This window comes from Streptomyces sp. NPDC091279 (genome assembly GCF_044757465.1).
Lineage (GTDB): Bacteria > Actinomycetota > Actinomycetes > Streptomycetales > Streptomycetaceae > Streptomyces.
Genome location: NZ_JBIVVA010000018.1, coordinates 1 through 113648, shown reverse-complemented (window position 1 = coordinate 113648; position 113648 = coordinate 1). Strand labels below are relative to the sequence as shown.

At 70.9% G+C, this 113648-nt stretch carries 103 protein-coding genes, 4 tRNA genes and 2 pseudogenes (1 of these 109 running past the window's edge); 64 read left to right on the top strand and 45 right to left on the bottom strand.

What is annotated here, in order from left to right; all coding sequences use genetic code 11:
- Positions 1-260: the 3' end of a glycosyltransferase gene (locus tag ACIQOU_RS34055; RefSeq protein ID WP_401543560.1), read on the top strand. 517 nt of this gene lie to the left of the window's left edge; the window shows 260 of its 777 coding nt (coding positions 518-777); the start codon falls outside the window, past its left edge; the stop codon is at positions 258-260.
- Here the strand turns inward: ACIQOU_RS34055 and ACIQOU_RS34050 are convergent.
- Positions 220-1554 (bottom strand): aspartate aminotransferase family protein, encoded by a 1335-nt coding sequence (locus tag ACIQOU_RS34050; protein ID WP_401543558.1) that lies wholly within the window; start codon positions 1552-1554, stop codon positions 220-222. The two genes, ACIQOU_RS34055 and ACIQOU_RS34050, sit on opposite strands and share 41 nt — an antisense overlap.
- An 81-nt stretch (positions 1555-1635) precedes the next feature.
- Here ACIQOU_RS34050 and ACIQOU_RS34045 point away from each other — a divergent pair, with 81 nt between their 5' ends.
- A complete protein-coding gene (locus tag ACIQOU_RS34045) occupies positions 1636-2445 on the top strand; it encodes an SDR family oxidoreductase (protein WP_401543556.1) in 810 nt (269 codons plus the stop codon).
- Between the two features lie 45 nt (positions 2446-2490).
- On the opposite strand, the pseudogene ACIQOU_RS34040 reads toward ACIQOU_RS34045, so the two are convergent.
- Positions 2491-2922, bottom strand: a pseudogene (locus ACIQOU_RS34040) (DUF6309 family protein); the annotation flags it as partial.
- Between the two features lie 32 nt (positions 2923-2954).
- Positions 2955-3833 (bottom strand): phytanoyl-CoA dioxygenase family protein, encoded by an 879-nt coding sequence (locus ACIQOU_RS34035; protein WP_401543553.1) that lies wholly within the window; start codon positions 3831-3833, stop codon positions 2955-2957.
- Between the two features lie 319 nt (positions 3834-4152).
- On the opposite strand from ACIQOU_RS34035, the gene ACIQOU_RS34030 reads away from it, so the two are divergent.
- The 6 genes from ACIQOU_RS34030 (at position 4153) to ACIQOU_RS34005 (ending at position 12041) form a co-directional block, all read left to right on the top strand.
- Complete coding sequence (locus tag ACIQOU_RS34030) at positions 4153-6513, top strand: glycosyltransferase family 39 protein (protein WP_401543550.1); 2361 nt, start codon at positions 4153-4155, stop codon at positions 6511-6513.
- Positions 6514-6817: 304 nt separating this feature from the next.
- Positions 6818-7624: an endonuclease I family protein gene (locus ACIQOU_RS34025; RefSeq protein WP_401543547.1), complete on the top strand. Its 807-nt coding sequence runs from the start codon at positions 6818-6820 to the stop codon at positions 7622-7624.
- Positions 7625-7864: 240 nt separating this feature from the next.
- Positions 7865-8134 (top strand): acyl carrier protein, encoded by a 270-nt coding sequence (locus tag ACIQOU_RS34020; protein ID WP_401543544.1) that lies wholly within the window; start codon positions 7865-7867, stop codon positions 8132-8134.
- Positions 8131-9360: a beta-ketoacyl-[acyl-carrier-protein] synthase family protein gene (locus tag ACIQOU_RS34015; protein WP_401543541.1), complete on the top strand. Its 1230-nt coding sequence runs from the start codon at positions 8131-8133 to the stop codon at positions 9358-9360. The genes ACIQOU_RS34020 and ACIQOU_RS34015 overlap by 4 nt, the downstream gene beginning before the upstream one ends.
- A 118-nt stretch (positions 9361-9478) precedes the next feature.
- Positions 9479-10675: a hypothetical protein gene (locus ACIQOU_RS34010; protein ID WP_401543538.1), complete on the top strand. Its 1197-nt coding sequence runs from the start codon at positions 9479-9481 to the stop codon at positions 10673-10675.
- Between the two features lie 136 nt (positions 10676-10811).
- The gene (locus ACIQOU_RS34005) at positions 10812-12041 is read left to right on the top strand and encodes a beta-ketoacyl-[acyl-carrier-protein] synthase family protein (RefSeq protein WP_401543536.1); all 1230 of its coding nucleotides are present in this window, start codon (positions 10812-10814) and stop codon (positions 12039-12041) included.
- A gap of 438 nt (positions 12042-12479) precedes the next feature.
- On the opposite strand, the gene ACIQOU_RS34000 is transcribed toward ACIQOU_RS34005, so the two are convergent.
- From ACIQOU_RS34000 to ACIQOU_RS33990, 3 genes are all read right to left on the bottom strand, one after another.
- On the bottom strand, positions 12480-14165 hold the full coding sequence (locus ACIQOU_RS34000) for a thiamine pyrophosphate-binding protein (protein WP_401543533.1): 1686 nt from the start codon (positions 14163-14165) through the stop codon (positions 12480-12482).
- Positions 14162-15130: an agmatinase gene (gene speB / locus ACIQOU_RS33995; RefSeq protein ID WP_401543530.1), complete on the bottom strand. Its 969-nt coding sequence runs from the start codon at positions 15128-15130 to the stop codon at positions 14162-14164. The genes ACIQOU_RS34000 and speB overlap by 4 nt, the downstream gene beginning before the upstream one ends.
- A 112-nt stretch (positions 15131-15242) precedes the next feature.
- Positions 15243-16739 (bottom strand): sodium:solute symporter, encoded by a 1497-nt coding sequence (locus tag ACIQOU_RS33990; protein ID WP_401543528.1) that lies wholly within the window; start codon positions 16737-16739, stop codon positions 15243-15245.
- Between the two features lie 246 nt (positions 16740-16985).
- On the opposite strand from ACIQOU_RS33990, the gene ACIQOU_RS33985 reads away from it, so the two are divergent.
- Together ACIQOU_RS33985 and ACIQOU_RS33980 are read left to right on the top strand one after the other, a co-directional pair.
- Positions 16986-18539, top strand: coding sequence for a helix-turn-helix domain-containing protein (locus ACIQOU_RS33985; RefSeq protein WP_401543525.1), 1554 nt, complete (start codon positions 16986-16988; stop codon positions 18537-18539).
- A 67-nt stretch (positions 18540-18606) separates the two neighbouring features.
- Positions 18607-19395, top strand: a complete 789-nt coding sequence (locus ACIQOU_RS33980) for a phosphatase (protein WP_401543523.1) — start codon at positions 18607-18609, stop codon at positions 19393-19395.
- A 116-nt stretch (positions 19396-19511) separates the two neighbouring features.
- Here the strand turns inward: ACIQOU_RS33980 and ACIQOU_RS33975 are convergent, their stop codons facing one another.
- The 3 genes from ACIQOU_RS33975 to ACIQOU_RS33965 all read right to left on the bottom strand — a co-directional run bounded on the left by ACIQOU_RS33975 (position 19512) and on the right by ACIQOU_RS33965 (position 22354).
- A complete protein-coding gene (locus ACIQOU_RS33975) occupies positions 19512-20384 on the bottom strand; it encodes an acyl-CoA thioesterase (protein ID WP_401543520.1) in 873 nt (290 codons plus the stop codon).
- A gap of 46 nt (positions 20385-20430) precedes the next feature.
- Positions 20431-21588: an acyl-CoA dehydrogenase family protein gene (locus ACIQOU_RS33970; RefSeq protein ID WP_401543517.1), complete on the bottom strand. Its 1158-nt coding sequence runs from the start codon at positions 21586-21588 to the stop codon at positions 20431-20433.
- 169 nt (positions 21589-21757) lie between these two features.
- Positions 21758-22354: a TetR/AcrR family transcriptional regulator gene (locus ACIQOU_RS33965; protein WP_401543514.1), complete on the bottom strand. Its 597-nt coding sequence runs from the start codon at positions 22352-22354 to the stop codon at positions 21758-21760.
- 93 nt (positions 22355-22447) lie between these two features.
- Here ACIQOU_RS33965 and ACIQOU_RS33960 point away from each other — a divergent pair, with 93 nt between their 5' ends.
- The 11 genes from ACIQOU_RS33960 (at position 22448) to ACIQOU_RS33910 (ending at position 36503) form a co-directional block, all read left to right on the top strand.
- Positions 22448-24103 carry a carboxyl transferase domain-containing protein gene (locus ACIQOU_RS33960; protein WP_401543511.1) on the top strand — a complete coding sequence of 552 codons (1656 nt, stop codon included), beginning with the start codon at positions 22448-22450 and terminating at the stop codon, positions 24101-24103.
- 11 nt (positions 24104-24114) lie between these two features.
- The gene (locus ACIQOU_RS33955) at positions 24115-26034 is read left to right on the top strand and encodes a biotin carboxylase N-terminal domain-containing protein (RefSeq protein ID WP_401543508.1); all 1920 of its coding nucleotides are present in this window, start codon (positions 24115-24117) and stop codon (positions 26032-26034) included.
- A 17-nt stretch (positions 26035-26051) separates the two neighbouring features.
- The gene (locus ACIQOU_RS33950) at positions 26052-26975 is read left to right on the top strand and encodes a hydroxymethylglutaryl-CoA lyase (RefSeq protein WP_401543612.1); all 924 of its coding nucleotides are present in this window, start codon (positions 26052-26054) and stop codon (positions 26973-26975) included.
- Positions 26976-26981: 6 nt separating this feature from the next.
- Entirely contained in the window at positions 26982-28142 is a 1161-nt protein-coding gene (locus ACIQOU_RS33945; RefSeq protein WP_401543505.1) for an acyl-CoA dehydrogenase family protein, read from the top strand.
- A gap of 156 nt (positions 28143-28298) precedes the next feature.
- Complete coding sequence (locus ACIQOU_RS33940) at positions 28299-29345, top strand: ABC transporter substrate-binding protein (RefSeq protein WP_401543502.1); 1047 nt, start codon at positions 28299-28301, stop codon at positions 29343-29345.
- A 40-nt stretch (positions 29346-29385) separates the two neighbouring features.
- Entirely contained in the window at positions 29386-30222 is an 837-nt protein-coding gene (locus ACIQOU_RS33935; RefSeq protein ID WP_401543499.1) for a siderophore-interacting protein, read from the top strand.
- 223 nt (positions 30223-30445) lie between these two features.
- Positions 30446-31912, top strand: a complete 1467-nt coding sequence (gene desA, locus ACIQOU_RS33930) for a lysine decarboxylase DesA (protein ID WP_401543496.1) — start codon at positions 30446-30448, stop codon at positions 31910-31912.
- Positions 31896-33179, top strand: coding sequence for a lysine N(6)-hydroxylase/L-ornithine N(5)-oxygenase family protein (locus tag ACIQOU_RS33925; protein WP_401543493.1), 1284 nt, complete (start codon positions 31896-31898; stop codon positions 33177-33179). Before desA ends, ACIQOU_RS33925 begins: the two co-directional genes overlap by 17 nt.
- Positions 33176-33727, top strand: coding sequence for a GNAT family N-acetyltransferase (locus ACIQOU_RS33920; RefSeq protein ID WP_401543490.1), 552 nt, complete (start codon positions 33176-33178; stop codon positions 33725-33727). Before ACIQOU_RS33925 ends, ACIQOU_RS33920 begins: the two co-directional genes overlap by 4 nt.
- Positions 33724-35493: an IucA/IucC family protein gene (locus ACIQOU_RS33915; RefSeq protein WP_401543487.1), complete on the top strand. Its 1770-nt coding sequence runs from the start codon at positions 33724-33726 to the stop codon at positions 35491-35493. Before ACIQOU_RS33920 ends, ACIQOU_RS33915 begins: the two co-directional genes overlap by 4 nt.
- Before the next feature lie 104 nt (positions 35494-35597).
- Positions 35598-36503 (top strand): DUF4429 domain-containing protein, encoded by a 906-nt coding sequence (locus tag ACIQOU_RS33910; RefSeq protein ID WP_401543484.1) that lies wholly within the window; start codon positions 35598-35600, stop codon positions 36501-36503.
- An 18-nt stretch (positions 36504-36521) separates the two neighbouring features.
- On the opposite strand, the gene ACIQOU_RS33905 is transcribed toward ACIQOU_RS33910, so the two are convergent.
- The gene (locus ACIQOU_RS33905; protein ID WP_401543481.1) at positions 36522-38087 is read right to left on the bottom strand and encodes a purple acid phosphatase family protein; all 1566 of its coding nucleotides are present in this window, start codon (positions 38085-38087) and stop codon (positions 36522-36524) included.
- Positions 38088-38252: 165 nt separating this feature from the next.
- On the opposite strand from ACIQOU_RS33905, the gene ACIQOU_RS33900 reads away from it, so the two are divergent.
- Positions 38253-38510: a hypothetical protein gene (locus ACIQOU_RS33900; RefSeq protein ID WP_401543478.1), complete on the top strand. Its 258-nt coding sequence runs from the start codon at positions 38253-38255 to the stop codon at positions 38508-38510.
- A gap of 13 nt (positions 38511-38523) precedes the next feature.
- Positions 38524-40341 (top strand): glutamine--fructose-6-phosphate transaminase (isomerizing), encoded by a 1818-nt coding sequence (glmS, locus tag ACIQOU_RS33895; RefSeq protein WP_401543475.1) that lies wholly within the window; start codon positions 38524-38526, stop codon positions 40339-40341.
- 1617 nt (positions 40342-41958) lie between these two features.
- On the opposite strand, the gene ACIQOU_RS33890 is transcribed toward glmS, so the two are convergent.
- A complete protein-coding gene (locus tag ACIQOU_RS33890; RefSeq protein WP_401543472.1) occupies positions 41959-42486 on the bottom strand; it encodes a universal stress protein in 528 nt (175 codons plus the stop codon).
- A 315-nt stretch (positions 42487-42801) separates the two neighbouring features.
- On the opposite strand from ACIQOU_RS33890, the gene ACIQOU_RS33885 reads away from it, so the two are divergent.
- The 4 genes from ACIQOU_RS33885 (at position 42802) to ACIQOU_RS33870 (ending at position 45750) form a co-directional block, all read left to right on the top strand.
- A complete protein-coding gene (locus tag ACIQOU_RS33885; RefSeq protein ID WP_401543470.1) occupies positions 42802-43161 on the top strand; it encodes a hypothetical protein in 360 nt (119 codons plus the stop codon).
- A 379-nt stretch (positions 43162-43540) separates the two neighbouring features.
- Positions 43541-44725, top strand: coding sequence for a helix-turn-helix domain-containing protein (locus ACIQOU_RS33880; RefSeq protein WP_401543467.1), 1185 nt, complete (start codon positions 43541-43543; stop codon positions 44723-44725).
- 258 nt (positions 44726-44983) lie between these two features.
- Entirely contained in the window at positions 44984-45586 is a 603-nt protein-coding gene (gene orn, locus ACIQOU_RS33875; RefSeq protein WP_401543464.1) for an oligoribonuclease, read from the top strand.
- A 91-nt stretch (positions 45587-45677) separates the two neighbouring features.
- Positions 45678-45750, top strand: a tRNA-His gene (locus ACIQOU_RS33870).
- Positions 45751-45880: 130 nt separating this feature from the next.
- Here ACIQOU_RS33870 and ACIQOU_RS33865 read toward each other — a convergent pair.
- Positions 45881-46936 carry a LacI family DNA-binding transcriptional regulator gene (locus ACIQOU_RS33865; protein ID WP_401543461.1) on the bottom strand — a complete coding sequence of 352 codons (1056 nt, stop codon included), beginning with the start codon at positions 46934-46936 and terminating at the stop codon, positions 45881-45883.
- 331 nt (positions 46937-47267) lie between these two features.
- Here ACIQOU_RS33865 and ACIQOU_RS33860 point away from each other — a divergent pair, with 331 nt between their 5' ends.
- From ACIQOU_RS33860 to ACIQOU_RS33840, 5 genes are all read left to right on the top strand, one after another.
- Positions 47268-48605, top strand: coding sequence for an ABC transporter substrate-binding protein (locus ACIQOU_RS33860; protein WP_401543458.1), 1338 nt, complete (start codon positions 47268-47270; stop codon positions 48603-48605).
- Positions 48602-49630 (top strand): carbohydrate ABC transporter permease, encoded by a 1029-nt coding sequence (locus tag ACIQOU_RS33855; RefSeq protein WP_401543456.1) that lies wholly within the window; start codon positions 48602-48604, stop codon positions 49628-49630. The genes ACIQOU_RS33860 and ACIQOU_RS33855 overlap by 4 nt, the downstream gene beginning before the upstream one ends.
- Positions 49627-50535, top strand: a complete 909-nt coding sequence (locus ACIQOU_RS33850) for a carbohydrate ABC transporter permease (protein ID WP_401543454.1) — start codon at positions 49627-49629, stop codon at positions 50533-50535. Before ACIQOU_RS33855 ends, ACIQOU_RS33850 begins: the two co-directional genes overlap by 4 nt.
- Positions 50536-50746: 211 nt before the next feature.
- On the top strand, positions 50747-52183 hold the full coding sequence (locus ACIQOU_RS33845) for a GH1 family beta-glucosidase (protein ID WP_401543451.1): 1437 nt from the start codon (positions 50747-50749) through the stop codon (positions 52181-52183).
- Positions 52184-52706: 523 nt separating this feature from the next.
- Positions 52707-53405 carry a hypothetical protein gene (locus tag ACIQOU_RS33840; protein ID WP_401543448.1) on the top strand — a complete coding sequence of 233 codons (699 nt, stop codon included), beginning with the start codon at positions 52707-52709 and terminating at the stop codon, positions 53403-53405.
- Between the two features lie 83 nt (positions 53406-53488).
- Here ACIQOU_RS33840 and ACIQOU_RS33835 read toward each other — a convergent pair whose 3' ends face one another.
- The 3 genes from ACIQOU_RS33835 to ACIQOU_RS33825 all read right to left on the bottom strand — a co-directional run bounded on the left by ACIQOU_RS33835 (position 53489) and on the right by ACIQOU_RS33825 (position 57371).
- Positions 53489-54955 carry a cellulose binding domain-containing protein gene (locus tag ACIQOU_RS33835; protein ID WP_401543446.1) on the bottom strand — a complete coding sequence of 489 codons (1467 nt, stop codon included), beginning with the start codon at positions 54953-54955 and terminating at the stop codon, positions 53489-53491.
- Between the two features lie 338 nt (positions 54956-55293).
- Positions 55294-56667 carry a sensor histidine kinase gene (locus tag ACIQOU_RS33830; RefSeq protein ID WP_401543443.1) on the bottom strand — a complete coding sequence of 458 codons (1374 nt, stop codon included), beginning with the start codon at positions 56665-56667 and terminating at the stop codon, positions 55294-55296.
- Positions 56664-57371: a response regulator transcription factor gene (locus ACIQOU_RS33825; protein WP_401543440.1), complete on the bottom strand. Its 708-nt coding sequence runs from the start codon at positions 57369-57371 to the stop codon at positions 56664-56666. The genes ACIQOU_RS33830 and ACIQOU_RS33825 overlap by 4 nt, the downstream gene beginning before the upstream one ends.
- 99 nt (positions 57372-57470) lie before the next feature.
- On the opposite strand from ACIQOU_RS33825, the gene ACIQOU_RS33820 reads away from it, so the two are divergent.
- The gene (locus tag ACIQOU_RS33820; protein WP_401543437.1) at positions 57471-57992 is read left to right on the top strand and encodes a hypothetical protein; all 522 of its coding nucleotides are present in this window, start codon (positions 57471-57473) and stop codon (positions 57990-57992) included.
- Between the two features lie 21 nt (positions 57993-58013).
- Here ACIQOU_RS33820 and ACIQOU_RS33815 read toward each other — a convergent pair whose 3' ends face one another.
- The 4 genes from ACIQOU_RS33815 to ACIQOU_RS33800 form a co-directional block, all read right to left on the bottom strand.
- Positions 58014-59348: an AAA family ATPase gene (locus ACIQOU_RS33815; RefSeq protein ID WP_401543434.1), complete on the bottom strand. Its 1335-nt coding sequence runs from the start codon at positions 59346-59348 to the stop codon at positions 58014-58016.
- Positions 59345-60937 (bottom strand): hypothetical protein, encoded by a 1593-nt coding sequence (locus tag ACIQOU_RS33810; RefSeq protein WP_401543432.1) that lies wholly within the window; start codon positions 60935-60937, stop codon positions 59345-59347. The genes ACIQOU_RS33815 and ACIQOU_RS33810 overlap by 4 nt, the downstream gene beginning before the upstream one ends.
- Positions 60938-61132: 195 nt before the next feature.
- The gene (locus tag ACIQOU_RS33805) at positions 61133-62347 is read right to left on the bottom strand and encodes a hypothetical protein (RefSeq protein WP_401543610.1); all 1215 of its coding nucleotides are present in this window, start codon (positions 62345-62347) and stop codon (positions 61133-61135) included.
- Position 62348: 1 nt separating this feature from the next.
- Entirely contained in the window at positions 62349-63299 is a 951-nt protein-coding gene (locus ACIQOU_RS33800) for a phosphatase PAP2 family protein (RefSeq protein WP_401543429.1), read from the bottom strand.
- A gap of 224 nt (positions 63300-63523) precedes the next feature.
- On the opposite strand from ACIQOU_RS33800, the gene ACIQOU_RS33795 reads away from it, so the two are divergent.
- Entirely contained in the window at positions 63524-64120 is a 597-nt protein-coding gene (locus ACIQOU_RS33795; RefSeq protein WP_401543426.1) for a histidine phosphatase family protein, read from the top strand.
- A 272-nt stretch (positions 64121-64392) separates the two neighbouring features.
- Here the strand turns inward: ACIQOU_RS33795 and ACIQOU_RS33790 are convergent, their stop codons facing one another.
- Positions 64393-65808 (bottom strand): hypothetical protein, encoded by a 1416-nt coding sequence (locus tag ACIQOU_RS33790; protein WP_401543423.1) that lies wholly within the window; start codon positions 65806-65808, stop codon positions 64393-64395.
- 331 nt (positions 65809-66139) lie between these two features.
- On the opposite strand from ACIQOU_RS33790, the gene ACIQOU_RS33785 reads away from it, so the two are divergent.
- The 5 genes from ACIQOU_RS33785 to ACIQOU_RS33765 all read left to right on the top strand — a co-directional run bounded on the left by ACIQOU_RS33785 (position 66140) and on the right by ACIQOU_RS33765 (position 68809).
- The gene (locus ACIQOU_RS33785) at positions 66140-66538 is read left to right on the top strand and encodes a hypothetical protein (RefSeq protein ID WP_401543607.1); all 399 of its coding nucleotides are present in this window, start codon (positions 66140-66142) and stop codon (positions 66536-66538) included.
- A 38-nt stretch (positions 66539-66576) separates the two neighbouring features.
- Entirely contained in the window at positions 66577-67446 is an 870-nt protein-coding gene (locus ACIQOU_RS33780; RefSeq protein WP_401543420.1) for a spermidine synthase, read from the top strand.
- A 164-nt stretch (positions 67447-67610) separates the two neighbouring features.
- Entirely contained in the window at positions 67611-67979 is a 369-nt protein-coding gene (locus ACIQOU_RS33775) for a hypothetical protein (protein ID WP_401543417.1), read from the top strand.
- Positions 67980-68121: 142 nt separating this feature from the next.
- Positions 68122-68745 carry a bifunctional DNA primase/polymerase gene (locus ACIQOU_RS33770; protein WP_401543414.1) on the top strand — a complete coding sequence of 208 codons (624 nt, stop codon included), beginning with the start codon at positions 68122-68124 and terminating at the stop codon, positions 68743-68745.
- Positions 68736-68809: transfer RNA gene (locus tag ACIQOU_RS33765), tRNA-Lys, on the top strand. Before ACIQOU_RS33770 ends, ACIQOU_RS33765 begins: the two co-directional genes overlap by 10 nt.
- A 174-nt stretch (positions 68810-68983) precedes the next feature.
- Here ACIQOU_RS33765 and ACIQOU_RS33760 read toward each other — a convergent pair.
- On the bottom strand, positions 68984-70246 hold the full coding sequence (locus ACIQOU_RS33760) for a M6 family metalloprotease domain-containing protein (protein ID WP_401543411.1): 1263 nt from the start codon (positions 70244-70246) through the stop codon (positions 68984-68986).
- 344 nt (positions 70247-70590) lie between these two features.
- Here ACIQOU_RS33760 and ACIQOU_RS33755 point away from each other — a divergent pair, with 344 nt between their 5' ends.
- The gene (locus ACIQOU_RS33755; RefSeq protein WP_401543408.1) at positions 70591-72426 is read left to right on the top strand and encodes a putative bifunctional diguanylate cyclase/phosphodiesterase; all 1836 of its coding nucleotides are present in this window, start codon (positions 70591-70593) and stop codon (positions 72424-72426) included.
- Here the strand turns inward: ACIQOU_RS33755 and ACIQOU_RS33750 are convergent.
- The 3 genes from ACIQOU_RS33750 to ACIQOU_RS33740 all read right to left on the bottom strand — a co-directional run bounded on the left by ACIQOU_RS33750 (position 72405) and on the right by ACIQOU_RS33740 (position 75223).
- On the bottom strand, positions 72405-73493 hold the full coding sequence (locus tag ACIQOU_RS33750; protein WP_401543605.1) for an LLM class flavin-dependent oxidoreductase: 1089 nt from the start codon (positions 73491-73493) through the stop codon (positions 72405-72407). The genes ACIQOU_RS33755 and ACIQOU_RS33750 overlap by 22 nt on opposite strands.
- A gap of 222 nt (positions 73494-73715) precedes the next feature.
- Positions 73716-74435, bottom strand: coding sequence for a decarboxylase (locus tag ACIQOU_RS33745; RefSeq protein ID WP_401543406.1), 720 nt, complete (start codon positions 74433-74435; stop codon positions 73716-73718).
- On the bottom strand, positions 74432-75223 hold the full coding sequence (locus ACIQOU_RS33740; protein WP_401543403.1) for a decarboxylase: 792 nt from the start codon (positions 75221-75223) through the stop codon (positions 74432-74434). Before ACIQOU_RS33740 ends, ACIQOU_RS33745 begins: the two co-directional genes overlap by 4 nt.
- 234 nt (positions 75224-75457) lie before the next feature.
- Between ACIQOU_RS33740 and ACIQOU_RS33735 the strand changes: the two genes are divergently transcribed.
- Both ACIQOU_RS33735 and ACIQOU_RS33730 read left to right on the top strand, forming a co-directional pair.
- Positions 75458-76420, top strand: coding sequence for a D-2-hydroxyacid dehydrogenase (locus ACIQOU_RS33735; RefSeq protein WP_401543400.1), 963 nt, complete (start codon positions 75458-75460; stop codon positions 76418-76420).
- Positions 76421-76442: 22 nt separating this feature from the next.
- Entirely contained in the window at positions 76443-77834 is a 1392-nt protein-coding gene (locus tag ACIQOU_RS33730) for an amidase (protein WP_401543398.1), read from the top strand.
- Here the strand turns inward: ACIQOU_RS33730 and ACIQOU_RS33725 are convergent.
- A complete protein-coding gene (locus ACIQOU_RS33725; protein ID WP_401543396.1) occupies positions 77815-78318 on the bottom strand; it encodes a DUF3830 family protein in 504 nt (167 codons plus the stop codon). The two genes, ACIQOU_RS33730 and ACIQOU_RS33725, sit on opposite strands and share 20 nt — an antisense overlap.
- Before the next feature lie 199 nt (positions 78319-78517).
- Between ACIQOU_RS33725 and ehuB the strand changes: the two genes are divergently transcribed.
- The 6 genes from ehuB (at position 78518) to ACIQOU_RS33695 (ending at position 82719) form a co-directional block, all read left to right on the top strand.
- Positions 78518-79444, top strand: coding sequence for an ectoine/hydroxyectoine ABC transporter substrate-binding protein EhuB (gene ehuB / locus ACIQOU_RS33720; protein WP_401543393.1), 927 nt, complete (start codon positions 78518-78520; stop codon positions 79442-79444).
- Complete coding sequence (gene ehuC, locus ACIQOU_RS33715) at positions 79441-80112, top strand: ectoine/hydroxyectoine ABC transporter permease subunit EhuC (protein WP_401543390.1); 672 nt, start codon at positions 79441-79443, stop codon at positions 80110-80112. Before ehuB ends, ehuC begins: the two co-directional genes overlap by 4 nt.
- Entirely contained in the window at positions 80109-80762 is a 654-nt protein-coding gene (ehuD, locus tag ACIQOU_RS33710) for an ectoine/hydroxyectoine ABC transporter permease subunit EhuD (RefSeq protein ID WP_401543387.1), read from the top strand. The genes ehuC and ehuD overlap by 4 nt, the downstream gene beginning before the upstream one ends.
- Positions 80752-81567, top strand: a complete 816-nt coding sequence (gene ehuA, locus ACIQOU_RS33705) for an ectoine/hydroxyectoine ABC transporter ATP-binding protein EhuA (RefSeq protein WP_401543384.1) — start codon at positions 80752-80754, stop codon at positions 81565-81567. Before ehuD ends, ehuA begins: the two co-directional genes overlap by 11 nt.
- Positions 81568-81760: 193 nt before the next feature.
- The gene (locus ACIQOU_RS33700; RefSeq protein ID WP_401543381.1) at positions 81761-82522 is read left to right on the top strand and encodes an IclR family transcriptional regulator; all 762 of its coding nucleotides are present in this window, start codon (positions 81761-81763) and stop codon (positions 82520-82522) included.
- Between the two features lie 123 nt (positions 82523-82645).
- Positions 82646-82719, top strand: a tRNA-Lys gene (locus ACIQOU_RS33695).
- 119 nt (positions 82720-82838) lie between these two features.
- Here the strand turns inward: ACIQOU_RS33695 and ACIQOU_RS33690 are convergent.
- From ACIQOU_RS33690 to ACIQOU_RS33675, 4 genes are all read right to left on the bottom strand, one after another.
- Positions 82839-83318 carry a DUF3592 domain-containing protein gene (locus ACIQOU_RS33690; RefSeq protein WP_401543378.1) on the bottom strand — a complete coding sequence of 160 codons (480 nt, stop codon included), beginning with the start codon at positions 83316-83318 and terminating at the stop codon, positions 82839-82841.
- A gap of 152 nt (positions 83319-83470) precedes the next feature.
- Positions 83471-84076 (bottom strand): lytic polysaccharide monooxygenase, encoded by a 606-nt coding sequence (locus ACIQOU_RS33685; protein WP_401543376.1) that lies wholly within the window; start codon positions 84074-84076, stop codon positions 83471-83473.
- Between the two features lie 243 nt (positions 84077-84319).
- Entirely contained in the window at positions 84320-85432 is a 1113-nt protein-coding gene (locus tag ACIQOU_RS33680; RefSeq protein ID WP_401543374.1) for an SPFH domain-containing protein, read from the bottom strand.
- 131 nt (positions 85433-85563) lie between these two features.
- Entirely contained in the window at positions 85564-86889 is a 1326-nt protein-coding gene (locus tag ACIQOU_RS33675; protein WP_401543372.1) for a peptidoglycan-binding protein, read from the bottom strand.
- A 209-nt stretch (positions 86890-87098) separates the two neighbouring features.
- On the opposite strand from ACIQOU_RS33675, the gene ACIQOU_RS33670 reads away from it, so the two are divergent.
- Both ACIQOU_RS33670 and ACIQOU_RS33665 read left to right on the top strand, forming a co-directional pair.
- Positions 87099-87172 (top strand) — tRNA-Lys (locus tag ACIQOU_RS33670).
- Between the two features lie 116 nt (positions 87173-87288).
- Positions 87289-87588, top strand: a pseudogene (locus ACIQOU_RS33665) (glycosyl transferase); the annotation flags it as partial.
- Here ACIQOU_RS33665 and ACIQOU_RS33660 read toward each other — a convergent pair.
- The 9 genes from ACIQOU_RS33660 to ACIQOU_RS33620 form a co-directional block, all read right to left on the bottom strand.
- On the bottom strand, positions 87546-87866 hold the full coding sequence (locus ACIQOU_RS33660) for a hypothetical protein (RefSeq protein WP_401543618.1): 321 nt from the start codon (positions 87864-87866) through the stop codon (positions 87546-87548). The pseudogene ACIQOU_RS33665 and the gene ACIQOU_RS33660 overlap by 43 nt on opposite strands.
- Before the next feature lie 52 nt (positions 87867-87918).
- Positions 87919-88584, bottom strand: a complete 666-nt coding sequence (locus ACIQOU_RS33655) for a class F sortase (RefSeq protein ID WP_401543369.1) — start codon at positions 88582-88584, stop codon at positions 87919-87921.
- Positions 88585-88586: 2 nt separating this feature from the next.
- The gene (locus ACIQOU_RS33650) at positions 88587-89138 is read right to left on the bottom strand and encodes a hypothetical protein (RefSeq protein WP_401543367.1); all 552 of its coding nucleotides are present in this window, start codon (positions 89136-89138) and stop codon (positions 88587-88589) included.
- Positions 89139-89236: 98 nt separating this feature from the next.
- Positions 89237-90016 carry an HAD-IIA family hydrolase gene (locus ACIQOU_RS33645; protein ID WP_401543364.1) on the bottom strand — a complete coding sequence of 260 codons (780 nt, stop codon included), beginning with the start codon at positions 90014-90016 and terminating at the stop codon, positions 89237-89239.
- Positions 90017-90113: 97 nt separating this feature from the next.
- Positions 90114-90836 carry a phosphonatase-like hydrolase gene (locus tag ACIQOU_RS33640; RefSeq protein WP_401543361.1) on the bottom strand — a complete coding sequence of 241 codons (723 nt, stop codon included), beginning with the start codon at positions 90834-90836 and terminating at the stop codon, positions 90114-90116.
- Positions 90837-90847: 11 nt separating this feature from the next.
- Positions 90848-91981: a TIGR03364 family FAD-dependent oxidoreductase gene (locus ACIQOU_RS33635; protein ID WP_401543602.1), complete on the bottom strand. Its 1134-nt coding sequence runs from the start codon at positions 91979-91981 to the stop codon at positions 90848-90850.
- 207 nt (positions 91982-92188) lie between these two features.
- Positions 92189-92944 (bottom strand): GntR family transcriptional regulator, encoded by a 756-nt coding sequence (locus tag ACIQOU_RS33630; protein WP_401543359.1) that lies wholly within the window; start codon positions 92942-92944, stop codon positions 92189-92191.
- Between the two features lie 42 nt (positions 92945-92986).
- Positions 92987-93826 (bottom strand): hypothetical protein, encoded by an 840-nt coding sequence (locus ACIQOU_RS33625; RefSeq protein WP_401543356.1) that lies wholly within the window; start codon positions 93824-93826, stop codon positions 92987-92989.
- A gap of 141 nt (positions 93827-93967) precedes the next feature.
- A complete protein-coding gene (locus tag ACIQOU_RS33620) occupies positions 93968-95266 on the bottom strand; it encodes an ROK family protein (RefSeq protein WP_401543353.1) in 1299 nt (432 codons plus the stop codon).
- Between the two features lie 143 nt (positions 95267-95409).
- On the opposite strand from ACIQOU_RS33620, the gene ACIQOU_RS33615 reads away from it, so the two are divergent.
- Together ACIQOU_RS33615 and ACIQOU_RS33610 are read left to right on the top strand one after the other, a co-directional pair.
- The gene (locus ACIQOU_RS33615; RefSeq protein ID WP_401543350.1) at positions 95410-96516 is read left to right on the top strand and encodes a Gfo/Idh/MocA family oxidoreductase; all 1107 of its coding nucleotides are present in this window, start codon (positions 95410-95412) and stop codon (positions 96514-96516) included.
- Complete coding sequence (locus ACIQOU_RS33610; RefSeq protein ID WP_401543347.1) at positions 96513-97019, top strand: heme-degrading domain-containing protein; 507 nt, start codon at positions 96513-96515, stop codon at positions 97017-97019. The genes ACIQOU_RS33615 and ACIQOU_RS33610 overlap by 4 nt, the downstream gene beginning before the upstream one ends.
- Positions 97020-97046: 27 nt before the next feature.
- Here ACIQOU_RS33610 and ACIQOU_RS33605 read toward each other — a convergent pair whose 3' ends face one another.
- The 4 genes from ACIQOU_RS33605 to ACIQOU_RS33590 all read right to left on the bottom strand — a co-directional run bounded on the left by ACIQOU_RS33605 (position 97047) and on the right by ACIQOU_RS33590 (position 99883).
- Complete coding sequence (locus ACIQOU_RS33605) at positions 97047-97904, bottom strand: fumarylacetoacetate hydrolase family protein (RefSeq protein WP_401543344.1); 858 nt, start codon at positions 97902-97904, stop codon at positions 97047-97049.
- Positions 97905-98060: 156 nt separating this feature from the next.
- The gene (locus ACIQOU_RS33600; RefSeq protein ID WP_401543341.1) at positions 98061-98795 is read right to left on the bottom strand and encodes a YidC/Oxa1 family membrane protein insertase; all 735 of its coding nucleotides are present in this window, start codon (positions 98793-98795) and stop codon (positions 98061-98063) included.
- Positions 98796-98884: 89 nt separating this feature from the next.
- Positions 98885-99208, bottom strand: coding sequence for a DUF6412 domain-containing protein (locus ACIQOU_RS33595; protein ID WP_401543339.1), 324 nt, complete (start codon positions 99206-99208; stop codon positions 98885-98887).
- 129 nt (positions 99209-99337) lie between these two features.
- Positions 99338-99883 carry a winged helix-turn-helix transcriptional regulator gene (locus ACIQOU_RS33590; protein ID WP_401543336.1) on the bottom strand — a complete coding sequence of 182 codons (546 nt, stop codon included), beginning with the start codon at positions 99881-99883 and terminating at the stop codon, positions 99338-99340.
- Between the two features lie 52 nt (positions 99884-99935).
- Here ACIQOU_RS33590 and ACIQOU_RS33585 point away from each other — a divergent pair, with 52 nt between their 5' ends.
- The 7 genes from ACIQOU_RS33585 to ACIQOU_RS33555 all read left to right on the top strand — a co-directional run bounded on the left by ACIQOU_RS33585 (position 99936) and on the right by ACIQOU_RS33555 (position 107968).
- A complete protein-coding gene (locus ACIQOU_RS33585) occupies positions 99936-101351 on the top strand; it encodes an MFS transporter (RefSeq protein ID WP_401543334.1) in 1416 nt (471 codons plus the stop codon).
- Positions 101352-101579: 228 nt separating this feature from the next.
- Entirely contained in the window at positions 101580-103052 is a 1473-nt protein-coding gene (locus tag ACIQOU_RS33580) for a beta-1,6-galactanase (RefSeq protein WP_401543332.1), read from the top strand.
- Between the two features lie 175 nt (positions 103053-103227).
- Positions 103228-104247 carry an SEC-C domain-containing protein gene (locus tag ACIQOU_RS33575; RefSeq protein WP_401543329.1) on the top strand — a complete coding sequence of 340 codons (1020 nt, stop codon included), beginning with the start codon at positions 103228-103230 and terminating at the stop codon, positions 104245-104247.
- Positions 104248-104439: 192 nt separating this feature from the next.
- On the top strand, positions 104440-105411 hold the full coding sequence (locus ACIQOU_RS33570; RefSeq protein ID WP_401543327.1) for a NaeI family type II restriction endonuclease: 972 nt from the start codon (positions 104440-104442) through the stop codon (positions 105409-105411).
- A gap of 46 nt (positions 105412-105457) precedes the next feature.
- Positions 105458-106855 (top strand): PIN-like domain-containing protein, encoded by a 1398-nt coding sequence (locus tag ACIQOU_RS33565; protein WP_401543324.1) that lies wholly within the window; start codon positions 105458-105460, stop codon positions 106853-106855.
- A 43-nt stretch (positions 106856-106898) separates the two neighbouring features.
- A complete protein-coding gene (locus ACIQOU_RS33560) occupies positions 106899-107498 on the top strand; it encodes a hypothetical protein (protein ID WP_401543321.1) in 600 nt (199 codons plus the stop codon).
- Positions 107498-107968: a very short patch repair endonuclease gene (locus ACIQOU_RS33555; RefSeq protein WP_401543600.1), complete on the top strand. Its 471-nt coding sequence runs from the start codon at positions 107498-107500 to the stop codon at positions 107966-107968. Before ACIQOU_RS33560 ends, ACIQOU_RS33555 begins: the two co-directional genes overlap by 1 nt.
- Here ACIQOU_RS33555 and ACIQOU_RS33550 read toward each other — a convergent pair whose 3' ends face one another.
- The gene (locus tag ACIQOU_RS33550) at positions 107969-109195 is read right to left on the bottom strand and encodes a DNA cytosine methyltransferase (RefSeq protein WP_401543318.1); all 1227 of its coding nucleotides are present in this window, start codon (positions 109193-109195) and stop codon (positions 107969-107971) included.
- Positions 109196-109356: 161 nt separating this feature from the next.
- Between ACIQOU_RS33550 and ACIQOU_RS33545 the strand changes: the two genes are divergently transcribed.
- A complete protein-coding gene (locus tag ACIQOU_RS33545; RefSeq protein ID WP_401543315.1) occupies positions 109357-110124 on the top strand; it encodes an HNH endonuclease in 768 nt (255 codons plus the stop codon).
- On the opposite strand, the gene ACIQOU_RS33540 is transcribed toward ACIQOU_RS33545, so the two are convergent.
- Positions 110103-110699: an ATP-binding protein gene (locus tag ACIQOU_RS33540; RefSeq protein WP_401543313.1), complete on the bottom strand. Its 597-nt coding sequence runs from the start codon at positions 110697-110699 to the stop codon at positions 110103-110105. The genes ACIQOU_RS33545 and ACIQOU_RS33540 overlap by 22 nt on opposite strands.
- 215 nt (positions 110700-110914) lie before the next feature.
- Here ACIQOU_RS33540 and ACIQOU_RS33535 point away from each other — a divergent pair, with 215 nt between their 5' ends.
- From ACIQOU_RS33535 to ACIQOU_RS33520, 4 genes are all read left to right on the top strand, one after another.
- Positions 110915-111760: a helix-turn-helix domain-containing protein gene (locus ACIQOU_RS33535; protein ID WP_401543311.1), complete on the top strand. Its 846-nt coding sequence runs from the start codon at positions 110915-110917 to the stop codon at positions 111758-111760.
- Positions 111761-112000 (top strand): DUF397 domain-containing protein, encoded by a 240-nt coding sequence (locus ACIQOU_RS33530; protein WP_401543309.1) that lies wholly within the window; start codon positions 111761-111763, stop codon positions 111998-112000.
- The gene (locus ACIQOU_RS33525) at positions 111997-112638 is read left to right on the top strand and encodes a DUF5753 domain-containing protein (protein ID WP_401543306.1); all 642 of its coding nucleotides are present in this window, start codon (positions 111997-111999) and stop codon (positions 112636-112638) included. The genes ACIQOU_RS33530 and ACIQOU_RS33525 overlap by 4 nt, the downstream gene beginning before the upstream one ends.
- Positions 112639-112720: 82 nt before the next feature.
- A complete protein-coding gene (locus ACIQOU_RS33520) occupies positions 112721-113023 on the top strand; it encodes a hypothetical protein (RefSeq protein ID WP_401543304.1) in 303 nt (100 codons plus the stop codon).
- Positions 113024-113073: 50 nt separating this feature from the next.
- Here the strand turns inward: ACIQOU_RS33520 and ACIQOU_RS33515 are convergent, their stop codons facing one another.
- On the bottom strand, positions 113074-113442 hold the full coding sequence (locus tag ACIQOU_RS33515) for a VOC family protein (RefSeq protein ID WP_401543302.1): 369 nt from the start codon (positions 113440-113442) through the stop codon (positions 113074-113076).
- Between the last annotated feature and the right edge of the window lie 206 nt (positions 113443-113648).

The following is a 113648-nucleotide window of genomic DNA, read 5'->3' as shown; positions in this document are numbered from 1 at the left end:
GGGAGACGATCGCGCTGGTGCTGCGCTGCGCCGCGGTGGCTCCGGGGTGGATGATCTCCGAGCCGGGCGGCATCTACCGGAAGCACCCGGAACAGACGACCGCGAGGTCGGAGTACGGGGGAACCACGGACTTCGCCGCGCTCAAGTCCCTGATCACGCACCAGGCACTGGCCTGCGCGACTCCCCCGTGGGCCCCCGGAGAAGAGCGTCACTCACCCGTCACAGAACCGCGAACGCCTCCTCCACCGCCTCACAGGTGACGGCCACCTCCTCCTCCGTGACCGTCGCGGCGACGAACCAGCACGCCATGCCGTAGGCGTTGGCGTGGACGCCGCGCTTGAGGAGTTCGTGGCGGAAGGCGTGGTAGCGGGCCTGGTCGGCGTGGAGCAGGTCACGGTACTGCCGGGTCGGCGCGCCGGCGGGCGTGAACACCGTCTGGAACATCGCCCCGACGCCCTGCACGGAACAGGGGATGCGCCGGTCGTGGGCGGCCCGCTGGATGGTCTCCATGATGCGGCGGCCGGTGTCCTCGATGCGCTTGGTGGTCTCCGGCCGGTCCAGCCGGCGGAGCGTGATCAGGGCCGAAGTGGCGCACAGGGGTGAGGAGTTGTAGGTGCCGCCGTGTTTGACGTGGCCCTGCGCCAGGGGTTCCATCACGTGCCGTCGGCCCGCGAAGGCGGCGATGGGCAGGCCGCCGCCGAGGGCCTTGGAGAAGACGGCGAGGTCGGGTTCGACGCCGAACATCGCCTGCGCTCCGCCGGGTCCGGTGCGGAACCCGGTGCAGACCTCGTCGAAGACGAGCACGATCCCGCGCGCGGTGCACTCGTCCCGCAGCAGCTCCAGATAGCCCGGATCGGGCATGGTGCAGGCGTTGTTGGCGACGATCGGTTCGCAGATGACGGCGGCGAGTTCGGCGCGGTGCGCGTCGAGGGCGGCGCGCAGGGCCTCGGGGTCGTTCCAGGGGCAGACGATGACGTCGTCGACGACGCCGGCGGGGATGCCGGGTGAGTGCGGGACGGCGTGCGGGGTGGCGTAGGGGCCCGCCTCCTCGACACCGGGCCGGTTGGAGATCGCCAGCGTGTCCGACCAACCGTGGTAGTGGCCCTCGAACTTGAGGATCTTCGCGCGCCCCGTGTACCCACGCGCCGCCCGCACCGCGCCCTGCACGGCCTCGCTGCCCGAGTTGGCGAACCGCACGAGGTCCGCGCAGGGCACCATGTCCCGTATCTGCTCGGCGAGTTCGACCTCCGGGGTGTTGCAGGTGCCGAACATGGTGCCGGAGCGCAGGACATCGGTGAGGGCGTCGGTCAGCTCGGGCGGGGCGTGGCCGAGGATCGCGCTGCCGTAGGAGATGAGGTAGTCGATGTAGCCGTTGCCGTCGACGTCCCGGATCTGGGTGCCGGAGCCGCTGACCATGTAGAGCGGGTAGGGGTGCGGTCCGGTCGACGTCAGCCGGGACGAGGAGCTGACGCCCCCGGCCAGCGAGGCCCGGGCCCGCTCGAACCAGGCCCTGCTTCCGTCCGTTGCGCCCACCGTCCGTATGTGGCCATTCATGAGCAACTCCCGTTTCGGTACAGGGCTGTTGGGCACGCTCGGAGAACCTTTCGTAGGCGGTCGGCACGCGGTGCGCGTGCGATGCGCAGGCGAGAAAACGTCGGTGAAGAGGACGGGTGGGGCGTGGACGTGGGTACGGACATCGGCAGAGGGACCGTGATCGTCACCGGGGCGGGCAGCGGCATCGGGCGGGCCTGCGCCCTTGGCCTGCTGGCGGACGGCTGGACGGTGGCCCTGGTCGGCCGACGCGAGCAACTCCTCAAGGAGACCGCCGAGTTGGCCCCGGCCGCCGTTTCGGACCGGGCGATCCCACTGCCGGCCGACATCACCGACGCCGCCTCGGTGGACGACCTGTTCGACCAAGTCGTCGCCCGGTTCGGCCAGTTGGACGTGGTGTTCAACAACGCCGCCGACACCATGCCGTACACCCCCATCGAGGACGTGGGCGTCGAGGACTGGCATCGCGTGCTGGACTCCATCGCCACCGGGACCTTTCTCTGCTCCCGGGCCGCGTTCCGGGTGATGAGACGGCAGACTCCGCGCGGCGGGCGGATCATCAACAACGGCGCCCCCTCCGCCCAGGCGCCCCGCCCGGACTCCGTCGCGTTCACGGCGGCCAAGCACGCGGTGGCGGGGCTGACCCGGGCGTTGTCCCTGGACGGCCGCGCCTACGACATCTCGTGCGGCCAGATCGACATCGGCAACGTCACCCCGCCCGACCGGCCGCAACCGGCGGTGCTGCAAGCCGACGGGTCACGGCGGGTCGAACCCACCATGGACGTGCGGCACGTCGTCGACATGGTGCGGGCCATGGCCGCCCTGCCCCGGGGCGTGAACATCCAGTCCGTCCTGGTCATGCCCAGCGCCATGCCCTACGTGGGACGGGGATAGCCCGGCCACGTACGCCTCGAACCAGGCGCCGGGCACCAGTTCCCCGCCCCGCGCCCAGGCGAGCATCCGGTGCAGCCCGTCCAGGTGGATCAGGCCCGAACGGACCGTCAGGGACGCGTAGTCGGGGCCCGAGACCGGCCGCGCGCTCAGGAACAGCGGGAGCCGGGCCGCCGTCCGCTGCCGGGCGAGCTTGAACGCGCACATCGGATTGGAGCGCGCGTACGCCCCGCCGAGCGCCGCGAGCCGCTCCGCCGCGGCGGCCACGGTGAGCCCGGTGGGAGGAACGAGTTCCACCTCGCCGGCCTCCCCCAGATGCCAGGGCAGCAGCACGCCCCGCACCTCCGGCCCCGCCAACCGCACCCGATGCCACCGCCCGCCCAACTCCCGTTGCGCCTTGCGGACATGACCCTCGGCCTCGTCGTTGGTGTTGCCCGGGTCGGAGGCGTCGAAGGGATGCTCACGGGCGAACCGGCGCATCACCTCGTCGAAGGAGACCGCCTCAAGCACCCTCACGCGCCCCGCCTCCCCACCGTCGCCGCACCCGCACCCGCACCGGTCGCACGCGCTGCCATCGCCGCACCCGCACCCGTCACACCCCCCACCGCCGCCGCAGCCGCCGTTTCATAGGTGCTGAAGTGGCGTTCGGCGAACAGGTCCGGGTGTCCGGCATCCAGGCCGCGGGCCCGGCCCACCGCCAGCACCTGCCGCCAGTACGGCTTGACCGGCGGCCACCGGGTCCCCGTTCGGCAGTAGGAGCCGTCGATCATGTAACGGTGACCGGCGCAGTCGGAGGGCGCGGCGCGGCGGGTGTGGAAGAGCGCCGAGTGGAGCAGGACGGTGGAGCCCGGCGGCAGTTCGTCGATGAGCACCTCGCCCGGCAGCACGGCCGTGCCCAGGTGGTCGCGGGCGTTCTTCTCGGCGACCTCCCGGTGCGAGCCCGGCAGCACGGCCAGGCCGCCCGCCTCCGGCCGCAGCCCGCCGATGTAGTGCAGGGCGTGGACCATGGGCAGGCGGCGGTCGCGCTGGGGCCGTTGCTCGTAGTCGTGGTGCCAATTCTTGCCGGTGCCCCCGGCCGGGCGCCGGTCGCTGTGCAGGTGGTGAAAGACGAAGGACCCGCCCAGCAGATCAGCGCTGCCGAGCAGGTCCAGTAAGGGCGGGTACGCCGCTAACTCCCCGTGCGCCTCCAGGTCCAGTTCGACCGTCTCCGGTGCGCCGGCGCCCGGCCGTACCGCGTCGATGGACTGCTGACGCCAGCCCGTCTCCACCCACCTGTCCACCTCCGGGAGGAGGCGCTCCGCCAGGCCGCCCGGCAGAAACCCGGGCAGGACCAGGAAGCCGTTCTCGGCGAAGTCCTCGGTCCTGACCCCGTTGCCACGGACATCTCTCACGTACGGGAACCCCCTGGTTCGCTCGGCCGTCATCCCGCAGACACCTCTGCGCTCGCCGTTCCTATCCCGGGCCCGCGTCGATCATGCCCATGACACCAGAAATGGCCAGAAGCGGGCACCGGGGTGCGGGCACCGGCCCCACAGAGCGCCCACGGCCACGCCACAGCCGTTCACCCCGGCCCCGCCCCGCACGGAAACCGGGATTTATGAGGGCCCGGATATGAATCATGAGGGCGTTATTACCGTCCTCTCATCCATCCACAGCCAGCCCCCAGGTTGGCCACAGTCCCCGCCTAACGGCCACCGTCACCGTTCACTGGTGACATCTGCCACCGATCCCCTCTCCCCCACGACCGTGTCCCCCGACTGGGCGCCGCCGGGTCAGCCCGACGCGCCGCCGGACAAGGCACCGCGCTGGTCGCTGCCCGTGCTGATCGCGATCCTGCTGCTGGCGACCGCGCTGTACTCCTGGAACCTGTCCGGCTCCAGCCTCAACAGCTTCTACAGTTCCGCGGTCTTCAGCGGCACGAAGAGCTGGAAGGCGTGGTTCTTCGGCTCGCTCGACGCCGGCAACTTCATGACCGTCGACAAGCCGCCGTTCGCGCTCATGATCATGGGCCTGTCCTGCCGGATCTTCGGCTTCGGGACGTGGCAGATGATGGCGCCCCAGATCGGTGCCGCACTGGGCACGATCTGGATTCTGCACACGTCGGTGAAGCGGACGTTCGGGCACGTGGCCGCGGCGATCGCCGCGCTCGTGCTCGCCCTGACCCCGATCACGGTCGCCATCAACCGCGACAACAACCCCGACACCATCCTCGTGCTGCTGATGGTGGCCGGCGCGGCCCTCGCGCTGCGCGCCACCCGTGACGACAAGCTGCTGCCGCTGATCGGCTCGGCGGTCTGCTTCGGGCTCGCGTTCAACACCAAGATGCTCCAGGGCTACATCGCCCTGCCGGCCGTCTTCGCGATGTACGTGTTCGCCTCCAAGCTCGGCTGGAAGAAGAAGATCGTCAACCTGGTACTGGCCGCCGTCGCGCTGGCCGTCTCCAGCTTCTGGTGGGCCACCGCCGTCTCCCTCGTACCGGCCGACGACCGCCCGTACATCGGCGGCTCGACCGACGGTTCCGCCTGGAACCTGATCATGGGCTACAACGGCCTCGGCCGCGTCCTCGGCGGCGAGGGCAACGGCGGCATGGGCGGCGGGGGCGGCACCTTCGCCGGCACCGCGGGCATCGGCCGGATGTTCAACGACGTCCTCGGCGGCCAGATCTCCTGGCTGATCCCCTTCGCGGGCATCGCCCTGGTCGGCGGTCTGGTCCTGCGTGGCCGGGCCCCGCGCACCGACATCACCCGGGCCGCCCTCATCCTGTGGGGCGGCTGGCTGGTGCTGCACTACCTGACCTTCGCCATGGCCGAGGGCACCATGCACCCGTACTACACGACCGCCCTCGCCCCCGGTATCGCGGCGCTGACCGGCGCCGGTGGCGTCATGCTGTGGCGCGCGTTCCGCAGCGGTGACGCCCGCTGGTCGTGGGTGCTGCCGGCCGCGTTCGCGGTCACCGGGATCTGGGCGATCGTGGTGCTGCGCCGGGCCACCAACTGGAACACCTGGCTGTGGCCGACGATCGGCGTGCTGATGCTCGTCGCGATCGTCGGGCTGTTCGTCTTCCGCTCCGGCAACCGGGCCCGGCTGCTGGCCGCGTCCGTGATCGCGGCGATCGTCGCGGCGCTGGCGGGTCCGACGGCCTACGCGGCCTCGCCGGCCCTCAGCTCGGCCGCCGGTGGCGGCATGGGCGGCTCCAACCCGACGGCGGGCCCGTCGACCGGCGGCGGCTTCGGCGGCGGCGGTCCGGGCGGCGGCCGGGGCGGGCGCGGCGGCATGGGCGGCGGCCAGGGCATGCCCGGCGGCACCCAGCAGGGCGGCGGCCAGGCCGGCGGCGAGGCTCCCGGCGGCGGCCAGGGTGGCATGACCCCGGGCGGCGGCAGTGGCGAGGCTCCGCAGCAGGGCCAGGGCGGCAGCGCTCCCAGCGGTGCGCCGGGTGACGGCACGACCGGCGGCACCGGTGGCCAACAGGGCGGCGCGGGCGGGGAGTTCCCCGGCGGCGGCGAAGCGCCCGGCGGCACCGGCACCGGCACCGGCCGTGGCGGCACGGGCGGCGGTCCCGGTGGCGGCGGCATGGGCGGCGGCCCCGGCGGCGGCGGTGCCAGCACCGAGCTGATCAAGTACCTGGAAAAGCACCAGGACGGCGCCACCTGGATTCTCGCGGTCTCCAACTCGCAGAGCGCGGGCCAGCTGATCCTCAGCTCCCACAAGCCGGTCATCTCCATGTGGGGCTTCACCGGCTCCGACAAGGCGATGACGCTGGCCAAGCTGAAGGAACTGGTCAAGAAGGGCGAGCTGCACTACATCCAGCTCGGTGGCGGCGGCATGGGCGGCAACAGCACCCTGAGCCAGGAGATCACCGCGTGGGTGCAGAAGAACGGCACCGCCGTGAAGGAGAGCGCCTACAGCAAGACCACGACGACGGAGTCGACCTCGACGACGGAGTCCAAGACCGGTGCCGAGTCCGGTTCCAAGACCGGTGCCGAGTCCGGGTCGACCGAGAAGTCCGGGGAGTCCTCCTCGACCTCCAACACGTCGACGCTCTACCGGCTCGACCCGTCGGACGTCGGCTGACCGTCATCTGACCTCACCCTGACGAACTGACACACCCTCAACTGCCCCCGGCCACAAGGCCGGGGGCAGTTCTCATGCCCGACTCCAACCACGCGCCAGTGATCCGTTGCGCCGCCCCCGATGATCCAACCCACCCACTCTTTGGCTGGACTTGACCTTTTCCTGGGTCAACTCGCGTAGATACGACGCGATATGCCGTTCCCCGTCACCCAACGGACACGTCCTGTTTATTTACAAGTACGCATGTGCATGCCAATCTCCCGTCTGCCGCCTCATTCAACCCGCGTAGATGGGACCCCCTTTTATGTTGGCGACGCGCATCCGCCGCTGGAAGTCGGTGGCGTTCACCACCGCCGCCGTTCTGGTCGGCCTGTCAGCCCCCACTCTGACCGCGACCCCCGCCGCGGCCACCACCACCGCGTACGACTCGACGTACTACAAGAACGCGGTCGGCAAGACCGGCACCAGCCTCAAGTCCTCCCTGCACACCATCATCAGCACCGGTGTGACGAAGCTGTCGTACGCGGCGCTCTGGGAGGCCCTGAAGGTCACCGACCAGGACCCGAGCAACAGCAGCAACGTCCGGCTGCTCTACTCCGGCCTGTCCCGCAGCAAGACGCTCAACGGCGGCGACAGCGGCGACTGGAACCGTGAGCACGTCTGGGCGATCTCGCACGGCGACCTCACGACGTCCACCGGACCCGGCACGGACCTGCACCACATCCGCCCGGAGGACGTGGCCGTCAACGGCAAGCGCGGCAACCTCGACTTCGACGAGGGCGGCTCCACCTTCACCAACAGCGGCGGCAGCAAGGTCGACTCGGACTCCTTCGAACCGCGTGACGCGGTCAAGGGCGACGTCGCCCGCATGATCCTGTACATGGCGGTCCGCTACGAGGGCGGCGACGGCTGGGCCGACCTGGAGCCCAACGACAAGGTCGCCAACGGCTCCAACCCGTACATCGGCAAGCTCGCCGTCCTGAAGGCGTGGAGCGCCGAGGACCCGCCGGACTCCTTCGAGGAGAACCGCAACGACGTCATCTACAACACCTACCAGCACAACCGGAACCCGTTCATCGACCACCCGGAGTGGGTCGAGGCGATCTGGTAGGCCGGTACGACCAGTTGGGCTCCCCGTGTTGCCGGGGAGCCCAATTTTTTTGTCCCTCGTACGGGTCAACTAAGTGCCTCTGGGTGCCCGATCCAGGCCCTGGGGACACACGGGGACATAACCTCGGCGCGGGCCCTTCGGGCAGCCGCCGCTGGCTCGTCACCCCCTCCCGGACACCTCTGACCGCCGTCAGGGGTGTCGTGCCGTTCCGCCGCCTGACCCGCACGAAGGAATTCTGAGATGTACGACATGATCGCGAAGCTTCTGGCTGAGGAATTCGGCATCCAGCAGCATCTGGTCACCCCGCGGGCCCACGGCCGTGAACTGGAGCTGGACTCGCTGTCCATGGCCGAGTTGGCGGTCATCGTGACCGACAGGACCGGCGTGCGCATGGAGGACGTCGAACTCTCCCTGGACATGACCCTCGGCGAGATCGCCGAGCGGTTCGACAACGCCCTCCGCGCGAAGGACGGCGCACGGCCGGACGGCACCGCCGCACCGGCACAGTGACGGCGGCCGCGGACCGGGTCGCCGTCACGGGCGTGGGTCTGGTCGGCGCCGGCGGGATCGGCACCGAGGCGAACTGGGCCGCCGTGTGCGCCGGGGTGGGCCTGGCAGAGCGCGCGCCCGAACTGGCCGGCGGGCCGGTGGAGCTGGTGTGCCGGGCGGTGGGGTTCGACGGGGACGCGCTCATCGGACGGCGGTCGGCGCGGCAGATGGACCGGGCCGCGCAGATGGGCGTGGTCGCCGCCCGGGAGGCGACGGCGGCGAGCGGGCTGGCCCCGGGCGAGGTCCCGGCGGACCGCCTCGGGGTCGTGATGGGCACCGGCGGCTCCGGGGTGACCGGCGTCGTCGACGTCCACGAACGGCTGCGGACCGGGCGGGCGGCGACGATCTCGCCGTTGACGGTGCCGCGTTCGCTGCCGGGGGCGTGCGCGGCGGAGATCGCCCTCGACCACGGCGCCTCGGGCCCCAACTTCGCGACGTCGGCGGGGTGCGCGTCCGGGTTGGTGTCGATCGGGGTGGCCGTGCAGATGCTGCGGGCCGGGATCGTGGACGTGATGCTGGCGGGCGGGGCGGACTGTCTGCTGCATCCGGTGCCGTTGGCCGCGTTCGCGCAGATGGGCGTGGTGTCCCGGCGGGTCGACCGGCCCACGGCGGCGGTACGCCCCTTCGACGTGGAGCGGGACGGGTTCGTGGCGGCCGAGGGGGCCGGGGTTCTGGTCCTTGAGCGGGCCGGGCACGCCCGGGCCCGGGGGGCGCGGGTGCTCGCGTGGGTCGCCGGGTACGGGGCGGCGAGCGACGCCCACCACTTCGCGGCCGTGCACCCCGAGGGGCGGGGCGGTGAACAGGCGGCGCGGGCGGCGCTGGCCGACGCCGGGTGGGACGCGGGCGACGTCGATCACGTCAACGCCCACGGTTCCGCGACGCGGGCCGGTGATCTGGCCGAGGCGCGCTGGCTGGCGCGGGTGCTGCCGCACCGGCCGTCGGTGACCGCGACGAAGGCCGTCCTCGGGTACGCCGGGGCCGCGTCCGGGGCGACCGAAGCGGCCCTGACGGTGCTCTCGGTGGCCCGGCGCCGGGTGCCGCCCACCGCCAACCACGAGCGCCCCGAGCCCGGCCTCGACCTGGACGTCGTCACGGGCGACCCCCGTGCCGGACGGACCGCGAGAGCCCTGTGCGTCTCCACCGCCCCCGGCGGCCAGAACAGCGTCCTGGCCGTAGCGGACGTTTGACGGACCATCACTTCCCTTTTGCCGAACGCCAGTTGTAGATCACCACCCTCCCCGTCTCCGTCTCCGTCTCCGTCCCCGACCTCCGATTTCCGATTTCGAGCGAGCTTCCATGAACGTGATGAGCACGGAGCTGTCCGTGCGGGCCCGGGCCACCCGGCTGCTGCTGGGCCTGCGCCGCGCCCCCGACCCGTACGCGGTCTACGAACGGCTGCGCGTCCTGGGCCCGGTGCTGCCGGTGCCCGCGCTGAGCACCGTCGTGCTGTGCGGGTACGACGTCTGCCGCCATGCGCTGCGCTCCCCCGACTTCCTTGTACCGGACACCCGTTGGCGCGACGAGCACACGCCGGGGTGGCGGCGGCATCCGTCGATGGAGCAGTACGCCGCCAGCCTGCTCAACGTCAATCCGCCCGAGCACCAGACGCTGCGGGGCCGTTCCGCCACCCTGCTGACCCGGGCGGCGGTGGACGGACTGCGGGCGACCGTCGAGGAGTTGGCCGAGGACTGTGTGGCCCGGCTCGTGGCCGCCGTCGCCCGGCACGGCTGGGCCGACGCCGCCGAGCAGGTGGCCCTGCGGCTGCCGACCCGCGCCATCTGCGCCCTGCTCGACCTGCCCGACGAGGACGCGGCGGAGCTGGGCGCGGCGATGCTGCGCAACCAGGTGGTCGGCGAACTCTTCCCCTCCGAGGCCGAGTTGAACGAGGCCGACCGGGCCGTGCGGGAGCTGAAGGCCTACTTCCGGGCGCTCGGGGAGCGGGGCCACCCGGGCGCCTGGACGCGGTTCTCGCCGGGCGAGTGCGGGCTGCTGTTGCAGGCGGGCGTCAGCACGACGTTCGCCCTGCTGGGCACGGCACTGTGCGCGCTCCTGAAGGACAACGGCGCCCTCGCGGCCGACCTCGCGGCCCGGCCGGAGCTGATCCCGGGCACCGTCGACGGCTGGCTGCGCGACCGGCCGCCGTCGACCATGGTGAGCCGGGTTCCGCGCCACGATGTCGAGCTGGCCGGGGTGCCGGTCGCGGCCCACACCCATCTGCTGATCCTGATCGCCGCCGCCAACCGTGATCCCGGGGCGCCCGGCCCCCTCTCCTTCGGCCACGGCCCGAAGTACTGCCTCGGCGCCCAGTTGGCGCGCATGGAGGCGATCGCCCTCGTCCGGGCCCTGCTGCCGCACGCCGGGACCTGGCAACTCACGCACCCCACACCGTCGTTCACCGGGTATGTCATCCCCCAGGCCCGCACCCTGAAGGTCACCACCCGGCGCCCTCCGGCCCCCCGCACCCCGCCCGGGCACGACCGCGTGGGACGCCGGACGCCCTGAGACACCGGAGCCGACCGGGCCCCTCGGAGGAGCGAGGAGGCACCGGACCGTGACCGGATCGACCGCCACCTGGTTGGGACAACGGCTGACGCGGAACGTTTCCGCACCCTGAACCAGCGGATGGAAGGAGCCGACCGTGCCGCACGCACGTGAGGTCGCCGTCACCGGCATCGGCATGATCACCCCGGGTGGCCCGACGGCCGAGGAGACCTGGCGGGCCGTGTGCGAGGGCCGCAGCCTGGCCCGTACCGACCCCGAACTGGCCGGGCTGCCGGTGGACATCTCCTGCCGGATCGACGGCTTCGACGCGACCGCCTCGTTCGGACGGCCGTTGGCCCGCCGCCTGGACCGGTTCACGCACCTCTCCCTCGACGCGGCCCGGCAGGCGGTCACCGACGCCAAGCTCGACCCCGCGCACTGGCCGCGCGAACGGGTCGGCGTCGTGCTCGGTGTGGGCAGCAACAGCCTGGAGACGTATGTCAGGGAGTTCACCCTGCTCGGTGAGGGGCGGCCCCGGGCCGTGTCGCCGATGGCGTTGCCGCGCAGTGTGCCGAGCATGGTTCCGGCCGAGGTCGCCCTCGATCTCCAGGTGCACGGGCCGAGTTTCAGCGTGGCCAGCGCCTGCGCGTCCGGGGCGACGGCCATCGGGGTGGCGCGGGATCTGCTGCTCGCCGGGACCTGCGACATCGTGCTCGCCGGGGGCGCGGACTCCGGCCGGGCCCGGATGACGGCCACCTGCTTCGCCCAGATGACGGCCCTGTCCCGGCGCACCGACGATCCGTCCGCCGCCTGCCGCCCCTTCGACGTCGACCGGGACGGGCTGGTGCTGTCCGAGGGGGCCGCCGTGCTGGTCCTGGAGCGTCCCGACGACGCCCGGGCGCGCGGCGCCCACATCCGCGCCCTGCTGCGCGGGTACGGCAGTTCGAGCGACGCCCACCATCCCGTGGCCCCGCATCCCGACGGCGCCGGTGCGGAACGGGCGCTGCGGGCCGCTCTCGCCGACGCCGGGTGCGTTCCGGGCGACGTCGACCACGTCAACGCCCACGGCACCTCGACGCCGGCCGGCGACACGGCCGAGGCGCTGGCCCTGCTGCGCACCTTCGACGGCACGCCGCCGCCGGTGACGTCGACGAAGAGCGTCCTCGGTCACGCCCTGGGCGCGTCAGCGGCGGTGGAAGCGGCCCTGACCGTCCTGACCCTCCAGCAACAGCACATCCCCCCGACAGCCAACCTCCACCGCCAACACCCCGCCCAGGAACTGGACATCGTCACCGCCCACCCCCGCCCCACCCCCATAGACCTGGCAGCCACCAGCTCCTTCGGCTTCGGCGGCCAAAACACAGTACTAATCCTGACCAAGCCATAAGAGCAACCAGCAGGACAGCCCCCGTAAGCGACGCAGGCCCGCTGACCATATGGGGCCCGGCAACGCCCTTAAGGGGCGCGGGGCTGTATCCATCTACGGCTCCGCCGCGCGGGCGCAACCAGCCGACCCGGCCAAACTGCCGACGGCCCGGCAACCCCCTGCTTTTAAGGGGCGCGGGGCTGTATCTATCTACGGCTCCGCCGCGCGGGCGCGACCAGCCAGCCAGGCCTATCCGCCGACGGTCCGGCAACGCCCTGCTTTTAAGGGGCGCGGGGCTGTATCTATCTGCGGCTCCGCCGCGCGGGCGCGACCAGCCAGCCGGGCCTATCCGCCGACGGCCCGGCAACGCCCTGCTTTTAAGGGGCGCGGGGAACTGCGCGACCAGCCCCCACGGCGCCGCAGCCGAAATTCGACCCGTTCGGGACGTGGTCCCACCCGTCAGGGCAGGTGGGTCGGGGCGAACATGCGGAGGAGGGCTGGGAGGACCACCACCGAGGGGCCCGGGGTGCGCAGCGCCGTTGTCAGGTCTGCCTCCAGGGAGCCCGGCGTCGTCCGCACCCCGGGCACGCCGAAGGACTCCGCCAGGGCCACGTAATCCGGCCGAGCCAATTCCGTCGCCGTCGCCTCACCGAACGCACCGTTCATGTACTCGCGCAGAATGCCGTACCCCCCGTCGTCGACGATCAACCACGTGACGTCGAGGGCCAGTTGACGGGCCGTCGCCAGCTCGGCGATGGAGTAGAGGGCACCGCCGTCGCCGGAGACGGCCAGGACCGGACGGGTCGGGTCGGCGACCGCCGCACCGAGGGCCGCCGGGAAGCCATAGCCGAGCCCGCCCGCACCCTGCGCCGAGTGCATGTGGTTGGGCCCCTTGGCGTCGAACGCCGACCACGCCCAGTAGGCCAGGATCGTCATGTCCCAGAACGACGGGGAGTTGGCGGGCAGCGCCCGGCGGACCGACGCCAACACCTCCTGTTCCAGGGTGAGTTCCTGGGCCGCGATGCGGGAGGAGACCTTCGACAGCAGCTCGCGCACGCGACCCCGCACCGACGCGTCCGCACGCCGTTCCACCGTTTCCAGCAGCGCCTGGAGGGCGAGGCGGGCGTCCGCGTGGATGCCGAGCGCCGGGTGGTTGGACTCCAACTTGCCGAGATCCGCCTCGACTTGGATGACCCGGCCGCGCGGGGCGAACGTGTGGTAGTTGGACGAGAGTTCACCGAGCCCGGAGCCGACGACGAGGAGGACGTCCGCGTCCTCCAGGAAGTCCGTGGTGTGCCGGTCCTCCAACCAGGACTGGAGGGACAGCGGATGCTCCCACGGGAACGCCCCCTTGCCGCCGAACGTCGTGACCACCGGCGCGTCCAGCAACTCCGCCAGCTGCCGCAGCTTCTTCGACGCGTCCGCCCGCACCACGCCCCCGCCCGCGATGATCGCCGGACGCCGCGCACGGGACAGCAAGTCGGCCGCCACAGCGGTCAGTTCGGGACGCGGAGGCAGCTCCTCGGGGGTCGCGTCGACCGCCGTCACCGTCGGCAGCAGGGTCTCCGCGAGGAGGACGTCCTGCGGGATCTCCACCCACACCGGACCGTGCGGAGCCGTCAGCGCCGACTTCCAGGCCTCCGCGAGCGCCGACGGGATCTGCGACGGGCTGCGGACCGTGTGCACGGACTTCACCACGCCCCTGAACGAGGCCGCCTGGTCCGGGAGTTCATGGAGGTACCCGTGGCGACCGCCGCCCAGCCCCGCCGTCGGGATCTGGCTGCTGATCGCGAGGACCGGCGCCGACGCCGACGCCGCCTCGTGCAGCGCGGCCAGCGAGGTCAGCGCCCCGGGCCCCGTCGACAGCAGCAGCGGCGCCGCCTCACCGGTGATCCGGCCGTACGCGTCCGCCGCGAACCCCGCGTTGTTCTCGACGCGCAGGCCCACGTACCGCAGATCGGAGCGGCGCAGCGCGTCGAACATGCCGAGCGCGTGCTGCCCCGGCAGCCCGAAGACGGTGGTCGCGCCGAGCCCGGCCAGCGTCTCCACGACCAGGTCGCCGCCGTTGCGCCCCGGGGGCGGGTTCAGGGCGGCGGAGATCTGCGCGGCCGTGGGGCGGAGTTCCAGGTCGTGGTCGTGGGTCACTTCGCTCGGGCCTCGGCAATCTGGCGGGTCATGATCGTGGTCAGTTCGTACGCCGTGTGGGACGCGGCCACCGACGTGATCTCCGCGTGATCGTACGCCGGGGCCACCTCGACGACGTCGGCGGAGACCACGTTGCAGGAGGCGAGTCCGCGCAGGATCTCCAGCAGCTCGCGGGAGGTCAGGCCGCCCGCCTCGGGGGTGCCGGTGCCGGGCGCGTGGGCCGGGTCGAGGCAGTCGATGTCGATGGAGATGTACAGCGGGCGGTCCCCGACGCGCCGGCGCAGCTGGTCGGCGACCTCGTCGGCGCCGCGCCGGTAGACGTCCGCCGACGTGACGATGCCGAAGCCGAGCTTCTCGTCGTCGGTGAGGTCCTTCCTGCCGTAGAGCGGGCCCCGGATGCCGACGTGCGACAGCGCCTCCGTGTCGAGGATGCCCTCCTCCACCGCCCGCCGGAACGGCGTCCCGTGCGTGTACTCCGCCCCGAAGTACGTGTCCCAGGTGTCGAGATGGGCGTCGAAGTGCAGCAGCGCCACCGGGCCGTGCCGCTTCGCCACCGACCGCAACAGCGGCAGCGCGATGGTGTGGTCGCCGCCGAGGGTCATCAACCGGGCGCCGCTGCCCAGGAGTTCGTCCGCCGCCGCCTCGATCGTGTCGACCGCCTCGTCGATGTGGAACGGGTTCGCCGCGATGTCCCCCGCGTCCGCGACCTGCGCGAGGGCGAACGGCGACGCGTCCTGCGCCGGGTTGTAGGGGCGCAGCAGCCGGGACGCCTCGCGGATGGCGTTGCCGCCGAACCGCGCGCCCGGCCGGTAGGAGACACCCGAGTCGAACGGCACGCCCACCACGGCGACATCGGCACGGCCGACCTCGTCGAGCCGGGGCAGCCGGGCGAACGTCGCGGGCCCGGCGTACCGCGGGACGCGGGACGAGTCGACGGGGCCGCGGGGCGTCTCGTTGCCGCTCATGGAGATTCCTTCTTTCCTACGCTTCGTCGCGTATGCCGGGAGGGGGGAGGGGAGGGGAGGGGAGCAGAGTGGTGTGGGGCGTGCGCCGTGGGGCGTGTGGTGTGCGTGTGGGTTACTGCGGGGCCGGGATCTGTCCGTCGGAGGCGGCGGCGGACGTAGGGGCGGCAGTGGCCGTGGGGTCCGGGGTGCCGGGTCCGGCCAGGCGGTCGCGCCAGGCGGCGAGGACGGCCGCGTCGGTCGCGGGGGTGGCGAGGGAGACGGCCACGTAGACCACCAGCGAGGCGGTCAGGCCCAGGTAGACGGGTTCGTTGGCGAGGATGCCGTAGCCCGCCATCAGGCCGACGACGGCGAGCCCGCCGACGACGACGGAGGCGAGCGCGCCCTGCGCGGTGCCGCGCTTCCAGAGCAGGCCGCCGAGGATCGGCACGAGGAGCCCGCCGACGAGCAGGTTGTAGGCGACGGTCAGCGCCTCGACGACGTTGTTGAGGGCGATGGCCGTGCCGATCACGGCGACGCCCATGACGAGGATGAACGCGCGGTTGCCCCGCACCTCGTCGTGGTCGCCGTCGCCCCGGGTGACGGCTCCGCGCAGCCGCGACCAGATGTCGTTGTTGGCGACGGTCGCGCAGGCGATCAGCGCGCCGGACGACGTCGACATCACGGCGGCGAGCGCGGCGGCCAGCACCAACCCCCTGACGCCGACCGGGAGTTCGGCCTTGACGATGGTCGCGAAGGCGTCGTCGGGGCTGGCCAGTCCCGGGTAGAGCACCTTGGCGGCGGTGCCGATGACGGCGCCGGCCAGCGCGTAGAGCAGACAGTAGGTGCCGGCGACCGTGCCGCCGAGGCGGGCCGTGCGGTCGCCGCGCGCGGTGAACACCCGCTGCCAGATGTCCTGCCCGATGAGCATCCCGAACGTGTAGATCAGGACGTACGTGAAGATGGTCTCGCCGCCGATGCCCAGCGGGTCGAAGTACGTGGTCGGCAGGGTGGCCCTCATCTCCGAGAAGCCGCCCGCCTTCACCACCGCGATGGGCAGGAGCAGCAGGAGCACGCCGATCGTCTTCACCACGAACTGGACCATGTCGGTGAGAGTGATCGACCACATCCCGCCGAGCGTCGAGTAGGCGACGACGATCGAGCCGCCGAGGACGATGGCGAGGGTGCGGTTCAGGTCGAAGAGGACGTCGAAGATGGTGGCGTAGGCGATGGTCGAGGTCGTCGCGAGCATCAGGGTGTACGCCCACATGACGACGCCGGAGATGACCCCGGCGCGGCCGCCGTAGCGCAGGTCGAGCATCTCGGAGACGGTGTAGACCTTCAGGCGGGCGATGCGGGCGGAGAAGAACACCGAGAGGGCGAGCAGGCCGAGGCCGATGGTGAACACCATCCACGCCCCGGACAGCCCGTACTGGTAGCCGAGGCCCACGCCGCCGATGGTGGACGCGCCGCCGAGGACGATCGCCGCCATGGTGCCGGAGTACATCGTGGGTCCCAGGCGCCGGCCGGCCACCAGGAACTCGCTCTTCGACCTGGCGCGGCGCATGCCCCACCAGCCCATGGCCAGCATCCCGGCCAGGTAGACGACGATGACGGTGTAGTCGACGGCCATCGGGGGCCTCCTTCGCGCACGTGTCGGTGGCGTGTCGTGCGGGGTGGGTGGGGTGGTGCGGGGGACCTGAGAGCCAGGGGATTCTCAGGGTGGGGTTCTCGGGGTGGTGCGGGGTGGGGTGGTGCGGGGTGGGGTGGTGCGGGGTGGGAGATCTCAGGGTCGGGACTGACACTAGGTGGCCGGAAAGCGACTGCGAAGTGTACGTTTCCTCCATTCCAGGTTCCGTGAGTGGAGGGAACGCACACCATGCCGGAGCTGACCGTGCCGCCCACCCCGCCGGTGCCGCTCGCCGCCCTGCTGGCCCGCGAGGATCTCGCCCTGCGGCAGATCGCGGGCCCGACCGACCCCGGCATCGTGATCCACTCCGCGCACACCTCGGAGATGGCCGACCCGTACCCGTATCTGCTGGGCGGGGAGTTGATGCTGACGGCGGGCGTGCACATTCCGGACGCGGCGGGGTCGGGGACGTACTTCGACGACTATGTCGCCCGGATCGTGGCGGCAGGGGGCGCGGCTCTCGGGTTCGGGGTGGCGCCGGTGCACGACTCGGTGCCGCGTGCGCTGGTGGCGGCCTGCGACGCGTACGGGCTGCCGCTGCTTGAGGTCCCGCCGCAGACGCCGTTCGCCGCCGTGGCCCGTGCGGTGTGGCAGTCGATGGCCCAGGCCAGGCTGGCCGAACTGCGCCGCGTCACGGAGGCCCAGCAGAGCCTGGCCGCCGCCGCCTCCCGCCCGGACCCGGTCCCGTCGGTGCTGCGCCGCCTCGCCCGCCACCTGGAGGGCTGGGCGGTCCTGTACGGCCCGGAGGGCACCGAGATCGCGGCGGAGGGCCACCGCCCACCGCCAGAGGTACGCCGGTCCCTGGCGACCCTGACGGGGGTGGTGAGACCCGGAGGAGGTGCGGGTCAGGGTGCGGGACGTACGGGTCCTACGGGCCACGCCCCCACCCCCGCCCCTGCCCCTCTCTCGTCCCCCGCCCCCGCCCCTCTGTCGTCCCCCGCCTCCGCCACCGACGCCGCCGTGGGGCATCAGCTCGCCGCGTACGCGCTCGGGGCCGGGCGGGGTTTCGTGCTCGGGGTGGCGGGTCCCCGGCGTGACCCCGGGGACCACACCCTCGCGTCGGTCGCCGCCGTGCTGCTCTCCCTGCTCACCGGCGAGCACCAGAGCGGCACGGGCGCGGCACGGGTCTCGGCGTTGGTGCGGCTGCTGCTCGGCGCGGCGGCCGGCGACGTCGCACCGCTCCTCGGGGACGGACCGTGGCTCGTGGTGCACGGGCGCCCGGACACCCGGCGCCCCGACCCGGTGGCCGCCGCCGCCCTGGGCGCGGCCCTCGGATCGGCGTTGGTCGACCAGGGCCAGGACGTCGTACGGGTCCTGGTCCCCGGCGACCGGGAGCCGGGCCCGCAGGAGGGGTGGACGCTCGGCGTCAGCGCCCCGGCCGCCCCCGACGGCTGGCCGGACGCCGACCTCCAGGCCGCCCGCGCGCTGGCCCGCGCCCGCGCCACCCGCACCGACCTGGTCCGGCACGGCGGGCGGCCCGGGTTCGCCGGACTGGTGCCGGCCGAGGAGGCGCGGGCGCACGCGCGGGCCGTTCTCGCGCCGCTCGCGGACTCCCCGGCGCTCGTCGAGACGTTGCGCACCTGGCTCTCCCTGCACGGGAGTTGGGACCGGACGGCGGTCGCGCTCGCCGTGCACCGCAACACCGTGCGCCAACGGGTCACCCGGTGCGCCGCGTTGCTCGCGACCGATCTCGACGACCCGGACGTTCGCATGGAACTGTGGTTCGCGCTGCGGCAACAGTGAGTGACCCATGTCCCAAGCGGGTGGGGGAACGGGTGCCCGCGCCGCCGTCTGCCTCACAATGGACAGCATGCCGATACCCGGGACACCCAGCCGCGCCGAGCTAGTCGACCATCTCGTGAGGACCCGTATCGCGGGCCAGGTGGCCACCCCGCGCGAGAACAACCTCTCCCACTACCGCCAGCTCGCGAACGGCTCCCGCCACTACTGGTTCGGCCTGGAACTCGGCGACCGCTGGACCGACGAGCAGGACGTCCTCGCGGTGATGGCGGAGCGCGCCGGGGTGAACGACGACCCCGAGTACCGGTACGGCCAGGACACCATCGACCCCGAGCTGACCGTCGACGCGCTGGAGCGGATGGCCGAGCGGCTGCGCCGGGCGGCGGACGGGCAGCAGAGCGTGCTGTTCGCGACGGGGCACCCGGGCGGGCTGCTGGACGTGCACCGGGCGACGGCCGCCGCGCTGCGGGCCGCCGGCTGCGAGATCGTCGTCATCCCGGAGGGGTTGCAGACGGAGGAGGGGTATGTGCAGCAGTTCGCCGACGTGGCCGTCCTGGAGCACGGGGCGAGCCTGTGGCACACGCACTCCGGTGAGCCGATGAAGGCGATCCTGACGGGCCTGGAACGCGCTGGACGCCCCCTGCCCGACCTGGTCGTCGCGGACCACGGCTGGGCGGGCTACGCGGGCCAGCACGGAGTCGACGCGGTGGGCTACGCCGACTCCAACGACCCGGCCCTCTTCCTCGCCGAGTCCGAGGGCACGGTCCAGGTGACAGTCCCCCTCGACGACCACGTCCTCAGCCCCAGGTACTACGACCCCCTGACGGCGTACCTCCTGACAGAGGCCAAGCTGGCGTAGAACGCCGTTTTCTAAGGGGCGCGGGGCTGTATCAATCTGCGGCTCCGCCGCGACCAGCCCCCACCGGCCCGCACCCGAAAGACAACCCGCTCCCCTCCCCAGCAAGACCCCCTCCCCTACCCCTCCCGGGGTACCCGGAGTACGCCCTCCTGGATGACGGAGACGGCGAGGCGTCCGTCCTGGGTGTAGATGCGGGCCTGCCCCAGCCCGCGCCCCCCGTACGCCGACGGCGACTCCTGGTCGTACAGCAGCCACTCATCCGCCCGGAAGGGCCGATGGAACCACATGGCGTGATCCAGCGACGCCCCGACCACGTCCCCGACGGCCCACCCACCCCGCCCATGCGCGAGCAGCACAGAATCCAGCAACGTCATGTCGGAGACGTACGTCGCGAGCACGACATGCAGCAACGGATCGTCGTCCAGCTTCCCGTTGCTACGGAACCAGACCTGCGAGTGCGGCTCACGCGGCGCCCCGAACTCCCCGAACGGCGGCTCCTGCGCATACCGCAGATCGATCGCCTCACGGGCTTCGAGGAACTTCTCGACGACGTCGGCCGACAGGTGGTCGTACCCGAGCAGCCGCTCCCGCGAGGTCGGCAGCGTGGCCGGATCGGGCGCGACGGGCATCGGCGCCTGATGATCGAGCCCGTCCTCGTACGCCTGGAACGACGCCGACAGCGTGAAGATCGGCCGCCCGTGCTGGACGGCGACGACGCGCCGGGTCGTGAACGACCGCCCGTCGCGGCTGCGTTCGACGTTGTAGACGATGGGCGCCCCGGGGTCACCGGGCCGCAGGAAGTACGCGTGCAGCGAGTGCGCCGCCCGCTCGGCCGGCACCGTCCGCCCCGCCGCGACGACCGCCTGCGCGGCGACCTGTCCGCCGAAGACGCGGGGGACGACGGCGGACCGTGACCGGCCGCGGAAGATGTTCTCCTCGATCTGTTCGAGGTCGAGCAGATCGAGGAGATCCTGAAGTGCCTGGCTCATAATCACCATTCTCTGTGGCTCTTATGGGCCGGTCATTACCGGGGGCTTACAGGCCCATGTCCTTCGCGATGATCGACTTCATGATCTCGTTGGTGCCGCCGTAGATGCGGTTGACGCGGTTGTCCGCGTACAGGCGGGCGATCGGATACTCGTTCATGAAGCCGTAGCCGCCGTGCAGTTGGAGGCAGCGGTCGATGACGCGGTGGGCGACCTCGGAGCAGAACAGCTTGGCGCTGGCGGCCTCGGCGGGCGTCAGCTCACCCGCGTCGAGGGCTTCGAGCGCGCGGTCGACGACGGCCTCGGCGGCGTCCACCTCGGCCTGGCAGGCGGCGAGTTCGAACTTGGTGTTCTGGAACGACGCGACCGGCTTGCCGAAGACCGTGCGGTCCTGGACGTACTCCTTGGCGAACCGGACGGCGGCCTTGGCCTGCGCGTAGGCGCCGAAGGCGATGCCCCAGCGCTCGGAGGCGAGGTTGTGGCCGAGGTAGGAGAAGCCCTTGTTCTCCTCGCCGAGCAGGTCCTCCGCGGGGACCTTCACGTCGACGAACGCCAACTCGGCGGTGTCGGACGTCTTCAGGCCGAGCTTGTCGAGCTTGCGGCCGACCGAGTAGCCCTCGGAGGTGGTGTCCACGGCAAACAGCGAGATGCCGAAACGGCGGTCCTCGGCCGTCGGCGCGGAGGTGCGGGCGCAGACGATCACGCGATCGGCGTGCACCCCGCCGGTGATGAAGGTCTTGGCGCCGTTGAGGACGTAGTGGGTGCCGTCCTCGGAGAGCTTGGCGGTGGTCTTCATGCCCGCGAGGTCGGAGCCGGTGCCGGGCTCGGTCATGGCGAGCGCCCACATCTCCTCGCCGGTGACGAACTTCGGCAGGAAGCGCTTCTTCTGCTCGTCGGTGGCGAGCATCTTGATGTAGGGCAGGCCGAGCAGCACGTGCACGCCGGAGCCGCCGAACTGCACACCCGCGCGCGCAGTCTCCTCGTACATCACCGCCTCGAACTTGTACGAGTCGATGCCCGCGCCGCCGTACTCCTCGTCGACGCGGATGCCGAAGATGCCCAGCTCGGCGAGCTTGTAGTAGAAGTCGCGCGGCGCCTGTCCGGCCGCGAACCACTCGTCGTAGACGGGGACGACCTCGGCCTCGATGAAGGCCCGCAGGGTCTCCCGGAACGCCTCGTGGTCCTCATCAAATACCGAACGGCGCACGCCGCCACCCCTTACCTCTGCGCCTGAAGACGGCGCCGCTCTCGCGCGTGTGGTTGCCCGCCTCGGGGGCTGCCCGGTGAGGGCGCGCCCCGCAAGGCTAAGCGCTTGCTCATTCCACGGTACCGGCGAGTAGGTACAAGCGTCCAGAGCGGGACCCGGGTAACGCTCGTCACGCCCGCCCGGCAGCCGCGAAGGCACCCCGGGCCATCCGGTGCAGCAGCTGGGCGGTGACCGCGCGGCCGGGCAGGGCGCCAGGGCGGCCGAGGTGCGGGGTGGAGTTCAGCAGGCCGAAGACCGAGTGGACGGCGGAGCGGGCGGCGGGTTCGGCGAGGTCGGGGTAGACCTCGCGCAGCGCGCCGACCCACAGCTCGACGTACTGGCGCTGGAGCTGGCGCACCAGCTTGCGGTCGCTGTCGCGCAGCCGGTCCAGCTCACGGTCGTGCAGGGTGATCAGCGGGCGGTCGTCGAGCGCGAAGTCGATATGGCCCTCGATGAGCGAGTCGAGGGCGTCGGCCGCCGGGCTGCCGTCGGCGTCCGTGAGCCGGTGCCTGGCGCCGGTCAGGAGGCGGCCGCTGATGCCGACGAGCAGTTCGGCGAGCATCGCGTCCTTGCCCGCGAAGTGCCGGTAGAGGCCGGGCCCCGAGATGCCGACGGCGGCGCCTATCTCGTCCACGCCGACGCCGTGGAAGCCGCGCTCGGCGAAGAGGCGGGCGGCCTCCTTGAGGATCTGTTCGCGCCGGGTGGCGGCGTCGGTTCGCGTGCTCATGGAATCGATTCTAGACAGGGAGGTTAGCGGTCGTTAACCTGAAGGAAATGGTTAACGCTCATTAACAGCTGGCCACCGGGTGAGGGGACCGCGATGCAGGAGGCACCGGAGCTGACGAGCGGGGCGGCGCCGCCCCTGCCGGGCGCGGCCGACGGCGCCCGCCAGGACCCCGCGTCGGAGGCCTGGCGGGCCAACGAGGCGGCGCACCGGGCGCTCGTCGAGGAGCTGCGCGGCAAGCTGGCGGCGGCCCGGCTGGGCGGCGGGGAGAAGGCCCGCGCCCGGCACACCGCGCGGGGCAAGCTGCTGCCGAGGGACCGGGTGGACACGCTCCTGGACCCGGGCTCGCCGTTCCTGGAGCTGGCCCCGCTGGCGGCCGACGGGATGTACGAGGGCCAGGCGCCGGCCGCCGGGGTGATCGCCGGGATCGGCCGGGTCGCGGGCCGGGAGTGCGTGATCGTGGCGAACGACGCGACGGTCAAGGGCGGCACCTACTACCCGATGACGGTGAAGAAGCATCTGCGCGCCCAGGAGGTGGCCCTGGAGAACCGGCTGCCGTGCCTCTACCTGGTCGACTCGGGCGGCGCGTTCCTGCCGATGCAGGACGAGGTGTTCCCGGACCGCGACCACTTCGGGCGGATCTTCTACCACCAGGCCCGGATGTCGGCCGCGGGCATCCCGCAGATCGCGGCGGTCCTCGGTTCATGTACGGCGGGCGGCGCGTATGTGCCCGCGATGAGCGACGAGGCGGTGATCGTGCGCGGTCAGGGCACGATCTTCCTGGGCGGCCCGCCGCTGGTGAAGGCGGCCACCGGCGAGGTGGTGACCGCCGAGGAGCTGGGCGGCGGCGACGTCCACGCGCGCGTGTCGGGCGTCACCGACCACCTCGCGGAGAACGACGCGCACGCGCTGCGGATCGTCCGGGACATCGTCGCGACGCTCCCCGCGCGCGGGCCGCTGCCCTGGGAGGTGCGGCCGCCCGTCGAGCCGAAGGTCGACCCCCACGGGCTGTACGGGGCGGTGCCGGTCGACTCGCGCACCCCTTATGACGTGCGGGAGATCATCGCGCGCGTGGTGGACGGTTCGCGGTTCGCGGAGTTCAAGGCGGAGTTCGGGCAGACCCTGGTCACCGGGTTCGCGCACGTCCACGGCCATCCGGTGGGGATCGTCGGCAACAACGGCATCCTGTTCTCCGAGTCGGCCCAGAAGGGCGCCCACTTCATCGAGCTGTGCGACCAGCGCGGCATCCCGCTGGTGTTCCTCCAGAACATCTCCGGGTTCATGGTCGGCAGGGACTACGAGGCGGGCGGCATCGCCAAGCACGGCGCCAAGATGGTGACGGCGGTCGCCTGCACGCGCGTGCCGAAGCTGACGGTCGTCGTCGGCGGCTCCTACGGCGCGGGCAACTACTCGATGTGCGGCCGCGCCTACTCCCCCCGCTTCCTGTGGATGTGGCCGAACGCCAAGATCTCCGTGATGGGCGGTGAGCAGGCCGCGTCGGTCCTCGCGACCGTCAAGCGCGACCAGGTGGAGGGGCGCGGCGAGACGTGGCCGGCCGCCGAGGAGGAGGCCTTCAAGGCGCCGGTGCGTGAGCAGTACGCGCGCCAGGGCAACGCCTACTACGCCACCGCCCGGCTCTGGGACGACGGCGTCATCGACCCGCTGGAGACCCGGCAGGTGCTGGGCCTGGCACTGACCGCCTGTGGCAACGCCCCACTGGGTGAACCCCGGTTCGGCGTCTTCCGGATGTGAGGAGGGGACCCGTGTTCGACACCGTGCTCGTGGCCAACCGGGGCGAGATCGCCGTCCGCGTCATCCGCACGCTGCGTGCGCTCGGCGTGCGTTCGGTGGCCGTCTTCTCCGACGCGGACGCCGACGCCCGGCATGTCCGCGAGGCCGACACCGCCGTCCGGATCGGCCCGGCCCCGGCCGCCGAAAGCTATCTGTCCGCCGAACGGCTCCTGGACGCGGCGGCCCGCACCGGCGCCCAGGCAGTCCACCCCGGTTACGGGTTCCTCGCGGAGAACGCGGCCTTCGCGCGCGCGTGCGGGGACGCCGGGCTCGTCTTCATCGGGCCGCCCGCCGACGCCATCGCCCTGATGGGCGACAAGATCCGCGCCAAGGAGACCGTCGAGGCGGCCGGGGTGCCGGTGGTCCCCGGCGGCCGTGACCCCGAACTCTCCGAGGCGGCCAGGGCGTTGGGCGCCCCCGTGCTGCTGAAGCCGTCGGCGGGCGGCGGCGGCAAGGGCATGCGGCTGGTGCGGGATCTGGCCGTGCTGGACGAGGAGATCGCGGCCGCCCGTCGCGAGGCCCGCGCCTCCTTCGGCGACGACACCCTCCTCGTCGAGCGGTGGATCGACCGCCCCCGGCACATCGAGATCCAGATCCTGGCCGACGGCCACGGCAACGTCGTGCACCTGGGCGAGCGCGAATGCTCGCTGCAACGGCGCCACCAGAAGGTCGTCGAGGAGGCGCCGAGCGTGTTCCTGGACGCGGGCACGCGCGCGGCGATGGGCGCGGCGGCGGTGCAGGCGGCCCGCGCGTGCGGGTACCGGGGTGCGGGCACGGTCGAGTTCATCGTGCCGGGCGCCGATCCGTCCGCGTACTGCTTCATGGAGATGAACACCCGCCTCCAGGTGGAGCATCCGGTCACCGAGCTGGTCACCAGGGTCGATCTGGTGGCGTGGCAGCTGCGGGTGGCGGCCGGGGAGCCGTTGGACTTCGGGCAGGACGAGGTCCGGCTCACCGGGCACGCGGTCGAGGCGCGGTTGTGCGCGGAGGACCCGGCGAAGGGGTTCCTGCCGTCGGGCGGCACGGTGCTGCTGCTGCGGGAGCCGGACGGGGAGGGGGTGCGGGTCGACTCGGGGCTGAGCGAGGGCACCGAGGTGGGCAGCCGGTACGACCCGATGCTGGCCAAGGTGATCGCGTACGGCCCCGACCGGGAGAGCGCGCTCAGGAAGCTGCGGGCGGCCCTGGCGCGGACGGTGACGCTGGGGGTGGTGACCAACGCGGGGTTCCTGCGCCGGTTGCTGGCCCATCCGGCGGTGGTGGCGGGCGAGTTGGACACCGGTCTGGTGGAGCGGGTGGTGGACGAGCTGGTCGAGATGGCGGTGCCGGACGAGGTGTACGAGGCGGCTGCGGCCGTGCGGCTGGACGCGCTGCGCCCTGCGGCGGGGGGTTGGACGGACCCGTTCGGGGTGCCGAGCGGCTGGCGTCTGGGCGGCGAGCCGAAGCCGGTCGCGTTCCCCTTGCGGGTGACGGGACGTGAACCCGTCACTCACCAGCCCCGTTCCCCCCACACGGTGACCGCCGACGAGGTCCACGTCACGCTCGACGGCGTCCGGCACTCCTTCCACCGGGCCGGTGACTGGCTGGGCCGGGACGGCGACGCCTGGCGGGTGCGCGACCACGACCCGGTCGCCGCGTCCCTCACCGGCGCCGACCGCGCGGGTGCGGGCTCCCTCACCGCGCCGATGCCCGGCACGGTCACCGTGGTGAAGGTCGCCGTCGGTGACGAAGTGGCCGCGGGGCAGAGCCTGTTGGTGGTCGAGGCGATGAAGATGGAGCACGTCGTCGCCGCCCCGTACGCGGGCACGGTCGCCGAGCTGGACGTGACGGCCGGCGCGACGGTCGCCATGGACCAGGTCCTGGCCGTCGTCACCCCCGAGGAAGTGCGGCCGTGAGCGTCGACGGACTCCCCATGGTCGTCCCGGCGCCCGAACTGCCCGCGCGGGTACGGATTCACGAGGTCGGCGCCCGGGACGGGTTGCAGAACGAGAAGGCGGTCGTGCCGACGGAGGTGAAGGCGGAGTTCGTGCGCCGACTGGCCGACGCGGGGCTGACGACGATCGAGGCGACCAGCTTCGTACGCCCCGAGTGGGTGCCTCAACTCGCCGACGCGGAACGGCTGTTCCCGCTGGTGCGGGAGGTGAGCGGCGTCGAGCTGCCGGTGCTGGTGCCCAACCAGCGTGGCCTGGAGCGGGCGTTGGCGCTCGGCGCCGACCGGATCGCCGTCTTCGCCAGTGCCACCGAGACGTTCGCCAAGGCCAACCTCAACCGCACGCTGGACGAGTCCCTCGCCCTGTTCGAGCCGGTGGTGCGGCGGGCGAAGGACGCGGGGGCGTGGGTGCGCGGGTATGTGTCGATGTGCTTCGGCGACCCCTGGGAGGGCGCCGTCCCGCTCCCCCAAGTGGTCCGCGTCTGCACGGCGTTGCGGGACATGGGCTGCGACGAACTGAGCCTCGGCGACACGATCGGCGTCGCCACCCCGGGCCAGGTACGGCAGTTGCTCACCGCGCTCAACGCCGACGGGGTGACGACGGCCACCCTCGCCGTGCACTTCCACGACACCTACGGGCAGGCGCTCGCCAACACCTACGCGGCCCTGGAGCACGGCGTGAGCACCGTCGACGCCTCCGCCGGCGGCCTCGGCGGCTGCCCGTACGCGAAGTCCGCCACCGGCAACCTCGCCACCGAGGACCTGTTGTGGATGCTCCGGGGTCTCGGCATCGAGACCGGCGTCGACCTCAGCCGCCTCGTCGCCACCAGCGCGTGGATGGCAGGTCGGTTGGGCCGCCCCAGCCCGTCCCGCACCGTCCGGGCCCTCTCCCCCAAGGAGCAGTGATCAGTCATGGACTTCCGGCTCTCCGACGAACTCGAACAACTCCGTCGCACCGTCGAGGAGTTCGCGCACGACGTGGTGGCTCCGAAGATCGGCGACTTCTACGAGCGGCACGAGTTCCCCTACGAGATCGTCCACGAGATGGGCCGCATGGGCCTGTTCGGGCTGCCGTTCCCCGAGGAGTACGGCGGGATGGGCGGCGACTATCTGGCGCTCGGCGTGGCCCTGGAGGAGCTGGCCCGGGTCGACTCGTCGGTGGCGATCACCCTGGAGGCCGGGGTGTCGCTGGGCGCGATGCCGGTCCATCTGTTCGGCACCGAGGAGCAGAAACGGCGGTGGCTGCCGAGGCTCTGCGCGGGCGAACTGCTGGGCGCGTTCGGGCTGACGGAGCCGGACGGCGGCTCGGACGCGGGCGCCACCCGCACCACGGCCCGCCTCGACCCGGCCACCGACGAGTGGGTGATCAACGGCTCCAAGTGCTTCATCACCAACGCGGGCACGGACATCACGGGCCTGGTCACCGTGACGGCGGTCACCGGTCGCAAGGCCGACGGCAAGCCGCTGATCTCGGCGATCATCGTGCCGTCCGGCACCCCGGGCTTCACGGTCGCCGCCCCGTACTCGAAGGTCGGCTGGAACGCGTCGGACACCCGTGAGCTGTCCTTCGCCGACGTCCGGGTCCCGGCCGCCAACCTGCTGGGCGAACAGGGGCGCGGCTACGCCCAGTTCCTGCGCATCCTCGACGAGGGCCGGATCGCCATCGCCGCGCTGGCCACCGGGCTCGCGCAGGGGTGCGTGGACGAGTCGGTGCGCTACGCGAAGGAGCGGCACGCGTTCGGGCGGCCGATCGGCGCCAACCAGGCGATCCAGTTCAAGCTGGCGGACATGGAGATGAAGGCCCACACCGCCCGTCTGGCCTGGCGGGACGCGGCGGCCCGCCTGGTGACGGGCGCCCCGTTCAAGAAGGAGGCGGCGATCGCCAAGCTGTACTCGTCGACGATCGCCGTGGACAACGCCCGTGACGCCACCCAGATCCACGGCGGCTACGGCTTCATGAACGAGTACCCGGTGGCCCGGATGTGGCGGGACTCGAAGATCCTGGAGATCGGCGAGGGCACCAGCGAGGTCCAACGCCTCCTGATCGCCAGGGAACTACACCTCCCGACCTGACCCGGCCCCACCCCGACTCCCCTTCCCCCGGCGCTTCGGTGTGGCGTTTCGTCGACCTGGTGACCCCCGCCACCTCCCCAGGGGTGTGAGGTTAGGCTAACCTACGTTCGAACGATTCCGGCGGACGCTCCGCCCTGCTCGAAAGCGGCCACAGCCATGCCCAACGCCCGTTCCACCCACCTCTCCCGCCGGGGCGTCCTCGCCGCGGGTGGCGCCCTCGGTCTCGGCGCCGTTCTCGCGGCCTGCGGCGACGACGACGCGAAGAGCGCGGGGTCGGGCAGCGCCTCCGGGGCGGCCAAGACCGGTGCCTGGACGTTCAAGGACGACCGCGGCACCACGGTGAAGCTGGCCTCGGTGCCCACCAAGCTGGTGGCCTTCACCGGCGTCGCCGCCGCCCTGTACGACTACGGCATCGAGGTCAAGGGCGTCTTCGGCCCGACCACCACGAAGGACGGCGCGGCCGATGTGCAGGCCGGCGACATGGACGTCAGCAAGCTGACGGTGTTCGGCAACGTCTGGGACCAGTTCAACGTCGAGAAGTTCGCGGCGTTCGGTCCGCAGCTCCTCATCACCACGATGTTCGATTCCGCGGGCACCCTCTGGTACGTCCCCGAGGCGTCCAAGGACAAGATCGCCAAGCTGGCCCCCAGCGTCGGCATCTCCGTCTACGACCGCCAGTTGACCGCCCCGTTGCAGCGGATGTGGGCGCTGGCCGAGTCGCTGGGCGCGGACATGACGGCCGCGAAGGTGACGGCGGCGAAGAAGAAGTTCGAGGAGGCGGCGGCGCGGCTGCGCAAGGCCGCGAAGGCCAAGCCCGAGCTGAAGGTGCTGGCCGGTTCGGCGAGCGACACGCTGTTCTACGTCTCCGGCAGCAACCTCTCCATCGACCTGGAGTACTTCAAGGCCCTCGGCGTGAACTTCGTCGAGCCCCCGGCGAGCGCCATGAAGGACGGCGGCGGCTGGTACGAGTCCCTGAGCTGGGAGAACGCCGACAAGTACGCGGCCGACATCATCATGATGGACGACCGCACCTCGGCCATCCAGCCGGCCGCCATCACCAAGCCGACCTGGAAGAAGCTGCCGGCCGTCAAGGCGGGCCAGGTCATCTCCCGGTCGCCCGAGCCGATCCTGTCGTACGACAAGTGCACGCCGCTGCTCACGAGTCTCGCCGAAGCGCTGGAGACCGCCAAGAAGGTCAGCTGACCTGCCCCGCCCGCCGCCTGATCCCGTCTCAGGAGCCCCGATGACCACGGCCGTAGCCGCCCCGTTCCGCTTCTTCTCCCTCCAGGTCGCAGCGACGAGGCGGCTCGGTCCGTCTCTGCTGCGGGTGACCTTCACCGGGGACGATCTGCGTCACTTCTTCTCCGACGGAAGCGACCAGTCCCTGTCGCTGTTCCTGCCGCACCCGGGGCAGAGCGAACCGGCCGTGCCGTACCACCTCGGCGACGGCTGGTGGCAGGCCTGGCGTGAACTCCCGGACGGCGTACGGGCGGTGATGCGTTCGTACACGCTGCGGGCGCTGCGTCCCGAGGCCGGTGAGATCGACATCGACTTCGTGCTGCACCACCCTGCCGGGCCCGCCTCCGCGTGGGCGGCACGGGCGGTGGCCGGGGACCGGGTGGTGCTGCTCGGCCCGGCGATCGCGGACAACCGGGCGATCCGGTTCCGCCCGCCGCAGGACACCGACCTCACGCTGATCTGGGGCGACGAGACGGCGTTGCCCGCCATCGCCGCGATCCTGGAGGCGCTGCCGGCCGGGGCCCGGGTCCGGGTCTGGCTGGAGGTGGCGGACCCGGGCAACATCCTGGACCTGACGACCGAGGCCGACGCCGAGATCGTCTGGCTGGTCCGGGGCGAGCAGGGCGCCGACGGTCCCCCGCTGGCGCTCGACGCCCTCCGCGACGTTCAACTCCCGCCCGCCGCGCACCCGTACGTGTGGATCGCGGGGGAGTCCGGGGCCGTCAAGGCGCTGCGCCGGCACTTCGTCAAGGAGCGCGGCATCGACCGGCGCCGGGTCACTTTCGTCGGCTACTGGCGACAGGGCCTGAGTGAGGAACAGCTGCGCGAGCGCGGCGAGTAGCAGGTACCGAACGGCGTCCACCGTCGCACCCGAAGGTCAACTTCCTTGTGTGTGGCGGTGGTTGTCGTGCCCTCGTACGGCACCAGGCACCGAAGTGATGTCCGTCACGGAAATGTAACCACCTCATTTCTGTGAGTTAGGTTAGGCTCACCTAAGTCGCTCACCAAGCGATGGTCAAAACCCCGCCCCCGCACGGACCCGTCCCGCACCGGAGGACTCCCACATGCGCTCGCACCTGCTCAACGACTCGACCGCGGAGCACTACCGCCGCTCCGTGACCGAAGGGATCGAGCGGGTGGCCGCCAAAATCGCCGCCACCGACCGTCCGTTCACCGGCGTCTCCGTGGACGCCCTCGCCCCCCGCATCGACGGCATCGACCTGGACCGCCCGCTGCACGACACCGCGGCCGTCCTGGACGAGCTGGAGGAGGTCTACCTCCGGGACGCCGTCTACTTCCACCACCCCCGCTACCTCGCCCACCTCAACTGCCCGGTCGTCATCCCGGCCGTGCTCGGCGAGGCCGTGCTCTCCGCCGTCAACTCCTCCCTGGACACCTGGGACCAGTCGGCCGGCGGCACGCTGATCGAACGCAAACTGATCGACTGGACCACCGCGCGCATCGGCCTCGGCCCGGCCGCCGACGGCGTGTTCACCTCCGGCGGCACCCAGTCCAACCTCCAGGCGCTGCTGCTCGCCCGCGAGGAGGCCAAGCCCGGCAAGGACGGCGCGGACGGTCCCGCGGCGCTCGGGAAACTGCGCATCTTCGCCTCCGAGGTCAGCCACTTCAGCGTGAAGAAGTCCGCGAAACTGCTCGGGCTCGGCCAGGACGCGGTCGTCTCCGTCCCCGTCGACCACGACAAGCGGATGCAGACGGTGGCGCTGGCACGGGAGTTGGAGCGCTGCGTGAGCGAGGGCCTGGTCCCGATGGCCGTCGTGGCCACCGCCGGCACCACCGACTTCGGCTCCATCGACCCGCTGCCCGAGATCGCCGAACTCTGCGCCCAGTACGGCACCTGGATGCATGTCGACGCCGCCTACGGCTGCGGGCTGCTCGCCTCGGTGAAGTACCGCGACCGCATCGACGGCATCGAGCGCGCCGACTCCGTCACCGTCGACTACCACAAGTCCTTCTTCCAGCCGGTGAGTTCGTCCGCCGTGCTGGTGCGGGACACCGCCACCCTGCGGCACGCGACCTACCACGCCGAGTACCTCAACCCGCGCCGCATGGTCACCGAGCGCATCCCCAACCAGGTCGACAAGTCCCTCCAGACCACCCGCCGTTTCGACGCGCTGAAGCTGTGGATGACGCTGCGCACGATGGGCGCCGACGGCATCGGACAGCTCTTCGACGAGGTCTGCGACCTGACCGCCGAGGGCTGGAAACTGCTCGCCGCCGACCCCCGCTTCGACGTCGTCACCGAGCCGTCGCTGTCCACGCTGGTGTTCCGCTACATACCGGCCGCCGTCACCGACCCCTCCGAGATCGACCGCGCCAACCTGTACGCCCGCAAGGCCCTGTTCGCCTCCGGTGACGCGGTGGTCGCGGGCACCAAGGTCGGCGCCCGGCACTACCTGAAGTTCACCCTGCTCAACCCCGAGACCACCACGGACGACCTCACCGCCGTCCTCGACCTGATCGCCGGCCACGCCGAGCAGTACCTGGGAGAGTCCCTTGACCGCGCTTGCTGACCCCACGAAAAAGACCTACGACTTCGTGGGCATCGGGCTCGGCCCATTCAACCTCGGGCTCGCCTGCCTGACCGAGCCGATCACCGAACTCGACGGCGTCTTCCTGGAGTCGAAGCCGGACTTCGAGTGGCACGCGGGGATGTTCCTGGACGGCGCCCACCTCCAGACGCCGTTCATGTCGGACCTGGTCACCCTCGCCGACCCGACCTCCCCGTACTCGTTCCTCAACTACCTGAAAGAACGCGGCCGGCTCTACGCGTTCTACATCCGGGAGAACTTCTACCCGCTGCGCGTCGAGTACGACGACTACTGCCGCTGGGCCGCGAACAAACTGACGTCGGTGCGCTTCTCCACCACGGTCGCCGAGGTCACCTACGACGAGGCCGCCGAGCTGTACGCCGTGCGCACCACCGCCGGTGACGTGTACCGCGCCCGGCACCTGGTCCTGGGCACCGGCACGCCCCCGTACATCCCGGAGGCCTGCCGGGACCTCGGCGGGGACCTGCTGCACAACTCCCGCTATGTGCAGCACCGTTCGGAACTGGTGAAAAAAGAGTCGATCACCCTGGTCGGCAGCGGCCAGTCCGCCGCCGAGATCTACTACGACCTGCTGGGCGAGATCGACGTCCACGGCTACCGCCTCAACTGGGTCACCCGCTCCCCGCGGTTCTTCCCGCTGGAGTACACCAAGCTCACCCTGGAGATGACCTCCCCGGAGTACATCGACTACTTCCGCGAGCTGCCCGAGGAGACCCGCTACCGGCTGACGACGGAGCAGAAGGGCCTGTTCAAGGGCATCGACGGCGAGCTGATCAACGAGATCTTCGACCTGCTCTACCAGAAGAACATCGGCGGCCCGGTCCCCACCCGCCTGCTCACCAACTCGGCGCTCACCGGCGCCCGTTACGAGAACGGCAGCTACACCCTGTCGTTCCGCCAGGAGGAGCAGGGCAGGGAATTCGACCTGGAGTCCCAGGGGTTGGTGCTCGCGACCGGCTACAAGTACGCCGAGCCCGCATTCCTGGCGCCCCTGAAAGACCGGCTGCGCTACGACAGCCACGGCCAGTTCGACGTCGCCCGCAACTACGCCATCGACGTCACCGGGCGGGGCGTCTTCCTCCAGAACGCCGGGGTGCACACGCACTCCATCACCTCACCCGACCTCGGCATGGGCGCCTACCGCAACAGCTTCATCATCCGGGAGCTGCTCGGCAGCGAGTACTACCCCGTCGAGAAGTCCATCGCGTTCCAGGAGTTCTCCGTATGAGTGCCACCACCGCCATCGGCCCGCTCACCCTGCGCCCGCTGGACCCCGTCGCCGACGGCGCCCTGCTGCACACCTGGGTCACCGACCCGAAGGCCGCCTACTGGATGATGCAGGACGCCCGCCAGGAGGACGTCGAGCGCGCCTACCTGGAGATAGCCGCCGACGAGCACCACCACGCCCTGCTCGGCCTGCATGACGGGGCGCCCGCGTTCCTCATGGAGTACTACGACCCCGCCCACCGCGAACTGGTCGGCCTCTACGAGCCGTTGCCCGGCGATGTCGGCATGCACTTCCTGGTCGCCCCCACCGACCGCCCCGTGCACGGGTTCACCCGGGCCGTCATCACCGCGGTGATGGCCCACCTCTTCACCGACCCGGCCACCGAGCGCGTCGTCGTCGAACCGGACGTGTCCAACACGGCCGTCCACGCCCTGAACGAGGCCGTGGGCTTCGTGCCCCACCACGAGATCCAGAAGCCGGAGAAAAAAGCCTTGTTGAGCTTCTGCACCCGCCAGCAGTTCGCCGCCGCGACGGGAGCGACCCGATGAGCCTCACCGACTCCGTCGCCCACCTCTCCCCCGAGCGCTGGGAGACGGCCAACCGCCAGCTGATCCGCAAGGCACTCGCCGAGTTCGCCCACGAGCGCCTGTTCACACCGGAGCCGGACGGCGACACCTACGTCGTGCGCAGCGACGACGGTCTGACCCACTACCGGTTCACCGCCACCCGGCACGCCCTGGACCACTGGCAGGTGGCCGCCGACTCCATCACCCGGCACCGCGACAACGCCGAACTCCCGCTCGCCGCCCTGGACTTCTTCATCGAGCTGCGCGAGACCCTGGGGCTGAGCGAGGAGATCCTGCCGGTCTACCTGGAGGAGATCTCCTCGACCCTGTCGGGGACCTGCTTCAAACTGACCAAGCCGCAGATCCCCGTCGCCGAGCTGGTGACCAGCGACTTCCAGGCCATCGAGACCGGGATGACCGAGGGCCACCCCTGCTTCGTCGCCAACAACGGCCGGCTCGGCTTCGGCGTCCACGAGTACCTCGCCTACGCCCCCGAGACCGCGCACCCGGTGAGCCTGGTGTGGCTGGCCGCGCACCGCGAGCGCGCCGCGTTCACGGCGGGCGTCGGCATCGAGTACGAGTCGTTCCTGCGCGCCGAGTTGGGCGAGAAGACCGTCGAGCGGTTCCGCGCCCACCTCACCGAGCAGGGCCTCGACCCGGCCGACTACCTCTTCATCCCGGTCCACCCCTGGCAGTGGTGGAACAAACTGTCGGTCACCTTCGCCGCCGAGGTCGCCCGCCGCCACCTGGTCTGCGTGGGCGAGGGCGACGACGAGTACCTGGCGCAGCAGTCGATCCGCACGTTCTTCAACCGCTCGAACCCCGAGAAGCACTATGTGAAAACGGCCCTCTCGGTCCTCAACATGGGCTTCATGCGCGGACTTTCGGCCGCGTACATGGAGGCCACCCCGGCCATCAACGACTGGCTCGCGCAGCTCATCGAGGGCGACCCGGTGCTGAAGTCGACGGGTCTGTCGGTCATCCGGGAGCGGGCCGCCGTCGGCTACCGGCACCTGGAGTACGAGAACGCGACCGACCGCTACTCGCCGTACCGGAAAATGCTCGCCGCGCTGTGGCGGGAGAGCCCGGTGGCCTCCCTCCAGGAGGGCGAGTCGCTCGCCACGATGGCCTCCCTGGTCCACCTCGACCACGAGGGCGCCTCCTTCGCCGGCGCGCTCATCGAGCGGTCCGGCCTCGCCCCGGCCGAGTGGCTGCGGCACTATCTGCGGGCCTACTTCACCCCGTTGCTGCACAGCTTCTACGCCTACGACCTGGTGTACATGCCGCACGGCGAGAACGTCATCCTGGTGCTGAAGGACGGCGTGGTGGCGCGGGCGATCTACAAGGACATCGCCGAGGAGATCGCGGTGATGGACCCGGACGCGGTGCTGCCGCCCGAGGTACGGCGCATCCGGGTGGAGGTCCCCGACGACAAGAAACTCCTGTCGATCTTCACGGACGTCTTCGACTGCTTCTTCCGCTTCCTCGCCGCGAACCTCGCCGCCGAGGGCGTCCTCAGCGAGGACGAGTTCTGGCGGACGGTCGCCGAGATCACCCGTGAGTATCAGGCGCAGGTGCCCGAACTCGCCGCGAAATTCGAGGAGTTCGACATGTTCGCGCCCGAGTTCTCGCGGTCCTGCCTCAACCGGCTCCAGCTGCGCAACAACAAGCAGATGGTGGACCTGGCCGACCCGTCCGGCGCACTCCAGTTCGCCGGCACCCTGACGAACCCGCTCGCCGGGCTCTGACGGCTCCCCCAGACCGGCGGGCACCCCGGAGTACGGTCCTGCGGGGTGCCCGCCCTCATGTTCCGCCGCATCGCGTTCCCGGGCCGCGGTGGAAGAATCTCCCCATGGCGGAGATCCTTCAGAAGGACGGCAGCTGGGTGTTGGACGGCGACGTCCTGCGACTGACCCCGGGCCGCGACAAGGGCGTCAGCCTGTTCCGCCGGACACGCGGTGAACTCACCGTCCCGCTGGGCGCGTTGGCGGGCGTCTCCTTCGAACAGGGCCGCAGGAACGGCCGGTTGAGACTCCGGCTGCGCGACGGCGCCGACCCGCTGCTGCACGCCACCGGCGGCCGCCTCACCGAGCCCCACGACCCCTACCAACTCCTGGTGGAATCCGACCGCTACGGCGTCGCCGCGTATGTCGTGGACGAGGTCCGGGCCGCCCTGTCCCTGGCCCGGGTCCCGTCGGGGCCGGTCACCGAGTTCCTGGTGCCGGGGCCCGCCCTGCCGCTGTCGGTCTCCGCCGGGGACGGCACCGTCCACTTCGACGGCGAGCGGGTGCGCCTGGAGTGGAACTGGAAGACCGAGGACGCCAAGTCCGCCGCCGGCCCCCGCACGCTGGCCGTCGGCGACCTCACCGGCGTCGAATGGGTGCCGTCGACGGGGCTGGAGAACGGGCATCTGCGGTTCGGGGTGCGGGGTGCGGCGACCAGAGCTGCGGCCAAGCACGACCCGCACGCGGTGGAGCTGTGGGGGTTCAGGAAGGACCCGCTGATGGCCCTGGTAGCCGCCGCCGTGCAGGCCCGCCTCCCGCACCCGGCCGCCGTCGCCGCCGCCGCTGTCGACGCCGCCGCCGTTGACGCCGTTGACGCCGTTGTGGAAGCCGGACAGCCGTCGCGGCCGCCCGTCGAGGACGACCACGACGCGCTGCTGCGACGGCTGCGGGAGCTGGGCGCACTGCGCCACGCGGGCGTCCTGACGGACGAGGAGTTCACCCGGGCCAAACAGGCGGTCCTGAAACGGCTGTGAACTCCCGCCGCCCGCTTGCTACTTGGCCCGCCTGGCCACCGTGAAGTGGTCGATCCGGTCACCGGTCTCGGCGATGCCCCGCACCGTGAGGGTGGCGTAACGGCCCGTGGCGGCCGGGGTGACATCGACCCGCAGGAACGAGTAGTCGAGGTAGCGCACCCGCGACCAGGTGACCGTCTCGTCGACCTTGCCGGACTTGGTGTTGACGAAGGAGGCCACCGACTCGACCTCTTTCTCGTGGCCCTCGTAGGAGAGCGGGGCGCTGAACGCGTAGAGGCTGCGCCCGGCCGCGCCCGCCGTCACATAGACGACCCCGTCGGTCTCCGGGTAGGCGGTGCCGCCGATCGGGAGCTTCTTGGTGACCTTGCCGCCCTTGATGACGTCGGTGCGCTCGTACTGGTGGTTGTGGCCGTTGATGACCAGATCCACGTGGTACTTCTCGAACAGCGGCACCCACTCCTGGCGCACGCCCCCCTCCGAGGCGTGCGCGGTGGAGGTGCAGTAGGCGCAGTGGTGGAAGAAGACGACGACGAAATCGACGTCCTTCGCGGCCCGGTACTTCTTGAGCTGGGTCTCCAGCCACGTGGTCTGGGTGCCGCCCGAGAGGCCGAGGTTGGCCGGGATCTCGAACGAGATGTCGTTGGCGTCGAGCGAGATGATCGCCGTGTTGCCGTAGACGAAGGAGTAGACGCCCGGCAGGTTCTTCTTGTCGGGGCCGTTGTCGGGGAGGTTCCAGCGGGCCTCCTCGCCGCCGTAGCCGTGCGGCGCGTACCAGGCCTCCATGTCGTGGTTGCCGTAGGCCGGCATCCACGGCACCGACTTGGCGACCGACTCGGTCTGCGCGAGGAACTGGTCCCACACCCGCGCGTCGAACCCGGTGTCCGAGGACTGGCCGGAACCCGTCGGGTCGGCGTAGGCGATGTCACCCGCGTGCAGGTGGAAGGCCGGGTTCTGGCCGAGCAGCAGGCTGTTGTTGGCGAGCCCGTGGTAGCCGACGCCCTCGTCACCGAAGGCCGTGAAGGTGAACGCCTTCTTGTGGTCGGGCGCGGTGGTGAAGGTGCCCAGGGTGCCGGTCAGGTGCGCGGCGGCCGGGTCGAAGCCCTGGTGGCCGACGCCGTAGTAGTACGTCTGGCCGGGGCGCAGGTGGCTGAGTTTCGCGTGCAGGTAGTACTGCGTGTGGTCGGCGCCGGCGCCGACACCGGCCGGGGTGTAAAGGGTGCGGACCTCGGCGTCGATCTTCCGGGACAGGTCCCACGGATGGGCGCCGATCCGGATGAACGGCTTCTTCACCGCGACCGGCACCTGCCAGGAGACGGTCATCTCGGTGCGCGGGTCGTTGCCGTAGGCGAGGTGCCGGCCGAAGGGGGCGACGAGCGCGCCGTCGACGGTCTCGGTGGCGGGAGCGGTCGCCCGGGTCGGAACGGCGGCCTGGGCGACGGCGCCGGGCACGAACGCGCCGCCGGTGACGGCGCCGATCGTCACGGCACCGCCTCTGATCATCGTGCGCCGGGAGAACCTGGCGCGGAGGTATTCGTGCTGCTCGGCCATGCTCATGCGATCGGCGAGCTGCTCGGGTACGCCCATACGAGGAATGTCCATGACGTCTGAAACTGGTCGCCCGAGGCGTCACACCGCAAGACACAGGATGGACAGGGTGCGAACAGCCCCCCATAAGAGTTTCAACAGCCACTTGCCCGAAAACGGGCAGGATTCTTGCGAAACGTTTCCTCGTACCCCAGGATCAACCGGGTGCACGACGAACTTGTTGATCATCTGACGCGCTCGACCCCCCTCAACCGGGGCGAAGCGCTGCGCGTGGTCCAGGACGTGCTCGCCTACTTCGACGAGACGACCGAGGCGTACGTCCGTCGCCGCCACCGCGAGCTCCAGGCCCAGGGCCTGGTGAACGCGGAGATCTTCGAACGGATCGAGGCGGATCTCCACTACCGCGCGGTCGCGCCGCCGGAGCTGACGCTCCGCCAGCTGCGCCGCATCGTCTACGGCTGAGGAACAGACCTGTATGTGTGGAATCGTCGGTTACATCGGGAAGCGTGACGTCGCTCCCCTCCTGCTCGAAGGCCTCCAGCGCCTGGAGTACCGGGGCTACGACTCGGCGGGCATCGCCGTCACCTCCCCGAAGACGGCCGGGCTCAAGAGCGTCAAGGCCAAGGGCCGGGTGCGCGACCTGGAGGCCAAGGTGCCGGCCCGCTTCAAGGGCACCACCGGCATCGCCCACACCCGCTGGGCCACCCACGGCGCCCCCTCCGACGTCAACGCCCACCCGCACCTGGACGCCGAGGGCAAGGTCGCCGTCGTCCACAACGGCATCATCGACAACGCCTCCGACCTGCGCCGCAAGCTGGAGGCGGACGACGTCGTCTTCCTGTCCGAGACCGACACCGAGGTCCTCGTCCACCTCATCGCCCGCTCCCAGGCCCCGACCCTGGAGGAGAAGGTCCGCGAGACGGTCCGCCTGGTCGAGGGCACGTACGGCATCGCCGTCCTGCACGCCGACTTCCCCGAGCGCATCGTGGTGGCCCGCAACGGCTCCCCGGTCGTCCTCGGCATCGGCGAGAAGGAGATGTTCGTCGCCTCCGACATCGCGGCGCTGGTGGCCCACACCCGCCAGATAGTGACGCTCGACGACGGCGAGATGGCGACCCTCAAGGCCGACGACTTCCGCACCTACACCACCGAGGGCACCCGCACCACGTCCGAGCCGACCACCGTCGAGTGGGAGGCCGCCTCCTACGACATGGGCGGCCACGACACCTATATGCACAAGGAGATCCACGAGCAGGCCGACGCCGTGGACCGGGTGCTGCGCGGCCGGATCGACGAGCGTTTCTCCACCGTCCACCTCGGCGGCCTCAACCTCGACGCCCGGGAGGCCCGCCGCATCCGCCGGGTCAAGATCCTCGGCTGCGGCACCTCGTACCACGCGGGCATGATCGGCGCCCAGATGATCGAGGAGCTGGCCCGCATCCCCGCCGACGCCGAGCCCGCCTCCGAGTTCCGCTACCGCAACGCCGTCGTCGACCCCGACACCCTGTACGTCGCCGTCTCCCAGTCCGGCGAGACCTACGACGTGCTGGCCGCCGTCCAGGAACTGAAGCGCAAGGGCGCCCGGGTCCTCGGCGTCGTCAACGTCGTCGGCTCCGCCATCGCCCGCGAGGCCGACGGCGGCATCTATGTGCACGCGGGCCCGGAGGTCTGCGTCGTCTCCACCAAGTGCTTCACCAACACCACGGTCGCCTTCGCGCTGCTCGCCCTGCATCTGGGCCGCACCCGTGACCTCTCCGTCCGCGACGGCAAGCGGATCATCGAGGGGCTGCGCCGGCTGCCCGCCCAGATCACCGAGATCCTCGACCAGGAGGAAGAGGTCAAGAAGCTGGCGCAGCAGTACGCCGACGCCCGTTCGATGCTCTTCATCGGCCGCGTCCGTGGCTACCCGGTCGCCCGCGAGGCCTCCCTCAAGCTCAAGGAGGTCTCCTACATCCACGCGGAGGCCTACCCCGCCTCGGAGTTGAAGCACGGCCCGCTGGCCCTCATCGAACCGGCGCTGCCCACGGTCGCGATCGTCCCCGACGACGACCTCCTGGAGAAGAACCGCGCGGCTCTGGAGGAGATCAAGGCCCGCAGCGGCCGCATCCTCGCGGTGGCCCACCGCCACCAGGAGAAGGCCGACGAGACCATCGTCGTCCCGAAGAACGAGGACGAACTCGACCCCATCCTCCTGGGCATCCCCCTCCAACTCCTCGCCTACCACACGGCCCTGACCCTGGGCCGAGACATAGACAAGCCCCGAAACCTCGCCAAGTCAGTAACGGTGGAGTAACCAAGCAGCGCGGCCGAGCCCCACCAACGGGCAGCGGAGTGGAGGCGTTTCGCGGGGAGCCCCCACCAACGCACGTCCCCGAAGGGGACCGTTCGAGGGCGAGGCCTCGCCAACGGGCGTCCCCGAAAGGGGCCGTCCGGGGGCGGCGCCTCCCCAACGCGCGTCCCCGAAGGGGGCCGTCCGGGGGCGGCGCCTCCCCAACGCGCGTCCCCGAAAGGGGCCGTCCGGGGGCGGCGCCTCCCCAACGCGCGTCCTCGAAGGGGGCCGTTCGAGGGCGGGGCCTCGCCAACGGGCTGCGGACTGGCGGCGGTTCATGGCTGGACCTCACCAACAGCCGCCCCGAAGGGCACCGTCCGGGGTTGGGGCCCGTCAACGGGCGTCGGCCCGGGGCCCATTCGGATTCGGGGCCTCGCCAACGGGCGCCAGGCCGAGGCCCATTCGGTTTCGGCGCCTCACCAACGGCGGCACGGCGGGGTCGGTTCATGGACGAAGCCGCGCCAACGGGCGCCAGGCTGGAAGCCGTTCGGGGGCGGGACAGCGCCAACGGGCGCCGGGCTGGACGCCGTTCGGATTCGAGACCGCGCCGACGGACCGCGGGCCGGGGGCGGCTCGGGGGCGAGGCCACGCCAACCGGCTGCGGGCCGGAGGCGGTTCGAGGACGGGACCTCGCCAACGGGCAGCGCGACGCGGCCGCTCGGGGGCGGGGCCCGTCAACGGGCGGTGGGACGGGGGCGGTTCAGGGACCGGCCTCGCCAACGGGCGCCAGGCTGGAAGCCGTTCGAGTTCGGGACCGCGCCGACGGGCGCCGGACCGGGGCGGTCCGGGGGCGAGGCCACGCCAACCGGCAGCGGGCCGGAGACAGTTCGAGGACGGTTCCTCGCCAACGGACGACGGGCCGGGGGCCATTCGGATTCGGGGCGTCGCCAACGAGCGCTGGGCTGGACGCCGTTCGGGGGCGTGACCACGCCAGCGGGCGGTGGGACGGGGGCGTTCGGGGACGGCGCCTCACCAACGGGCTGCGGTCCGAGGCCGTTCGGGGGCGGGGCCCGTCAACGGGCGGCGGCGGGACGGGGGCGGTTCAGGGACCGGCCTCGCCAACGGGCGCCGGGCTGGACGCCGTTCGAGTTCGGGGCCTCGCCAACGGGCGCCGGGCTGGACGCCGTTCGGGGGCGGGACCGCGCCGACGGGTGGCGGACCGGGGGCGAGGCGATGCCGACGGGCTGTGGTGTGGGGCCGTCCGGGTTCGGGGTCTCGTCGGCGGGTGTCTCGAAGGGGGCCGTTCGGGGCGGGACCGTCAACGGGCGCCCTGAAGGGGGCGGTTCAGGGGCGGAGCCGTGCCAACGGGTTCCCGAAGGGGACTGTTGTGGTTCGGGGCCTCTCCAACGGGCGCCGCGACGGGGCCGTTCAGGGGCGGGGGCCGTTGGCTCGTCTCGCGGCCGCGTAGGCGCTTGCGGCGTTGTTTTTAGGGGCGCGGGGAACTGCGCGAGAAGCCCCCACCGGGCTCAAGAGGCCACTCAGCACAAGGGACCCCCACGTACTGCCACCGCAGACGGGGGGTCCTTCACGTCGCGCCCTCGGCGCACAGGGAGTTGGCGGGCAGCCCGAGGCCACCCCGCCTCACGGGATGACGATCACAGGCCGCTGCGCCCGCTTGGCCAACCTCCCGGCGACAGAGCCGAAGATCCGCCCCACGATCCCGTGGGTGGAACCCACGACAATCGCGTCGGCCTCATACTCCCGCCCCACTTCCTCCAGCTCATGGCAGATGTCCCCGCCACGCTCGACAAGAATCCAGGGCACCTCGGAGAGATACTCGGCGCAGGCCAACTCAAGCCCCAGCACCTCGGTGCGATGATCCGGCACGTCCACGAAGACGGGCGGCTCACACCCCGCCCAGACCGTGGTCGGCAGCCGGTTGGCGACATGGACGATGATCAGGCCGGAGCCGGACCGACAGGCCATGCCGATGGCATAGGCGAGCGCGCGCTCACTGGACGTCGAGCCGTCGAAGCCGACGACGACGCCGTGCTTGAACGCGGGATCGCAGGATTGACGGGGCTCTTCGGCCGCCAGAGGGTCGGTCGCCGTGGGATCGGCGACGGGCCGCTTGCGGTCCGCGGGTTCGAAGAATTCGTGACCGGCCATGGCTGTCTCGGCGTCGTGATCCTTTAGTGGGTGGGACAACAGGGTGCGGCGGAGCTGTGTCCGGGAATCATCTTCCCAACCCCATACCCCCAAGGGTACGGCGGCACGCCTCCTTCGACCCAGTTCCCGCCCTCACCGCGTCCTCGGTGCGTGAGGGTTCCACGGAGCATGCCCGAGGGGGCGCCCGTAACGCAATGGTTGCTGCGCCGTACAGGCGGTTTCCACAGTGTTCATCCGCCGGCGCACGCGGGCGTACAGTGACCGACCGCTCGAACATGCGTTGAACACCCTGAGCCTCGGCCCCAGGGAGCACCCATGTCCGGACCGCACCCCACCCCCGAACCCCCGCACGCGCCCCCTCACCCGCGCCAGGAATCGGCGACCGATGTCGTCCGCTGGGCGGCGTTCAGCTGCGTCCTGGTCCCGGTGGTGCTCCTCTGGTACGGCAGCTCGCTGGCCGGTGCCACGGGTACGGCACTCGGGCTCGCGGCCGTCACCGCCGTCTGCCGGCTGCTGCTGCATCAGTCGGAGCGGGGCGCGGCCAGACTCCCCGCCCAACTCGCCGCCGAGGACGAGCGGGTGCCGCTCCAGGGGCACCGGCAGCGGACCCCGGCGGGCCCCCACCACCCGCATCAGGGCGGGCGGCACACGGGAGGGACCACACCGGTCGGCTGACCGGTTTTCGCGCTGCCACACACCTGTTTTCAGCCAACTTCCGGCCACCGCGCATTTCCGGCCCCCACCACCCCCCAACCCCCGTTCCACCTGCACGGAAAGGGTCCACGGGGTCGTGCGCACCCTACGCGGATTGGCCACGGCGACAAGGCGCACTTCCCTGCACGCCCCACGAGTGCAACGCTTCGTGATCGAATGCTTCACGCCAAGTTGCCAAGTCGACAATGTGCCGAGTGCCGAACCTGGTCATCTCGGCGCCACGGGACGCAGTAGATTCGATCTTGACTGTCTTACGGCGGGGGACTCGTGCAGGACCGAGGGGAAACGTGCAGGAGCGACACAACCGAGGAGCCGCGACCACCGAGGGGGGCTTAGCAGGATGAGCCACGACTCCACTGCCGCGCCGGAAGCCGCGGCCCGGAAGCTTTCCGGGCGACGCCGCAAGGAGATCGTCGCGGTGCTGCTGTTCAGCGGCGGCCCCATCTTCGAGAGTTCCATACCACTGTCGGTGTTCGGGATCGACCGCCAGGACGCCGGCGTGCCCCGTTACCGCCTCTTGGTGTGCGGGGGCGAAGAGGGACCGCTACGGACCACCGGCGGGCTGGAACTGACCGCACCACATGGCCTGGAAGCGATCGCGCGGGCGGGCACGGTCGTCGTACCGGCCTGGCGTTCGATCACCTCCCCGCCACCGGAGGAGGCACTCGACGCACTGCGCCGGGCGCATGAGGAGGGGGCCCGCATCGTGGGCCTGTGCACCGGCGCGTTCGTGCTGGCGGCCGCGGGCCTGCTGGACGGGCGCCCGGCCACCACGCACTGGATGTACGCGCCGACCCTGGCGAAACGGTATCCGTCGGTCCATGTGGACCCACGCGAACTGTTCGTCGACGACGGCGACGTCCTGACCTCCGCGGGCACCGCGGCCGGGATCGACCTGTGCCTCCACATCGTGCGGACGGACCACGGCAACGAGGCGGCCGGTGCGCTGGCCCGGCGCCTGGTGGTACCGCCGCGCCGGACCGGTGGCCAGGAGCGCTATCTCGACAGGTCTTTACCAGAGGAGATCGGCGCCGACCCGCTCGCCGAGGTCGTCGCCTGGGCGCTGGAACATCTCCACGAGCAGTTCGACGTGGAGACGCTGGCCGCGCGCGCCTATATGAGCCGCCGTACGTTCGACCGCAGGTTCCGGTCGCTGACGGGCAGTGCCCCGCTCCAGTGGCTGATCACCCAGCGGGTGCTCCAGGCGCAACGCCTCCTGGAGACGTCGGACTACTCGGTGGACGAGGTCGCGGGCCGCTGCGGCTTCCGTTCGCCGGTGGCGCTGCGGGGCCATTTCCGCAGGCAGCTCGGTTCGTCCCCGGCGGCGTACCGTGCGGCCTACCGGGCCCGCCGCCCCCAGCAGGACCGCTCGACCGACCCCGACCCGAGTCCGGTCCCCCTCCTCCACCCGGAGGGCCCGGTCCCGATGCAGGCCCGCCGCACCCCCCTGGCCACCACGGCATCCACCCAGGACCCGTACGCCCAGGCCAGAGCCAGCCTCCCAGGCCAACGCAGCGGCATGTAACACCAGCCCCACAGAGAACCCACAGAACGCCGGCCGAGAGCACCCAGCTCCGGCCGGCGTTCCGGTGCATGCGGGCGCATACAGGCCGACGCGGCACCCATCAGCCCGTCCGGCGTTTGAGGACGAGGCCGTCCAGGCCGACAGGGGGTCTGGGGGCGGAGCCCCCAGGGTCTCGTGCCCGAGCCAGGAAGCACAGGCCAGGGGCGCCCACCCCGACGCGGAGGCTCCCCCGCAGACACCCCACCGTATGGTGAACCCATGAACGATCGCATGGTGTGGATCGACTGCGAGATGACCGGCCTCTCGCTGTCCGCCGACGCTCTCATCGAAGTAGCCGCCCTAGTCACCGACTCAGAACTGAACGTGCTCGGCGACGGCGTCGACATCGTCATCCGCCCCCCAGACCGCTCCCTGGAGACCATGCCGGAGATCGTGCGCCAGATGCACACCACCTCCGGCCTCCTCGCCGAGCTGGCAACCGGCACCACCCTCGCGGACGCCGAGGCCCAGGTCCTCGCCTACATCCGCGAGCACGTCAAGGAACCCGGCAAGGCCCCCCTGTGCGGCAACACCGTCGGCACCGACCGCGGCTTCCTGCGCCGGGACATGCCGGCCCTGGAGAGCTACCTCCACTACCGCATCGTCGACGTGTCCAGCGTCAAGGAGCTGGCCCGCCGCTGGTACCCGAGGGCCTACTTCAACAGCCCCGACAAGAACGGCAACCACCGCGCCCTCGCCGACATCCGCGAGTCGATCGCGGAACTGCGCTACTACCGCGAGGCCGTGTTCGTCCCGCAGCCGGGACCCGACTCGGAGACCGCGCGGGCGATCGCCGCGAAGCACGTGGTGCGCGCCCCCTAGTGGCGGGCGAATAGGGGGGCGCGAGCACCCCTTCGGACCCTGTACACTTTTTCTTGGCCGGTGCGGGAAACACCAAAAAGCACCGGTCATGGTGGGTGTAGCTCAGTTGGTAGAGCACCTGGTTGTGGTCCAGGTGGCCGCGGGTTCAAGTCCCGTCACTCACCCTGAAAGATCAGCCGGTGGCCTCGCAAGAGGCCACCGGCTGATCCATTTCCGGCGCCAGACCTCACCCCCACGGATGAACGACAAGACGGCGCACGCCCCCACCACCTCGCCCGCCGCCAACTCCCGCGCTCAGGACGAGGAACGGATCACCAGTTCCGTTGCCAGGACCATCTGGCGGCGTTCCGGGACCCGGGAGGCCGAGGGGCGGCGGTCGGCGATCTCGGCGAAGAGCAGGTCGATCATGCGGCGCCCCATCTCCTCTATGGGCTGGCGCACGCTGGTCAGGGGCGGGTCCATGTGCCGGGCTATGGCCGAGTCGTCGTAGCCGACCAGCGCGACGTCGTCCGGGATACGGCGGCCCTGTTCGCGCAGGACCTGACGGGCGCCGGCCGCCATCACGTCCGAGCCCGCGAAAACGGCGTCCAGATCGGGGCGCCTGCCGAGCAGCTCGGTCATCGCGCGCCGACCGCCCTCCTCGGTGAAGTCGCCCTGGGCGATGAGGAGTTCGTCGACCCCGTGGCCCGCGTCACGCAGGGCGTCGCGGTAGCCGTCGACGCGGCGCTGGGCACCGTACACGTCGAGGCGGCCGGTGATGTGGGCTATGGTGCGACGCCCTCGGGTCAGCAGGTGCTCGACGGCCGAGCGGGCGCCGCCGTAGTTGTCGGAGTCCACCGAGGTCAGCGTCTCGGCGGCGGAACGGGGGCCGCTGATCACCGCCGGGATCTCCAACTGGGCCAGCAGATCGGGCAACGGGTCGTCGGCGTGCACCGAGACCAGCAGGACGCCGTCCACCCGGTGCGCGGCCAAGTACTGGGCCAGACGCTGCCGTTCACGGTCGTTGCCCGCGAAGATGAGCAGCAACTGCATCTCGGTCTCGGAGAGTTCGGCGCCGACGCCCTTGAGCATGTCCGAGAAGTACGGTTCGGCGAAGAAGCGGGTCTCGGGCTCCGGGACGACCAGGGCGATCGCGTCGGTGCGGTTGGCGGCGAGGGCGCGGGCGGCCGTGTTGGGGACGTAGCCCAGCTCGGCGACGGCGGCCTCGACGGCGGCCCGGGTGGCGTCGCTGACCCGGGGCGAGCCGTTGATCACCCGGGAGACCGTGCCGCGTCCGACACCCGCGCGGGCGGCGACCTCTTCGAGGGTGGGCCGTCCACCGCTGCGGCTCCGCGTTCCGTGGCTCGCCATGGGCCCCGCCTTCCCCGTCGTCGTCTCGCTGGCCTGGAATTTAACAGTCCGAAACTGTGCGCCGATCCACCACCGGGGCGGCCCGGACCCGGCCCGGCGGATCGCGCTATTCCAGTTCACGTCCCGATAACTGAACGCATCCCGCCCTGCCCGTTCCCTTGACACCCCCGCCGGAACCGGCCAACCTTCAACACATCACTTGTGGGAGCGCTCCCACAGTACCTGACACCTACATATCCCGCACGTTCCCCGCCCGAGCCGCAGCGAGTACCAACGGGCCCAACAGTGCAGTTGGCCGGGGGGTCGGCACGTCAGGCAACAGGAGGACGCCATGCGCACGAGTACCCGCAGGACCCACCGGCTGATGGCCCTCGCGGCCGTCGCCGCGCTGACCACGGGGCTGCTGGCCGGCTGCGCCAGCGACTCGGACGACAACGCGGCGGACGGCTCGTCGAACTCCAACGACGGCGGTGACGCCCAGGGCAGGACCACGCTGACCATCGGCACCTTCGGGGTGTTCGGTTACAAGCAGGCCGGGCTGTACGACGCGTACATGAAGTTGCACCCGGACATCAGCATCAAGGAGAACGTCACCACCCGTACCGATGTGTACTGGCCGAAGGTGCTGACCCGGTTGCAGGCCGGTTCCGGTACCGACGACATCCAGGCGATCGAGGTCGGCAACATCACCGAGGCGGTGCAGACGCAGGCCGACAAGTTCGTCGACCTGGGCAAGGACGTCGACAAGACCCAGTGGCTGGATTGGAAGAACGCCCAGGCCACGACCAAGGACGGCAAGCTGATCGGGCTCGGCACCGACATCGGGCCGATGGCGATCTGCTACCGCAAGGACCTCTTCAAGAAGGCCGGTCTGGAGACGGACCGCACCAAACTCGCCGCGCAGTGGAAGGGCGACTGGGCCAAGTACGTCGATCTCGGCAAGGAGTACATGAAGAAGGCGCCCGCCGGCACCAAGTTCGTGGACTCGGCGTCGTCGGTCTACAACGCGGCGATCGGCGGCGAGACCGAGGCCTACTACGACAAGGGCGGCAACGTCGTCTGGGACACGTCTCCCGGTGTGAAGAAGGCCTGGAACGTCGCGATGTCGGTGGCGACCAGCGACATGTCCGCGAAGCTGAAGCAGTTCGACAAACCGTGGGACCAGGGCTTCGCCAACGGCTCGTTCGCGACGGTGGCCTGTCCCGCCTGGATGATGGGCTACATCGAGCAGAAGTCCGGTGGCTCGGGCAAGGGCAACTGGGACGTGGCGGCGGCGCCGACCGCGGCCAACTGGGGCGGTTCCTTCGTCGGCGTCCCGACGGCCGGAAAGCACCAGAAGGAGGCCATCGCCCTGGCCAAGTGGCTGACCGCACCCGCACAGCAGGCCAAGGTCTTCGCCAAGCAGGCCAGCTTCCCGTCGACGCCGTCGGCGTACCCGACGTTGCAGCCCGCCGCCGACACCACGTCGTACTTCTCCGACGCGCCGATCACGCAGATCTTCTCCGACTCGGCGAAGACGATCCCGTCGCAGTACCACGGCGCGAAGGACCAGCCGATCGGCACCTCGATCACCGACGTCGGCATCCTTCAGGTGGAGCAGAAGGGCAAGTCCCCGGCGCAGGGCTGGGACGCGGCCGGCAAGGAGATCAAGGACGTGCTCGGCCAGTGACCGATTCCGAGCAGGCTCTCGCGGACCCCGCGTCGAGTGCCGAGGCCGCGTCCGGCTCCCAGCCGGACGCGGCCGGGGGCGCTCGCGGTCGCGGTAGGCCGGCCCCGGGTTCCGACTCGTGGCGCAGTCGGCTCTACCGCTGGGACATGAAGGCGTCGCCGTACGCGTTCATCGCCCCCTTCTTCCTCATCTTCGGCGCGTTCTCCCTGGTCCCGCTGCTGTACACGGCCTGGTACTCGCTGCACAACGTGCAGTTGTCCGCGCTGGACCAGCAGACCTGGGCGGGTCTGGACAACTACCGCAACCTGCTCGCCTCGGACTTCTTCTGGAACGCCCTGAAGAACACGTTCACCATCGGTGTCCTGTCGACGGTCCCGCAGCTGATGGCGGCGATCTGGCTGGCGCATCTGCTCAACTACCATCTGCGCGGCTCGACCGTGTGGCGGGTCGTGATGCTCACCCCGTACGCGACCTCGGTGGCGGCGGCGACGCTGGTCTTCACGCTGCTGTACTCGTGGGACGGCGGGATGGTCAACTGGGTCCTGCACTTCTTCGGCGTCGACGCCATCAACTGGCGGGAATCCGACGTGGGTTCGCAGGTCGCGGTGTCGTCCATCGTGATCTGGCGGTGGACCGGCTACAACGCGCTGATCTATCTCGCGGCGATGCAGGCGATCCCGGCCGACCTGTACGAGTCGGCGGCGCTCGACGGCGCCAACCGGTGGCAGCAGTTCTTGCATGTGACGGTTCCGCAGCTGCGGCCGACGATCCTGTTCACGGTGGTCGTCTCGACCATAGGGGCGACCCAACTCTTCGGTGAGCCCCTGCTGTTCGGCGGGGTCAGCGGCTCCAAGGGCGGCTCCGAGCACCAGTACCAGACGCTCGGTCTCTACATGTACGACCAGGGCTGGATCATCGGGAACCTCGGCAAGGCGTCCGCGATCGCGTGGTCGATGTTCCTGATCCTGCTGATCGTCGCCGCGGTCAACCTGCTGCTCACCCGACGGTTGAGGAAGTCCCAATGACAGCAAGCGAATTGACGTTGCCTCAGCCACGCGAGCGGCGGGCGCCGGGGAAGAAGGTCCGCACCCGGCGGGTGATGGGCGCGGGCAAGCAGCTGCACGCGGGTCCGGTGACGTATGTCGTCCTGACCGTGTTCGCGCTGGTCTCGCTGGCGCCGCTGGTGTGGACGGCGATCGCCGCCTCGCGCACCGACCGGCGGCTGGCGGAGACCCCGCCGCCGTTGTGGTTCGGCGCGAACCTGTTCAAGAACCTGGCGGCGGCCTGGGACCAGGCCGGGCTCGGTACGGCGATGTTCAACAGCACCATCGTCGCGGGGTCCATCACCGTCAGCACGGTGCTGTTCTCCACCCTCGCCGGGTTCGCCTTCGCCAAGCTGCGGTTCCGGTTCTCCGGGTTCCTGCTGCTGATGACCATCGGCACGATGATGATCCCGCCCCAACTCGCCGTCGTTCCGCTGTACTTGTGGATGAGCGACTTCGGCTGGTCGAACCAGTTGCAGACGGTGATCCTGCCGACGCTGGTGACGGCGTTCGGCACATTCTTCATGCGGCAGTACCTGGTGCAGGCGCTGCCGAGCGAGCTGATCGAGGCGGCCCGGGTGGACGGGGCGAGCAGTCTGCGGGTCGTGTGGCACGTGGTGTTCCCGGCGGCGCGGCCCGCGATGGCGGTGCTCGGTCTGCTGACGTTCGTCTTCGCGTGGAACGACTTCCTGTGGCCGATCATCGCCCTGAACCAGCAGAACCCCACGGTTCAGGTCGCCCTCAACTCCCTGGGCACCGGCTACGTTCCGGACCAGGCCGTGATCATGGCGGGGGCGCTGCTCGGCACGCTGCCGCTGCTCCTCGCCTTCATCCTGTTCGGCAAGCAGATCGTGGGCGGCATCATGCAGGGTGCGATCAAGGGTTGACGGGTCGTCAACTCCGTTGCGCTGTGCGGGGTTTGGGGGGTGGTGGGGGGGGAGGGGGCGGTGCGTGCGGGTCCGGCGGTCCGTCTCCCTTCCCTCCCCCGGTCCCTTCGTCCCCTCGTCTCCCCGTCTCCCCGTGTCTTCGTCGTCTCACTTCTACCTTCCGTCGTCTGTTGCCCGTCGTCTCTCCACGACCATCCATGGGAGCGCCTTCATGTCCGAGTCCGCAACGCCGTCGACGCCGGTGACCTTTCCGCCCGCCTTCCTCTGGGGCTCCGCGACCTCCGCCTACCAGATCGAGGGGGCGGTGCGGGAAGGCGGCCGTACGCCCTCCATCTGGGACACCTTCAGCCACACCCCGGGCAAGACGCAGGGCGGTGAGCACGGTGACATCGCTGTCGACCACTACCACCGCTACCGCGACGACGTGGCGCTGATGGCCGAACTCGGCCTGGGCGCCTACCGGTTCTCCATCTCCTGGCCGCGCGTGCAGCCGACCGGGCGGGGGCCCGCGGTGCAGGTCGGCCTCGACTTCTACCGGCGGCTCGTCGACGAGCTGCTCGCGCACGGCATCAAGCCCGCCGTCACCCTCTACCACTGGGACCTGCCCCAGGAGTTGGAGGACGCGGGCGGCTGGCCCGAGCGGGACACGGCCTATCGGTTCGCCGAGTACGCGCAGATCGTCGGTGAGGCGCTCGGCGACCGGGTCGAGCAGTGGATCACCCTCAACGAGCCCTGGTGCAGCGCCTTTCTGGGCTACGGCTCCGGTGTCCACGCGCCCGGCCGGACCGACCCCGAGGCGACGTTGCGGGCCGCGCACCATCTCAACCTCGCGCACGGGCTCGGCACGACCGCGCTGCGCTCCGTCATGCCGGCCCGCAACTCCGTCGCCATCAGCCTCAACTCGTCCGTCGTCAGGCCCATTTCGCAGGACCCCGCGGACCTCGCGGCGGCCCGGCGCATCGACGATCTCGCCAACGGGGTCTTCCACGGGCCGATTCTGCACGGGGCGTATCCGCAGTCGTTGCTCGACGCGACCGCGCCGATCACCGACTGGGCCTACGTCCAGGACGGTGATCTCGCCCTGATCCACCAGCCGTTGGACGCGCTGGGGCTCAACTACTACACGCCCGCGCTGGTTTCGGGGGCCAAGGAGGCGCGTTCGGGGGCGCGGGCCGATGGGCACGGGGCGAGTGAGCACTCGCCGTGGCCCGGGGCCGACGATGTCGACTTCCATCAAACGCCGGGGGAGCGTACGGAGATGGGGTGGACCATCGATCCGACGGGGCTGCATGAGCTGATCATGCGGTACACGCGGGAGGCGCCGGGGCTGCCGCTGTACATCACCGAGAACGGGGCGGCGTACGACGACAAGCCCGACGCGGAGGGGCGGGTGCATGATCCTGAGCGGATCGCCTATCTGCACGGGCATCTGTCCGCCGTGCGGCGGGCTGTCGCGGACGGGGCGGATGTGCGGGGGTATTACCTGTGGTCCCTGATGGACAACTTCGAGTGGGCGTACGGGTATGGGAAGCGGTTCGGGGCGGTGTATGTGGACTACGGGTCGTTGGTTCGGACGCCTAAGTCCAGTGCTTACTGGTATGGGGAGGCGGCGCGTACGGGGGTTCTGCCGGGGGTGCCGGGGCACTGAACTGGCGTTCTTTTAGCCGGGGTTGCGGCGGCCCCATGAGCCGGGGCGGGGCGGGGTTCCTGTGGGGGGAGTACCTCGCCCCGTTCCCCATTCCTGGGGGGATGAGAGGAGAGAGAAGGGGGAGGGGGGACCGGTTGTGGGCGGGTGCTGCGCCATTGTGGCTGGGCGCGCAGTTCCCCGCGCCCCTTACAAGCGGGGCGTTGCTGGCGGCGTTGGCGGCAATGAGCCGGTGTGGCTGGGCGCTTCGCGGGGAGGGGGGACCGGTTGTGGGCGGGTGCGGCGCCGTTGTGGCTGGGCGCGCAGTTCCCCGCGCCCCTTAAATGCGGGGCGTTGGCTACGTTGGGCGGCGCTGCTGGTCGCGCCCGTGCGGCGGAGCCGCAGGTCCGTATCAGCCCCGCGCCCCTTAAAAGCAGGGCGTTGGTTTTCTGGCTGGTTGGGTTCACAGGGAGGGCTTAGGAGGTTTGTGGGGGGCTCTTAGTGCGGGGGGTTTTCATGGCTGTAGTTGAAGTCATGGGAGGTCGTCGTGGGGTTCGTTGTGGTGTTGCTGGTGGTCGCGATCGTTGGTGGGGCCCTGGTGATGAGTAATCGGCGGCGGGATGAGGCTCGGGCTCAGGCGGGTGCCGGTTATGACGCCGATGTGGGGGCCGAGGCCTGGCGGTGGGTCGAGCGGCTGTCCGGGAGTCTCTCGACGCTCGACGCCGGGGACAACCGGGCTGCCGCTCAGGCGCTCGCCGATGCCTCGGAGCGACGCCGGGCGGCCGAGGGGCAGTTGGCCGGGGCGGTGACGCCGGCGCAGTTCGCGCTGGTGACGCAGACCGCGGTGGAGGGGCTGCACTATGTGCGCGCCGCCCGTACCGCCCTCGGTCTCGACCCCGGTCCCGCGCTGCCGGCCGTCGGGGTCAACGGGCAGGTCGCCGGGCAGGTCGGGGCCGACGGTCAGGTCACTGTCGACGGCCAGACCTACACGGCGTCGGCGCGGCCGGGCGCGGCCAACCCGTACTACTACCCGGGCGGTGTCGTCGGCGGACGTTCGGTCCCCGGCGGCTGGTACAGCTCGCCCTGGTGGAAGACGGCGCTGGTGGCCGGGGCGGCCGGAGTCGGCGGCATGCTGCTGGCCGACGCGCTGTTCGACGGCTTCCACCATCACGGTCCGGGCGGCGGACCGGGTGGGTTCGGGGGATTCGGCGGGCCCGGCGGTCCTGGTGGGCCCGGCGGATTCTGAGGTGGGACGCGAGGGACACGTGCGCGCCCCGGCCGGATGGGGGAAGGGGCCGGCCGGGGCGCGCTGCCCTCGTTCCCCGGTGGTCAGTCGAAGGCGTTGAAGGCCTTCGAGAAGGCGAACGGGTCCTGAGCGATCGAGCTACAGATCGGGTCCGCGGTGTTCTTGCCGCCGTCGGCGCACGGCTGGTCGCGGGTCGCCGACCACATCGACAGCCAGCCGAGCCCCTTCGCGCCGGCGAACTCCACCAGCTCGCTCGCGTCGTCGACCGTGAAGACCTCCGACGCCACGTCGTTGACGCCGATCATCGGAGTGACCGCGACCGCCTTCCAGGCGTCGGCGTCGGAGAGCCCGAGGACGCTCTTGACCTGGGCCTGCGTCGCGGTGGCCGCCTGCGTCGCGTAGGTGCCCATGTCGCCGCTGTACGAGGAGCCGTAGTCCATCGCCATGACGTTGACGGTGGTGATCCGCACCCCGTTGGCCTTGGCGTTCGCCAGCAGGTCGACGCCGTCCTGGGTGAGGCCCTCGGGCATCACCGGCAGCGTGAACGACACGTCCAGATCCGGGTGTCGGGACTGAAGCTCCGCGATGGCCTGGGCGCGGCGGGTGTTGGCGTCGGTGTTCGGCAGCGCCCCGCCCTCGACGTCGAAGTCGACCTTGGTGAGCTGGTAGGCGTCGACGGCCTTGCCGTAGGCCGCCGCCAACGCGTCCGCCGAGGCGCAGGTCGTCGCCAGTTCGGAACCGGCCGCGCCGCCGAAGGAGACCCGGACATCGCCGCCCTTGCCGCGCAGGGCGCCGATCTGTGCGGCGACGGCGTCGTCGGTGAGGTCGCTGACGCCGCCCCACTTCGGGGTGCAGCCGCCGCCGTCGGTGACGAAGGCGAGGTTGTAGTTCTTGACGCCGGTCGCTTCGGCGGCTGCCAGCAGGTCGAAGGCGGGGTAGAGCGAGGTGTCGACGTAGGGGGCGAAGCCTGCGGAGGCGGCGGTTCCGGTGCCGGGGTCGGGGTCGTTCCCGGTGCCGGTGCTCTGCGAGGGGGTGGCGGGCTCGGCCGGGGGTTCGGGTTCGGGCTCGGCGGGAGTGTCCGTCGGGGCCTCCGTCGGGCGGCCGGTCGGCTCGGGGGCCGGGGCGTCGCCGGTGGAGCACTCGGCGTCGTCGACCAGGCAACCGGCCGGGTCGCCCTCGCCGGTGACGACGAAGCCGACGGTGACCGACTTGCCCGGGGCGAGGCCCTCGGTGTCCCACGTGGCGGGCGTCACCGTGACATGCCCGCCACTGACAGCCGACTGCGCGTTCCACAGCGAGCTGAGCTTGGCGCCGGTCGGGAGGTCGAACTCCAGCGTCCAGTCCTGTTGCGTGGCCCCGCTGTTGTTCGTCACGACGTACTGGCCCGTGTACCCCGTCTCCCAGTCACTGGTCCTGGTGTACGCGGCCCCGACCCCGGCCGCCTGCGCGGTACCGGAGAACAGGAGCGCGCCGCCGCTGATCACCGCCACGGTCACGGCACCGCCGATCGCCTGGTTCCTACGGCTGACCTTGCGCCGGTGCGTCCTCATGCGGGTGCCTGCCTTCGGGTTCACGGAGGGGGGTACGGCAGGCACGCTAGCGACCCGGAAACGGGCAAACGCCTTGATACGGACGGGAGTTGGGGGACTTAGGGCGGGCTTAAGGGTGGGATGGGGGGTGGTTAATGGTGGGGGTCGTTTGGCTCTCTTCCCTCCCTCCCCCTCCCCTCCCTCCCCTCCCTCCCCCTCCCCCCGCCGCCTCACCCCCGGCCCCTCCCCCCGTCCCTCACTCCCGGCCCCTCCCCCCGTCCCTCACTCCCGGCCCCTCACCCCCCGGACCTCTCGCCCCTCCCCTCCCCCGCCCCCCCCTCGCCCCCTCACCCTCCCCCTCACCGCACCGCCACCCCCCACCGCTTCCTGACCACCCCCCGGTGTCCTCGGCGTATCGGCTCGCGGCCGTCGAGTTGTATCCAGATGCGTATCTCCGTGCCGCCGAGCACCGAGGAGCCGATGCGGACGTCGCCGCCGGTGGACTCGGCGAGTCGGCGCACGATGTCGAGGCCGAGGCCGGTGGAGCCGTCGGTACCCGAACCCCGGCCGCGGGCCATCGCCGCCGTCGGGTCGGGTATGCCGGGGCCCGCGTCGGAGACGAGCATGATCACCGCGTCCTCGGCGTTGTGGACGTCGACCGCGAAGGCGGTGCCCTCGGGGGTGTGCCGGAAGACGTTGCCCAGCAGGGCGTCCAGCGCGGCGGCGAGGTCGGCGCGGGCCACGGGTATCCGCACCGGGCGGTCGGCTCCGGCCACCCGCCACTTGCGGCCCTCGTCCTCGGCGAGCGCCGACCAGAACGACATCCGCTGCCGGACCACCTCCGCCGCGTCGCACCCGGCGCCTGGTCCTGCCGCCGCCGTCTGCGGCCGGGTCTCCCGCGCGGTCCGGATGATCGTGTCGACCTCGCGCTCCAACTGGGCGACGGCCGCCCTGGTCTGTTCGGCGGCCGGTCCCTCCCCGAGCGAGGCCGCGTTGAGCCGCAGTACGGTCAGCGGGGTGCGCAGCCGGTGGGAGAGGTCGGCCGCCAACTCCCGTTCGTTGGCCATGAGATGGATGACCTGGTCGGCCATCGCGTTGAACGCCGCTGCTGCCAGGCGCAGTTCGGTCGGGCCCTCCTCCGGGACCCGGGCGCCGAGCTTGCCCTCGCCGAGTTCGTGCGCGCCGTCGGCCAGGCGCTGGGCGGGCCGCACCATGCGCACGCCGAGCCGGTCGGCGACGGCGACCGAGCCGACGATCAGGGCGGCGCCGACTCCGGCCAGTACGGCCCAGGCCATGCCGACCCCGTGTCTGACCTCGCCCTGCGGGACGAACACCTCGACGACGGCGACCGCGCCGGAGCTGAGGGCGACCGGCTGGAGCAGGGTGAAGCCGCCGGGTACCTCGGTGGTGGAGGCGCGGCCCAGCTTCCGCACGGTCGCGATGTCCTCCTCGACGGCGCGGCGGTGGCCGAGGTCGAACGCCGCCTGCCCGCCGGTCGCCGGGAGGTGCACGGCCATCCCGGCGTCGGCGCCGGCGGCGGCCACGACCCGCTCCAACTGGGCGCGGTCGGTGGTGATGGAGAGGGCGGGGGCGACGGCGGCGGCCTCGCGTTCGGCGTGGGAGAAGGCGCGGTCGCGGGCGAGTTCCTTGACGACCATGCCGAGCGGGACGGCGAAGGCGACCACGACCATCGCGGTGACCGCCAGACAGACCTTGACCAGGGCCCACCTCATCGCGGTCGCTCCGCCCCGCCGGGTGGCTCCAGCTTCACACCGACGCCGCGCAGGGTGTGCAGATAGCGCGGCCTGGCCGCCGTTTCACCCAACTTCCTTCGTAGCCAGGACAGATGGACGTCGATGGTCTGGTCGTCGCCGTAGGACTGCTGCCAGACCTCGGCGAGGAGTTCCTTGCGGGGGACGACGACGCCGGGGCGTCCGGCCAGGAAGGCGAGCAGGTCGAACTCGCGGCGGGTGAGGTCGAGCCGGACGCCGTCCAACTCGGCCTGGCGGCGCAGCGGGTCGACGGTGAGGCCGCCGACGTTCAGGACGCTGGAGGGGGCGGTGTCGGCGCCGTTCGCGCGGGAGCGGCGCAGGACGGCGGACATCCGCGCGGAGAGGTGCTCGACGGAGAAGGGCTTCGTCAGATAGTCGTCCGCCCCCGCGTTCAAGAGGCGAACGATTTCTGTCTCGTCGTCGCGCGCGGTGGCGATGATGACGGGGACGTCGGTGATGCCGCGCAGCATCTTCAGCGCCTCCGATCCGTCGAGGTCGGGCAGGCCGAGGTCCAGCACGACCACGTCGAACCGGAAATGGGCGACCTCGCGCAGCGCCTCCAGCGCCGTCCCGACGCTGCGCACGGTGTGGGCGGCGTCGGTCAGGTGCCGGATCAGCGCCGACCGCACGAACTGGTCGTCCTCGACCACGAGCACACTTGCCATGCGCCGCACCGTACGCCATGCGGGCGAGCCGGGTCGGGGCCTGTGGATAACTTCCGGATCGGCGACAGGGGTGGGGCGGGTGAGGCAGGATGGCCCGCGATGCGCAGAGGACTCGTACACGTATTCGCCTGGACGTTGGCCACGAGCGCGGCGACCACGTTGTCGTGGTGGGGTGTGCACACGGTGCTGGCGGGCACGGTGTACGACCCGCCCCGCGCGCTGCCGATCCCGACGGGCGGGGCGAACGGGGCGACGCCCCGGCAGTCGGAGCCGCCGGTGTCCGCGACGAGCCGGTCCCCCGCCCCGACCCGGGCACCCTCCCCGGCCCCGGCCCGCTCGACGTCCCCGGCGCCGAGTCCCACGCCCACCCTCGTGCCCTCCCCCGCCCCGGCCACCTCGGGCGACGTCAAGTCCTATGACACCGGCGGCGGTCGTGCGGTCTTCGATCTGGGCCCCGTGTCGGCGACCCTCGTCTCTGCGACACCGGCGGCGAGTTGGTCGATGCAGGTGTGGAAGACGGCGTCCTGGATTCGCGTCGAGTTCACCTCGGGCGCGGACCGGGTGACGGTCTTCTGCACCTGGCACGACGGCCCACCCCGGGTGGAAGTGATCACCTACTGACCGGCGCCCCTGCTGACCGCGTCAGGGCCGCCACTCCACCCGGTGTTCCCGCAACCGCGTCAGCACCGCGTGGTTCGCTTCCCAGCCGTCCGGGAACTTCACCAGCGTTCCCAACTGGACCGGTTCCGTGGACGGGTAGTCGTCCAGGAGGTCGCTCACTCCTGCGCGGCAGACGACCACGCACGCGTGGCGGTGGCGGGAGGCCAGGACGCAGAGGCGGCCCGTCTCCAGGTGGAAGGCGGTCGCGTCGGGGCGGCCTGAGAGCGGGTGGAGGACGACGGTGACGTCGTACTCGCGGCCCTGGAGCCGGTTCGCCGTGTCGACCGTGACGTCGCTGACGCCGAGGTCGGCCAGGGCCGCCCGGACCGCCGCCGCCTGGTCGCGGTGTGCGGTGCCGACGGCGATCCGGTCGGCGGTGAGCGGGACCGGGTCCGGTGAGCGTTCCGATGTCGCCGCGCCGCCCCGGTCCAGGAGCCGTCGGACCACCGCCGCCACCGCGCGCACCGCCTCCGGGTCGGTGCGCGGGGTGTGCCGGGCGGGCAGCTCCAGCAGGCCCCAACCGGCGTGTGCCGCCTCGTCGATGACCCGGTCGGGGCCCGAACCGTCCGACGGCACGGCGAAGGCGAGCCGCCGGTCGTCGTGCCCGGTGCCGCTGCGGAACGGCGTGTACGGGTAGAACGCGTCGGAGACCAACGGCGCCGCCGACGCGGGCAGCCGCCAGGAGACCGGCAGCCGGTGCTGGGGCAGGCGCGGGTTGTGGGCCAGCAATGTACTGACGGCGGACGCCGACGGGTCGTATGACAGGCCCGCCCACTGTTCGCTGCCGACGATCGCGAACGGGTCCAACTGCCCCGGGTCGCCCACGAACAGCGCCCGTTCGAACAGCCCGGCGACGGCGAGCAGGGAGTCCGAGCGCATCTGGTACGCCTCGTCGACGATCGCGTGCCGCCAGGGCTCGTCGACCTTCACGTGCGCCCACTTGGCGGCCGTCGAGACCACCACCGCGAGCCCGGTCAGGTCGCCCGCCTTGGCCGACGTGCGGACGGTCGGCAGGTCGTCCAGGGCCTTGTCGTAGGCGTCGGCGTCGCTGCTGTGCAGGCGGCCGACGGGCAGCTCGGGGTTCTTCTCGGCGAGCCGGAGGACGAGGTCGTCGACCTGCGCGTTGGTCTGCGCGACCACCATCAACGGGCGTCCCGCGTCGGCCAGTTCGAGCGCGGCCCGGACCACGAGCGTGGACTTCCCGGCGCCGGGCGGCGAGTCGACGACCACGCCCCGACCGTCGCCGTGCAGGGTGTCGCGCAGGATGTCCGCGGTGACCCGCGCCGCCTCGGCCCCGGGATCGAAAACGACGGTCACAGCACGTCCTCCTCGGTGACCGGGTCGGCCGCCTCGGGCGCGGCCTCGCCGGGCGGTCCGCCGTGGGTCCAGGGGGTGTCCTCCGGGTCGGGCAGCTTCGCGCCGCCGCGCTGCTCGTGCTCGAACAGCGTGCAGCAGATCCGGTCGCCCTTCTCCGGCACCGAACCGGGTTCCGGTTCCTTGCCGCGCCCCATCTTGTCGAGGACCCGCAGCACGATCAGGGCGCCGTCCTCCTCGACCTCGACGCACTCCGTCGCCTGCGGTTTGCCGCCCAACTGCCGGTACGCCCTGGCCCGTTCGGCCAGCTGCGGCCGGTCGTCGGTGCGGACGGTCAGCAGCGGGCGCGGGCTGGGCCGCTTGCCCTCGCTGTACGCCATGACGACGTCGACGACCTCCCCCTCGAACGCCTCCCCGGCCAGCCGCCGCCCCGCCATCACCAACGGGTCGTCGAGCGCTTCCTGTGCCTCCAGGCGGGCCTGTTCCCGCTCCCGCGCGGCGAGTTTGTTGGCGGCGGTGACCGCGTCGTCGCGGCGCGGCTGGGGCGGCTCGCCCGCGGCGATGCGGTCACGCTGGCCGGTGAACGACCAGCGGTCGCGCGTCCACCGTTCCTCGACGTGCGCCCCTGCGGGCAGGGTGCGCAGCAGGTCGAGCCCGCGCCAGACGGCGTTCCAGGCGGGCAGCGTCGCGCTCTCGACCAGGGCGCGGATCTCCCGTTCCACAACGGTGAGTCGAGCGAGCCGCTCGTCCGCCACGAGGCCGTCCTCGGCGGCGGCGAGCGCGGTCCGCGCGCGGTCGTAGCGCTCGAAGGCGGGGGCGAGGAGCTTGTTGTCGAACGCCGGGTCGGTGGCCGGTCCGGCCGGTGGGCACCGGAGTTGGCCCTGCGCGTCACGGGCGCTCTCGGCGTGCCGCGCGGCCTCGGCGCCGGTGTGCCCGGGCGGCGGGTCGATCCAGGCGAGGAGCGCGCCCAGGTGCTGGTCCTCCAGGGTGGACTGGCCGCTCGCCCAGTGCCGGGACAGCAGGTCCGTCATGGCCGCCAGCAGCGAGGAGCCCGGCACCCGGGCGCGTTCCCCGTAGTGGGTCAGCCAGCGGCCGAGCAACGGCACGCGCGGCGGCGCCGGATGCGGAGCCTCCGGGTCCTGCTCGGCGGTCCGACGGAACCGTGTGGAGCGCCCGAGCAGCCGCACGAACTCGGCGCCCGCGCGGTTCGGCACGATCAACTGCGGTGCGTCCGCGCACAGTTCGACCTCGACCTTGACGCGTTTGCCGGTCTCCGGGTCGGTCTCGTTGCGCTCGGCGGCCTCCACCGCGCCCGCGTACTCCTCGATGAACGGCAGGACGACGTCGGCCAGTTCGGCCAGGAACCCGAACCGGAGGTCACGGTCGCGGGGCTGCGGCACGACCAGCAGCCTCGGGTGGTCCCGGTCGGTCCCGACCAGCGCACCGAGTGGCGCCCCGGCCTCGCCCGCCGTCGTCAACGGCACGAGCACCAAAGGCCGTTCGGACACGTGCCGATGCCGAACAGTCGCAGCAGGCCGCGCGAACCCACTGCTGACGGCTTCGAGCCGCGCCAAGGTCGAGATCAGCGACATGGAACGCCCTCCAGGAGAAACGACGATGAGCCCACGAGCACGTTCACCGGCGCCCCTCCCCGCCGACCCCAATCCGGCCCACCGCGCGGCTGCCGTCTCCAGCGCCTCCGCACGCAGACGTGCCGCCCGGCGCCGAGCCACCGCCGGAAGGCCGGGCTCGCCCCGCGTGCAACGGGGGTACGCGCACCGGCATGTTCATCGCGGCACGCTCCCCGTCGGCTCCAGCGTGGGCCGTTCGGTGGCCGTCCGTTCCGCCTCGGTCCGTCGGGTCGCCGCCGTCTGCAATGCCTCCGTACGGAGGTGGGCCGCGCGGCGTAGGGCGGCCACGGCTGGGTCGTCGGGGTCGCCGGTCTCGCCTCGGGCGGCGGCCAGGACGGACTCCACGGTGGTCAGGCCGCCCAGTTCGGCGCGGAGGGAGCGGCCCAGGGTGGTCACCTCGCCGGACGCGCGGGAGCGGTCGCGGCAGTGGAAGGCCAGTTCGCAGGCGGACAGGCACTCGGGGGCGTAGGTGGCCGGGACCGACTCGACGGCGGCGGTCAGCTCCTCGGCGGGCAGGAGCGGGGAGAAGCAGGTGCCCTTGGGGAGCGTGTCCGCGATGTCCTCGATGTGGGTGAGGCGGGCCAACTGGCGCCTGGTGACCGCGTGTTGCCTGCGTACGTCGACGGCGGCGCCGGTCGGCAGGTTGGAGAAGTCCTTCGGGCAGACCAGCAGGACCTGGTGGCGCACCTCGGGGGGTGGGTCGAGGCGGGCGGCGACCTGTTCGAGGGCGAGGACGTAGACGGCGGCCTGGCGGGCGGCGGCGCCGACCTTCGCCGGGTCGGCGGAACCGTCCAGCATCGGGAAGGACTTGATCTCGACGACGGTCCAGCTCCCGTCGGGGTGCACGACGACGGCGTCCGGCTCCAGGAAGGCGGGCGAACCGGCCACGTCCAGGGCGAGCATCGGGTGGTCGAGGAGGGTCCAGCGGCCGGTGCCCCGGTCGCTCAGGTCGCCCTCGTCGCCGTTCTTGCCGTTCTCGGCGGTCTCGGCGTCGTTCTCGGCTGTCGCGGGCTGGGTGGCTTCGCGCAGGGTCAGGGACGTGCGGGCGGTGCGGCCCTCGGGGCCCGAGGCGGTGAGGTCGGGCACGTGCGCGTGGGCGGGCGCGGTGGCCGTCGGGTCGAGCTTCTCGTGGACCAGGCGCAGCAGCTCCGCGCCGCCGTCCGCCTTGACCTTGGCCTCGAACGCGTTGCCCCGGGTCAGCGCGAACTGGGACTGGCCGAAGCCGGACGGGGCGCCCAGCGTGTCCGCGAGCGCCGCCTTGTTCACCCCCGCGCCGTCGAGGATCGCGCGGCGACGGCAGCCGGGGTTGGCGGCGAGCGCCGCGAGGGCGCGGGCGTCCAGCGCCTTGGCCGGGACGTCCGGGCCGCGCAGCTCAGCGAGCCGCTGCCGGAGCCCCGTCGCCCGCGTCCGAGGGTGCGGCGGCCGGTTCGCCTGCCCCTGCTCCTGGTGCGACGTGCGACTCGCGCTGCCGTGGAATTCGCTCACCCGCCGAAGTCTGGCATCCGCCACTGACAATCGGGTCGCCCCCGCCCCGGAAGCCCCTCACGGCCCCGGCGAGCCGCGTCCGCAGCCGGTCCGCGAGGCGGGTCACGAGCGGCGTCAGGAGCAGGCCGATGCCCATCACGACGACGCCCGCGACCGCGTCCAGGAAGTAGTGGTTCGCCGTGCCCATGACGACGATCGTGGTGAGCAACGGGTAGGCCACCGCGAGGAACTTCGTCAGCCGGGTGCCCCCGAAGCGCCACAGGATGATCCCGCACCACAGCGCCCAGCCGACGTGCAGGCTCGGCATCGCCGCGTACTGGTTGGTCATGCCGCCGAGGCCCCGGGGCGCGCTGGCCTCGCCGCCCCACCAGCCGTAGGAGCTGTACTGGGCCATCGTGTCGACGAAGCCGTGGCCCGCGGCGAGCAGCCGGGGCGGGCAGGTCGGCAGCAGGGTGAAGCCGATCAGGCCGATGAAGGTGGACGTCATCAGCCAGGTGCGGGCCGCGCGGTAGTGCGCGGTGCGGGACCGGAACAGCCAGACCAGCAGCGCGGGCGTGACCAGGTAGTGCAGCGAGGCGTACCAGAAGTCGGCCGGGACGCCGAGCCAGGCGTGCTGCGTGAAGAGCCGGTTGAGGGGGTGCTCGGCGTTGATGTGCAGGAACTTCTCGACGCGCAGGATCGCCAGGCCGTGATCGACGGCGCCGCTCACGTCCCCGCGCGCGAGGAGCCGTCCGGCCGAGTAGCAGGCGTAGACCAGCAGGATCAACGGCAGCTCGGTCCACCAGCGCGGGCGGGTGCGCGGGGCCGCCTCTATGTCCGGTGTCTCGGTCAACGGCATCCGATCACCCTCCCCCATTCGGTGTCGCGCGGCGCCCGGCGCTCCGGTCGGCTCACTTTACGGCGTATGTGCGCCACCTGTAGGGGCGCCCCGGCACTCAAGGACGCCGGGACCGCCCACCGGGTTGCCCCTGGCCAGGGTGCGCGATGATGGAGACGTTCCGCCTGTCCTTTTCTCCCCAGGACTCCCGGAGATTCCTCCGCGGGCTCCCGAAAGGTTTCTTCATGGCTCCGCGCATCCTGCTGGCACGGCACGGACAGACCGCGTGGTCGTTGTCCGGCAAGCACACCGGCAGGACGGACATCCCTCTCCTCGACGAGGGGCGGCGCGGCGCGAAGCTGCTGGGCGAACGTCTGCGGCGCGCTCCGCTCGACGGGTTGCCCGGGGTGGAGGTGCGGACGAGTCCGTTGGCACGCGCGCGTGAGACGTGTGAGATCGCCGGGTTCGGTGGGCGGGCTGAGCCCTGGGACACGCTCATGGAGTGGGACTACGGCGACTATGAGGGGCTGACTCCCCAGGAGATTCAGGCCGTGCGGCCCGGGTGGCTCATCTGGCGGGACGGGGTGCCCGGGGGCGAGAGCTTGGCCGAGGTGACCGCGCGGGCGGATGCGGTGGTCGATTGGGCGCGGGGGGCTGAGCGGGATGTGCTGGTGTTCGCGCACGGGCACATTCTGCGGTCGATCGGGGCGCGGTGGCTGGGGCTGCCGCTCGATTTCGCGGCGCGTATACGGTTGAACCCGACGTCCCTGTCCGTCCTGGGCTGGGCGTACGGGCAGCCGGCCCTGGAGCACTGGAACGACGTCGGTCATCTCGCCGGTTGAGTCCGGAGCCGTCCGCTGGACTGGGGCGGAACAGGTCGTAGTTCGGGTGCGGCGCCATCGTGGCTTGTCGCGCAGTTCCCCGCGCCCCTTTGGGGCGCTGCCGAACCGTAGCCGCCATGCGGCCGGACCATGGCATAAAGAGGGTGCAGGGTCCCTGTCGAGACACGGCTGGGCAACGCCGATAAGGGGCGCGGGGAACTGCGCGGGCAGCCACGACGGGCCCGCGCTCGCCCAGCGACCCGTGCCGCCCCTTCCCGCGAAGCGGCTTGTGTTCATACCGGGCGGGGTAGGGAGGCGTGGCGGTCCAGGAATTCGGTTACCCCTGCTGCTCGGCGGTGCGGGAGCAGCACGCGCGCCGTGGCCGCCAGCATGGTCTGGACGCGGGACGACTGGACCTCCTCCAGGAGATGCAGGACGCGCAGCCCCGCGGTGGCGGCCTCGTCCGGGCGGCCGTCCCTGGCGAGATCGTCGGCGAGTTCCGCCGTATAGAGGGCGATGTTGCGCAGGAAGTGCGGGTCCTGGAGCCGCGCCGCCCGGCGCGCATGGCGGGCGGCACGCCGCCAGTCGCCCAGCGTCGACCAGCACTGCGCCTCCAGGCCCTCCACCTCGGCCGGTCCGTAGAACGTCATCCACTCGGGGTCGGCGTCCGAGTGGCCGCGTTCGTAGAGGGCCTGCGCGCGGGCCAGGGCACGGGCGCAGGCGGCGCGGTCGGCGAGGCCCGCCCAGCCACCGGCCTCGCGCAGCGCGAGCAGCGACATCAGGCGCGCGGAGCCCAGGGAGCGCGCGGCGCGTTGCGCGGCCTGCGCGGCGCGCACCGCCTCGCGGGGGCGCCCGGCGTCGCGGGCGAGGAACGCCGTGTTGCAGAAGGCGTGCGCCTCCAGGGCGTCGTCGCCGGTCATGCGGGCGGTGGCGAGCGCCTCCGCGTAGTGCGAGCGGGCGTCGTCGAAGCGGCCGGAGTCGTGGGCCAGCCAGCCCACGGAGATGGCGAGTTCACCGGCGCCCGAGTGCAGGCGGTCGGCGGTCGTCTGCCGGGTCGCGCCGGCGTCGAGCAGCGCGTACGCGGCGCGCAACGGTTCGGCCGCGCGCATGTAGAGGCCGTCGGCGCCGTGCCGGTCGTCGAGCAGCCGGATGCGCAGGACGGCTTCTTCCAGGGCGCCGGCTTCGCTGGCACCGGGGCGGCGCACGGGACGTTCCGTGGCCACGGCGTCCTGGCCAAGGCCCAGGGAGACGGCGGCCACGGTGGCGCCCCCGCCGGTCATGAATGCGCGACGCAGCACGTCGCTCTCCTCGCGGTTCTCGTGATGTTCGTACGGGTCGTGAGTGACGGGTGGTCCTGCTGTGCTCGGTGTGTCATACGGCTCGGGTGGCTCCGGTGTCTCATCCGGGCCGCCCGGTCTGCGGCCCCGGACGGCGGCGCGGGGCGAGAAGCCCAGGTCGGCGAGCGTGCGGCCGGGAAACATATGCAGGAACACCCGTTCGTACGCGTAGTTGGGGCAGCGGATCTCGCCCGCCTCGACCCGGCCGACGTAGCGCGCGTCGCAGCTGACCCGCTCGCCGATGTCGCGGGCGGCCCTGCGGACGTCGGCGGCGAACTCGGCGGGTGAGCGGCGACCGCGCAGTCGGCGGAAGTCGAGGTTGGGGCGGGGGGGCCGGTCGGGCTGGGGCGGGGTCGCGGGTGACGACGCCATGGCCGGGGGTCCTCTCGTGCGAACCGTCGAACCCTGCCGGATTTGGCCTGAGTTGAACGTGTAGGTACACGATCGCCCCAGGGGTCCGGCGGGCATGAACGTACCGGCTGTGCCGGATGCGCCACACACTGTTTAGCTACAAACCGGATATCTCATCCACGATCTGCCATGAAGTGCCATCCTTTGTGGCTGACTTCGCCCGTTGCTGTTGACACTCTGTCGCGTTGAACCGGGCGGACCGGGAGTCGCCCGATTCGCGGTCCGCTCTCGTTCAAGGAGGGGTTCCGTGGTGGAGGCCGGAATGACGACCAGAACGACCACACAGGTGGCGATGACCGCACATCCGCCGCCCCCGACGGACAGCCGCGCGGCCCCGTGCTCCGGGCCCGCCTGCGACCTGGTGATGGTGCCCGCGCGCCAAGGCCTGGAGGCGGTGGACATCCTGCGCCGGGGCGCCGCCGACGAGATGGGCCCCGTTCTGCACGACGACGGCTGCGGCTCTCTCGGCTTCCTGGTGCCGCCCGGCACCGCCGCCGCCTGGGACGTGCCCGGCAGCACCTGCACGCAGACCGAGGGCCGGGGCCTGAGCCTGCATCCGACGCCGCCGGTCGAGGGCTCGGACTGGCTGCTGCCGCCCGGCGACAGCGACCTGGCGACCGATCCGGCGGTGCTGCGCCGGGCGCTGGGCGAGGCGGCCCGGCTGATCGCGGCCGCCGACAACTGCCGCTGACGTCGCCCGCCCGGACGGGCCCGCCGATAATGGACGCCATGGGAAAGTCCAGGAACGCCCGGCGCGGACAGGGCGCCGCCGAGTCCGTCGTCGAGAACGTCGACGGCGGGCTCGCCGAGCTGATACCCGACCGGGACCGGGCGCGGGCCTGGACGCTGCTCATCGACGGGGCGCCGCAGTCGCACGTCGACCTGGACGACCCCGGGTATCTGTCCTTCGAGTACCAGCGCCGGCTCGGGCACGTCATCGACCTGGTGGCACCGGCGGGCCGGCCGGTGCACGCCGTTCACCTGGGCGGCGGCGCCCTCACCCTCGCCCGGTACGTCGCCGCCACCCGCCCCCGCTCCACCCAGCAGGTCGTCGAGTGGGACGCGCCCCTGGTCCAACTGGTCCGGCGGGAGCTGCCGTTGGACACCAACGCCCGCATCCGGGTGCGGTCCGCCGATGCCCGTGCCGGGCTCGCCAAGGTGCCCGACGGCTGGGCCGACCTCGTCGTCGCCGACGTGTTCGACGGCGCCCGCACCCCGGCCCACCTCACCTCCACCGAGTTCCTCGACGACGTCCGCCGGGTGCTGCGCCCGGACGGTGTCTACGCCGCGAACCTCGCGGACGGGCCGCCGCTGACCCATCTGCGCGGCCAGATCGCCACGGCCGCCGCCCGTTTCCGGGAACTCGCACTGGTCGCCGATCCCACCGTGCTGCGCGGCCGGCGGTTCGGCAACGCGGTCCTGGTCGCCGCCGACGTCCCGCTGCCGATCCCGGAGCTGACCCGGCGGGCCGCCTCCGACCCGCACCCCGGGCGGGTCGAACACGGGCGCGCGCTGCGGGACTTCACCGGCGGCGCGGTCGCGGTGACGGACGCGTCGGCGGTCGCCTCCCCGGCGCCACCGGCCGCCGTGTTCCGCTGACCGCACCGGGCGCCGGGACCGCCGTTCGGCCGGGAACACCACGTCGGGCCCGCGCGTCGGGCAGCCGGGACCGGCCTCGATCCGGCCCTCTTGCGCGCTCGCGGGACAATGGACGGTGGCCCGGACGGTGTGCGGGTCACGCTCACGTACGAGGAGGAGAAGACATGGCGGAGCCCCAGCCGCGTCGGAACGAACCGCGGCTACGCCCCGCGCCCCTGCTCTTCGAGCCCGCGGAGGCGGCGGCCGATCCGGACCGCTTCTTCGACCTGGAGTCGATCGACGACCCGCGGGCGCTGCTCGCGCGGGCGACGGAGCTGGCGCACGCCTTCCGTGCGGCGGCCGACCGGGCCGTGGAGTACCAGGCGATCGCGGCGGCCCAGCTGGCCGACCCGCGCCGGTTCGACCGGCTGACGCCCGCGACGATCGCGGAGCGGGCCGAGTGGACCGAGGACTACGCGCTGAAGATGGTCGAGTACGGACGGGACCTGATGCGCGGGGGCGGCGACGGGCGCGAGGCCATCGGCCCGCACTGAGCCCCCGCGCGCCCCCTGACGTGGGGAAACCCGGCCCCGGCATATGCCAGGCGGGCGGGCAAGATACTCGCTCGCGCCCGTCCCTGTCCCCGGTTTCCGCAACCCACGGAAACCGCGCACTCACAGCCGGTAGACATGCGGCATGAGCAGCACGCGGAACGAGCCGTACACCGATCGCTTCGACGCCGCCGGGGTCACCTCCGACGGAGCCGCCTGGCTGGCCTCGGCCGGGGCATATCCGCGCAGCACCCTCGCGCTCTGGGCGGAACGGCCCGAGGCCCCCGTCGTCCTGCCGTGCGGGCACGCGTTCGACATCGTCAGCGCGCCCGCCGTCTTCGGACGCCGGATGGTCGACCAGCTCTGGGAGGAGGGCCCCGGCACCGGTCCGGTGGCCGTCCTGCGCGGCCGGATGCTGATGTTCGCGGCGCCGGGCACCGCCCAGCGGCTGCCGTCGCTGCTGCGCTGGGAGGAGTGGGGCGTCCAGGGCCACGAGGAACGCCGCTCCCGCACCGGCGACATCCCGCCCCTGCTCTGCCACGGCAACGGCGACGCCGTGACCCTGCCCCCGCCGCTCGCCGGCGACGCCCCCGCCGACCGGCCCGAACCCCGCTGGCTGGTGGCGCCGGACACCCGGCACCCGTGGCTGCCAGGGCCCGAGATCCTGCTCTGGGCAGCCGTCCGCGCGGCCCGTGCGGCGGTACGGATATCGATTTTTCCTCCCGCCGAACACAGTGCTAAGGTCTACGACGTCAGCAGGCGCCGTTAGCTCAGTTGGTTAGAGCAGCTGACTCTTAATCAGCGGGTCCGGGGTTCGAGTCCCTGACGGCGCACGCTAGCGATGGCGAGGCATGTTCGCGGAAAGCGCGAACCTGTCTCGCTATCGTTGTTTTTGCGCGGCTTCGCCGCGCGCTGTGGGGGCTTCGCCACCCACACCCCCCAACCTTGCAGCTGGCGTTGGTCGAGGGGTACCCCATCCCCTCCCCCACACTCCCCCGTGCTCCCGGTCAGCCGGTGGTGATCTTTACGTTCCAGGCGCCGGAGGTTGTTCTGCCCTCGACCTCCACCTTCACGTGGTCGCCGGGGACCGTGAAGCTTTCGCCGAGGGAGACCGGGGCGTCGGCCAGCGGGGGGTAGACGGAGTTCTCCCAGCAGGCCTCGGTGCGGGGGTGGGCGTCGAGCACCTGGATCGGACCGTCGCCGGAGCGCTGGTCGCCGTTGATCCGGTAGACGAGGACGCCGGAGCGGCAGAGCGCGCTGTCGTTGCCGACCGGGCCGCGCGCCTCGAAGGCCAGGGCGCTGTCGGGGCCGGTGCGCACCACCGCCAGCTTGGTGCCCCGGCCGAGGCCGAAGGCGGCCGCGCCCGCCGTGCCCGTGAGCGGAACGCCGGGACCCGCTTCCAGCGGTTCGAGGGTCAGCCGGGTCGTTCCGCGCCCCGACGCGCACACCACTTGGCGCGGTTCCAGCCAACCCAGCTTCCACTTGTGCCAGCCGAACAGATCCGGCGCCAGTCCGAACTGGCTGCCCATCAGATCCCAGTCGCCGACATAGGTGTCCCAGTCGCCCTTGTTGTCGGCCGGACGGTGGTAGAGGTCCGGCAGATCGAAGACGTGACCGGTCTCGTGGGCCAGCACCAGACGGTCCGGCGGGTGCCGCTCGAAGACCGTGACGACCCGGCGGATGTCGGTGCCGTCGGCCCGCAGCGGGACATCCATGTTGACCACCTTCGTGGCGTCCGCGTCCACGCCGGGCGCGTCCGGATCGGCGACGAAGTAGACGACGTCGTAGCGCGAGAAGTCGACCTCGGAATCGGCCGCCTTCAGCGCATCCCGCAGGTAGGCGGCCCGGCGCTCGGGGTCCCAGTCACGCCGCATGGCGTACGACGTCGACGGGTGCGGCATCCGAATCCAGTGGTCGAGCGGGTGCGGGCGCAGGGTGAACCGGCCGTAGGAGGCCCGCTCGAAGAAGCGGCTGGTGGCCGGGAAGTGGTCGGCGGTGATCTGCGCCGGCGTGGTGCGCGGGGCCGCGTCCGGGAACGACAGATAGATCATCACCGCGTCGAGCCGGCGGGCCGGGCGCGGGTAGGAACGGTTCCAGGTGTCGACGCCCTCCGAGTGGTGGGCGTCGGTGCGCTTGAGGGCGCAGGGGGCGGCGGAGAAGGGCTCGGCGACCGAGTGTCCGGTCACCAGAGAGGTCGCGGCGAGTGCGGACAGGGTGGTGAACACGGCGGCGGTGCTGCGCAGTCGGGGCCGGGGAAACTGACGCGGCACGAAGACCTCCGGGAGCGGTTCGCGGGGATACCGCACCCAGCCTCATGGAGATTGTCGTACTACGCCCTGTTTGTCTGCCCCAGATGAGTGAGGAAGCCGACGAGCCGTCAGGAACCGCGCAGGGAACGACAGGACCGACACCCCGAATGCTCACGGAACGTCACGATCGGTCGAAGATTTTGAGAACCCGTTCAGGCACGGGCAGAAACGATCTGTCCCCGGAGGGAGTGTTGCTGGACACTGGACAGTGGCTGCACGGCCCTGGGGCCAGCCTCTATGATCGGCACACTTTCCTGACACATTCCTGCACGGACACAGATCGAGCGGCACTGCGGGAGCGAGCGGTGAGCGGAACGTCCGAAGGGCCGACGCCCGCGGCAGACCTCGACCGGTCCGCCGTCACAGAGAGTGACACCATCTATCGGTCCGTCTTCACGGCCGCCGCCCTCGCGATGGCGGTCGTCGACCGCGCGGGGCTGGTCGTGCGGGCCAACGACGGGTTCGGCGCCCTGTTCGGGCGCGCGCCCGAGGCCTTGGCCGGGCGGGTCGCCGCCGACCTGATCGGGCTGGCCTCCGACGTCCGCACCTGGCAGGCGTACTGCGAGGTGCTCGGCGGACGGGAGTCCCGGCTGCGCTGCACCCGGCGGATCAAGCAGCCCGGCGGACAGTTCGTGTGGGCGCAGATCACGGTCACGCCGTTGCCCGCGCAGGCCGGCGGTGTGCTGTTGTCGGTCACCGACATCAGCGCCAGCCAGGAACTCCAGGCCCGGCTGCGCCACTCGCAGCTGCACGACCCGGTGACCCGGCTGCCCAACCGCACCCTGTTCTTCGAACGCCTGACCACCGCTCTGGAGGCCGACTCCTACGACGACGGCGGCACCGGCCGGATCGGCCTGTGCTACCTGGACCTGGACGGGTTCAAGGCCGTCAACGACACCCTCGGCCACCGGGTCGGCGACCGGCTGCTGGCCGCCGTCGCCGAGCGGCTCGGGCGGTGCGCGGAGGAGGCGGGGCGGGCCCGGCCCGGAACACCGCTGGTGGCCCGGATCGGCGACGACGAATTCGCGCTGCTGGTCGAGGACTCCACCGGCACCGAACAGCTGGCCGACCTCGCCGAATCGGTGCTGAAAGCCATCCAGGCGCCGTTCGACCTCGACGGGCGGCGGATGTCGGTGTCCGCGTCGATCGGGGTCGTGGAGCGGCGCGCGGCCGGGACCACGCCGACGGCGCTGATGCAGGCCGCCGACACGACGTTGTACTGGGCGAAGGCCGACGGGATGGACCGCTGGACGCTCTTCGACCCGGAGCGCAACGCCCATCGCATGACCCGGCAGGCGCTGGCCTCCACGCTCCGCCCGGCCGTCGAACGCGGTGAGTTCGCCCTCGAATATCAGCCACTCGTGGGCATGGCCGACGGGCGGGTGCACGGGGTGGAGGCGCTGGTGCGCTGGCACCACCCCGAATTCGGGGTACTGCCGCCGAATCGGTTCATCCAACTCGCCGAGGAGGACGGCACCATCGTGCAGCTGGGCCGCTGGGTGCTGCGGACCGCCTGCCGGCAGGCCCGCGCCTGGCAGCTGGAGCACCCGGAGCTGCCGCCGCTCTTCGTCAGCGTCAACGTCGCCGTCCGCCAGGTCTGGGACTCCGACCTGGTCGCCGACGTCGCCGAGACCCTCGCGGAGACCGGCCTCGCGCCCCGGCTGCTCCAGCTGGAGCTGACGGAGTCGGCGGTGATGGGGTCGGCGGGGCGGCCGTTGGAGGCGTTGCAGGCGCTCAGTGACATGGGCGTCGGCATCGCCATCGACGACTTCGGCACCGGCTACTCCAACCTCGCCTACCTCAGTCGGCTCCCGGTGTCCGTCCTGAAGCTGGACGGCGCGTTCGTGCGCGGCTTCCAGTACGAGGGGGACGGCGAGGCGGCCGGAACGGCACAGACGGCCGAGGCGCCCAACCCGGCCGACGAGGTCGTCGTCGAGGCGATGATCCAGCTCGCGCACCGGCTCGGGCTGACCGTCACCGCGGAGTGCGTGGAGACGTCGGCGCAGGCGGCGCGGTTGCTGCGGATCGGCTGCGACACCGGGCAGGGGTGGCTGTACTCCCGCCCGGTGCCGCCCGACCGCATCCCCGAGCTGCTGGTCCAGCGGGCCCGGGGCGGCGATCAGGTGGTCGGCAACTCGTAGGCGTCGGCGATCAGTTCGTAGGAACGCAACCGGATCTCGCCGCTGTGCGCGTGTGCGGTGAGCATCAACTCATCGGCGCCGGTGCGCTTTTGGAGGTCATCCAGCCCCGAGCGGACCTCGTCGGCGGTGCCGTGGACGACGTTGGCGCTCCAGGAGGTGACGAAGTCGGCCTCCATCGCGCTGAATTGGTAGGCCTCCGCCTCCTCCGGGGACGGGACGAGGCCGGGGCGGCCGGTGCGCAGGCGGACCATGTTCAGTGCCGCCGCGCGGACCTGGCGGCGGGCCTCGCGCTCGTCGTCGGTGGCCAGCGCGGAGACGCCGATCAGCGCGTACGGGGCGGCCAGGACCGCGCTCGGGCGGAACGACTCGCGGTAGAGGTCGAGCGCCGGAATGGTGTTCTGCGCGGAGAAGTGGTGCGCGAAGGCGAACGGCAGTCCGAGGGTGCCGGCCAGCTGGGCGCTGAAGCCGGAGGAGCCGAGCAGCCAGATCGGGGGGCGGTTCGGGGACTGGACGCCACCGGGGGACGTCGCCTGGATCGGGCCAGGGACCGCGTGGATGCGGTGGTAGGGGTGGGCCTCGGGGAAGTCGTCGTCGAGGAACCGGATCAGTTCCGCGAGCTGGTCGGGGAAGTCGTCGGCGCCCTCGTGGAGGCGGTCGGTGCGGCGCAGGGCGGCTGCCGTCGCGCCGTCCGTGCCGGGGGCGCGGCCCAGGCCCAGGTCGATGCGGCCCGGGGCCAGCGCCTCCAGTGTGCCGAACTGCTCCGCGATCGCCAGGGGGGCGTGGTTCGGGAGCATGACGCCGCCCGAGCCGAGGCGGATGCGGGTGGTGTGGGCGGCGAGGTGGGCCAGGATCACCGCCGGTGAGGACGATGCCACGCCCGGCATGGAGTGGTGTTCCGCCACCCAGTAGCGGTGGAAGCCCCTCGACTCCGTCAGGCGGGCGATGTCCACGCTGGTGCGCAGGGCGTGGGTGGCTGTGCGGCCGGTGCCTACGGTGACCAGGTCCAGCACGGAGAGGGGGAACACGCGTTGCCTCCAACGGGGGTTGTCCTGACGGACGTGGAACAGGAGGCGCGCTCCGGTTATTCCTCGCCCACCCACCCGCCCCGAGTCGGTGGGGCACCCTCGGTGTCCGCCCCTGGGGGCTGCGCCCCCAGACCCCCCTTCGGCCTGAACGGCCTCGTCCTCAAGCGCCGGACGGGCTGGTTGTGGCCGGCCACGTGGGCAAGTGCGGGAGGGTGGGTGTCCTCAAGCTCGCCCAGAGGGGACCACCACGGGCTGAAAAGACTTCTACCCGTGCCTCGTGAACAGCGCTCCCAGTTCTGGGGCGTTCACCCTGCGGTCTGTGAGGCGTAGGGCTTCCCAGGTGGTCACCTGGTTGGCGGTGAGGACCGGTTTGTTGAAGGTTTTTTCCAGGGTCTGGATGTGGGCCGCTGTGTGGAGGGCGGTGTCGGGCAGGAGGAGGGCCTCCGCGTCCGGGGTGTCTGCGGCGGCGGCCAGGGTGAGGACCTCCTCCTCTCCCCAGGTGCCTACTTCCGCGGCGGTGATGATGCCCGCGCCCCTGGTGGAGAGGACCTCCGCGCCGGAGGCCGTGAGGAAGGCGGCGAAGAGCGTGGCCACGTCCTCCGGGTAGGTCGCCGCCACCGCGACCTTGCGCAGGCCCAGGTCACGCAGGGCGTTGGTGAAGGCGAAGGAGGTGGAGGAGGCCGGCATGCCCGCGCTGAGGGCCAGGGCGCGGACCTGTTCGTGGGCGCCCTCCCAGCCGTAGACGAAGCTGCCGCTGGTGCAGGCCCAGACCACGGCCTCGGCGCCCGCCAGGCGCAGTTCCTCGACGCCGGCCGACAGCCGGTCGGGGGCGCCCATCTTGAGGAGGGCGTCGACGCGGTGGGCGTCCTCGCCGATGTCCGTGTGGATCACGTCGAGGCGGATGTCGGTGCCCAGCAGCTGTTCGATGCGTGGGTAGTCGTCCTCCGCCGAGTGGCCCGGGTAGAGGAATCCGAGTGACGTCATGATGAGCCTTCCTGCTGCTGTTCTTCGGGCGGCAGTACCTGGCCCGTGCGCGCCGCCGGATCGGTCAGCGCTTGATAAGGGCCTACCGCCCGGGTACCCAGTCGACGCAGGGCAGCCCACATCGTGACCTGGTTGGCCGAGATCACCGGCATCCGCAGTTCCGCCTCCAGCTGGGGGATGACGTCGTAGGTCGGCAGATTGGTGCAGCTGATGAACAGCGCGTCGGTGGGGGTGTCCTGCACCGCGCGGCGGGCCATGTCGGCCACATCGCGGTACGGGACCTTCCAGATGTGCCTGGTCAGGCCCATGAACGCGCGGCCGGTGACCGTCACTCCGGCCTCGGCGACATAGGCCTCAAGGGAGCTGGTGACCGACTCCGTGTACGGGGTGACCAGGGCCACCCGGTGCACGTTCAACGACTGGAGCGCCTCCAGGAGCGCGCCCGAGGTGGTGAGCGACGGGATCGCGCCCGCGCCGGTCATCGCCGCGCACATCGCGCGTTCCCCGGCGATCCCGCCGACGAAACTGCCCGAGGTGCAGGCGTAGGCGACGACCTCGGGGGCGACGGCGGTGAGGGTGCGCACCGCGTCGTCGAGGGTCTCGTGCTCGCTGACCAGCCGGGCCAGATCGAGACTGACCTCGACCGGCACGAACGGGGTCCTGGTCAGATGCAGGGAGACATCGTCGGGAACCCAGCGCCACAGCTCGCGGTCGAGTGCGAAGTCGAAGGGAGCCACGACACCGACACCGCGCTGTTGCCGGGGGCCGCCGAGAAAAGTCACGTCCATGGCAGGCACCGCCCTTACGAGGAACCACCCTCACAGGGTGAAAGGAGTGAGCGACGGAACGTACGCGACGCCCGTGTTGACGAAGGTAGGTTCGGGTGCGAGCGTGGGTCAATCCGTCGCCGTCGACGCCTGTGTTAAGCCCGCGTTCCATCGACGTCTCCCGCCGCTTCCGCCCACGTCAGGGTGGGTGCGCCGATTCCCGTCGACCGACCGTCATCGGAGAAAAATTTCTGTATGCGTGACCCAGACGCCCCACTGCCCACCCTTCTCGTCCTCGACGCCGAGCCCCTCCCCCGGCTCGACAGCCTCGCCGGGCGGGCCCGGATCGAGCACACCGACGCCGCCTCCCTCGCCGACCGACTGCCGTGCGCCGACGCCCTGTTGGTGTGGGACTTCACCTCCCGGGCGGTGCGTGCCGCCTGGCCGGGGGACGGGCCGCGCCCGCGCTGGGTGCATACGGCGAGCGCCGGGGTGGACCATCTGATGTGCCCCGAGCTGGCCGGCTCCGACACCGTCGTGACCAACGCGCGCGGCGTCTTCGACCAGCCCATCGCCGAGTACGTGGCCGCCCTGGTACTGGCCATGGCCAAGGATCTGCCGCGCACCCTGGATCTCCAGCGGGAGCGGACCTGGCGGCACCGGGAGTCGCAGCGGGTGGGCGGCACCCGGGCCTGCGTCGTCGGGTCGGGGCCGATCGGGCGGGCCGTCGCCCGGACGCTCACGGCGCTCGGCATCACCGTCGCCCTCGTCGGGCGGACGGCGCAGGACGGTGTCCACGGTCCCGAGGAACTGGACGAGCTGATCGCCCGCGCCGACTGGGTGATCGCGGCGGCTCCGCTGACCGAGCAGACGCGCGGCATGTTCGACGCCCGCCGGTTCGCCCTGATGCGGCCCTCGGCGCGGTTCGTGAACGTGGGGCGCGGGGCGCTGGTCGTCGAGGACGATCTCGCCGAGGCGCTCGGCAGCGGGTCGATCGCCGGGGCCGCCCTCGACACCTTCGTGAACGAGCCGCTGGAGCAGGGGAGTTCGCTGTGGGGGCTGCCCGGGCTGATCGTGTCGCCGCACATGAGCGGCGATGTCGTCGGGTGGCGGGATGAACTCGGCTCGCAGTTCGTGGAGTTGTACGGACGCTGGGAAGCGGGCAAGCCACTGGTGAACGTGGTGGACAAGAAACGCGGGTACGTCCCCGGACGCTGAACCCCCGGACGCTGGAGGGCAGATGACCGACCTCACCGAGCTGACCGCGACCCGACTCCTGGAGGGCTACCGCACGGGCGAGTTCAGCCCGGAGGACGCCACCCGGGCGACCCTCGACCGGGCGGAGCGGATACAACCCGAAGTCAACGCGTTCGTACGGCTGTTGCCCGAGGAAGCGCTCGCGCGGGCCCGTGACTCCACGGAACGATGGCGGCGCGGCGAGCCGACCGGCCCGCTGGACGGTGTCCCGGTCACCGTGAAGGACATCATCCTGCTGCGCGGGTCGCCGACCCTGAAGGGCTCGAAGACCACGCCCGAGGGCGGGAGTTGGAACGAGGACGCGCCGTCGGTGGCCCGGCTGCGGGAGGCCGGCGCGGTCTTCCTCGGCAAGACCACCACCCCCGAGTTCGGCTGGAAGGGCGTCACCGACTCACCGCTCAACGGCGTCACCCGCAATCCGCACGACCCGAGCAGGACGGCGGGCGGCTCCAGCGGGGGCGCTGCGGCGGCCGTCGCGATGGGGGCGGGGCCGCTCGCGCTGGGCACGGACGGCGGCGGCAGTGTACGTATCCCGGCCGCGTTCTGCGGGATCTTCGCGCTGAAACCGACGTACGGCAGGGTGCCGTTGTATCCGTCGAGCGCGTTCGGGACGCTGGCGCATGTCGGCCCGATGACCCGGGACGCGGCCGACGCGGCGCTGTTGCTCGATGTGATCGGGGTGCCGGACGCGCGGGACTGGTCCGCCCTGGACACCGAACCCGGTTCGTACGCGGGGGCGTTGGGCGGTGGGGTGCGCGGGCTGCGGGTGGCGTACTCGCCCTCGCTCGGCGGGCAGGTGGCGGTGCGTCCGGCGGTGGCGGCCGCGGTGCGCCGGGCGGTGGAGGGGCTGGCCGAGCTGGGCGCCTATGTCGAGGAGGCCGACCCGGACTTCACCGACCCGGTGGACGCCTTCCACACCCTGTGGTTCTCGGGCGCGGCCCGCGTCACCGAGCAACTGGCGTCGGGGCAACGGGAGTTGCTCGACCCGGGGTTGCGGGAGATCTGTGCGGCCGGGGCCCGCCTCTCGGCGCTGGACTACCTCGCGGCGGTGGACGTCAGGATGGCGCTGGGCCGCCGGATGGGCCGCTTCCACGAGACCTACGACCTGCTGGTGACGCCGACCCTGCCGATCACGGCGTTCGAGGCGGGCGCGGAGGTGCCGAAGGGGTCGGGGCTGCGGCGCTGGACGGGGTGGACGCCGTTCACGTATCCGTTCAATCTGACCCAGCAGCCGGCCGCGACCGTCCCCGTCGGGGTGGACGGGGACGGTCTGCCGGTGGGGTTGCAGATCGTGGCCGCGCGGCACCGGGACGCGCTGGTGCTGCGCGCGGCGCACGCGCTCTACGAGGCGGGGTTCACAAGCGGCGGAAGCTGAGGGTCTCCCCCGCCGCGCCGGTGCGCCACAGGTCGTTGCTGGCTTCGGCCAGCTCCGGCAGCCCCTCGATGATCTGGCCCCAGACGATGCCGGGCACCCAGCCGACGTCGCCGTTCAGGAGCAGGTTGTTGCGCTCGTAGAACAGGGCCAGGTCGACGAGGGTGGTGCCGGCGCGTACCTCGCGGTCGTATCCGTAGGCCTGGGTGCCGAGTTCGGCGCCGTTGAAGGAGAAGTAGCAGAGGTCGCCGGGGATCGGGGTGACGGTCGGGTTCTCCAACGGCGGTTCGGCCGGGGCGAACGGCGGGAACAGGGCGTAGATCTCGTTGCGCGCGTACTTGGCGTGGTACACGTCGCCGGCCAGGGGCAGCGCGTCCCAGACGGCCGCGCAGGTGATCGGGGCCCGGTCGTCGAGCAGTTTCGCCGTGGCGGTGACGCCCCGCTTGACCAGGGAGATTTCGATGTGACGGTCGGCTGTGCTGGTCACGTGTTGCCCTCCTTGCAAGTGCGTGTACGCGGCTGTGGCGCGGCGCCCGGCGGCTGTCCGGCGCGCACGGCCACAGAACTGTTGCCTGCCCACGGGCGGGGAGGCCACGCGTGCCCGCCCGGAAAGCAGCAGGACGCGTTCCGCTTTGTGGCCGCAAATAACCGGCATAGGGGTGAGCGGTCGGGGTAGACGCGCGCCCATGGCTCCACGACAGGGGAACACCTCAGCAGGATCAGGCCAGGGACCTCGCCGCCGCGCGGTCCTCGGCGCCCTCGCGGTGGGTGCGGCCGGCACACTCGGCGCGACGACGGGATGCGCCCGGGTCGATGTGAGCGGGGCGCGGGACGGCGGGCGGCTGCTGGCCGACCTGCGCGACCGGGGCACCGTCCGGATGGGCATAGCCAGCGAACCGCCCTACGCGTCCATCGACAAGCGGGGGAAGCTCACCGGCGAGGCCCCGGCCGTCGCCCGGACCATCTTCCAGCGGCTCGGCGTACGGGACTTTGAGCCGGTGCCGGTGGAGTTCGGCGCGCTGGTGCCGGGGCTGCTGTCCTTCCAGTTCGATGTCGTCGTCGCCGGCATGTTCATCAACAAGGCCCGATGTCAGGCCGTTCTCTTCTCCGACCCGGACTACGAGTCCAAGGACGCCTTCCTCGTCCCCCGCGGCAACCCGCACAAAATCACCTCGTACAGAGATGTCGCCGAGCAACGGCTGCGGATGGCGACCGGCGTCGGATACGCCGAGTACGACTACGCCCTCGGCAACGGCGTCCCCAAGAGCCGCATCCAGACCTACGGGGACCAGATCGCCGGGATGGAGGCGCTGGAGGCGGGGCGCATCGACTGCTTCGCCGGGACCGCCCTCACCATGATCGAGGCGCTGAAGACCGGCGCCCACCCCAAGGTCGGCATGACCGACCCGTTCACCCCCGAGGTCGGCGGGACACCGCAGCGCGACGGCGGCGGCTACGGCTTCCGGCTGGGCGAGACGGCGTTGCGGGACGCCTTCAACCGTGAGCTGCACGCCATGAAGCGCAGCGGTGAACTCCTGCGTATCGCCAAGCCGTTCGGGTTCACCGAGGACTTCATGACGGACCTCACCGCGAAGGAGCTGTGCGCGAAATGACCGGTCCTCTGTGGGTCCTCCTCTTCCAAGGCGCCTGGATCACCGTCCAGTTGATGGTCTACAGCGCCGCGCTCGCCGCCGCCGTCGCGTTCGGCATCGGCCTCGCCCGCACCTCGCGGCTGCGGTCCGTACGGTTCCTGTGCGGGGTCTACGTGGAGTTCTTCCGGGGCACCTCGTCGCTGGTTCTGATGTTCTGGCTGTTCTTCGCCCTGCCCCTGCTGGGCTGGCAGTTGGCCGGGGTGTGGGCGGGCACGCTCGCGCTCGGCCTGTCCTACGGCGCCTACGGTTCCGAAGTGGTGCGCGGGGCGCTCCAGTCGGTGCCTGCGGCGCAGCGCGAGGCGGCCGTCGCCCTCAACTTCACGCCCTGGCAACGGCTGTTGAAGGTGACGCTGCCGCAGGCCGTGCCGGAGATGATGCCGCCGTTCAACAATCTGCTGATCGAGCTGCTCAAGGGCACCTCGCTGGCCTCGCTGCTGTCCATCGGTGAACTCACCTTCGAGGCCAAGCTCGCGCGGCTGTCCACCGGTGAGAGCGCCCAGGTGTACGGGATCATCCTGGTGATGTACTTCGTGATCGCGTTCGTGGTCACCCGGGTCATGCGGCTGCTCGAACGCCGCACCAAGGCCGCCGTCGGCCAGGTCGCCGTGGCCGGGGGTGGGCAGCGATGAACGACTGGTCCTGGACGTATGTCGGCGACATCATGCCGCAGCTCCTCGACGGGCTGTGGATCACCGTGCAGGCCACGCTGCTGGGTTCGGTGGTGGCGTTCGCGCTGGGTCTGGTGTGGGCGCTCGCGCTGCGCTCGTCGACCCGCTGGGTGACCTGGCCGGTGGGCGCGTTCGTGGAGTTCGTGCGCAATACGCCGTTGCTGGTGCAGCTGTTCTTCCTGTTCTTCGTGCTGCCGGGCTGGGGGCTCAGCTTCGGGGCGCTGGCCACCGGTGTCATCGGGCTCGGGCTGCACTACTCGACGTACACCGCCGAGGTGTACCGCGCCGGGATCGACGCGGTGCCGCGCGGCCAGTGGGAGGCGGCGACCGCGCTGAACCTGCCCCGGGGCCGCACCTGGGCCGCCGTGATCCTGCCGCAGGCGCTGCGCCGGGTGGTGCCCGCCCTCGGCAACTACGTGATCGCGATGTTCAAGGACACGCCGATGCTCTCCGCCATCACCGTGGGCGACCTGCTCTTCCAGGCCAACAGCATCGGCGCGACCACCTTCGACTACATGGAGCCGATCACCGTCGTCGGCGTCCTGTTCATCGTCATCTCGTACCCCACGTCCGTCCTCCTGCGAGTCCTGGAGCGTCGTCTTGTCCGCTGACAGCAGCCCTTCGAAAGAGACCGTCAACCCCGCGGTGGACGGCAGCGAGCTGATCCGTTTCGACCGGGTCACCAAGCGGTTCGGCGCCCACACCGTGCTGGACGCCCTGGACTTCACCGTCGCCTCCGGCAAGCACGTCACCCTGATCGGCCCCTCCGGCTCCGGCAAGACGACGATCCTGCGCCTGCTGATGACGCTGGCCCGCCCCGACGAGGGCACGATCCGGGTGAACGGCGGCTGCCTCACCCACGAGGAGCGCGGCGGCAAGCTGGTCCCGGCCGGGGAGAAGCACATCCGCGAGGTCCGCAAGAACATCGGGATGGTGTTCCAGCAGTTCAACCTCTTCCCGAACATGAAGGTCATGCGGAACATCACCGAGGCCCCCGTGCACGTCCTGGGCCTGTCGCGGGACGAGGCCGAGGAACGCGCCCGCGACCTGCTGGAGCTGGTCGGGCTGACCGAGCACGCGGGCAAGTACCCGGGCCAGCTCTCCGGCGGCCAGCAGCAGCGCGTCGCGATCGCCCGCGCCCTCGCGATGCGCCCCCAGGTGCTGCTCCTGGACGAGGTGACCTCGGCCCTCGACCCCGAGCTGGTGGCCGGCGTCCTGGACGTGCTGCGGGACATCGCCCACACCACCGACATCACCATGCTCTGCGTCACCCACGAGATGAACTTCGCCCGGGACATCTCCGACGACGTCCTGATGTTCGACGCGGGCCGGGTCGTCGAGTCGGGCCCGCCGCAGAAGATCTTCAACGACCCCGACCACGACCGCACCCGGCAGTTCCTGAGCGCGGTGCTCTGACCGCGACGCCCTGACCACCGGGCTCCGGGCGCGGTGCTCGGGGCACGGTGCTCGGGGCGCCCGGGAAAGTCTGTCGCCCGGAAGAGCAGAGATTCGGTCAACGACCGCTCGTTACCGGCCGCTTGGTGGTTATCGTGGACGGGACCGCTGTCCCGACCCCGATCCATCCCACCCGGCGACGTAGGGGGAGACCGTGGCGCTCCAGCACGAGCCGACCGCGCCCTATCACTCGGCCCAGGACGCGCTACGGGTCCTGGAGACGGTGGCCCGGCACAGCACCGGCGTCACCGACCCCGAGCTGGCCCGGCACACCGGGCTCGACCCGGACCGCCTCATCGACCTGGTCCGGCTGCTGCGCCGGGAGGGCTACGTCGAGCAGGTCGGCGACGGCACCTATGTCACCGGCGAGGCCTTCACGCGGCTGGCTGCGGTGCCGGGCGCGGCCGTCCGGGAGGATCTCCAACGCGCCCTGGACCGGCTGCGGGACTCGGTGGGCGGCGCCGTCTACCTCAGCCGTTATGTCGACGGCGAGATGAAGGTCACCCAGTACGCGGACGGTCCGACGACGCCGGCGGTCAACGAGTGGGTGAGCTTCCGTGACTCCGCGCACGCCACCGCCGCCGGCAAGAGCCTGCTGGGGCAGCTGGACCACGCCGGGCGCCGGGACCATCTCGCCCGGCACCGGCCCGCCCGGCTCACCTCGCGGACGATCACCAGTGACGCGCTGCTGCTGTCCCGGCTCGCGGCGCAGCCGCCGACGGTGCCGCATCTCGACCTCCAGGAGTACGCCGTGGGCACGGTCTGCGCGGCCGTCCCGATCACGGCGGGTTCCTCGGTGGGCTCGCTTGCGGTGTCGCTCCCGGCGGAGGAGGTGCACCGGCTGCGGCAGGCCGCCGAGACACTGAACCGGGGCGCGGCCGGACTGCTGCTGTCCCTGGCCATCCAGCCCTACTGACACCGGCCGGGCGGGGATTTCTGGGCCCCTGGGGGCAGCTCTGAAGGGTGGTCCTGAGCACCCTCGGGGACCGGGTAGTATTTTTCTTGTCGCCGCCCGCCGAGCGCGGGAGGCGAGAGTCATGCGCCGTTAGCTCAGTTGGTTAGAGCAGCTGACTCTTAATCAGCGGGTCCGGGGTTCGAGTCCCTGACGGCGCACCGAAGAAGGGCCCCTCGTTCGCGCGAGGGGCCCTTCGGCGTTGTCCGGGATCAAGCCCGGGATCAACCCCCGGATCAGACCCGGGGGCCGGCATCCCGCCAGGTCAGAAACCCGTGGGTCAGAAATCCGAGGTGACCGAGAAGACGCCGGAGACGCTGTCGGCCATCTCGGAGAAGGTGACCATGAAGCCGACGCAGAAGGCGATCATCACCCCCAGGAACACCAGGACGCCGAGGACCGACGCCAGCAGCTTGCCCGGGGCCGGCGGGAGGGCGGTGGCGAAGACGTCGGCGCCGTCCTTGTAGTAGACGGTGGCGGTGTCGCCGTCGAGGCGGGTCGACGGGCCGTTCCGCTCCTCGAACCGGATCTGCCGGCCGTCGCGGGTGGTGAACTCGTAGACGTGGTGCAGGCTCGTCCGGACGGAGTGGTCCTCGCCGCCGCCCCGGACGGTCGTGAACGTCCGCAGCACCCGGCCCTCGGCGGTGAGCCCGCTGTTCCAGGCGCCGTGCACCCGCAGCGAGCGGCTCAGCAGCCGGAAGCACATGACCAGGGCCAGGGTCGCGATCAGGCACGGTATGACGTAGAAGAACAGGTCCATGAGGTCCCCCGAGTCTTTCCGGTCGGCGCCACCTCCCGGTGGGCATGTCTGGAAAGTACCCATCCGGGAGACCCGGCCGCCTCAAGTAATCCTCAGAGTTCCCGCCGGTGCGCGCCGGGACCGAGCCTCCCGGCGCGCACCACCCGCAGGGGTCAGAAGGTGACGTCGGAGCAGGCGTAGAACGCGTTGGCCGTGTCGGCGATCGTCCACACGGCGAGGATGACGTGGTGGCCGCTCAGCCCGGTCGGCAGGGTGCCGCTGTGGGAGAGGGTGGCCGGGGGGCGCTGGCCGTTGTAGGGGACGGTGAGGAACGGGGTGGTGTTGAGGTCGGAGCGGGCGAGGTTGTGGTTCTGGTTCCAGCCCGGCTTGGTGACGTAGTACCGGAAGTCGGTGGTGGCGTGCATCGCGGTGAACTGCCAGCGGAACGTGTAGCTCTGACCGCCCGTCACCCTGGTCGTCGGCCACGCGCCGCCCGACGGTGTCTTCGGGCTGTCGAGCTGCGCGAACGGCGCGTTGTTGCCGGAGCAGAGCTGTCCGTCGGCGGCCCCGGCGGCCGGGAAGCCCTTGGGGCCCTCGACGCTCTGCGGCTCCCACTGGATGTTGCCGCAGTTGGCGACGGTGCCGTTCTGGCAGAGCTTCTGCCGGCTGATGGGGAGGTCGGTGTAGCCGTGGCCGCTGGCGCCGCCGGAGGAGAGGGCGAGGGCTCCGGCGGTCGCGAGGCCGACCACGGCCGCCGATGTCTTGGTCCGAGTACGCATACTGCCGCTCCTGGAGAACGTGGGGGAGGTTCAGTGAGCCGTGCAGGTCTAGACCAAGCCACAGGTTATTGCCGTCCGTTGACCGTGTCCATACACCCGGCATGCCCTCCCCGGCTCCCCCGCTCCCCCTCCCCCAGGGACCGGCCACGCTCCCGTAGGGGGCGCCCCTGCCCGTAGGGGGCGCCCCTCCCCTTACGGGACGTCCCTGCCCCTACGGGTCTCCCCACCCTTAAGGGGCCTCCCTCACTGGCCGCTCTCCGTGCGGCCCGAGCAGAACGCCACCGTCAGGTCCTTCACCAGGGCCTTGCGTTCGTAGTCGTCCAGTTCCACCAGGCCCCGCATGGTCAGCCGGGTCACGGTGTCCTCCACCGAGTCGACCACCGAGGTCAGCACGGACGCCCGGTGCTGGGCGTCGAGCGCGGCGATCCGGCGCCGGTTCATGGCCGCGGCGACCTCCGGGGCGTACTCCACCCGCACCGGCTGCACCGCGAACACCTCCAGGCCGACCGGCGCCGTGTCCGCCGCGACCAGCCGGGTCAGCGCGTCCCCGGCCGCCTCGATCGCGCCCTTGCCGCCGCCCGGCACCGCCATCGGCACCCGGGCCAGGGCCGCTTCCACGCACTCCCGCAGATACGTCTCATGGTCGTCGACCCCGAGGGTGGCCCGCGCGGTGTCCCGCACCCGCCACACCACCAGAACGACGACCCGCAGCGCGACCCCGCTGCCGTCGGCGGCCGGCATCGCCTCGCTGCGCCAGTGCCGCAGCCGGACGTCCACCCGGCGCCGCAGCACCAGCGGGTTGACCCACAGCAGGCCGGTCCTGCGCACGGTCCCCCGGTACCGGCCGAACAGCCCGAGCACCCAGGCCCGTCCGGCCCGCCCCCTGGCCAGCCCGCCGAACCCGAACATGCCGAGCGCACCGGCCACGGCGTAGGCCGCCCACTGCACGGGCCCGAGGCCGACGCCCGCGTGCACCGGCAGGGCCAGCGCCTCCACCGCGAGCGGCGGCAGCGCCCCGGCCCACCAGGAGGTGGCGACGCAGCCCGCCGCCCCGCAGACCCCGGCGAACACCCCGGCCGCGCCGGGCAGCACCCGGGCCCGCCGCTCGGTCAGCTCTGGGTCGACCTGCGGGGCGGGGCGGGGCGCCGGGTAGGTGGGGCGGCGCAGCCGGGGCTGTTCGCCGGTGCCCTGTCGGCGGGCGACGACGGCGGGCTTGAGCGGCACCGTGACCGGGTCAGGGTCGTCGCGGAAGAGCAGATGGACGGGGATCTCGGTGGTCGACTCGTTCTGGATGAGCCGGGCGGACCGCCCCGGCCCCTCCGACTCGGGCGAGTGGGACGTGGTCGTCGTACTCATGTGGCTCCAGCCTCCGCGCCAGATGCGTCACAACTCAGAGATGGCGAGTTCGAGGGAACAGGGGGAACAGGGAGATCAGGGGGGTCAGGGGGTCAGGGGGACAGGAGAGAGAGGGGGATCAGAGGGGTCGGTCAGGAGAAGAGGCGGCGCCAGGTCTCCGGGCCCGGGTAGCCGTCGGCGGCCGCGCCTCGCCAGCCGAGGGAGCGTTGGAAGGCCTCGACGTTGCGCCGGTCCGGCTCGCCCCAGCGCGGACCCGGGCCGCCCGTGTAGTACGCGCCGAACCCCTTCCGCACCAGCTGCTCACCGAGCCGGGTGACATACACGTTGCTCGCCCCCGGCCGGAACATGCCCCGCCCGGGGTAGGCGGGCACACCCGACGACGGCTTCGAGGCCGCCGTCGGCTTCGGGGTCTTGCCGGGCGACGACGGTACGGGCGTCGTCGCCCCGATGCTGCGGCCCTTGCCGGTGACCAGGAGCTGCCAGGTGCGCGGGCCCGGCAGCCCGTCGGCGGCGCCGCCCCGCCAGCCCTGCGCGAGCTGGAAGGCCTGGGTGGCCCTGCGGTCGGCGTCGGACCAGCGCGGTCCCGGCCCCGAGCCGTAGAAGCGCCCGGCGCCGCGCGCCACCAGCATCCGGCCCAGCGCGGTCACATGCCGGTTGTTGGCGCCGGGGCCGAAAGACGCCGCTCCGGGGAACGGCGACTTGGCCGACGGGCGGGCGTCCGCACCCGCCGCCGACGCCGTGAGCCCCTTGTAGCGGTAGGGCAGATAGCGGCTGGAGTTGCTCCAGTAGGTGTACGGGGTGGACTGGCGGCGGGTGTGCGGGCGGGTCTGTTCATAGGCGGTGTAGGTGGTGTGCGCGGCGTCGGTCCAGCCGCCGAAAAGGACGACGTGCGAGCCCTTTTCGGGGTCGGCCGGATTGTGGAACAGCAGAATGTCGCCGGGTTGCAGCTCGTCCTTGTCAATACGGTCGCCGTACTGGTCGAGGCTGCCGGTCCATTCGTTTCCCGAGAGGTTCCAGGCCATCGACACATATCCCGAGCAGTCCTGCCGGTACCCGTCGGACCAGTAGGCGTTCATGCTGTACGGGACCTGCGCGTCGACCCATTTCTTGGCCCGGTCGATGATCTCGGCGCGGGTGGTCGGGGGGATGCGCGGGCCACGGGCCGGTTTTCCGGGGCGGGCCCCCCGGCCGTGCAGCGGGGCCTTGCCGCCCTGGGGGGTGTCGGGCTGGTCAGCTGCGGGAACGCCGGGGCGCTGGGGTGCGTGCGGGGCGGCGAGGGCGGGTGCCGCGTGGCCCGCGCCGAGCAGTGCGGTGGCCGCCGTCGCGACGATCACCACCCGGTGGGCGGCCGGGTGACGGCCGCCCGGGGAATGCGCCGGGAAACGCCGCCGCTGCACGCATCCGGGGCATTCACAGTCGTTCGCCGGATCGAATTCCTCGAATACCGGAGTCTCCATGCGATTCCCCTCACACTCCAGATCGACAGCTCCGCGCCGGTGCACGTCGACCAGTTTCCCAACTGACTTCCAAAACCGCATGTTGACGGTCCGAATGATGTACGCGCCCAGGTCAGAGCGGTCGCCCCGGGAAGCACGGGGCGGCTCCGAGGGGCGTCCGGGTGGTCGGGAGCACCCCTAGGGGTCGGGTAGAGTTGTGTCGTCAGCAGGCGCCGTTAGCTCAGTTGGTTAGAGCAGCTGACTCTTAATCAGCGGGTCCGGGGTTCGAGTCCCTGACGGCGCACGACACGAAGGCCCCTCGCATCGCGGGGGGCCTTTCGCGTGTCCGGAAACCGACCCCGTTGAACAGTGCGCCCCGCTCCCGCACGGGGGGGGCGACATGGACGGGTACGACCAGGGTACGCCGCACTCGTCGCCCGCGATCCGGTCCCGGTGGTGCCCGAGAGCGGCACCCGGGTGGCGTTCCGCACCTCCTTCGTGCCCGGCAGGGAGCCGCTGGAGATGGTGACCAGGACCCTGGAGACGGCCGTCCGGCTGCGGCACCGGGGCGTGCTGCACGTCTGGCTGCTCGACGAGGGCGACGACGACGCGGTGCGGGCCGGCTGCGCCCGCCTCGGCGTCCAGCACTTCTCCCGTAAGGGTGTCCCCGAGTGGAATCAGGCCACGGGCCCGCACCGGGCGAAGACCAAGCACGGCAACTCGCGGTGCGGGATGTTGCAGAGGACCAACAGCCCGGTGCGGTCGGCCTGTTGGGCGGCCTCGGCGGTCTTGCCGGCCTTCGCGTAGGCGGCGACCTGCCGGGCCGCGTTGCCGTCCGGGTCGACCCGGAACGGGTCGGTGTCCTTGGGCTGTTGGCCGATCGGCGCACCGGCGTCGCGCCGGTCACCGTCGTCCCCCGAGGAGCAGCCCGCGAGCAGCAGCGCCGCCCCGAGCAGCGCCCCGGACGCGCGCACTCCGGCCCCCCTGTCGCCGTACATCCCGACTCCCCCTCGGTGCCCGCTCCCCGGTTCGGTCCTGGCACGCCAGGGGTCAGGCGGCGGTGCCGGTGAGATACGCGGAGACGATGACGTTCGCCGTGTAGCTGTGGGTCGCCCGGTCGAAGGTGCCGCCGCAGGTGATCAGGCGGAGTTCGGCGCGGCCGCGCTGGTGCGGGCCGAACGCCTGCTGGGCGTCGAAGCGTTGACGTTCCTGGACCCGGACGTCGTCGATGGTGAACTCGGCGAGCCGGCCGTCGGCGCGGGCCACGCGGATCGTCTCGCCGGGGTGCAGGGCGCTCAGTCTGTAGAAGACGGCGGGCCGGGTGTCGGTGTCGACGTGGCCGACCATGAGCGCCACCCCGGCCGCCCCGGGTGTGGTGCCTGCCGCGTACCAGCCGACGGTGCCGGCCTGGTCGTACGGCGGTGGTTCGATCGCGCCCTCGGGGTCGAGGCCGCGGGCGGTGACCGGGGCCTGCACACGGAGGTCGGGGATGTCCACGCGGTGCGGGAGTGCGGGGTCCAACGGCGGTGCGGCGGGCGGCAGTTGGATGTCCGGGGGGCGGCCGACCGCCGCGATGCCGCCGGTGGCCGGGGTGGATATGCCCGGGTGTGGGCCGGTCACCTCGCACCCCCACAGCCACAGCCCGAGCAGCAGGACCGCCCAGGCCACGCCGGTCAGCAACGTCCCCGCGCCGGAGGCACGTTCGTGATCCGGCATCGTCAGTCCGCTCCGCGTCTGCGCCGGGCGGAGAGCAGGGCCACCGCCGCTGCGGCCACCCCGGCCAGCACCAGGCCGGTCACCGCGTGTGCGGTGCCGGGGCCCTTCTGCTGGGCCTCCGCCTCGGCGAGGGGCGCGGAACCGCCGCCGCCCGCGTGCACGGGGGCGACCGGGGAGGCGGGTGCGGAGGGGGCTTTCGAGGGCGGCGCGGAGGGGGCGGCGCCCTTCTTGACGACGTGGATCGAGACGCGGATCTCGAAGTCGGCGCAGCGGATCTTCACGTCGTAGGGGCCGGGTTTCGTGGTGGAGTCGATGCGGGTGTCACCGGCCAACGTGCCTTTGTCGGCGGTCAGTTGCGCGTCGGCGACGAAGGCCGTCGAGGTCGCGGTGGCGGTCTTGCCGGAGCAGCCGGTGACCCGTAGGGCGACGTCGGCGCCGGGGGTGGGGGTCGACGGGGACACGGAGACACCGCGTCCGTCCGCCGCGTACGCCGCCGGAGTGACGGCGAGGGCGGCCAGGATGCCGGTACAGAGAGTCAGGCGAAGTGGACCCATCGTGGAACCTCCAGTCATCTGGAGACTCCCCGCCCCGCTCCGGCCCCGCATCCGCAGCGGGGCCGGACTGCTCCGTTCGGGTGGCAGGGGGTTTTGGGTCAGATGCGGTCGACGAGGTCCGCGATCGAGTCGACGACCTGCGAGGGACGGTAGGGGAAGCCGTCGACCTGTTCGGGGCGGGTCAGACCGGTCAGGACCAGGAAGGTCTGCATCCCGGCCTCCATACCGGCCAGGACGTCGGTGTCCATGCGGTCACCGATCATCGCGCTGGTCTCGGAGTGGGCGCCGATCGCGTTGAGCCCGGTGCGCATCATCAGCGGGTTGGGCTTGCCCGCGAAGTACGGCTGCTTGCCGGTGGCCTTGGTGATCAGCGCGGCCACCGCGCCGGTCGCGGGCAGCGGGCCCTCGGTGGAGGGGCCGGTCTCGTCCGGGTTGGTGCAGATGAACCGGGCGCCGCCGCCGATCAGCCGGACCGCCTTGGTCATGGCCTCGAAGGAGTAGGTACGGGTCTCGCCGAGGACGACGTAGTCGGGCTCGTGGTCGGTGAGGACGTAGCCGATGTCGTGCAGGGCGGTGGTGAGCCCGGCCTCTCCGATGACGTAGGCGGTGCCGCCGGGCCGCTGGTCGTCGAGGAACCGCGCGGTGGCCATCGCGGAGGTCCAGATGTTCTGCACCGGCACGTCCAGGCCCATCCGGCGCAGCCGGGCGTGCAGGTCACGCGGGGTGTAGATGGAGTTGTTGGTGAGGACGAGGAAGGGCTTGGCGGAGTCCCGCAGCCTCTTCAGGAAGGCGTCGGCACCGGGGATCGGCACGCCCTCGTGGATGAGGACGCCGTCCATGTCGGTGAGCCACGACTCGATGGGCTTGCGGTCTGCCATGTGGGCGTCTCCAGGCGAACGTACGGGGCGAAACGGGCGCCGGACCACGGCGTGCCGACGCCCCCAGCCTAGTCAGAGGCCCCGCAGTACGGGCTAGTCACAGGCCCAGCAGTACCGGCAGGCCGGCGACCGAGTCGAGGACGTGGGTCGCGCCCGCCGCCGCGAACTCCGCGTCCCCGTGCGCCCCGGTGCGCACCCCGGCCACCAGGCCCGCGCCCGCGCGGACCCCGCTGAGCACGTCGTAGGAGGTGTCCCCGACGACGGCGATCTGCCGGACGTCGTCGGCGGCGCCGGTCCGCAGGAACGCCTGGAGCACCATGTCGGGGAACGGCCGCCCCCGCCCGCCCGCGTCCGCCGGGCACAGGGTGAGCGCCACCAGGTCGCGCCAGCCGAGCGCGTCCAGGATCGCGTCCTGGGTGACCCGGGCGAACCCGGTGGTGAGAACGACGGTCAGGCCCCCGGCACGGAGCGCCTCAACGGCCTTGCGCGCACCGGGAATCGGGGCGCTCAGACCGGCGTCGACGAGGGCGCCGTACGCCGCTTCGAAGGCGGAGTTGGCGCGCCGGGCGCGTTCCTCGGTGCCGAAGAGGTGCCGGAACACGGAGATCTTGGACTCGCCCATCGTGGCGCGCACGTAGGCGAGTTGGCCGGCGCGCTCGGGTGAGCCGGGGGCGACGCCCAGTTCGTCGGCGGCAGCGGCGAAGGCCCGCTCGACGAGTCCGTCGTCGGCGACGGTGGTCCCGGCCATGTCGAGCACGACGAGCCGGATGCCGTGGACGGTCGAAGTGTCGGGGGAGGTGCGGGAGTTGGGGGAGTTCATGGTCGGCTTCCTCACCAGTTCAGCTCGTCGGCGGTCGTCTCCGCGATCGCGGGTGAGCAGGTCATGCCGCGCCCGCCGGGTCCGGTGACCAGCCAGACGCCGTCGTGGACGCGCTGCCGGTGCACCACCCGCGCCGGGTCGGTGCACTGCGCGTACACCCCGGCCCAGCGGCGTCGGATCGTCGGCAGCGGGCGTCCGAGCAGCGCCTCAGCGACGCCGACGAGGTGGTGGTAGGGGTCCTCGACGGTGTCGAACGGGAAGGGGTGCTCGTACGCGTGGGTGTCACCGATGGTCAGCGACCCGTCGGCGCGCTGCACCATGAGGAGTTGCATCCGGTGCTCGTCGGCCGTCGGCGCCTGCGGTTGGCCCGCCTGGAGGGCGTCGAGGGCGGGTGAGGCGTAGGCCGGGTAGTAGCGGAAGCTGTCGGCGTCGGCGACCGAGGTGGGGAACGGTTCGCCGAGGGGGTCGGTCTGCATCATCTGCAACCGCACCCGGCGCACGGGGAGTTCGGGTCCGGCCAGCTCGCGGACGAGGCCGCCGAGCCAGGCGCCGGTGCACAGCACGACGGCATCGGCGCGGTGGACGTCGCCGTGGTCGTCGCGGACGGTGGCGGGGCCGGTGACGTCACGGACCTCGCGGCCCGGCAGGAAGGTGTAGTGCGGGGACTTCGACAGCTCGGCGCGCAGGGCGAGTTGGGCGGTGCGGGGTTCGACGGTCGCGTCCCGCTCGCAGCGCAGGGCGGCGGTGAACGCGCCGCGCAGGGCGGGGTTGAGGGCGCGGGCCTCGGCCGGGGTGAGCAGTTCGAAGCCTCGGGCGGTGGCGTCGTTGCGGGCCAACGCGGCCTCGGCGACGGCGAGTTCGAGGGGGCCGCGCACGGGGGTCAGGGAGCCGTTGGCACGGAACCCGAGCGCTGGCACCCGTCCGCCGATCTCCTCCCACAACTCCCGTGCGCGCAGGGCGGTTTCCAGCTCCGGGCCGCCCGAGCGGCCGCCGACCCAGATCAGCCCGAAGTTGCGCAGCGAGGCGCCGCGCGCCTCGGCCTCCCGCTCGATCTGGACGACCTGGTGCCCACGCCGCAACGCCTCCCAGGCATGCAGGGTGCCCACCACACCGGCTCCGACGACGATCACTTTCACGGCGACGATCACGCTCCTCGGGATGAGAGGGATGAGAGGGATATGAGGGATGCGGGACGAGAGAGAAGGGGGCGAGGGGTGAGGGGCCGGGGCGGGGTCTCGTCCCTTCCCTTCAGGGCCAGCCTGAAGGATGCCGACCCATTTGGGCTAGACCCGTTACCTTTCCGTGATGCCAACAGTGGGTGTCGGGCCGTTCATCTTCCGGTCGTGGGAGGGTCAGCCGTGCAGGCGGGCGGTGAAGGAGAAGCGGTCGCCCCGGTAGAGGGAGCGGACCCGTTCCAGCGGGCGGCCCTCGGGGTCGCGGGAGATCCGGTGGATCAGCAGCATGGGCAGGGCCGGCGGGGTGCCGATGAGCAGGGCCTCGCGAGGGGTGGCGAGCACCGTCTCGACGCGTTCGTCGGCGTCACCGAAGCCGATGCCGTGCGCGCGGAGGTGGGCGTAGAACGAGGAGTCGGGGTCGAACCCCGAGTCGAGGTCGGGGACCCGGGCCACCGCCACGTAGGTGCTCTCCAGGCCGACCCGCTCGTCATCGGCGAGCAGCACGCGCTCCAGGTGCCAGACGGGCTCGCCGCGCTCCAGGCCGGTCTCGGCGGCGAGCGCGTCCGGGCAGGGGAAGCGGTCGAGGCCGACCAGGCTCCGGCCCGGGGTGCGGCCCTGGCGCCGGACGCCCTCGGTGTAACTGGCGAGGGACAGCGGCTGCTGGAGTTTGGGGCCCGCGACGACCGTGCCGCGCCCCTGCCTGCGCAGTTTGCCCTCCAGGACCAGTTCCCGCAGCGCCTGCCGGACGGTCTCGCGGGCGACGCCGAACCGCTCCGACAGATCACGCTCGGTGGGGATCAGGGCGCCCTCGCCCAGCTCGCCGACGAGCACGTCGATACGGGCCTTGACCGCGTAGTACTTCGGAACGCGGCCGTGCTCCGGGATGCCGGAGCGGACGGGGGCGCCGGGCGCCTGGTCGTACGGGTAGTCCACCAGGGGATGGTCGCAGACGGGGGCGGCGCTGCCGACGCGGGCTCACTTCCTCCTGCGGGCCAGCAGCAGCGCGCCGCCGGTGAGCACCAGCAGGACGGCGGCGACGAGGATGCCGCCGAGCCCGGCCACACCGGTGGCGGCGAGTTCGTCGGCGAAGGGCAGCCGCTGCTCACGGCCGGGGGGAACGGCGGGTGAGGTGGCCGGGGCGGGCGAGGACGTGGACGCGGGTGCGGAGCGGGACGGGGTGGCGGAGGCGGGCGGGGGGACGGCCGTGTCGCCGCCGGTGTCGCCGCCCGTTCCGCCGCCGGTATCGGCGCCCGCGCTGTCCTCGACGCGGAAGGCGTAGTCGTTCGACTGCCCGACCCATTCGCCGTTGCCGCCCTGCCGTTGGACGAGGGCCGCCTTGGCGGTGATGTCGTTCGGCTCGGCGTCCGAGGTGAGCGCGAGCCGCACGGCCACCGAGACGGTCTTCTTCGGGCCGACGGTGAACCCGGGGAACCCGTCGTCGAACGCGCCGATGAGTTCGTCCTCGTCGGTGACCTCGAAGTGGACGGGGTGCGGCCGCCGGTCCTCGTCGAAGAACTCAAGCAGCGGCTGCTCCGGCCGCAACGTCCGCCGCTCGTCGACGAGAACGACGACCGGATGGACGTTTCCGCAGCTGCGGTCGGTGGTGTTGGTGAGCTTCAGGGACCAGGTCCCGTAACCGCCACCGGCCTGATAGGTGCCGGGGCCGTTCTCGATCCGGGTGGTGAGGGGGAAGTGCGGGTCGTCGGCGGCGCACGAGGCGGCGGGGGCCGCGTGCGCGGGCGGGGCCGTGCCGACTAAGCCGATCGACGGGGCGGCTGCGGCAAGGCAGAGGGCGAGGGGCGGGCACAGTCGCATGACGGCACCCTGTCGCGCGCGCGGACCACGCCGCCCAACGGCACGCCGGACGGGACCCCAAGTCCCCCCGATAAGACGAAGAGCCGATTACCCGAACGACGGGACTGCGGAGGCCGGGGGAACGGGCCTGGCTCCCGGGAGTCACGGGGCGCAGGTCAGGGGTGCGCGGCCGAAGAGCGGGGCCAGCACCAGTTGGGCGGCGCCCTCCGCGACCCCGGCCGGGGCGGCGCGGACCGGGATGGGCGGCTCGCCGGTGCGGTGGGCGCGGGCGTCGAGGATCGCGGCGACTCCCCGGACGAAGGGCCCCGGCGCGTCGGTGACCGTCCGGCCGCCGAGGAGGACGAGGTCGACGTCGAGCAGGGCGACGAGGTTGCCCGCGCCGGTGCCGAGCACGCGCGCCGCCTCCGCCAGATCACCCCGGGCGACGGCGGCCAGGCACAGCGCCTCGACGCACCCCCGGTTGCCGCACCCGCAGGGCGGCCCGTCCAGCTGCACGACCTGGTGCCCGAACTCCCCCGCCCCGGTCCGCGCCCCCCGGTGCAGGGCCCCGCCGAGCACGAGCCCGGCCCCGAGTCCCGTGCCGAGATGCAGATAGGCGAAGGAGGAACCGTCCGGGGCCACCCCGCCGCCGAGGGCGAGTCCGAGGGCGGCGGCGTTGGTGTCCTTGTCCACGACGACCGGAACCCCGAGCCGCCTCATCAGGGCATCCCGTAGGGGAAACCCGTCCCACTCGGGAAACCCGGTGACCCGATGCAGAACCCCACGGAGGTGGTCGAGAGGCCCGGGCAGAGCGATGCCCACGCCGAGGAGGGCGGGGGTGCCGATGGGGTGGCCAGGGTCAGGGGTACCCCTGGGGTAGTCGGGGTCGGAGGTGCCGCCAGGTGAGGCCTCGCCCGCCCCGGCAGTCCCCGAACCCACGCCGGTCACCGAACGCACCCCGCTCCCCGCCGCCCCCCTCGCCCCGGCCCCGGCACCCCCTGGGCCCACTCCCGCCGCCACCGCGCCCACCTCCCCCACGACCGCCTCGATCACGCCGTCCGCTCCGACGCCGAGGTCGATCGGTGTGCGGCGCTCGGTGACGACCGTTCCCGTGAGGTCGGCCAGGACCGTGCGCAGTTCGTCCCGGTCGAGGTGGACGCCGACCGCGTGACCGGCGTCCGGGACCAGGCGCAGGACGGTGCGGGGCTTGCCTCCGGTGGAGGCGCGGTGCCCCGCCTCCGCCGCGAGCCCCTCCTCCCGCAGCCGGGCGGTGATCTTGCTGACCGCCTGGGGGGTGAGGCCGGTGCGCTCGGCGAGTTCGAGGCGGCTGATGCCGTCGGTTCCGGCCGCGCGCAGCAGGTCGAGGACGAGGGCGGTGTTGTGACTGCGCACGGCGAGCAGATTGGCGCCGCCCGTGCCGCCCGTGGGCGTCCGGTTGCCGCCGACGCCGGTCCCGTTCATCGCCGTTCGCCCCTCATGCCGTGCTGCCGCACCCGCTCGACCACCCTCGTGTCCGCTCGCGGCCCCGTTTCTCCAGGGGCCTGCCCACGGTCCATTCTCCCCCGTGCTTGCACTTTGGCAACAGCGTTGCCAAAGTGGAGGGCATGACTGGCACTCCACTCGACGCCCCTGCCGCCCGCTCCGGCGCCCCGCTCCGCGTGGGTCTCGTCGGCTACGGTCTCGCGGGCTCCGTCTTCCACGCCCCGCTGATCGCCGCCACCGAGGGCCTCGCCCTGGACACGGTCGTCACCTCGAACCCCGAGCGGCAACGGCAGGCCCGCGACGAGTTCCCGGACGTCCGCCTCGCGGCCGACCCGGACGAACTGTTCGACCGGGCCGCCGAATTGGACCTGATCGTCATCGCGTCGCCCAACAAGACGCATGTGCCGCTCGCCACCGCCGCCCTGAAGGCGGGGCTGCCGGTCGTGGTGGACAAGCCGGTGTCCGGGACGGCGGCCGAGGCCCGCGATCTCGCCGCGCTCGCCGAGGAGCGCGGCCTGCTCCTCTCCGTCTTCCAGAACCGCCGCTGGGACAACGACTTCCGCACCCTCCAAAAGCTCCTGGCGGACGGCGAGTTGGGCGAGGTGTGGCGCTTCGAGTCCCGTTTCGAACGCTGGCGCCCCCAGCCGAAGGGCGGCTGGCGGGAGTCCGGCGACCCCGCAGAGATCGGAGGTCTGCTGTACGACCTCGGCAGCCATGTCGTCGACCAGGCCCTGGTCCTCTTCGGCCCGGTCACCCGGGTCTACGCGGAGTCCGACGTGCGCCGCCCCGGCGCCGAGGCCGACGACGACACCTTCCTCGCGCTGACCCACGCCAGCGGCGTCCACTCCCACCTGTACGTCTCGGCGACGACCGCCCAACTCGGCCCACGCTTCCGGGTGTTGGGCTCGCGGGCCGGATACGTCAAGTACGGCCTCGATCCGCAGGAGGCGGCCCTGCGCGAGGGGCGGCGCCCCGGCACGACCGCCGCCTGGGGCACGGAACCCGAGTCGCTGTGGGGCCACGTCGGCTCCGGCGAATCCCCGCTGACCGGTGGCGGCACCCCCGAGCCGACCCTCCCCGGCGACTACCCCGCGTACTATGCGGCCGTGGCCAGGGCTCTCACCGGCGACGGCGCCAACCCGGTGACCGCGACGGAGGCGGCCGCCGCCCTCGACGTCCTGGAGGCGGCCCGCCGTTCGGCCCGTGACGGAGTGGCGGTGTCCCTGTGACGCGCAACGGCGAGATCACCCCGAAGTTCCACCCCGAGATCACGCCCTCCGTGGAGGAGCTGGAGGCGCAGGAACGGCGCCTGGTCTTCGGCCAGTTCACCCACGAGGACGCGTGGGCGCTCGGTTCGCTCATGGTGGAGCTGGCCCGTGAGCGACAGGCGCCGCTCGCGATCGACATCCACCGCGCGGGCCAGCAGCTCTTCCACGCGGCGCTGCCGGGTTCGACGCCGGACAACGACGCGTGGGTCGCCCGCAAGCGCCGGGTGGTGGAGCGGTACGGCTGCGCGTCCTACCTGGTCGGCACCCGGTACCGGACCAGGGGAACGACGTTCGAGGAGTCCTCGCGTCTGGACGTGGACCGGTACGCGGCCCACGGCGGCTCCTTCCCGATCACCGTGACCGGCGCGGGTGTGATCGGCGCGGTCACGGTGAGCGGTCTGCCCCAACTCCAGGACCACCGCTTCGTGGTGGAGGCCCTGGAGGAGTTCCTGAAACGACAGTGAGCCCAACGCCCCTTATCTGTACGGGACTTACGCGTCCCTGAACTCCTGTCGCTGCCGCCCGAGCCCCTCGATCTCCAGCTCGACGACATCGCCGGCCCGGAGATAGGGCTTGGGCTCGGGCCGGCCGAGGGCGACGCCCGCAGGGGTACCGGTGTTGATGACGTCGCCGGGGTACAGGGTCATGAACTGGCTGACGTAGCGCACGACTTCGCCCACCGGGAAGATCTGCTCGGCGGTCGTCCCGTCCTGCTTCAGCTCCCCGTTGACCCACAACTTCAGTGCGAGGGACTGGGGTTGGCCCACCTCGTCGGCGGTGACGAGCCACGGCCCGAGGGGGTTGAACGTCTCGCAGTTCTTGCCCTTGTCCCAGGTGCCGCCCCGCTCGATCTGGAACTCCCGCTCGGACACGTCGTGCGAGATCGCGTACCCGGCGACGTGCGCGAGCCCGTCCGCCGCCGAGGTCAGATACCGCGCCGTCCGCCCGATGACGACGGCGAGTTCGACCTCCCAGTCCGTCTTCACCGACCCGCGCGGAACCAGCACCGGGTCATGAGGTCCGACGACGGTGTCCGCGGCCTTGAAGAAGATCACCGGCTCGGCGGGCGGCTCGGCGCCGGTCTCCCGGGCGTGGTCGTGGTAGTTCAGGCCGATGCAGACGATCTTGCCGATCCGCCCGAGCGGCGCCCCGATCCGCACCCCGGCCGCGTCCAGCACGGGCAGCGCACCGGCGTCGGCCGCGTCCCGCACCCGGTCGAGCGCGGCGGCGTCGGCGAGCAGCGTCCCGTCGATGTCGTTCACGATCCTGGACAGGTCGCGCAGCACCCCGCCGGCGTCGAGCAGCGCGGGCCGCTCCGCTCCGGCCGTACCGACTCGCAGCAGCTTCATGATGAGCCTCTCCTCACGCGCGGATGTCCGCCGACGGGTGCAGTCATCGGATGACTGGTCGATCCTCCAAGCTCGCGCACCCGACCGCAACACCCGTTCACGGAGTGGACCGGGACGGCGCCGGACGGCCCGCCCGCGCGTCGTGCGCACCGCGGGTCAGCGGTACAGCGCCGCCCGCTCCACCGCGCTCCACGTCGTGCTCGTGATCACGTACAGCGCGGCGGCCAACGGCACGAAGGCGACCGTGACCAGCGTGAAGAACGACATGAACGGCATCACCTTGGTGACCGCCCCGAGCCCCGGCACCTGCTCGCCCGAGACGTCCGCGACCGGGTTGTCGGCGGCCATCATCCGCTTGGTGCGCCGGTAGTTGAAGAAGGCGACGGCGGCGACGAGCGCGAACAGACCGGCATACACGAGCCCGGCGGGACCGACGAGCCCACCGCCGTTCAGCGCGTCGGCCCAGCGGTCGCCCAGGGGTGCGGCGAAGAGGCTGTGGGAGAGCAGGCCGTTGGCCCGGCCGCCGATCGTCGGGTTGGAGAAGAGGTGGTAGAGGAGGAAGAACGCGGGGAGTTGGCAGAGCCCGGGGAGCAGTCCTGACAGGGGCGAGACCCGTTCCGCCGTGTGGAGTTCCAGGACGGCCTTGTGCAGTCGTTCCGGGTTGCGCGCGTGCTTCTTGCGGAGTTCGGCGATCTTCGGCCGCAGTGCGGTGCGGGCGCGCTGGCCGCGTGCGGCGGCCCGGGACAGCGGGTGCACGAGCAGCCGGACGAACGCCGTGAACAGGACGATCGCGGCGGCCGCCGCCGTCGCGCCGAACAACGGCTGGATGAGGGCGGCGAGGTGTTCGACCAGGTCGGCGAAGGCCGCGAAGACAGAGGTGAAGACGGACATGAGCGGGTGAGCCCTCCGGGGGTCTCGTCGTGCCGGGAGTGGAGCTGGCGGCAGGACGACCCGCGCGGGGCCCGAAGCGGTGGGTGGGCCTACGCGAGGGTCGCCGGGAGGGCATGTCCCGGGGCTCGGGGACGGGTGCGTCCACGGGCGTCGGGGTCGCGTTGGGCGAGGAAGGCCGTGCGCCGGGCACGGTCGCGTATCGCGGTGCGGACGCGGGTGGGCGGCACGGCGGGCACGCCGCGCGCGGTGAGCAGGGCGCAGACGGCGAGGGCGGAACTCGCGGCGGTGGTCGCGGCGAGGGCGACGGTGGCGGAGAGGCTGCCGGTGTCGAGCAGGGCGAGCTGGAGGAACAGCAGGAACACGAGGAACAGCGCGACGGCACGCGCGTACGTGACGACTCTCCCGCGAACCATGACCCTCCCCCGTCTTCCCAAGTCCCCTGCGCCTGTGCGCCGTTGGCACGCCGACACCCTGATGCGGCCGTACCCGCACGCCACTCTCTCAGCCACAGCTGTCGGCGTCCACTCGGCCCTGTCTGTCGGTTATACCTGATCGGTCTCCAGGGGTTGCAGGAGCCTCCGGGACTTCAGGAGGGCGCGGCTGACGGGATCGGCCGGGTCCGGATCGAGTCCGGGGCCCGGTTCTATGACAACGTCCGAGACCGGGACCGGAGTTCCGCAGTGCCCGCATTCGCCGTAGGGCCCGAGTTCGGTGCCGCAGGCGGCGTGCCGGAAGGAGCGCAGCTGCGTCTCCGTGAAGTGCTCGCGCCCCCACAGGCCCAGCGCGCGCAGCGCCGGCCACAGGGCGATGCCGCGCTCGGTGAGTACGTACTCGTCCCTCGGCGGCGACTCCTGATAGCGCCGTTTCTCCAGGATTCCCTCGGCGGTGAGCGTCTGGAGGCGGGCGGCGAGGACGGCGCGGGGGATGCCGAGGTGGCTGAGGAAGTCGTTGTAGCGCCGTACGCCGTAGAGGGCGTCGCGTATGAGGAGGAGCGTCCATCGTTCGCCGACGATCTCCAGCGCGCGGGCGATGGAGCACTGCTGGTTCGCGTAGTCCTTGCCGAGTGCCATGCCGTCCACTGTAGCCATTTTCCCCGACCTTGGTTCAATGACCGAACCTAGGGGTGCTAGCGTGCTGGGCATGGCTAGGTTCAATGACCGAACTGCACCGAAAGCGGACAGCTCGGAGGTCGCGGGCACCGACCCCTCCCCCGCTGCGTCCCCGGCCCCGAACGCCCGCGCCACCCTCGCGCTGACCAGCGCCGCCACCGCCGTCACCCTCATGACGTACACCGCGCCGATGGTCACGCTCCCCGCCACCGCCGCCGACCTGCACACCGGCCTCTCGGCGCAGGCCTGGCTGCTGAACGGCACGCCGCTCGGCCTCGCCGCCGTTCTCCTGGTGGCCGGCAGCCTCGCCGACGACTACGGGCGCCGCCGGATCTTCCTCGCGGGCACCCTCACCCTGGGCCTCACCACGGCGCTCGGCGCGCTGGCCTCGTCGACGCTGCTGTTCACGCTGGCCCGGATCGCGCAGGGCGCGGCGAGCGCGGCGATCCTCGCGAGCAGCCTGGGCCTGCTGGTGCACGCCTTCCCGACGGCGCGCGGGCGCCTGCACGCGACCGGGGTGTGGGGCGCGTTCGTGAGCGGCGGCATCGCGCTCGGCCCGCTGGTCGCGGGCGCGCTGCCCACCTGGCGGCTGGCCTACGCCGTCCTCGGCGCCGCCGCCCTGGTGGTCGCGGTGCTCGGCCTGGGGCGGCTGTCGGAGTCGCGCTCGCCGCGGGGCGGCCGTCCGGACATCGTCGGCGCCCTGACGTTCGGCCTGGCCCTGGTCGCCCTGATCGCCGCGCTCACGCTGGGCCGCGACGGCTGGCTGCGGCCGCAGGTGGGGCTGCTGCTCCTGGCGGCGGTGGCGCTGCTGGCCGCGTTCACCTGGGTGGAACGGCGGACGGCGACCCCCATGATCGACCTCGGCCTGTTGCGCCACCGCGCTTTCCTCGCGTCGTCGACGGGCGGGCTGTTCACGGGGTTCGCGGTGATCGGCCTGTTCAGCTTCCTGCCGGCGCTGTTCCAGCGGGCGCTGGGGATGTCGATGCTGGACACGGCGCTGCTGTTCCTGCTCTGGTCCGGCGTCTCCTTCGCGGTCGCGCTCCAGGCCAAACGCCTGGCCGACCGCGTCTCCCCCGGCCTCCAACTCGCCGTCGGCTTCGCCTTCAACGCCCTCGGCGTCCTCACCATGCTCGGCGCGATCGACTCCGGCTCCTGGTACCGGCTGCTGCCCGGCCTGATCGTGGGCGGCATCGGCAGCGGCCTGCTCAACGCCGCGCTCCCGCTGCTCGCCGTCGACTCGGTCCCACCGGCCCGCGCCGCCATGGGCTCCGGCGCCCAGCAGACCTTCCGCTACATCGGCTCCTGCGCGGGAGTCGCCCTGACGATCGCCCTGGCCACGTCATCGCGCGGCGGGCTGGGGCAGGGGGCGAATGTGGCGATGGTGGTATCGGTCGTACTGTCCCTGGTCGCGGCGGGGGCGGTGGCGGGGCTGCGGGAGCGGGCGTAGGGGGGTAGGGGCGTAGGGGGTTCTCGGACCCGAGGCCTCGACTCACCCGTGTGCAGCCGTCGTTCGACCCTTCGTACAGCGGTTTGAGAAAGGGATGTCGCATCTCTCGACAATCCCACCCGTCACGCCCGATGCTTCCTCGTGGCATGAACGGGACAGGTCTCGGGCGCCAAGGTCACCGTGGGTCGGACCGGTCGTCGAGCCCGTCGAGCGAATCGGAGAAGCGGCATGATTCGACGCAGAACCCTGCTGACCGCGGCGGGCGGCACCCTCCTCGGCAGCGCCCTCGCGACCGGCACCGCCCGCGCGGACGCCACCGTCGCGGTCAACCCCGGTACCTCGTACGGCACTTGGGAGGGCTGGGGCACCTCCCTCGCCTGGTGGGCCAACGTGTTCGGTGCCCGCGACGACTTCGCCGACATCTTCTTCACCACCAAGTCGACGACGTACAACGGCAGTTCGCTGCCGGGGCTCGGGCTCAACATCGCCCGCTACAACCTCGGCGGGTGCAGCTGGAACGCGGTGAGCGGCGAGAGCATGGTGGCGTCCGCGAACATCCCGGCGTTCAAGCAGATCGAGGGCTACTGGCAGGACTGGAGCAACGAGGACCCGACGTCGTCGGCCTGGGACTGGACGGCGGACGCGACCCAGCGCGCGATGCTGGTGAAGGCGACGGCGCGCGGCGCGACGACCGAGCTGTTCGCCAACTCCCCAATGTGGTGGATGTGTTCCAACCACAACCCGTCCGGCGCCTCGGGCGGCGGCAACAACCTCCAGACCTGGAACTACCGCCAGCACGCCTCCCACCTCGCCTCGGTGGCCCTGTACGCCAAGAACAACTGGGGCGTGAACTTCGCGACCGTCGAGGCCTTCAACGAGCCCAGCTCCAGCTGGTGGACGGCGACCGGCACGCAGGAGGGCTGCCACATCGACGCGACGGCCCAGTCGGCCGTACTCCCCTATCTGCGCAGCGAGTTGAACAGCCGGGGCCTGACGGGCACGCGGATCGCCGCGTCCGACGAGACCAGTTACGACCTCGCCCGCACCACCTGGAACTCGTTCTCGGCGACGACCAAGGGGTACGTCGACCGGGTCAACGTCCATGGCTATCAAGGCGCTTCGGGCCGCCGCGACCTCCTCTACACGGACGTGGTGACCACGGCGGGCAAGGCCCTGTGGAACTCGGAGTCCGGCGACAACGACGGCACCGGCTACACCATGGCCTTCAACCTGCTCTACGACTTCCAGTGGCTCCACCCCACCGCCTGGGTCTACTGGCAGGTCATGGACCCGTCCTCGGCCTGGGCGATGATCGCGTACGACGCGGACACGCTGGCGGCGGGCGCGGTGCAGCGCAAGTACTACACGATGGCCCAGTTCAGCCGGCACATCCGGCCGGGCATGAAGATCCTCGGCACGGGCGTGAGTTACGCCGTCGCGGCCTACGACGCGTCGGCGAAGCGGCTGGTGATCGTCGCCCTGAACACCTCGGACTCCGCCCAGACCCTGACGTTCGACCTGTCGTCCTTCAGCACGGCGACGGGCGGCACCGGCGGTCTGGTCCCGCGCTGGAACACGGTGACCACCGGGGGCGACGCCTACAAGGCGTACACGGACACGACCGTGAGCGGCAAGAAGGTGGCGGTCCCGTTCGCACCGAAGGCGATCCAGACCCTTCAGATAGACGGGGTGACGCTCTAGTCCCGGAGGGGCAGGGGGACTACGGGTCCAGCCAGTCCCGGAGGGGCAGGGGGACTACGGGTCCAGCCAGTCCCGGTGAGGTAGGGGGCCACGGCGCAGGGGACACCCCCCGTGCCCCCTACCGCGGCCTGCGCATATCTCTACTTCGTCACCTGTCGGCAGTACGGTGTCATGCATGCGCCCCGACACGCCTGCCGAGAACGTCGACCACCACGCCGAAGCGGCTCGCCTGGAGCGGACCGCCGGCCTCTACCCCGCGGACGCCGAGGCCCTGCTGCTCCAAGCCGCGGCCCATCTGGAACTGGCCGCCGACCGCCCCGCCGCGAGCACCCTCTACGACCGCCTGCTCGCCGGCCAGGGAGACCTGGAGAACCCGCACCTGGTCCGCGCCCTCAAGGCCGCGAACCTCTGGGAGTACGGCCACGAGGCCGAGGCCCGCGCGATCATCGACGGCGTCCGCGCCGCGGCGCCCCGGGACCCGGCGCCGTGGGTGATCGTGGCGGAGGCGCTGGAGACGCACGACGAGTTGGAGGCGGCGCAGGAGACGTTCACGGAGGGCGCCCGCCTGCTGCTCACCGAGGGCCAGGAACCCCCGTACGCCACCCGCCCCCTCCTCTTCGGCCGCCACCGGGTGCGCCGGATGCTGGGCGCGGCGCACGACGCGTGGGACTCGATGGCGGACACCCTGCACTCCTCGTCGGTCTCCCTGGACGAACTCCACGACCCGAAGCGCGTCTGGTCCCTGGGGTCGAACAACCCGGCGGAGTTGGAGGCCGAGATCTCCCGCCTCCGTTCGGAACTCGGCACCTACCGGGAGGCGCTGTCCCGCCCGTTCCCGGTGGCGGTCCTGCACTGGCCGGCCGCCGAACTCTCCGAACTCCTCGACGCCTACCCGACCCTCGCCGCGGAGTACCCCTCCCACGAGGCCCACCTCGCGACCATAGAGGCCTCCCTCCGCGAACTCGCCGCCTCCGGCACCCCCAACCTCGGCATCGTCACCGCCACGGTCCCCTCCTACGAGGCCTTCGCCGCCTCGGAGGGCACCACCCCGTCCGACATCACCCTCCTCCCCCAGTACGCAACGACCCTGGCAGCCCGAGGCCGCGCAACGGAATGGCCGCCAGAGCGGGGCGCCGGATGCTGGTGCGGGTCGGGGCGGGCTTATGGGGAGTGTCATGGACTAGATCTGCAATAACCAGAGATCATCTAAAATCGGCAATAGAGAAACTTCATACGTTACCCAGCGCGCTCGCGAAAGTGGGCCATTTGTCATGGACTGCACCCACCCATGACGTCATAAAAATTAGGGTTGGATCTAGGCGGATCACGAAATCTGCTGCACCCCGTCGCCTGCAACAGAAAAACAACTCATAGAACAGGAACGGTCGTGTTCCCACTGAATGACGTGTCAGCCGCGGTCAAAATTGGCACTCAGGCAGCCCCCCGGGATGATCATGAACTGACTGCCGTCCGTGATGAAATCCATCATCTCGATCCACATGGCAGTCGGTTCGCGGCAGTATTGCGCGACACTATCGACCAGCTGCTTAATGGTGAAGTCACAGGACGATACGACTGGAAGAAACTCTTCAAGACCGAGAAGACTCACGCCGGAACTCTGGTAGAGATCAACTTGCAGCGAGAGTTCAAATTCCGTGACGGCGTTGACATGGACTACCAGATTGCCAACGTCGATGTCGACTGCAAGTACTCTCAGCAATTCGGCGGATGGATGATTCCACCCGAGGCTATTGGACATCTCTGCTTGCTTGTATGGGCAGACGACTCCAAGAGTCTCTGGAGTGCGGGAGTGATTCGCATACAGCGGGAGTGGCTCAATTCCGGAAATAACCGAGATCTGAAACTTACGATCAAAGCTGAGCATCGCAACAAGATTTCCTGGCTTTGGCACAATGCAGAGCTGCCCGAAAATGTCTTGCTTCACATGAAATCCACAGACCGGGATCAGGTCTTCTCTCATAACTCCGGCCAGGCCCGACTGAATGAGCTATTTAGGCTAGTTCAGCACAGACGCATTGGACGGAATGTTGTACGCACCGTTGCCCAGCAAAAGGACTATATGAAGCGGGTACGAGGTAACGGTGGAGCTCGGTCCGCACTCCGACGAGAAGGAATTCTCATCATGGGAGACTATGCCAGCCATCAGGAGATCGCGAAACAGCTCCATGTTCCCGTACCAGGTGAAGGGGAATTTGTCAGCGTACGCGTAGCGAAAGCAGACCCGGACGACAGTACTCAGCCGGGGGTCAACCTCGATGGATATTTTTGGAAGCCTGCTGGACCTGATGATCCTGTCGAAGAAGGGCCTCTCTTGCCTAAGCACACAACATCACGTTAACGCTGTATTAATAAATATCCGTCCCTCTCCGTGAAGGAGTTTTTTGGTGCAGGAATCCGAAAAAGAACTGCCACTGATTAGGCAGTACAGAGACTGGTTGCAAGGAAGCCAGCCCGAAGACAGTCCAGACAGACCGGAATTCTTCACAAGCGGAGTTATTGTTCTCGACACGAACGTCCTGCTCAGTTTGTACGAGTACACCCCTTCGGCCCGCAGTCAAGTCCTCAACGCCCTTAGCGGCGTACGAAAGCGCCTCTGGTTGCCTCACCAGGTCGCTCTTGAGTTTGTCCGGGGTCGCCATCGAGTGATCGCTCAGAGGGCGAAGTCCCTCAAGGACGCGCCTAACATTCTCAACCGCCGCCTGGGAGAGGCCAACAAAGCGATCATAGGCGCCAGGGAATTTGTCCAAGAACTTCTGATCAAATACGCACGCGACACAACGGCCAGCGAGAGTCTCGCAGCAAAGATCTCAAGCCAGGCTGTTGACACTCTCTTGAGTGACTGGAAAAAGGAACTAATATCCCTAGTCCAAGATCTCAAGGACCACGATCTGGCACCCGCTTCGATGGATTCGAATGATCCCGTACTTCCGCAGGTCGCGGAGTTGTTCGGAGCCAACATTGCGGAACCGCCCAGCCCAGCGGAGATCCAGCGACGCGTCAACGAAGCTTCTTCATACAGATTTCCCAATAAAATCCCTCCTGGATACTCTGATGCAGGAAAAGGGACTTCGCTATCTGCCGCAGGAGACTTTCTTCTATGGGAAGAGGTAGTCCACTTTATTTCTGCCTCACCAGAACGGAATCGGGTCCTCTTCGTTTCTCTCGACACCAAAGAAGACTGGTACGAGCCCGAGGAACTCGGGCGAGGGCGCCGTCCATGGCCTTCTCTGGCAAGCGAGATGAGGATACGAGCAGGCGCGGAGCTGCGCATCGAGACTCCTGGCCAGTTTTACCGAGGTGTGAATCGATTCCTGGACGCAGAGATCGCGGACGAGACATACGAGGAGATCGACCGGGCTTCTGAGACTGCCAAGGAGCCAATCATTACCGAACAGGAGGCATCCCGCACAGAGCCGCCTGATGACTTGACCCTATCCGCATACAGCGCAGTGGGCTTGACTACTTCACTGCTCCCGAGCGACCCTCCGCATCTTCAAAACATCCTGAACTGGTGGCTAATCGGGGTAACGGCGCAGCTGGGACGCCGCCCAGTTCTCGAAAACGAGCCGCGGGTATCGCTAACTGCGGCCGTCCGTTCAACCGTGTCACTCAACTCTGAATGGCTTCCAGGGAGCTGCCTTCGTCTCGGCGAGTGGCCCTACGCAAGTTCATCTTGGATTGCCCCCTGGTTCGCCCAGGTAGTAAATAGCATGCCTACGAACGACAGGAGAGTTATCCAGCGACTCGCCGCACAGCAACTGGACGTAACGACTTCCGAATAACATCGCCTCGATATCCAGTCAAAGCATGAGACGGAGAAACAGAATGTCCACCACCCAAGAGTCAGCCGAGAATAACTGGAAAAACATCAAATCCGATGCTGAGCACGCCTTGCATACCTTGCTTTCTCAAATTGACAAGCATACGAATCCACAAGAACTCTTTGAGGCATACACTTATGCTAAGCGGGTAACAGCCGACGCGTTGAGATCACGCATGCTCATGCACCTGCCGGCCGAAGGTCTAAAGTTTCGGGAACTCTACACGCGAGTGCAAGGGGAGCTGGATAGTCGATACGGTCAGCATTTTCCTGACGGATTCCTTAAAGCCCCTTATGGCGATCAGCTCCACGAGCATCTCTTCTCTCTACTCCAAGAGAATCTGTCACAGCCGATAGAAGCAGCAAAACTGCGGATTGTTACCGCAGACAGCGTCCATACAGAGCGACGCACCCGAGAGCTGCGGGAGCTCGGAATGGACGTGGACTGGTACAAGAAAGATGGGCTTGACTTCTATGTACTTCGATCATTCGATTTGACCTTCGATTCACTTCCCTCGCTGGTGAGAACCATTGTAAGGAAGAAGGTGAAATCCAAGGAAGAGCAAAATCGGCTTCTGAAAGAAGCAGGCATCCCAGAAAAGTGATGGATGAGACTGGCTGGGAGCCACCACAAGGTTCATGGGCCTCGTCAGCGGCTAGGCGTCGGAATATGCAGGCTATCCGCAGCAGGGATACCAGGCCGGAGCGCCTGGTCCGCAGCCTGCTCCACGCTAGGGGCTTGCGTTATCGAGTTGCAGCAAAGCCTTTGCCTGGCCTTCGCAGGACGGCCGACATTGTCTTCCGTCCCGCGAAAGTGGCTGTTTTCATTGACGGCTGCTACTGGCACGGATGCCCCGAGCACTACGTGCCACCGAAGACTAACTCCGGCTACTGGTCAGACAAGGTGGCCCGGAACATGGCCCGTGACCGGGATACCGACCAGCGCCTCAAGGAGGCAGGTTGGACGGTGCTCCGGTTCTGGGAGCACGAACCGTCCGAGGATTGCGCTGTGCGCATCGCTATCGAGGTTGAAAAGCGTCGCAGCACAGTCCAGGGAAAAAAATCGGGTGGCTGATTAACCTTTCTTCTGCTTGCGCTCACTCGCCGCCTTCAGCACATCGATGATCGACTCACCGACGGCCTTAGCTACGGGTGGGGGAAATGCATTTCCTACCTGGCGATACTGGGCCGTCTTCCCTCCCGAGAATTCCCATTCCTCTGGGAAGCCCTGAATGATTGCTGCCTGTCGCACAGTCAGCATCGGCCCATCCTGGCCAAGCAGGTCGCGCTTTTGGCTCTCCTTCTTCGCACAGGTGTCGATGTCATTGGCAACGCCCATACCCGACACCCCGAGTTGCTTCCAGGCTGCCTTGGCCCGGCTGGGGCCTAGGTCTGCGCCGCCGTGCTTCTTTGACCCGCCTACCAGTGTGGGGGCGATACCTCCACCTTTACCCTTCAGTTCGGCATCGCGTTCCTGTGCCTTACGCAGCCACCGAGCAAAGGCTTTCTGAGCCTGATCCGAGTACGTGCCCTCGAAGTACTTCTCGTAGCGCTCACGCATGGATTCTTCGAGGGCGTCTGCTACGCTCACCGGCTCCTCATGGGTAGCTGTAGGCCACTCGTATTTGAGGTCCTTGATGACGTCGTTCCGGAAGGCGACGAGGATGGCTCGCGGCCGGAGTTGAGGCACTCCGAAGTCGCTGGCTTCCAGAACATCCCACTTGCAGACGGTGTAGTTCAGCCCTTTCCCTTCCACGGTCACGAGGTGCCCATCGTCACCCCGGTAGCTACCGCCCTGGAGCGTTGCCTCGATGTAGTCACGGTAATCTGAGAACTTCGGGTCCTTGATTCCACGGACGTTCTCGATCATCACTGCCCGCGGGTTCAGAATCCCCACCAGGTCCAGCATGCGTGGGAAGAGGTCTCGCTCGTCAGCTTTACCTAGCTGCTTGCCCGCATGAGAGAACGGTGGGCACGGCACACCGCCGGCCAAGAGGTCCAGCTCTCGCCCCTTAAGCAATTCAGCACCCTTGGTCAAGTGCTCGTAAGGATCAAAGTCCTTGACGTCGGCCGAAAGGACATCGCAGTGTGTCCTCTCCCATGCCCAGGCGTCATGTTCTTTGATGTTCTGCTTGAGCGTATCCACGGCATACTGATCGATCTCAACCAAGGCCAGGTGGCCGAAGCCTGCCTGGTGCAGCCCGATGGCCTGTCCGCCGGCTCCGGCGCAGATCTCGATCGATGTGAACTCCGGCTCGTCGGGTTCCTTCACGAGGCCCTCGGGTTCGTTCGTGCGGGTCATGTCCCCTCCTTGCGGCCGTACAACGGCAGACACATCTTGCTATCCACCATCACTGAGGGTGACAGACCCCACTGACAACGAGACGTCGTCCAGTGTGCAGCACGCTTCGTGGTTCGCTGAACACACCCTCCGTCACAACGAACCCTCATACGATATTCCCTATGCGGATACCCCCATGGACTGAGGACGAGCTCGTGCTCGCTGGCGCCCTCGTCGTGAAGAACGGCTGGCGTGAGCTGCGGACCGGCGATCGGGAGGTTTGGGAGCTCTCGGAACTGCTGCAATCGCTGCCGCTCCACAGCCCTGAAGAGCGCGCGCTGCCGGGCTTCCGGTCTCTGAACAGCGTCAGCCGCAAGACTTCGGACTTCACGACTAACCACAAGCTGTATTCCGGAAAGGGCACCAACTGCGGCAAACCGACACTGCTCATGATCGAAGCCTTCACTGCCCGTGAAGCTGAAATGCTTCAGGCTGCCGCAGCCCTTGAGGAGGGCATTGCCTCCGGCGAGCTGTACCGCATCCCCGAACAGCCGGATGAGGCCGACAACACAGGCGCTGTGGCCATCGAGGGACGTCTCCTCACCCGTTGGGCTCTTGTGCGCGAACGCGATCCAAAACTCCGGGCGTTGAAGATCAAGCAAGCACGGCAGAACGGGCAGCCGCTGCGCTGCGAAGTCTGTGACTTCGATTTTGCCCGCGTCTACGGAGACCTGGGCGAGGGATACATCGAGGTGCACCACATCACGCCCCTCCACACCTCCGGAACACGGAAGACCGAGCTCGGTGACCTCGTCTGCGTGTGCGCGAACTGCCACCGCATGTGCCACCGGAGCCGCCCTGGAGAATCCTGGCGTACGCCTGCCGCTCTGCGGGAGCAGATGCGTAAGGCCGCTCAGCAGACACCGCATCAAGCCGCCTCTGCCTCATAGTGTGTCTGTGCCCGGTCCAGGATGTCGTCCGGGTTGTGGCCTCGTACGGTGGCCAAGTGGAGTAGGTCGGCGATCAGCTCCACTGCGGACTCTTCGAGGGCTGCCGTGGGGCCTGCGCTCCGGTAGTTCTCCAGCGCCTCGGCCGCGCGCTCAAGGCGTCGGCAGAAGTTCCCGGCGCCGAGCGGGAGTTCGCACCAGACCGCCTTGCCGGCCGCGGTCATGACCGTCCCCCAGTCCACCGCGAGCCCCGTGACCAGGTGCAGGCCCCGGCCGCACTCCTCATCACATCCGGCCGGCTTGAGGACCGGGACGGTGTGGCTCTTGTCGTGGACCTCTACCCGCAGCCGCGGTCCTCGCCATTCGAGGATCAAGGTCGCTGGCGTGCCCTCGCCGACGTGCTTGAGAACGTTCGTCGCCAGTTCGACGATCAGCAGTTCGGCTTCGTCGGTGGCGACGGGCACACCCCAGTCGCCCAGTTGCCTGACGGCGGCTTTCCGGAGAAGGCTCACTTCCGCCGGCGCCGCCTCGAACGGCAGGACGCAGCGGAGTACCGGTTCGGTTACATGGCCAGGCATGACCACTCCTCCCTCCCAGGCCACGCGTGCTGCGCCTGCCGTATCCAAACGGCTGCACCGCGTAGCTGTCTAAGAAGCGAGCATGGCACAGAGAAGTCTCACAGTGTAACTTCTCACCAGAATCTATCGGGTGAATCCCGTGGTGAGGGCGCCCGACGCTGCCTAGCCTGATGGGCACCTACGGGCTGGTCGCCCGGTCATGGCGAAGGAGCTACATGTCGGAACGCACCACCACTCGCCGCCGCCAACTGGGCTCGATGATGCGCAAGTTGCGGGCCAGGAAGGGGCTGACGCTGGAGGAGGCCGGGTACCTCGTAGGCGTGTCCAAGGCGACCGTCAGCAGATACGAAACCCAAGCGGGGCCGGTCAAGTGGATCGTCATCGACGCGCTGTGCCGTGAGTACGGGACGACGGACGCCGAGCGCAGGGCCGCCGTCGGGCTGGCCAAGGACGCCAAGCAGCAAGGCTGGTGGAACTCGTTCGCCGACATCGTCCCCGAGAGCATGAACCTGCTGCTCACCCTGGAAGACGAAGCCGTCGGCGAGAACCACTTCTCCTGCGTCTACGTTCCGGGGCTGCTCCAGACCCGCGCCTACAGCACCGCCTTGCAGAAGGCCAACGAAGTGCCCCTGGCGGACGACGAGATCGAGCGGCTCGTCGATATCCGCATGCGGCGCCAGGAGATCCTCACCCGCCGGAAGCCGCTCCGGCTGTGGGCCATCCTGGACGAGTCCGTGATCCGTCGCGTCGTCGGATCACCGCGGACGATGAGGGAGCAGCTTGACCGGCTGCTCGAAGCGAACGAATCCCCTCACGTGACGCTTCAGATCCTGCCCTTCTCGAAGGGTGCCCACGCCGCCGCGCTCGGCAGTTTCGTCCTCATCGGCGGCACCGAGCCGACCCTCGACGTGGTGTACGTCGACTTTCACACCGGCTCCCTCTTCCTGGAGAAGGACGAGGAACTCGACCGGTACAGGCTTGCGTTCGAGTACCTCCGCGCACAAGCGTTGGACACGGAGACCTCCTCCGCCATGATCCAAAGTGCTCGCAAGGAGCTGTGAATGTCCCTCACCCCCCGTCCCGTCACCGAGCCCGCATGGTTCAAGTCGTCGTACAGCGGCGGTAACACGACCGAGTGCGTGGAGGCCGCTTTCGTCATACCCGGCGTGCTCGTGCGGGACTCCAAGACCGGGAACGGACCAGCAGTGCCGATCCCGAACACCGCCTGGACCACCTTCGTACAGGCCCTGAAGCAAAGCTGGTTGGGGCAGTCGGCAGCGAAAGGACAACGACCGCGATGACCCACTCCTCCCCCTGGCAGCAGCGGCTCGCCACCGGTACCGAGGATATTCAGGACGAGGTGATCGGCTGGTACCAGCGGACTCCGCGAGGGAAGGCGTACGTTCCCGACATGATCTGGGGGACGTTGCAGACCGAGGCGTACGCGACGGTGATCCTGCGGCGGGTCGTCGACTTCCTGGAGGTCCCGGACGATGTGCCTGCCGGGGTCGCCAAGCGGATGGAGCGGCAGCAGGTGCTCTACGACGGGGAGCACCACTACGACGTCGTCCTCGGCGAACAGGGCCTGTACACGAACGTCGGCGGTCCGGAGGTCATGGTCGGCCAGATGGAACGACTCCTCCGCGAGATCGACCTCCCCTCGCTCACCCTCGGCATCCTCCCCGCCACCGCGGACGTGGGCATCGTCCCGATGTCCGGCTTCAACATGTACGGCGGCGACCGGGTCAACTACGAACTGGTCTCCAGCTCCGTGGAGATCACCGACCCCGCCGAACTAGCCCTCCACCACAAGGCGTTCGACGCCCTCAGCCGAGCCGCTTCCTACGGCGACGACGCCAAGCACCTGCTCGGCAAGGCGCTGTCCTTCTGGAGCGCCCCCGGAAGCCCCCTTGACGACATTCGCCGCCGGGCAGATTGACAGTCACCGACTCAAGTCCACCGTCTCCCGACCCGCGCGCGTTAGCCTCGGGGCATATCCGTCACGGTGGTAGGAGGCAGGCATGGCCAAGGTTCCCAGCGCGGTGGTCGCCGCGGGCGGGCTTGTCGGTGGGTACGGCGTGGCCCGGTGGACGAAGAAGCGAGAGCTGGGCGGGGTCGTGCTCGCCGTCGCCGGGGGCGTTGCCGCCCAGCAGTGGAAGCAGCGGGCCGGCGGGAAGGCGGCGGGGGCGTTGACCGCCGCCTACCTCGGCGCCTTCGGCGCGTCTCATCCCCTAGCCAAAAAGGTCGGCGCCTGGCCCGCAGTCTTCAGCGTCGCAGGCGCAGTAGCCCTAGCCTCCTGGGCCATCGCAGACCGCCACACCTGACGAGGCCCCCCTACCCCGCTCCGCCTCACCCCACCCGGTGCCACCCGGTGCTACCCCCGATGGCCCCGATGCCCCAACACATTCACCACCCTCCCATTCGGGTCCCGCACGAAGAAGCGCCGTACCCCCCACTCCTCGTCCCGTAGTACCCGTACGACCTCCGCACCGGCCGCCCGCATCTCCGCGTACGCCGCGTCCACGTCGTCCACCTCCACGCTCAGGTCGGGCACCACGGGCGCCGTCCGTTCCTCGGTGAGAAAGCTGATCTGGGCCGTGGGATGGGTAGGGGAGGCCAGCGTCATCACCCACCCCTGGTCCATCACCTCCTCCAGGCCAAGCCGAGCGTAGAAGTCCCGGCCGGCCACCATCGCCTCCCGCGACCCGACGTAAATGTCCGGGACAACTCTGCGAACGATCACGGAAACCCCTCTCTCTGTTCCGACTGCTCCGGCGCGCACGCCCCCGTTCACTCTTCCTCCACCCCTGGCCCTCACGCCGTTGACGCACCGCCATCGCCACCACGACGGTCGCCCCCCCGTTATGTTTTTCGCGGTCCTGCAAGAGGGCCGCTGGCCTCCGGGCCCGGTATGACTGTGTCCCCCTGTCGAAGGCATGACCTGGGGGG

Coding starts and splice junctions, on each gene's coding strand:
- orn (WP_401543464.1), top strand. CDS start 44,984: ATGAACGATCGCATGGTGTGGATCGACTGCGAGATGACCGGCCTCTCG.
- ACIQOU_RS33525 (WP_401543306.1), top strand. CDS start 111,997: ATGACCCACTCCTCCCCCTGGCAGCAGCGGCTCGCCACCGGTACCGAG.
- ACIQOU_RS33685 (WP_401543376.1), bottom strand. CDS start 84,076: ATGCGTACTCGGACCAAGACATCGGCGGCCGTGGTCGGCCTCGCGACC.
- ACIQOU_RS33770 (WP_401543414.1), top strand. CDS start 68,122: ATGAGCAGCACGCGGAACGAGCCGTACACCGATCGCTTCGACGCCGCC.
- ACIQOU_RS33585 (WP_401543334.1), top strand. CDS start 99,936: ATGGCTAGGTTCAATGACCGAACTGCACCGAAAGCGGACAGCTCGGAG.
- ACIQOU_RS33540 (WP_401543313.1), bottom strand. CDS start 110,699: ATGCCTGGCCATGTAACCGAACCGGTACTCCGCTGCGTCCTGCCGTTC.
- ACIQOU_RS33965 (WP_401543514.1), bottom strand. CDS start 22,354: ATGAGCACGCGAACCGACGCCGCCACCCGGCGCGAACAGATCCTCAAG.
- ACIQOU_RS33790 (WP_401543423.1), bottom strand. CDS start 65,808: ATGGCGTCGTCACCCGCGACCCCGCCCCAGCCCGACCGGCCCCCCCGC.
- ACIQOU_RS33845 (WP_401543451.1), top strand. CDS start 50,747: ATGTCCGAGTCCGCAACGCCGTCGACGCCGGTGACCTTTCCGCCCGCC.
- ACIQOU_RS33850 (WP_401543454.1), top strand. CDS start 49,627: ATGACAGCAAGCGAATTGACGTTGCCTCAGCCACGCGAGCGGCGGGCG.
- ACIQOU_RS33560 (WP_401543321.1), top strand. CDS start 106,899: ATGTCCACCACCCAAGAGTCAGCCGAGAATAACTGGAAAAACATCAAA.
- ACIQOU_RS33660 (WP_401543618.1), bottom strand. CDS start 87,866: ATGTACGGCGACAGGGGGGCCGGAGTGCGCGCGTCCGGGGCGCTGCTC.
- ACIQOU_RS33640 (WP_401543361.1), bottom strand. CDS start 90,836: ATGAACTCCCCCAACTCCCGCACCTCCCCCGACACTTCGACCGTCCAC.
- ACIQOU_RS33910 (WP_401543484.1), top strand. CDS start 35,598: ATGGCGGAGATCCTTCAGAAGGACGGCAGCTGGGTGTTGGACGGCGAC.
- ehuD (WP_401543387.1), top strand. CDS start 80,109: ATGAACGACTGGTCCTGGACGTATGTCGGCGACATCATGCCGCAGCTC.
- ACIQOU_RS33800 (WP_401543429.1), bottom strand. CDS start 63,299: ATGCCGTTGACCGAGACACCGGACATAGAGGCGGCCCCGCGCACCCGC.
- ACIQOU_RS33740 (WP_401543403.1), bottom strand. CDS start 75,223: ATGGACGTGACTTTTCTCGGCGGCCCCCGGCAACAGCGCGGTGTCGGT.
- ACIQOU_RS33825 (WP_401543440.1), bottom strand. CDS start 57,371: ATGGCAAGTGTGCTCGTGGTCGAGGACGACCAGTTCGTGCGGTCGGCG.
- ACIQOU_RS33980 (WP_401543523.1), top strand. CDS start 18,607: ATGCCGATACCCGGGACACCCAGCCGCGCCGAGCTAGTCGACCATCTC.
- ACIQOU_RS33785 (WP_401543607.1), top strand. CDS start 66,140: ATGACCGCACATCCGCCGCCCCCGACGGACAGCCGCGCGGCCCCGTGC.
- ACIQOU_RS33975 (WP_401543520.1), bottom strand. CDS start 20,384: ATGAGCCAGGCACTTCAGGATCTCCTCGATCTGCTCGACCTCGAACAG.
- ACIQOU_RS33530 (WP_401543309.1), top strand. CDS start 111,761: ATGTCCCTCACCCCCCGTCCCGTCACCGAGCCCGCATGGTTCAAGTCG.
- ACIQOU_RS33600 (WP_401543341.1), bottom strand. CDS start 98,795: ATGTCCGTCTTCACCTCTGTCTTCGCGGCCTTCGCCGACCTGGTCGAA.
- ACIQOU_RS33520 (WP_401543304.1), top strand. CDS start 112,721: ATGGCCAAGGTTCCCAGCGCGGTGGTCGCCGCGGGCGGGCTTGTCGGT.
- glmS (WP_401543475.1), top strand. CDS start 38,524: ATGTGTGGAATCGTCGGTTACATCGGGAAGCGTGACGTCGCTCCCCTC.
- ACIQOU_RS33605 (WP_401543344.1), bottom strand. CDS start 97,904: ATGAAGCTGCTGCGAGTCGGTACGGCCGGAGCGGAGCGGCCCGCGCTG.
- ACIQOU_RS33615 (WP_401543350.1), top strand. CDS start 95,410: ATGACTGGCACTCCACTCGACGCCCCTGCCGCCCGCTCCGGCGCCCCG.
- ehuB (WP_401543393.1), top strand. CDS start 78,518: ATGGCTCCACGACAGGGGAACACCTCAGCAGGATCAGGCCAGGGACCT.
- ACIQOU_RS33650 (WP_401543367.1), bottom strand. CDS start 89,138: ATGGGTCCACTTCGCCTGACTCTCTGTACCGGCATCCTGGCCGCCCTC.
- ACIQOU_RS33935 (WP_401543499.1), top strand. CDS start 29,386: ATGACCACGGCCGTAGCCGCCCCGTTCCGCTTCTTCTCCCTCCAGGTC.
- ACIQOU_RS33545 (WP_401543315.1), top strand. CDS start 109,357: ATGCGGATACCCCCATGGACTGAGGACGAGCTCGTGCTCGCTGGCGCC.
- ACIQOU_RS33675 (WP_401543372.1), bottom strand. CDS start 86,889: ATGGAGACTCCGGTATTCGAGGAATTCGATCCGGCGAACGACTGTGAA.
- ACIQOU_RS34025 (WP_401543547.1), top strand. CDS start 6,818: ATGTTGGCGACGCGCATCCGCCGCTGGAAGTCGGTGGCGTTCACCACC.
- ACIQOU_RS33575 (WP_401543329.1), top strand. CDS start 103,228: ATGCGCCCCGACACGCCTGCCGAGAACGTCGACCACCACGCCGAAGCG.
- ACIQOU_RS33860 (WP_401543458.1), top strand. CDS start 47,268: ATGCGCACGAGTACCCGCAGGACCCACCGGCTGATGGCCCTCGCGGCC.
- ACIQOU_RS34020 (WP_401543544.1), top strand. CDS start 7,865: ATGTACGACATGATCGCGAAGCTTCTGGCTGAGGAATTCGGCATCCAG.
- ACIQOU_RS33780 (WP_401543420.1), top strand. CDS start 66,577: ATGGGAAAGTCCAGGAACGCCCGGCGCGGACAGGGCGCCGCCGAGTCC.
- ACIQOU_RS33865 (WP_401543461.1), bottom strand. CDS start 46,936: ATGGCGAGCCACGGAACGCGGAGCCGCAGCGGTGGACGGCCCACCCTC.
- ACIQOU_RS33775 (WP_401543417.1), top strand. CDS start 67,611: ATGGCGGAGCCCCAGCCGCGTCGGAACGAACCGCGGCTACGCCCCGCG.
- ACIQOU_RS33735 (WP_401543400.1), top strand. CDS start 75,458: ATGCGTGACCCAGACGCCCCACTGCCCACCCTTCTCGTCCTCGACGCC.
- ACIQOU_RS33885 (WP_401543470.1), top strand. CDS start 42,802: ATGTCCGGACCGCACCCCACCCCCGAACCCCCGCACGCGCCCCCTCAC.
- ACIQOU_RS33625 (WP_401543356.1), bottom strand. CDS start 93,826: ATGCGACTGTGCCCGCCCCTCGCCCTCTGCCTTGCCGCAGCCGCCCCG.
- ehuC (WP_401543390.1), top strand. CDS start 79,441: ATGACCGGTCCTCTGTGGGTCCTCCTCTTCCAAGGCGCCTGGATCACC.
- ACIQOU_RS33680 (WP_401543374.1), bottom strand. CDS start 85,432: ATGAGTACGACGACCACGTCCCACTCGCCCGAGTCGGAGGGGCCGGGG.
- ACIQOU_RS33830 (WP_401543443.1), bottom strand. CDS start 56,667: ATGAGGTGGGCCCTGGTCAAGGTCTGTCTGGCGGTCACCGCGATGGTC.
- ACIQOU_RS33620 (WP_401543353.1), bottom strand. CDS start 95,266: ATGAACGGGACCGGCGTCGGCGGCAACCGGACGCCCACGGGCGGCACG.
- ACIQOU_RS33595 (WP_401543339.1), bottom strand. CDS start 99,208: ATGGTTCGCGGGAGAGTCGTCACGTACGCGCGTGCCGTCGCGCTGTTC.
- ACIQOU_RS34045 (WP_401543556.1), top strand. CDS start 1,636: ATGCGCAGGCGAGAAAACGTCGGTGAAGAGGACGGGTGGGGCGTGGAC.
- ACIQOU_RS34010 (WP_401543538.1), top strand. CDS start 9,479: ATGAGCACGGAGCTGTCCGTGCGGGCCCGGGCCACCCGGCTGCTGCTG.
- ACIQOU_RS33590 (WP_401543336.1), bottom strand. CDS start 99,883: ATGGCTACAGTGGACGGCATGGCACTCGGCAAGGACTACGCGAACCAG.
- ACIQOU_RS33550 (WP_401543318.1), bottom strand. CDS start 109,195: ATGACCCGCACGAACGAACCCGAGGGCCTCGTGAAGGAACCCGACGAG.
- ACIQOU_RS33945 (WP_401543505.1), top strand. CDS start 26,982: ATGGACTTCCGGCTCTCCGACGAACTCGAACAACTCCGTCGCACCGTC.
- ACIQOU_RS33985 (WP_401543525.1), top strand. CDS start 16,986: ATGCCGGAGCTGACCGTGCCGCCCACCCCGCCGGTGCCGCTCGCCGCC.
- ACIQOU_RS33745 (WP_401543406.1), bottom strand. CDS start 74,435: ATGACGTCACTCGGATTCCTCTACCCGGGCCACTCGGCGGAGGACGAC.
- ACIQOU_RS33580 (WP_401543332.1), top strand. CDS start 101,580: ATGATTCGACGCAGAACCCTGCTGACCGCGGCGGGCGGCACCCTCCTC.
- ACIQOU_RS33905 (WP_401543481.1), bottom strand. CDS start 38,087: ATGGGCGTACCCGAGCAGCTCGCCGATCGCATGAGCATGGCCGAGCAG.
- ACIQOU_RS33645 (WP_401543364.1), bottom strand. CDS start 90,016: ATGGCAGACCGCAAGCCCATCGAGTCGTGGCTCACCGACATGGACGGC.
- ACIQOU_RS34050 (WP_401543558.1), bottom strand. CDS start 1,554: ATGAATGGCCACATACGGACGGTGGGCGCAACGGACGGAAGCAGGGCC.
- ACIQOU_RS33655 (WP_401543369.1), bottom strand. CDS start 88,584: ATGCCGGATCACGAACGTGCCTCCGGCGCGGGGACGTTGCTGACCGGC.
- ACIQOU_RS33990 (WP_401543528.1), bottom strand. CDS start 16,739: ATGGCCGTCGACTACACCGTCATCGTCGTCTACCTGGCCGGGATGCTG.
- ACIQOU_RS33915 (WP_401543487.1), top strand. CDS start 33,724: ATGAGCCTCACCGACTCCGTCGCCCACCTCTCCCCCGAGCGCTGGGAG.
- ACIQOU_RS33810 (WP_401543432.1), bottom strand. CDS start 60,937: ATGTCGCTGATCTCGACCTTGGCGCGGCTCGAAGCCGTCAGCAGTGGG.
- ACIQOU_RS33535 (WP_401543311.1), top strand. CDS start 110,915: ATGTCGGAACGCACCACCACTCGCCGCCGCCAACTGGGCTCGATGATG.
- ACIQOU_RS33835 (WP_401543446.1), bottom strand. CDS start 54,955: ATGAGGACGCACCGGCGCAAGGTCAGCCGTAGGAACCAGGCGATCGGC.
- ACIQOU_RS33730 (WP_401543398.1), top strand. CDS start 76,443: ATGACCGACCTCACCGAGCTGACCGCGACCCGACTCCTGGAGGGCTAC.
- ACIQOU_RS33795 (WP_401543426.1), top strand. CDS start 63,524: ATGGCTCCGCGCATCCTGCTGGCACGGCACGGACAGACCGCGTGGTCG.
- ACIQOU_RS33880 (WP_401543467.1), top strand. CDS start 43,541: ATGAGCCACGACTCCACTGCCGCGCCGGAAGCCGCGGCCCGGAAGCTT.
- ACIQOU_RS33690 (WP_401543378.1), bottom strand. CDS start 83,318: ATGGACCTGTTCTTCTACGTCATACCGTGCCTGATCGCGACCCTGGCC.
- ACIQOU_RS33960 (WP_401543511.1), top strand. CDS start 22,448: ATGCAGGAGGCACCGGAGCTGACGAGCGGGGCGGCGCCGCCCCTGCCG.
- desA (WP_401543496.1), top strand. CDS start 30,446: ATGCGCTCGCACCTGCTCAACGACTCGACCGCGGAGCACTACCGCCGC.
- ACIQOU_RS33890 (WP_401543472.1), bottom strand. CDS start 42,486: ATGGCCGGTCACGAATTCTTCGAACCCGCGGACCGCAAGCGGCCCGTC.
- ACIQOU_RS33920 (WP_401543490.1), top strand. CDS start 33,176: ATGAGTGCCACCACCGCCATCGGCCCGCTCACCCTGCGCCCGCTGGAC.
- ACIQOU_RS33820 (WP_401543437.1), top strand. CDS start 57,471: ATGCGCAGAGGACTCGTACACGTATTCGCCTGGACGTTGGCCACGAGC.
- ACIQOU_RS33555 (WP_401543600.1), top strand. CDS start 107,498: ATGGATGAGACTGGCTGGGAGCCACCACAAGGTTCATGGGCCTCGTCA.
- ACIQOU_RS33940 (WP_401543502.1), top strand. CDS start 28,299: ATGCCCAACGCCCGTTCCACCCACCTCTCCCGCCGGGGCGTCCTCGCC.
- speB (WP_401543530.1), bottom strand. CDS start 15,130: ATGAGCGGCAACGAGACGCCCCGCGGCCCCGTCGACTCGTCCCGCGTC.
- ACIQOU_RS33950 (WP_401543612.1), top strand. CDS start 26,052: ATGGTCGTCCCGGCGCCCGAACTGCCCGCGCGGGTACGGATTCACGAG.